Annotated in this window: 114 protein-coding genes (2 of these 114 cut by a window edge); 68 read left to right on the plus strand and 46 right to left on the minus strand. The window is 66.4% G+C overall.

The window, feature by feature from the left end; genetic code table 11:
* Both ACK3BB_RS09915 and ACK3BB_RS09920 read right to left on the minus strand, forming a co-directional pair.
* A protein-coding gene (locus ACK3BB_RS09915) for a response regulator transcription factor (protein ID WP_428928551.1) crosses the window boundary here: on the minus strand, positions 1-656 show its 5' portion. It extends 46 nt beyond the left edge of the window; 656 of the gene's 702 nt are visible here — the first part of the coding sequence; the start codon lies at positions 654-656; the stop codon falls past the left edge of the window.
* Between the two features lie 693 nt (positions 657-1,349).
* Complete coding sequence (locus ACK3BB_RS09920; protein WP_428928552.1) at positions 1,350-1,973, minus strand: DnaJ domain-containing protein; 624 nt, start codon at positions 1,971-1,973, stop codon at positions 1,350-1,352.
* Positions 1,974-2,047: 74 nt separating this feature from the next.
* Here ACK3BB_RS09920 and ACK3BB_RS09925 point away from each other — a divergent pair, with 74 nt between their 5' ends.
* Positions 2,048-2,326, plus strand: a complete 279-nt coding sequence (locus ACK3BB_RS09925) for a BolA family protein (RefSeq protein ID WP_428928553.1) — start codon at positions 2,048-2,050, stop codon at positions 2,324-2,326.
* Here ACK3BB_RS09925 and ACK3BB_RS09930 read toward each other — a convergent pair.
* From ACK3BB_RS09930 to pepN, 6 genes are all read right to left on the minus strand, one after another.
* Positions 2,323-2,760, minus strand: coding sequence for a DUF4177 domain-containing protein (locus ACK3BB_RS09930; RefSeq protein WP_428928554.1), 438 nt, complete (start codon positions 2,758-2,760; stop codon positions 2,323-2,325). The two genes, ACK3BB_RS09925 and ACK3BB_RS09930, sit on opposite strands and share 4 nt — an antisense overlap.
* Before the next feature lie 166 nt (positions 2,761-2,926).
* Complete coding sequence (locus ACK3BB_RS09935) at positions 2,927-3,403, minus strand: thioesterase family protein (RefSeq protein ID WP_428928555.1); 477 nt, start codon at positions 3,401-3,403, stop codon at positions 2,927-2,929.
* A 134-nt stretch (positions 3,404-3,537) separates the two neighbouring features.
* On the minus strand, positions 3,538-5,049 hold the full coding sequence (gene gatB / locus ACK3BB_RS09940; RefSeq protein ID WP_428928556.1) for an Asp-tRNA(Asn)/Glu-tRNA(Gln) amidotransferase subunit GatB: 1,512 nt from the start codon (positions 5,047-5,049) through the stop codon (positions 3,538-3,540).
* Positions 5,050-5,119: 70 nt separating this feature from the next.
* Positions 5,120-6,397: a hypothetical protein gene (locus ACK3BB_RS09945; protein ID WP_428928557.1), complete on the minus strand. Its 1,278-nt coding sequence runs from the start codon at positions 6,395-6,397 to the stop codon at positions 5,120-5,122.
* 109 nt (positions 6,398-6,506) lie between these two features.
* On the minus strand, positions 6,507-6,965 hold the full coding sequence (locus ACK3BB_RS09950) for a hypothetical protein (protein ID WP_428928558.1): 459 nt from the start codon (positions 6,963-6,965) through the stop codon (positions 6,507-6,509).
* A gap of 10 nt (positions 6,966-6,975) precedes the next feature.
* On the minus strand, positions 6,976-9,531 hold the full coding sequence (pepN, locus tag ACK3BB_RS09955) for an aminopeptidase N (protein ID WP_428928559.1): 2,556 nt from the start codon (positions 9,529-9,531) through the stop codon (positions 6,976-6,978).
* Between the two features lie 90 nt (positions 9,532-9,621).
* Between pepN and ACK3BB_RS09960 the strand changes: the two genes are divergently transcribed.
* The 5 genes from ACK3BB_RS09960 to ACK3BB_RS09980 all read left to right on the plus strand — a co-directional run bounded on the left by ACK3BB_RS09960 (position 9,622) and on the right by ACK3BB_RS09980 (position 14,890).
* Positions 9,622-9,825 (plus strand): hypothetical protein, encoded by a 204-nt coding sequence (locus ACK3BB_RS09960; RefSeq protein WP_428928560.1) that lies wholly within the window; start codon positions 9,622-9,624, stop codon positions 9,823-9,825.
* A gap of 110 nt (positions 9,826-9,935) precedes the next feature.
* The gene (locus tag ACK3BB_RS09965; RefSeq protein WP_428928561.1) at positions 9,936-10,313 is read left to right on the plus strand and encodes a VOC family protein; all 378 of its coding nucleotides are present in this window, start codon (positions 9,936-9,938) and stop codon (positions 10,311-10,313) included.
* Positions 10,313-11,014, plus strand: coding sequence for a helix-turn-helix transcriptional regulator (locus tag ACK3BB_RS09970; RefSeq protein ID WP_428928562.1), 702 nt, complete (start codon positions 10,313-10,315; stop codon positions 11,012-11,014). Before ACK3BB_RS09965 ends, ACK3BB_RS09970 begins: the two co-directional genes overlap by 1 nt.
* Positions 11,015-11,265: 251 nt before the next feature.
* The gene (locus tag ACK3BB_RS09975; RefSeq protein ID WP_428928563.1) at positions 11,266-13,410 is read left to right on the plus strand and encodes a malate synthase G; all 2,145 of its coding nucleotides are present in this window, start codon (positions 11,266-11,268) and stop codon (positions 13,408-13,410) included.
* 703 nt (positions 13,411-14,113) lie between these two features.
* Positions 14,114-14,890, plus strand: coding sequence for a gamma-glutamyl-gamma-aminobutyrate hydrolase family protein (locus ACK3BB_RS09980; protein WP_428928564.1), 777 nt, complete (start codon positions 14,114-14,116; stop codon positions 14,888-14,890).
* A gap of 48 nt (positions 14,891-14,938) precedes the next feature.
* On the opposite strand, the gene ACK3BB_RS09985 is transcribed toward ACK3BB_RS09980, so the two are convergent.
* Complete coding sequence (locus ACK3BB_RS09985) at positions 14,939-17,176, minus strand: molybdopterin cofactor-binding domain-containing protein (protein ID WP_428928565.1); 2,238 nt, start codon at positions 17,174-17,176, stop codon at positions 14,939-14,941.
* 4 nt (positions 17,177-17,180) lie between these two features.
* The gene (locus ACK3BB_RS09990; protein ID WP_428928566.1) at positions 17,181-17,645 is read right to left on the minus strand and encodes a (2Fe-2S)-binding protein; all 465 of its coding nucleotides are present in this window, start codon (positions 17,643-17,645) and stop codon (positions 17,181-17,183) included.
* A gap of 152 nt (positions 17,646-17,797) precedes the next feature.
* Between ACK3BB_RS09990 and ACK3BB_RS09995 the strand changes: the two genes are divergently transcribed.
* Entirely contained in the window at positions 17,798-18,379 is a 582-nt protein-coding gene (locus ACK3BB_RS09995; protein WP_428928567.1) for a TetR/AcrR family transcriptional regulator, read from the plus strand.
* 15 nt (positions 18,380-18,394) lie between these two features.
* Here the strand turns inward: ACK3BB_RS09995 and kynU are convergent, their stop codons facing one another.
* Positions 18,395-19,588 (minus strand): kynureninase, encoded by a 1,194-nt coding sequence (gene kynU, locus ACK3BB_RS10000; RefSeq protein WP_428928568.1) that lies wholly within the window; start codon positions 19,586-19,588, stop codon positions 18,395-18,397.
* A 252-nt stretch (positions 19,589-19,840) separates the two neighbouring features.
* Here kynU and ACK3BB_RS10005 point away from each other — a divergent pair, with 252 nt between their 5' ends.
* The 4 genes from ACK3BB_RS10005 to ACK3BB_RS10020 all read left to right on the plus strand — a co-directional run bounded on the left by ACK3BB_RS10005 (position 19,841) and on the right by ACK3BB_RS10020 (position 25,603).
* The gene (locus ACK3BB_RS10005) at positions 19,841-21,412 is read left to right on the plus strand and encodes a Re/Si-specific NAD(P)(+) transhydrogenase subunit alpha (protein WP_428928569.1); all 1,572 of its coding nucleotides are present in this window, start codon (positions 19,841-19,843) and stop codon (positions 21,410-21,412) included.
* Positions 21,413-21,427: 15 nt separating this feature from the next.
* Entirely contained in the window at positions 21,428-22,861 is a 1,434-nt protein-coding gene (locus ACK3BB_RS10010; RefSeq protein ID WP_428928570.1) for an NAD(P)(+) transhydrogenase (Re/Si-specific) subunit beta, read from the plus strand.
* A 209-nt stretch (positions 22,862-23,070) separates the two neighbouring features.
* The gene (locus ACK3BB_RS10015) at positions 23,071-24,351 is read left to right on the plus strand and encodes a DUF3422 family protein (protein WP_428928571.1); all 1,281 of its coding nucleotides are present in this window, start codon (positions 23,071-23,073) and stop codon (positions 24,349-24,351) included.
* A 517-nt stretch (positions 24,352-24,868) separates the two neighbouring features.
* Positions 24,869-25,603 (plus strand): hypothetical protein, encoded by a 735-nt coding sequence (locus ACK3BB_RS10020; RefSeq protein ID WP_428928572.1) that lies wholly within the window; start codon positions 24,869-24,871, stop codon positions 25,601-25,603.
* Between the two features lie 78 nt (positions 25,604-25,681).
* Here the strand turns inward: ACK3BB_RS10020 and ACK3BB_RS10025 are convergent, their stop codons facing one another.
* From ACK3BB_RS10025 to ACK3BB_RS10035, 3 genes are all read right to left on the minus strand, one after another.
* A complete protein-coding gene (locus ACK3BB_RS10025; RefSeq protein WP_428928573.1) occupies positions 25,682-26,695 on the minus strand; it encodes an ABC transporter permease in 1,014 nt (337 codons plus the stop codon).
* Positions 26,688-27,695 (minus strand): ABC transporter permease, encoded by a 1,008-nt coding sequence (locus ACK3BB_RS10030; RefSeq protein ID WP_428928574.1) that lies wholly within the window; start codon positions 27,693-27,695, stop codon positions 26,688-26,690. The genes ACK3BB_RS10025 and ACK3BB_RS10030 overlap by 8 nt, the downstream gene beginning before the upstream one ends.
* Positions 27,696-27,784: 89 nt before the next feature.
* Complete coding sequence (locus ACK3BB_RS10035) at positions 27,785-29,509, minus strand: peptide ABC transporter substrate-binding protein (RefSeq protein ID WP_428928575.1); 1,725 nt, start codon at positions 29,507-29,509, stop codon at positions 27,785-27,787.
* A gap of 273 nt (positions 29,510-29,782) precedes the next feature.
* Between ACK3BB_RS10035 and ACK3BB_RS10040 the strand changes: the two genes are divergently transcribed.
* The 4 genes from ACK3BB_RS10040 to ACK3BB_RS10055 all read left to right on the plus strand — a co-directional run bounded on the left by ACK3BB_RS10040 (position 29,783) and on the right by ACK3BB_RS10055 (position 35,204).
* The gene (locus ACK3BB_RS10040; protein WP_428928576.1) at positions 29,783-31,606 is read left to right on the plus strand and encodes a dipeptide ABC transporter ATP-binding protein; all 1,824 of its coding nucleotides are present in this window, start codon (positions 29,783-29,785) and stop codon (positions 31,604-31,606) included.
* Position 31,607: 1 nt separating this feature from the next.
* Entirely contained in the window at positions 31,608-32,783 is a 1,176-nt protein-coding gene (gene argE, locus ACK3BB_RS10045; protein WP_428928577.1) for an acetylornithine deacetylase, read from the plus strand.
* Between the two features lie 66 nt (positions 32,784-32,849).
* On the plus strand, positions 32,850-34,016 hold the full coding sequence (locus tag ACK3BB_RS10050; RefSeq protein WP_428928578.1) for a M20 aminoacylase family protein: 1,167 nt from the start codon (positions 32,850-32,852) through the stop codon (positions 34,014-34,016).
* A gap of 24 nt (positions 34,017-34,040) precedes the next feature.
* On the plus strand, positions 34,041-35,204 hold the full coding sequence (locus ACK3BB_RS10055; protein WP_428928579.1) for a M20 aminoacylase family protein: 1,164 nt from the start codon (positions 34,041-34,043) through the stop codon (positions 35,202-35,204).
* Positions 35,205-35,336: 132 nt separating this feature from the next.
* Here the strand turns inward: ACK3BB_RS10055 and ACK3BB_RS10060 are convergent, their stop codons facing one another.
* Together ACK3BB_RS10060 and moaA are read right to left on the minus strand one after the other, a co-directional pair.
* The gene (locus tag ACK3BB_RS10060) at positions 35,337-36,632 is read right to left on the minus strand and encodes a 3-deoxy-D-manno-octulosonic acid transferase (RefSeq protein ID WP_428928580.1); all 1,296 of its coding nucleotides are present in this window, start codon (positions 36,630-36,632) and stop codon (positions 35,337-35,339) included.
* Positions 36,632-37,639 carry a GTP 3',8-cyclase MoaA gene (gene moaA / locus ACK3BB_RS10065; RefSeq protein ID WP_428928714.1) on the minus strand — a complete coding sequence of 336 codons (1,008 nt, stop codon included), beginning with the start codon at positions 37,637-37,639 and terminating at the stop codon, positions 36,632-36,634. The genes ACK3BB_RS10060 and moaA overlap by 1 nt, the downstream gene beginning before the upstream one ends.
* A 183-nt stretch (positions 37,640-37,822) precedes the next feature.
* Here moaA and ACK3BB_RS10070 point away from each other — a divergent pair, with 183 nt between their 5' ends.
* On the plus strand, positions 37,823-38,242 hold the full coding sequence (locus ACK3BB_RS10070) for a hypothetical protein (protein WP_428928581.1): 420 nt from the start codon (positions 37,823-37,825) through the stop codon (positions 38,240-38,242).
* Positions 38,243-38,497: 255 nt separating this feature from the next.
* Here the strand turns inward: ACK3BB_RS10070 and ACK3BB_RS10075 are convergent, their stop codons facing one another.
* From ACK3BB_RS10075 to glmU, 4 genes are read right to left on the minus strand one after another with little or no spacing between them, the layout of a single operon-like run.
* Entirely contained in the window at positions 38,498-39,208 is a 711-nt protein-coding gene (locus tag ACK3BB_RS10075) for a DNA alkylation repair protein (protein ID WP_428928582.1), read from the minus strand.
* A gap of 5 nt (positions 39,209-39,213) precedes the next feature.
* A complete protein-coding gene (locus tag ACK3BB_RS10080; RefSeq protein ID WP_428928583.1) occupies positions 39,214-39,798 on the minus strand; it encodes a pyridoxamine 5'-phosphate oxidase family protein in 585 nt (194 codons plus the stop codon).
* A 44-nt stretch (positions 39,799-39,842) separates the two neighbouring features.
* Complete coding sequence (glmS, locus tag ACK3BB_RS10085; RefSeq protein WP_428928584.1) at positions 39,843-41,657, minus strand: glutamine--fructose-6-phosphate transaminase (isomerizing); 1,815 nt, start codon at positions 41,655-41,657, stop codon at positions 39,843-39,845.
* The gene (gene glmU / locus ACK3BB_RS10090) at positions 41,657-43,018 is read right to left on the minus strand and encodes a bifunctional UDP-N-acetylglucosamine diphosphorylase/glucosamine-1-phosphate N-acetyltransferase GlmU (RefSeq protein WP_428928585.1); all 1,362 of its coding nucleotides are present in this window, start codon (positions 43,016-43,018) and stop codon (positions 41,657-41,659) included. Before glmU ends, glmS begins: the two co-directional genes overlap by 1 nt.
* 113 nt (positions 43,019-43,131) lie before the next feature.
* Here glmU and ACK3BB_RS10095 point away from each other — a divergent pair, with 113 nt between their 5' ends.
* The gene (locus ACK3BB_RS10095; protein WP_428928586.1) at positions 43,132-43,845 is read left to right on the plus strand and encodes an HAD-IA family hydrolase; all 714 of its coding nucleotides are present in this window, start codon (positions 43,132-43,134) and stop codon (positions 43,843-43,845) included.
* 48 nt (positions 43,846-43,893) lie between these two features.
* Positions 43,894-45,087 (plus strand): DegT/DnrJ/EryC1/StrS family aminotransferase, encoded by a 1,194-nt coding sequence (locus ACK3BB_RS10100; RefSeq protein WP_428928587.1) that lies wholly within the window; start codon positions 43,894-43,896, stop codon positions 45,085-45,087.
* 112 nt (positions 45,088-45,199) lie between these two features.
* Here ACK3BB_RS10100 and ACK3BB_RS10105 read toward each other — a convergent pair whose 3' ends face one another.
* Positions 45,200-46,048 (minus strand): SDR family NAD(P)-dependent oxidoreductase, encoded by an 849-nt coding sequence (locus ACK3BB_RS10105; protein ID WP_428928588.1) that lies wholly within the window; start codon positions 46,046-46,048, stop codon positions 45,200-45,202.
* A 309-nt stretch (positions 46,049-46,357) separates the two neighbouring features.
* Between ACK3BB_RS10105 and ACK3BB_RS10110 the strand changes: the two genes are divergently transcribed.
* Together ACK3BB_RS10110 and ACK3BB_RS10115 are read left to right on the plus strand one after the other, a co-directional pair.
* The gene (locus ACK3BB_RS10110; RefSeq protein ID WP_428928589.1) at positions 46,358-47,521 is read left to right on the plus strand and encodes an acyl-CoA dehydrogenase family protein; all 1,164 of its coding nucleotides are present in this window, start codon (positions 46,358-46,360) and stop codon (positions 47,519-47,521) included.
* 27 nt (positions 47,522-47,548) lie between these two features.
* Positions 47,549-47,935, plus strand: coding sequence for a DUF1622 domain-containing protein (locus tag ACK3BB_RS10115; protein WP_428928590.1), 387 nt, complete (start codon positions 47,549-47,551; stop codon positions 47,933-47,935).
* Between the two features lie 45 nt (positions 47,936-47,980).
* Here the strand turns inward: ACK3BB_RS10115 and ACK3BB_RS10120 are convergent, their stop codons facing one another.
* Positions 47,981-48,580 (minus strand): OmpW/AlkL family protein, encoded by a 600-nt coding sequence (locus ACK3BB_RS10120; RefSeq protein ID WP_428928591.1) that lies wholly within the window; start codon positions 48,578-48,580, stop codon positions 47,981-47,983.
* A gap of 98 nt (positions 48,581-48,678) precedes the next feature.
* Here ACK3BB_RS10120 and ACK3BB_RS10125 point away from each other — a divergent pair, with 98 nt between their 5' ends.
* The 41 genes from ACK3BB_RS10125 (at position 48,679) to ACK3BB_RS10325 (ending at position 82,596) form a co-directional block, all read left to right on the plus strand.
* Positions 48,679-50,979: an AMP-binding protein gene (locus ACK3BB_RS10125; RefSeq protein ID WP_428928592.1), complete on the plus strand. Its 2,301-nt coding sequence runs from the start codon at positions 48,679-48,681 to the stop codon at positions 50,977-50,979.
* The gene (locus tag ACK3BB_RS10130) at positions 50,976-52,583 is read left to right on the plus strand and encodes a carboxyl transferase domain-containing protein (RefSeq protein WP_428928593.1); all 1,608 of its coding nucleotides are present in this window, start codon (positions 50,976-50,978) and stop codon (positions 52,581-52,583) included. The genes ACK3BB_RS10125 and ACK3BB_RS10130 overlap by 4 nt, the downstream gene beginning before the upstream one ends.
* A 103-nt stretch (positions 52,584-52,686) precedes the next feature.
* Positions 52,687-53,652, plus strand: a complete 966-nt coding sequence (locus ACK3BB_RS10135) for an NAD(P)H-dependent flavin oxidoreductase (protein WP_428928594.1) — start codon at positions 52,687-52,689, stop codon at positions 53,650-53,652.
* A complete protein-coding gene (locus ACK3BB_RS10140; RefSeq protein ID WP_428928595.1) occupies positions 53,649-54,065 on the plus strand; it encodes an ASCH domain-containing protein in 417 nt (138 codons plus the stop codon). Before ACK3BB_RS10135 ends, ACK3BB_RS10140 begins: the two co-directional genes overlap by 4 nt.
* A gap of 5 nt (positions 54,066-54,070) precedes the next feature.
* Entirely contained in the window at positions 54,071-56,011 is a 1,941-nt protein-coding gene (locus ACK3BB_RS10145) for a biotin carboxylase N-terminal domain-containing protein (RefSeq protein ID WP_428928596.1), read from the plus strand.
* Positions 56,012-56,032: 21 nt separating this feature from the next.
* Positions 56,033-56,899: a hydroxymethylglutaryl-CoA lyase gene (locus tag ACK3BB_RS10150; RefSeq protein WP_428928597.1), complete on the plus strand. Its 867-nt coding sequence runs from the start codon at positions 56,033-56,035 to the stop codon at positions 56,897-56,899.
* Between the two features lie 37 nt (positions 56,900-56,936).
* Positions 56,937-57,722 carry a crotonase/enoyl-CoA hydratase family protein gene (locus ACK3BB_RS10155; protein ID WP_428928598.1) on the plus strand — a complete coding sequence of 262 codons (786 nt, stop codon included), beginning with the start codon at positions 56,937-56,939 and terminating at the stop codon, positions 57,720-57,722.
* Positions 57,723-57,896: 174 nt separating this feature from the next.
* On the plus strand, positions 57,897-58,262 hold the full coding sequence (locus tag ACK3BB_RS10160) for an NADH-quinone oxidoreductase subunit A (protein WP_428928599.1): 366 nt from the start codon (positions 57,897-57,899) through the stop codon (positions 58,260-58,262).
* Positions 58,262-58,786 (plus strand): NuoB/complex I 20 kDa subunit family protein, encoded by a 525-nt coding sequence (locus tag ACK3BB_RS10165; RefSeq protein ID WP_428928715.1) that lies wholly within the window; start codon positions 58,262-58,264, stop codon positions 58,784-58,786. The genes ACK3BB_RS10160 and ACK3BB_RS10165 overlap by 1 nt, the downstream gene beginning before the upstream one ends.
* Before the next feature lie 86 nt (positions 58,787-58,872).
* Positions 58,873-59,484 (plus strand): NADH-quinone oxidoreductase subunit C, encoded by a 612-nt coding sequence (locus tag ACK3BB_RS10170; RefSeq protein ID WP_428928600.1) that lies wholly within the window; start codon positions 58,873-58,875, stop codon positions 59,482-59,484.
* Positions 59,481-59,906 (plus strand): GFA family protein, encoded by a 426-nt coding sequence (locus tag ACK3BB_RS10175; RefSeq protein WP_428928601.1) that lies wholly within the window; start codon positions 59,481-59,483, stop codon positions 59,904-59,906. The genes ACK3BB_RS10170 and ACK3BB_RS10175 overlap by 4 nt, the downstream gene beginning before the upstream one ends.
* Positions 59,906-60,076, plus strand: coding sequence for a hypothetical protein (locus tag ACK3BB_RS10180; protein ID WP_428928602.1), 171 nt, complete (start codon positions 59,906-59,908; stop codon positions 60,074-60,076). Before ACK3BB_RS10175 ends, ACK3BB_RS10180 begins: the two co-directional genes overlap by 1 nt.
* Positions 60,076-61,290 (plus strand): NADH-quinone oxidoreductase subunit D, encoded by a 1,215-nt coding sequence (locus tag ACK3BB_RS10185; RefSeq protein WP_428928603.1) that lies wholly within the window; start codon positions 60,076-60,078, stop codon positions 61,288-61,290. The genes ACK3BB_RS10180 and ACK3BB_RS10185 overlap by 1 nt, the downstream gene beginning before the upstream one ends.
* Positions 61,287-61,589 (plus strand): hypothetical protein, encoded by a 303-nt coding sequence (locus ACK3BB_RS10190; protein ID WP_428928604.1) that lies wholly within the window; start codon positions 61,287-61,289, stop codon positions 61,587-61,589. Before ACK3BB_RS10185 ends, ACK3BB_RS10190 begins: the two co-directional genes overlap by 4 nt.
* The gene (locus tag ACK3BB_RS10195) at positions 61,583-61,885 is read left to right on the plus strand and encodes a hypothetical protein (RefSeq protein ID WP_428928605.1); all 303 of its coding nucleotides are present in this window, start codon (positions 61,583-61,585) and stop codon (positions 61,883-61,885) included. Before ACK3BB_RS10190 ends, ACK3BB_RS10195 begins: the two co-directional genes overlap by 7 nt.
* A 2-nt stretch (positions 61,886-61,887) precedes the next feature.
* Entirely contained in the window at positions 61,888-62,010 is a 123-nt protein-coding gene (locus tag ACK3BB_RS10200; protein ID WP_428928606.1) for a hypothetical protein, read from the plus strand.
* A complete protein-coding gene (gene nuoE, locus ACK3BB_RS10205) occupies positions 62,010-63,119 on the plus strand; it encodes an NADH-quinone oxidoreductase subunit NuoE (protein WP_428928607.1) in 1,110 nt (369 codons plus the stop codon). The genes ACK3BB_RS10200 and nuoE overlap by 1 nt, the downstream gene beginning before the upstream one ends.
* Positions 63,120-63,152: 33 nt before the next feature.
* A complete protein-coding gene (locus ACK3BB_RS10210) occupies positions 63,153-63,641 on the plus strand; it encodes a hypothetical protein (RefSeq protein ID WP_428928608.1) in 489 nt (162 codons plus the stop codon).
* Between the two features lie 220 nt (positions 63,642-63,861).
* Positions 63,862-64,086: a DUF5337 domain-containing protein gene (locus ACK3BB_RS10215; RefSeq protein WP_428928609.1), complete on the plus strand. Its 225-nt coding sequence runs from the start codon at positions 63,862-63,864 to the stop codon at positions 64,084-64,086.
* 7 nt (positions 64,087-64,093) lie between these two features.
* Positions 64,094-65,392, plus strand: coding sequence for an NADH-quinone oxidoreductase subunit NuoF (gene nuoF / locus ACK3BB_RS10220; RefSeq protein ID WP_428928610.1), 1,299 nt, complete (start codon positions 64,094-64,096; stop codon positions 65,390-65,392).
* A gap of 2 nt (positions 65,393-65,394) precedes the next feature.
* Positions 65,395-65,898 (plus strand): DUF3291 domain-containing protein, encoded by a 504-nt coding sequence (locus ACK3BB_RS10225; RefSeq protein WP_428928611.1) that lies wholly within the window; start codon positions 65,395-65,397, stop codon positions 65,896-65,898.
* Positions 65,895-66,281: a hypothetical protein gene (locus ACK3BB_RS10230; protein ID WP_428928612.1), complete on the plus strand. Its 387-nt coding sequence runs from the start codon at positions 65,895-65,897 to the stop codon at positions 66,279-66,281. Before ACK3BB_RS10225 ends, ACK3BB_RS10230 begins: the two co-directional genes overlap by 4 nt.
* 40 nt (positions 66,282-66,321) lie before the next feature.
* A complete protein-coding gene (locus ACK3BB_RS10235; RefSeq protein WP_428928613.1) occupies positions 66,322-67,032 on the plus strand; it encodes a class I SAM-dependent methyltransferase in 711 nt (236 codons plus the stop codon).
* A gap of 5 nt (positions 67,033-67,037) precedes the next feature.
* Positions 67,038-67,370, plus strand: coding sequence for a hypothetical protein (locus ACK3BB_RS10240; RefSeq protein ID WP_428928614.1), 333 nt, complete (start codon positions 67,038-67,040; stop codon positions 67,368-67,370).
* Positions 67,371-67,468: 98 nt separating this feature from the next.
* Entirely contained in the window at positions 67,469-67,876 is a 408-nt protein-coding gene (locus ACK3BB_RS10245) for a DUF5333 domain-containing protein (RefSeq protein WP_428928615.1), read from the plus strand.
* Positions 67,877-67,879: 3 nt separating this feature from the next.
* Complete coding sequence (gene nuoG, locus ACK3BB_RS10250; RefSeq protein WP_428928616.1) at positions 67,880-69,898, plus strand: NADH-quinone oxidoreductase subunit NuoG; 2,019 nt, start codon at positions 67,880-67,882, stop codon at positions 69,896-69,898.
* Positions 69,899-69,906: 8 nt separating this feature from the next.
* Positions 69,907-70,293: a hypothetical protein gene (locus tag ACK3BB_RS10255; RefSeq protein WP_428928617.1), complete on the plus strand. Its 387-nt coding sequence runs from the start codon at positions 69,907-69,909 to the stop codon at positions 70,291-70,293.
* A gap of 6 nt (positions 70,294-70,299) precedes the next feature.
* A complete protein-coding gene (gene nuoH, locus ACK3BB_RS10260; RefSeq protein ID WP_428928618.1) occupies positions 70,300-71,340 on the plus strand; it encodes an NADH-quinone oxidoreductase subunit NuoH in 1,041 nt (346 codons plus the stop codon).
* Between the two features lie 4 nt (positions 71,341-71,344).
* Positions 71,345-71,677, plus strand: a complete 333-nt coding sequence (locus ACK3BB_RS10265; RefSeq protein ID WP_428928619.1) for a hypothetical protein — start codon at positions 71,345-71,347, stop codon at positions 71,675-71,677.
* Positions 71,678-71,686: 9 nt separating this feature from the next.
* Positions 71,687-72,181: an NADH-quinone oxidoreductase subunit NuoI gene (nuoI, locus tag ACK3BB_RS10270; RefSeq protein ID WP_428928620.1), complete on the plus strand. Its 495-nt coding sequence runs from the start codon at positions 71,687-71,689 to the stop codon at positions 72,179-72,181.
* Positions 72,178-72,588 (plus strand): carboxymuconolactone decarboxylase family protein, encoded by a 411-nt coding sequence (locus ACK3BB_RS10275; protein WP_428928621.1) that lies wholly within the window; start codon positions 72,178-72,180, stop codon positions 72,586-72,588. Before nuoI ends, ACK3BB_RS10275 begins: the two co-directional genes overlap by 4 nt.
* The gene (locus ACK3BB_RS10280) at positions 72,585-73,187 is read left to right on the plus strand and encodes an NADH-quinone oxidoreductase subunit J (protein WP_428928622.1); all 603 of its coding nucleotides are present in this window, start codon (positions 72,585-72,587) and stop codon (positions 73,185-73,187) included. Before ACK3BB_RS10275 ends, ACK3BB_RS10280 begins: the two co-directional genes overlap by 4 nt.
* On the plus strand, positions 73,184-73,399 hold the full coding sequence (locus ACK3BB_RS10285; protein ID WP_428928623.1) for a hypothetical protein: 216 nt from the start codon (positions 73,184-73,186) through the stop codon (positions 73,397-73,399). Before ACK3BB_RS10280 ends, ACK3BB_RS10285 begins: the two co-directional genes overlap by 4 nt.
* A gap of 17 nt (positions 73,400-73,416) precedes the next feature.
* A complete protein-coding gene (locus tag ACK3BB_RS10290; protein ID WP_428928624.1) occupies positions 73,417-73,890 on the plus strand; it encodes a hypothetical protein in 474 nt (157 codons plus the stop codon).
* 4 nt (positions 73,891-73,894) lie between these two features.
* Positions 73,895-74,200 (plus strand): NADH-quinone oxidoreductase subunit NuoK, encoded by a 306-nt coding sequence (gene nuoK, locus ACK3BB_RS10295; RefSeq protein WP_428928625.1) that lies wholly within the window; start codon positions 73,895-73,897, stop codon positions 74,198-74,200.
* A 7-nt stretch (positions 74,201-74,207) separates the two neighbouring features.
* Entirely contained in the window at positions 74,208-76,382 is a 2,175-nt protein-coding gene (nuoL, locus tag ACK3BB_RS10300; RefSeq protein WP_428928626.1) for an NADH-quinone oxidoreductase subunit L, read from the plus strand.
* Complete coding sequence (locus ACK3BB_RS10305; protein WP_428928627.1) at positions 76,382-77,929, plus strand: NADH-quinone oxidoreductase subunit M; 1,548 nt, start codon at positions 76,382-76,384, stop codon at positions 77,927-77,929. Before nuoL ends, ACK3BB_RS10305 begins: the two co-directional genes overlap by 1 nt.
* A 13-nt stretch (positions 77,930-77,942) precedes the next feature.
* Complete coding sequence (gene nuoN, locus ACK3BB_RS10310; RefSeq protein WP_428928628.1) at positions 77,943-79,394, plus strand: NADH-quinone oxidoreductase subunit NuoN; 1,452 nt, start codon at positions 77,943-77,945, stop codon at positions 79,392-79,394.
* Positions 79,384-80,139: a biotin--[acetyl-CoA-carboxylase] ligase gene (locus ACK3BB_RS10315; RefSeq protein ID WP_428928629.1), complete on the plus strand. Its 756-nt coding sequence runs from the start codon at positions 79,384-79,386 to the stop codon at positions 80,137-80,139. The genes nuoN and ACK3BB_RS10315 overlap by 11 nt, the downstream gene beginning before the upstream one ends.
* Positions 80,140-80,154: 15 nt before the next feature.
* Entirely contained in the window at positions 80,155-80,928 is a 774-nt protein-coding gene (locus tag ACK3BB_RS10320) for a type III pantothenate kinase (protein ID WP_428928630.1), read from the plus strand.
* Between the two features lie 3 nt (positions 80,929-80,931).
* The gene (locus ACK3BB_RS10325; protein WP_428928631.1) at positions 80,932-82,596 is read left to right on the plus strand and encodes a ribonuclease J; all 1,665 of its coding nucleotides are present in this window, start codon (positions 80,932-80,934) and stop codon (positions 82,594-82,596) included.
* An 89-nt stretch (positions 82,597-82,685) separates the two neighbouring features.
* Here ACK3BB_RS10325 and ACK3BB_RS10330 read toward each other — a convergent pair whose 3' ends face one another.
* The 4 genes from ACK3BB_RS10330 to ACK3BB_RS10345 form a co-directional block, all read right to left on the minus strand.
* On the minus strand, positions 82,686-84,137 hold the full coding sequence (locus ACK3BB_RS10330) for a DEAD/DEAH box helicase (RefSeq protein ID WP_428928632.1): 1,452 nt from the start codon (positions 84,135-84,137) through the stop codon (positions 82,686-82,688).
* Between the two features lie 208 nt (positions 84,138-84,345).
* Positions 84,346-85,284 carry a glycosyltransferase family 2 protein gene (locus tag ACK3BB_RS10335; RefSeq protein WP_428928633.1) on the minus strand — a complete coding sequence of 313 codons (939 nt, stop codon included), beginning with the start codon at positions 85,282-85,284 and terminating at the stop codon, positions 84,346-84,348.
* A gap of 3 nt (positions 85,285-85,287) precedes the next feature.
* Entirely contained in the window at positions 85,288-86,895 is a 1,608-nt protein-coding gene (locus ACK3BB_RS10340; RefSeq protein ID WP_428928634.1) for a peptide chain release factor 3, read from the minus strand.
* A 59-nt stretch (positions 86,896-86,954) separates the two neighbouring features.
* Entirely contained in the window at positions 86,955-87,959 is a 1,005-nt protein-coding gene (locus ACK3BB_RS10345; protein WP_428928635.1) for a Hint domain-containing protein, read from the minus strand.
* Positions 87,960-88,130: 171 nt separating this feature from the next.
* Between ACK3BB_RS10345 and ACK3BB_RS10350 the strand changes: the two genes are divergently transcribed.
* The 3 genes from ACK3BB_RS10350 to ACK3BB_RS10360 all read left to right on the plus strand — a co-directional run bounded on the left by ACK3BB_RS10350 (position 88,131) and on the right by ACK3BB_RS10360 (position 91,229).
* Positions 88,131-88,910, plus strand: coding sequence for an SDR family oxidoreductase (locus ACK3BB_RS10350; RefSeq protein ID WP_428928636.1), 780 nt, complete (start codon positions 88,131-88,133; stop codon positions 88,908-88,910).
* A gap of 3 nt (positions 88,911-88,913) precedes the next feature.
* Complete coding sequence (locus ACK3BB_RS10355; RefSeq protein WP_428928637.1) at positions 88,914-90,035, plus strand: hypothetical protein; 1,122 nt, start codon at positions 88,914-88,916, stop codon at positions 90,033-90,035.
* Between the two features lie 81 nt (positions 90,036-90,116).
* Positions 90,117-91,229, plus strand: coding sequence for an ABC transporter ATP-binding protein (locus tag ACK3BB_RS10360; protein WP_428928638.1), 1,113 nt, complete (start codon positions 90,117-90,119; stop codon positions 91,227-91,229).
* 7 nt (positions 91,230-91,236) lie between these two features.
* Here ACK3BB_RS10360 and ACK3BB_RS10365 read toward each other — a convergent pair whose 3' ends face one another.
* Positions 91,237-91,902, minus strand: coding sequence for a helix-turn-helix transcriptional regulator (locus tag ACK3BB_RS10365; RefSeq protein ID WP_428928639.1), 666 nt, complete (start codon positions 91,900-91,902; stop codon positions 91,237-91,239).
* A gap of 208 nt (positions 91,903-92,110) precedes the next feature.
* Here ACK3BB_RS10365 and tatA point away from each other — a divergent pair, with 208 nt between their 5' ends.
* From tatA to ACK3BB_RS10385, 4 genes are read left to right on the plus strand one after another with little or no spacing between them, the layout of a single operon-like run.
* Positions 92,111-92,332: a twin-arginine translocase TatA/TatE family subunit gene (tatA, locus tag ACK3BB_RS10370; protein WP_428928640.1), complete on the plus strand. Its 222-nt coding sequence runs from the start codon at positions 92,111-92,113 to the stop codon at positions 92,330-92,332.
* 6 nt (positions 92,333-92,338) lie between these two features.
* Positions 92,339-92,806 carry a Sec-independent protein translocase protein TatB gene (gene tatB / locus ACK3BB_RS10375; protein WP_428928641.1) on the plus strand — a complete coding sequence of 156 codons (468 nt, stop codon included), beginning with the start codon at positions 92,339-92,341 and terminating at the stop codon, positions 92,804-92,806.
* Positions 92,803-93,732 carry a twin-arginine translocase subunit TatC gene (gene tatC, locus ACK3BB_RS10380; protein ID WP_428928642.1) on the plus strand — a complete coding sequence of 310 codons (930 nt, stop codon included), beginning with the start codon at positions 92,803-92,805 and terminating at the stop codon, positions 93,730-93,732. Before tatB ends, tatC begins: the two co-directional genes overlap by 4 nt.
* On the plus strand, positions 93,732-94,601 hold the full coding sequence (locus ACK3BB_RS10385; RefSeq protein ID WP_428928643.1) for an ATP-binding protein: 870 nt from the start codon (positions 93,732-93,734) through the stop codon (positions 94,599-94,601). The genes tatC and ACK3BB_RS10385 overlap by 1 nt, the downstream gene beginning before the upstream one ends.
* 84 nt (positions 94,602-94,685) lie before the next feature.
* Here ACK3BB_RS10385 and ACK3BB_RS10390 read toward each other — a convergent pair whose 3' ends face one another.
* The 19 genes from ACK3BB_RS10390 to pyrC form a co-directional block, all read right to left on the minus strand.
* Complete coding sequence (locus ACK3BB_RS10390) at positions 94,686-95,861, minus strand: LysM peptidoglycan-binding domain-containing protein (protein WP_428928644.1); 1,176 nt, start codon at positions 95,859-95,861, stop codon at positions 94,686-94,688.
* A 56-nt stretch (positions 95,862-95,917) separates the two neighbouring features.
* Positions 95,918-96,562, minus strand: coding sequence for a protein-L-isoaspartate(D-aspartate) O-methyltransferase (locus ACK3BB_RS10395; RefSeq protein ID WP_428928645.1), 645 nt, complete (start codon positions 96,560-96,562; stop codon positions 95,918-95,920).
* A complete protein-coding gene (surE, locus tag ACK3BB_RS10400; RefSeq protein ID WP_428928646.1) occupies positions 96,559-97,341 on the minus strand; it encodes a 5'/3'-nucleotidase SurE in 783 nt (260 codons plus the stop codon). The genes ACK3BB_RS10395 and surE overlap by 4 nt, the downstream gene beginning before the upstream one ends.
* 242 nt (positions 97,342-97,583) lie before the next feature.
* Complete coding sequence (locus ACK3BB_RS10405) at positions 97,584-98,237, minus strand: SDR family NAD(P)-dependent oxidoreductase (RefSeq protein WP_428928647.1); 654 nt, start codon at positions 98,235-98,237, stop codon at positions 97,584-97,586.
* Between the two features lie 130 nt (positions 98,238-98,367).
* On the minus strand, positions 98,368-98,634 hold the full coding sequence (locus ACK3BB_RS10410) for a hypothetical protein (protein WP_428928648.1): 267 nt from the start codon (positions 98,632-98,634) through the stop codon (positions 98,368-98,370).
* A 165-nt stretch (positions 98,635-98,799) separates the two neighbouring features.
* Positions 98,800-99,360, minus strand: coding sequence for a DUF2199 domain-containing protein (locus ACK3BB_RS10415; protein WP_428928649.1), 561 nt, complete (start codon positions 99,358-99,360; stop codon positions 98,800-98,802).
* Positions 99,361-99,658: 298 nt separating this feature from the next.
* Entirely contained in the window at positions 99,659-101,116 is a 1,458-nt protein-coding gene (gene purF / locus ACK3BB_RS10420) for an amidophosphoribosyltransferase (protein WP_428928716.1), read from the minus strand.
* 176 nt (positions 101,117-101,292) lie between these two features.
* Positions 101,293-101,883 carry a Hint domain-containing protein gene (locus tag ACK3BB_RS10425; protein ID WP_428928650.1) on the minus strand — a complete coding sequence of 197 codons (591 nt, stop codon included), beginning with the start codon at positions 101,881-101,883 and terminating at the stop codon, positions 101,293-101,295.
* A gap of 300 nt (positions 101,884-102,183) precedes the next feature.
* Complete coding sequence (locus ACK3BB_RS10430; protein ID WP_428928651.1) at positions 102,184-102,741, minus strand: CvpA family protein; 558 nt, start codon at positions 102,739-102,741, stop codon at positions 102,184-102,186.
* Between the two features lie 52 nt (positions 102,742-102,793).
* Positions 102,794-104,158 carry a DNA repair protein RadA gene (gene radA / locus ACK3BB_RS10435; protein ID WP_428928652.1) on the minus strand — a complete coding sequence of 455 codons (1,365 nt, stop codon included), beginning with the start codon at positions 104,156-104,158 and terminating at the stop codon, positions 102,794-102,796.
* A gap of 30 nt (positions 104,159-104,188) precedes the next feature.
* On the minus strand, positions 104,189-104,623 hold the full coding sequence (locus ACK3BB_RS10440) for a paraquat-inducible protein A (RefSeq protein ID WP_428928653.1): 435 nt from the start codon (positions 104,621-104,623) through the stop codon (positions 104,189-104,191).
* Between the two features lie 155 nt (positions 104,624-104,778).
* The gene (locus ACK3BB_RS10445) at positions 104,779-105,159 is read right to left on the minus strand and encodes a hypothetical protein (protein WP_428928654.1); all 381 of its coding nucleotides are present in this window, start codon (positions 105,157-105,159) and stop codon (positions 104,779-104,781) included.
* Entirely contained in the window at positions 105,156-105,902 is a 747-nt protein-coding gene (locus tag ACK3BB_RS10450; RefSeq protein WP_428928655.1) for an ABC transporter ATP-binding protein, read from the minus strand. Before ACK3BB_RS10450 ends, ACK3BB_RS10445 begins: the two co-directional genes overlap by 4 nt.
* The gene (locus tag ACK3BB_RS10455) at positions 105,899-106,681 is read right to left on the minus strand and encodes an MlaE family ABC transporter permease (protein ID WP_428928656.1); all 783 of its coding nucleotides are present in this window, start codon (positions 106,679-106,681) and stop codon (positions 105,899-105,901) included. The genes ACK3BB_RS10450 and ACK3BB_RS10455 overlap by 4 nt, the downstream gene beginning before the upstream one ends.
* Entirely contained in the window at positions 106,678-107,718 is a 1,041-nt protein-coding gene (gene alr / locus ACK3BB_RS10460) for an alanine racemase (RefSeq protein WP_428928657.1), read from the minus strand. The genes ACK3BB_RS10455 and alr overlap by 4 nt, the downstream gene beginning before the upstream one ends.
* A gap of 147 nt (positions 107,719-107,865) precedes the next feature.
* On the minus strand, positions 107,866-108,675 hold the full coding sequence (locus tag ACK3BB_RS10465) for a DUF1194 domain-containing protein (RefSeq protein ID WP_428928658.1): 810 nt from the start codon (positions 108,673-108,675) through the stop codon (positions 107,866-107,868).
* Positions 108,676-108,787: 112 nt separating this feature from the next.
* Complete coding sequence (locus tag ACK3BB_RS10470) at positions 108,788-110,284, minus strand: replicative DNA helicase (protein ID WP_428928659.1); 1,497 nt, start codon at positions 110,282-110,284, stop codon at positions 108,788-108,790.
* A gap of 239 nt (positions 110,285-110,523) precedes the next feature.
* Positions 110,524-111,198, minus strand: coding sequence for an orotate phosphoribosyltransferase (locus tag ACK3BB_RS10475; protein WP_428928660.1), 675 nt, complete (start codon positions 111,196-111,198; stop codon positions 110,524-110,526).
* Between the two features lie 130 nt (positions 111,199-111,328).
* On the minus strand, positions 111,329-111,518 hold the 3' portion of the coding sequence (pyrC, locus tag ACK3BB_RS10480; protein WP_428928661.1) for a dihydroorotase. Its footprint extends 857 nt past the window's final position; only the last 190 of its 1,047 coding nucleotides appear in the window; the start codon falls outside the window, past its right edge; it ends in the stop codon at positions 111,329-111,331.

Genomic DNA, 111,518 nt, shown 5'->3' on the forward strand with positions numbered 1-111,518 from the left:
TAGACCGTCTCGATCGCGCAGAAACTCGGATCAACGGCCTTCAGCTTCATCCTCAACCGCTTGATATGGCTGTCGACCGTCCGATCCTCGACACAGATCTGCTCGCCGTAGATCCGTTTCATGATCTGGTCGCGGTTGCGGATGTATCCCGGCGCCTCGGCCAGGTAGGCCAGCAGCCGGAATTCCGTCGCGCTCAGGCACAGCGGCGCGTCGTTCCACACGGCCAGATGGCGGTTGGGGTCCAGCATCAGCGGCCCCACCTGCAACACCCGCTCGCCGCTGCGCGCCAGTTCGCCCTTGTGGCGACGCACCAGCGCGCCGATGCGTTCCACCATGACCCGCGGCGAATAGGGCTTGGCCACGTAATCATCCGCGCCCATCCGCAGACCCATGGCCTCTTCCAGCTCGGATGCCTTGGACGTCATAAGCATCACCGGGATATCCGATTGCGCGCGGATCTGCGCCAGCAGGGCCAGCCCGTCGATCCGCGGCAGCTGCGTGTCCATGATAGCCATGTCGGGTTGCAGCCGGCGCATCGAGCGCAGCGCAAGGGTCGGGTCCACGAAGGCCTCGACCTGGTATCCCTCGTTTTCAAGCAGACCGGACAGCGCGGCAAGACCGTCACGGTCCTGGTCGATCAAAATGACCGTTTTCATGAATTCTCCTTCTCGAGTCACGGCCCCTGAAATTGGGGCCGGCCAGGGCCCGGAAATCCCGGACCGTTGGCTCTCAACCCGACCGATATGGGGAACGACCGGGGCCATGCAATTGGCAGCAGGGCCAATCCCTTGCCAAAACCGGCCAGGTCACGGCAACGTGTCAGTTCCGTGACAGGATCGCCGGGGCAGGATGACCCAAAACCCCCGCGCCCGGGGCAATCCGGGGCGCAACGGTCTCATCTCTCTGATGTTTTTCGGAAGGGGGGTGATGTCAGTAGTCGGGGTCGCTCCTGACATATTGCTAGAACCCGCGGCGCCGGTGGGCCCCAGCGTGGATGAGCAGATTGGCTTGTCGCTCATAGAACAGGCCGATCATGGAGCCAGCCAGTATCGAGACGAACCAACATCGCACCAACCAGTCAATGGGGCGGCCGCTCGAAGAGCCGGCCAACCCGATCATCGGCCCTGTCGTGTGTCAAACCGGCCCTGCGTCACGCCAGCCGAGCATCGGACCGGCGCTGCGCAAACCCGGCCCACCGTCAAATCACACAGGCATAAATGCAGCTGGGCGCCAAACCGACGCAGCATCAAGCCGGCCACAGTCAATTTGCCGAACCACCACGCCGCTCGTCGCCCAACCGACCCGGCATCAAACCGGCCAGGTCCCCGACCGGCCGGTCCCGATGTGTCTCAGTCCTTGAAGTTGCGGCTGACCTTGATCTGGTCCCAGGCCCAGACCACTTCCTGCAGCTGTTCTTCCTGGCTGCGGTCGCCGCCGTTCATGTCGGGGTGCAGCACCTTGATCAGCTTCTTGTAAGCCTTGCGCACCTCGGCCTTGGTCCAATCGTCCTTGGCTTCCAGGATCTCGATCGCCTTGCGCTCGGTCGGCGGCAGCTTGCGCCCCGACACCACCCGGCCCTTGTTCTTGGTGCCGTTGGCCCCCAGCACCTGGTGCGGATCCTCGATGCCCAGCCGTGCCCAGGCCCGCGCCTCGGGATCGCCCAGCGGCTTGGTCTCGCGCTCCCAGACCTTGTCCTTCGACCGCTGCGCGTTCAGCTCGGCCTCGGTCGTGCCGTCGAAGAAGTTCCATTTCAGGTTGTATTCCCGCACGTGCTGCTGGCAAAACCAGAAATATTCGTCCAGCACGTCGGGCGCCTTGGGGGCACGGAACTTGCCCGGCTCGTTGCAGCCTTCATGTTCGCAAAGACGGGTCGATGTCTCGGATGCGCCGGACATGCCCCTGCGACCGCGCGGGTTCTTTTTCTTGGACGCAGAGACGGACATATCGAAACCGAAGGGGTCAGACTTGGTCATGTGCGGGCACCTTTTCGACTCGGAATGGTGAGTTTAAACTTTGTCAGGCCAGATAGAAGGGGGCGGTTGAAAAAATGGTGACTGAAGCGGGCCAAGGTGCCGTCACGTCTGAAATCCGGGACCGGTTGACCAAGGCCTTTGCGCCGACGGAACTGGTCGTGACCGATGAAAGCGAGGCCCATCGTGGCCATGCCGGGTACCAGGAAGGGGGCGAAAGCCATTTCCACGTGACCATCCGCGCTGCCGCCTTTGACGGCAAGTCGCGGATCGCCCGGCACCGGGCGGTGCACGGGGCGCTGGGGCCGGATCTGATCGGGCGCATTCATGCGCTGGCCCTCGACATCGGAACCTAGTCGCGGTCGCGCCAGCCGCGCAGCGCGATCGCGCCCTTGTCGTCGTCCGTGTCATCCTCGGGCGGCGGCGTGGGCTCGGCTGGGACAAAGGCGGCCGGCTCTTCGGCGAATTCCGGCGACGGTTCGGCCCGCAGCGGCGGGGCGGTGTTGGCCGCCATGGCCGGCGCCGCGATCAGCGACGGGTCGATGGCCTCGGGCGCGTTGCGTTCACGCCGAAAGATCAACAGGTTGCGCCATTCCCGCGTGGTCTTGGACAGGCCCGAGCGTTCTTCGTTGGGCAGCATCTCGGCCCGGACGAATTCCCACCCGCCCTCGGCCATGCGGTTCAGCACCGATTCGACCGAATGGGCAAAACGGGCCTCGGGCTGCTTGACCCCCTTGACCTTGTCGCCGCGCGTCGGCGCCGGAACGACCTTGTACTCGAATTGGGGCATGGCGGCGGACCTTTCTGCAAAACCCGGGGGAGACTACCAGACCCGCCGCCCGAAGAAAGCCCGCATCTTGGCGCCCCGGCCAATTCTCGCGCGTTGTTGTCCGCCCGCCACCGACCTGGCCGCACCCATGTGGCGGATCACCGTCGGCCCCGTTTCCCAGGCCGGATCACTTGCGCCGAATGCCCACCGAACGGCCCGCCCGCTCGGGCCAGCCCAGCGGATCATGGGCGGCTTTCATCGCCGCCACCCGCTTTGCAATGTCGGGCGGAAAGGGCGCAACCCTGGGGCCGGAGCGGTCGATATGCAGCCCCAGCGCCTCGCCCGTCGCGGCCAGCCAGCCGTCCACATGGTGGATCTCCTGGTAGGTATGGAATTTCGATGTATCGTGGTCGATCAGCTGCAGGCTGACCCGCACCTTGTCGCCCAGGTGCAGCTCGCGCACATAGCTCAGGTGGAATTCGGCCGTGTAGGTCGTAAAGCCCCGCTGGGCGTAGTCCGGGCCGAAACCCAGCAATTCATAGGCCTCGTCACCGCAGCGGTCGAAGAGCACGTTGTAAAAGGCCATGTTCAGGTGGCCGTTATAGTCGATCCAGTCGGGCTGGATCTCCATGACCGAAGACATGAACGGGGCGGGGATGGTCATTGCGGCTCTCCTGTCGCTGTCGACCGGAGGCTAGGTCCGGCGCGGGACGGGATCAAGCCGAAGGGCAGGGCGTCTTGGGGCGACCGGTGCCGACCGCGGCGTAGGATGGGTGCTTGCACCCATCCTACCGGGGATCACAGGCCGAGCTTTGCCGTGACGATGTCGTTCACGGCCTTGGGATTCGCCTTGCCGCCGGTGGCCTTCATGACCTGGCCGACGAACCAGCCGGCCAGCTTGGGATTGGCCTTGGCCTTTTCGACCTGCGCCGGGTTGGCCGCGATCACCTCGTCCACCGCCGTTTCGATCGCGCCGGTGTCGGTGACCTGCTTCATGCCTTTCTTCTCGACGATGTCGGCCGGGTCACCGCCTTCGGTATAGACGATTTCAAACAGGTCCTTGGCGATCTTGCCCGAAATGTCGCCCTTGGCGATCAGGTCGATGATGCCGCCCAGCTGTGCCGGCGAAACCGGGCTGACGGTGATGTCGTGGTCTTCTTTTTTCAGCCGGCCGAAGAGCTCGTTGATCACCCAGTTGGCTGCCATCTTGCCGTCGCGTCCCGCGGCGACCTCTTCGAAATAGGCCGCCGATTCCACCTCGGCCGTCAACACCGAGGCATCATAATCGGTCAGGCCGAAGTCGTTGATGAAGCGTGCTTTCTTCTCGTCCGGCAGTTCGGGCAGCCCGGCCTGGATGTCATCGACCCAGGCCTGTTCGATTTCCAGCGGCAGCAGGTCGGGATCGGGGAAGTAGCGGTAATCATGCGCCTCTTCCTTCGACCGCATCGAGCGCGTCTCGCCCTTGTCGGGATCGTAAAGCCGGGTTTCCTGGTCGACCTGGCCGCCGGCCTCGACGATGGCAATCTGGCGTTTCGCCTCGACCTCAATGGCTTGCTGGATGAACCGCATCGAGTTCATGTTCTTGATCTCGCAGCGCGTCCCCAGATGCGAGAAATCCTGCGTTTCCTGGTATTTCTCGTAGGCGCCCGGCCGGCAGATCGACACGTTCACGTCGGCCCGCAGGTTGCCGTTCTGCATGTTGCCGTCGCAGGTGCCGAGATAACGCAGGATCTGCCTGAGCTTCGCGATGTAAGCCGCTGCTTCTTCAGGGCTTCTGATGTCCGGGCGCGACACGATTTCCATCAGTGCGACACCGGTGCGGTTGAGGTCGACAAAGGACATGTGGGGGTCCATGTCGTGGATCGACTTGCCCGCGTCCTGTTCGATATGGATGCGTTCGATCCGCACTTTGCGTCCCACGCCTGCACCCAGTTCGACCAGCACTTCGCCTTCGCCCACGATGGGGTGATACAGCTGCGAGATCTGGTAGCCCTGCGGGAGGTCGGGATAGAAGTAATTCTTGCGGTCGAAGGCCGACACGAGGTTGATCTGTGCCTTCAGCCCCAGCCCGGTGCGCACCGCCTGTTCGACGCAGAAGTCATTGATGACCGGCAACATTCCCGGCATCGCGGCATCCACGAAGGCGACGTTGGCATTGGGCTCGGCGCCGAATTGCGTCGAGGCGCCGGAAAACAGCTTGGCCCGGGAGCTCACCTGGGCGTGCACTTCCATCCCGATCACCAGTTCCCAGTCGTGCTTGGCACCGGCAATGACCTTGGGTTTCGGGGCGTCGTAGGTGAGATCGAGCATCGTCGCGGCTCCAGGTTACAGGCTGGCCCGCGTTCTAAGCCAGCCGGCCCGGCGGAGCAAGCGCATGCGCTCAGAAGGGCGTCAGTTCGGGGCCCTTGGGCGTGAACCGCACGCGATTGCCGCGCAGGATGTCTTCGGCGAAATTGTCGCAGATGGCCTGCAGTGCATCGGTCCGGCCGCGCAGCATGAACCGGCTGTTCGAGGTCACGCGCGCAGCGGTGTCGGCGCCTTCGGCGGCATGGGCCCAGATCATCGGATGCACTTCGGTCAGGTGGTCGCGGATCAGCCAGCGGGCGCATTCGGAAATCCGCGTGCGGGTGAAATCTGCCGTGGAATCAAAGCCCAGGCGCTGTTGCAAGGTGATCGAGCAATAGGCCGTCAGCATGTTGATCATGGGCTGGTCGGGGCGGGCGGCAACGATGTCATGTAGCCCGTCGATGAAGAAATCCAGGTCCACGCCGGCGCAGGCCTCTTCGTCGATGGCCAGCGCGTCGAACTGGACCCAAGCATAGGCGGCATTGCCCCAGATGTCGCGGGTGCGCGCGGCGGTCCGGCGGGCTTCCAGTTCCAGCTGGGCATAGCTGCCGAACCAGCGCGGCAGCAGATGGATGCCAAGCGCGCGCATGTGGCGGTGGTTGCGCGGATCGAGGTCGATGAGGTCTTCGTAATCGTCGGCAATGCGTCCGCGCGGGTCGTCATCTCCGGCAAGCAGCGCGCAACGGGCCGCGGCCAGCGCCGGGCTGTCCAGCTCAAGTGCGCAATGTGATTGAAGAATTTCCTCGGCCCGCTCGAAGTGGTGGTGAAAGGCCGACCGGTTGGCGCGCGGCACCGTGGCGTCCCATCCGGTGCCCCGCCAGGCCCAGCCCAGGTCGATATGGGCCAGCGCAACCACCAGCGCGACGGGGTACGTCGGATTGTCCTTAAGCACCTCTTCCAGTTCAAGGATGCCCGCGCGCAACGGCGCATCGCGCGACGGCCGGCCGTCCATCAACGCATGTTCCGCGGCCAGAACCACATCGGACCGCGCACCAAGGGCCAACAGGTCGGCGCGGGGCATGCCGGATGGGGTCGTGGCGCGGGCGGCTTCGGCGTCCGCGATCTCGGATGTCAGGAGCTCCCATTGCTCCTGACGTGCCAGGAAACGCCCCCGGGCCACGTAACGGTCGCGCAATTCCTGGTCGGTGCTTTGCTCACGGATGGCAATTTCCAGGCATTTCTCGGGGTTTATGTCCGGCGACGGGGTCAAGGGCGAGGGCAGGCCCAGCGGCATGGCGGGATGCCCGGCGTCGGACCGGGCGAACAATCGGTCACGGATCCTGCGGAAAGCGGCGAGAAGCGAAGTCTTCATTCTGTACTCGGTCGGTTGGTACCTCGTCACAGATCGCCGGGTTTTGAGGCGCAATCATGGCGGTTTCGCGGAGCTTTCTCAGCCATTCAAAGACGCCATGACACGAGTGTTAAGGCCGGGTCCCGGGGCGCAGGCCGGACGGCGCAAAATGGTGCCGTTCCGTGGCAAGCCCGTGCGCCTGCAATGCGGCCTCGAAGGCCCGGTGCGGAGGGCGCAGGTCCGGGGGCAGGCGGATGCGGCGCCCGTCCGTCAGGCAAAGCGTGATGCGAACCGAGAAATCCCATAGGGTGTCGAACCGGATTTTGTCGATGCGGTTCAAGGGTATGCCGACTTTCCTGCGGCCGGCTTGCCAGCGCAGCCCTGAGGCATCGAGTTGCAGGAACGTGGCCGGCGCCCGGACGAGGTCCGCCAGGGCGGGCAAGGTCATCAGGGCGATCGGTGCCAGGATCCACGGGCTGGCACCAAGGCCGAACCGGGCGGCGATCAGCGCCGCCCAGATCAACAGGCAGACGGCAGCGACCGGCCAGGACCGACCGCTGCCGCGATGGGTGAACGGATCGGGTGCCACGACCCGGCGGTCAGGCCAGGATGCGTTGCACCATTTCGGACACATCGCGCGACAGCCCCTCGGTCGCCGCGATCCGGTCCAGCGCGGCCCGGGCATGCCCCCGGCGCGTCGCGTCATAGCGTTTCCAGGTCTGGAAGGCCGTGCACATCCGCGCGGTGGTCTGGGGATTGACGGGATCAAGTCGGATCAGCCAATCGGCCAGCAGGTCATAGCCGGCGCCGTCCTTGCGATGGAACCCGGCATGATGGCCGGCCAGCGCGCCCAGCGTCGCCCGGAAGCGGTTGGGGTTTTTCATATTGAAGTCAGGATGTTCCGTCAGCGCCCTGGCCACGTCGACGACCCTTTCGGGTGCGGCCTGCATGATTTGCAGTCCGAACCACTTGTCGATCACCAGCCGATCGTGCTGCCAATTGTCGTAGAATTCGGCCAATTGTGCCTCGCCCTTGCCGGCCAGGATCAGGCAGGCCAGCGCGTTCAGCTTGAGCGTCATGTTGTCGGCGGCCGCATATTGCGCCGCTGCGGCGGCCCCGCCATCCAACCGGGTCAGCAGGCCCAGAACGGCGCCACCCAGGGCGCGTTTGCCCGATTGCTCGGCATCGGGGCGATAGGGGCCATCCACGCGGGTCTCGGCCTCCAGCCGTGGCAGGACGTCCTGCAGATGTTCGGCCAGTGACTGGCGCAACGTTTCGACGGCTTGCCAGATGGCATCGGGATCGGGGGTGATGCCCTTGTCGGCCAACGCCCCGGCCAGCGCAGATTGCGTCGGGAAGGACAGCATCAGCGCACGGTAGGCCGGATCGAGGCTGTCGTCGCGCAGCACGGCCTTCATGCCATCGAGATACGCCGCGGCGGGCACGGCGCCATCGGCGGCCATGTCCAGAAGTGTCTGCTGCGCCAGGGCATTACCGGCTTCCCAGCGGGTAAAGCTGTCGGTGTCATGGGCCAGCAGAAAGGCGCGTTCCTCGGTGGTAGCATCCCGATCCAGCGTGACAGGCGCCGAGAACCCGCGCAGCAGCGATGGCACTGGCCGGGCGGCCAGGTCTTCGAAGCGGAAACTCTGTTCCTCTTCGGTGATTTCCAGCACCGTCGTGGGCAGAACCTCGTCGCCGTTGGGATTGAGCAGGCCTATGGCCATCGGAATGACCTGCGGCAAGGGCGCGGGCGTTGCGGCAGAAGGCTTGGTCTCCTGGCGGAAGGTCAGGGTATAGGTGCCGTCGGCCCAATGCTCGGCCACCGATACGCGCGGCGTGCCCGCCTGGGTGTACCAGCGCTTGAATTGTGCCAGATCGCGGCCGGTCGCGTCTTCGAAGACCTGCAGCCAATCCTCGATCGTGCAGGCCTGGCCATCATGACGGTCGAAATAGAGATCCAGCGCGGCCTTGTATCCATCATCCCCCACGAGTCGTTTCAGCATGCCGATCACCTCGGCACCCTTTTCATAGACCGTGGCGGTGTAGAAATTGTTGATTTCCTGGTATTGATCCGGCCGCACCGGATGGGCCAGCGGACCACCGTCTTCGGGGAATTGCCGGGCGCGCAGGTCGATGGCGTCCTGGATACGCTTGACCGGGGCCGACCGCATGTCAGAGGTGAACTGGGCATCGCGGAAGACGGTCAGCCCTTCCTTGAGGCACAGCTGGAACCAGTCGCGGCAGGTGATGCGATTGCCGGTCCAGTTGTGAAAATACTCATGGGCGATGATCGCCTCGATCCGTTCGAAATTCATGTCGGTCGAGGTCTCGGGGCTGGCGAGAACAGCGGAAGAATTGAAGATATTCAACCCCTTGTTCTCCATCGCACCCATGTTGAAATCATCGACCGCGACGATGTTGAAAACCTCCAGGTCGTATTCGCGACCATAGACGTCTTCGTCCCATTTCATCGATTTCTTCAGCGCTTCCATGCCGAAGGCGCATTTGCCCTCGTCACCGGGGCGGACCCAGAGGTTCAGCGCCACGTCCTTGCCCGAGGCGGTGGTGAACCGGTCGGATTGGGCGACCAACTCGCCCGCGACCAGCGCGAAGAGATAGGCGGGCTTGGGCCATGGGTCATGCCATTCGGCAAAGCCGTCGCCGCTGGACACCGGGTTGCCGTTGGACAACATCACCGGCGTGTCGGCCGAGCCTTCGATGCGCACGGTGAAGGTGCTCATGACATCGGGGCGGTCGGGATAGAAGGTGATCTTGCGGAAACCTTCGGCCTCGCATTGCGTGCAATACATGCCGTTTGACATGTAAAGCCCCTCCAGAGCGGTATTATTCGCCGGATCGATCTCGACCTCGGCCTCCCAGACGAAAGCTGTGTCAGGAACCTGGCAGGAGAGGCCCTGCGCTGTCAGTTGTGTGTCAACAGCGGTCCCGTCGATGGATGCAGAGATCAGTTTGAGCTCTTCGCCATGCAGGAAGAACGCCTGCGCCGGGGCATCGGGATTGGGCGAAAAGGCGATCCGGCTTTTGACGCGGGTGGCATGGGGCGCGAGGATGAAGGTCAGGTCGACCTTGTCGACCAGCCATCCGAAGGGTGTGTAATCGGACAGGTAGATCGTCTGGGGAGCAGCGTCGCGCATGTTGTGTTTCCGTTTTCCATGAAACCATGTGCCGGGACCGGCGTTATTGGCATGACTATAATCACTTATCTGCCAACGGAAAGGAGCGCCATGCCCGCGCCCGTCACCACCGCCAGCCCCGACCCCGACGCCTATCGGCCCGCCTTTATCGGCATTGGCATAGGTCTGGCCTGTTCCGCGCTGTTCTGCACCGGTTTTGCCGTGCACAGCCTGTCTGCCTGGGACGACACGCTGGCCGGTTCGGGCGCGTCGGTGGTGGACACGGCGGCGCCGATGGTCCTGGCGGGCAACTGACACGCTCCTGTCAGCTCCGGGGAACTGGCGCCAGGTGACAGATGCTGACAGTATGCTGTCAGCAGCGCTGTGCGACATCAGGGTCATCGCTGAACAAGGAGTTTGTTACGATGACCTACGCCCCCGAACATTTTGTCGTCTGGGCCGAGATCCCGACCACCGACATGGCCAAGGCAAAGGCCTTTTACGAGGTCGTTCTTGACACGAAACTGACAGAAGACGACATGGGCCCGAACCCCATTGCCCTGTTCACGCCGAAGGAGTTCGGCAAGGGCGTGGCCGGCCACCTCTATCCGGGCATGCCCGCCGCGCGGGGCACCGGGCCCACGGTTCACCTCAACGCGCCGGGCAAGCTGGAAGACACGTTGGACCGGGTCCGCACGGCCGGTGGCACCGTGGTCTCGCCGCCGATCTCGATCCCGGCCGGGCGCTTTGCCTATTGCGAAGACCTGGACGGCAATTCCGTCGGGTTCATGGAGCGCGCCTGATGCGCCGTGCCGACCGCCTCTTCGAGATCATCCAACACCTCAGGGGCGGTCGGCGCACCACGGCGCGGGCCCTGGCCGATGCGCTGGAAGTCAGCCCGCGCACGATCTACCGTGATATTGCCGACCTGATGGCCACCGGCGTGCCGATCTCGGGCGAGGCGGGCTATGGCTATGTGATGGAGGCGGGGCACGACATCCCGCCGCTGATGTTCACGCGCGACGAGATCGTCGCCCTGGTGACCGGCGCCCGCATCGCGCGGGCCTGGGGCGGGGCGACCATGGCCCGGGCCGCCGAAGAAGCGCTGATCAAGATCGCCGAGGTGCTGCCGCCGGACGCCCGCGCCCAGGCCGAGGCCGTCGAGGTGCATTCCATGTCCCCCGGCCTGACCCAGGACGTGCGCGAGCGCATCGACGGAATCGAGGCCGGCATTTGCGACCGCGCGGTGCTGCGCCTGTCCTATGCAGATGCCGCCGGCAACCCGACCGAGCGGCAGGTGAGGCCGCTGGGCCTGTGGTTCTGGGGCAAGGTCTGGACGCTGATCGCCTGGTGCGAATTGCGCGAGGATTTCCGCATGTTCCGCCTGGACCGGATCGTGGCGATGGACCGCACGGGCGCCCGGTTCAAACCCGACCAGGGCCGGAGCCTGCGCGCCTTCTACGCGCGGATGGAGGCCGAGGGGAAGGGCCAGATGCCGGGGTAAACTCCTGACACGCTCCTGACAGTGCCCGCAGGCAGGGGAAGGACGTGGCACGGCGAAAAAAACCTGTGCAAACGCCATGGCTTGGCCGCCGAAGTGCAGAAAGATCGCGACGCCGCCCGGCGAAGGGCATAGCCTGATCGCGGCGGCCCGGCGCGGCCCAGTCCGGCCCATGTTGCCAATCCAACAATCTTGTTGCCGATAGGAAACTTTTCCCCTATCCGGTGCACAATTGTATGCGGAGGCCAGTATCCATGAGCGAGCGGATTTCCATCGAAAACCTGCAGGTTGCACCTGAACTTGCGGATTTCATCGAGACCGGCGCCCTGCCGGGCACGGGCATTTCGGCAGAGACCTTCTGGGCCGGTTTCGCCCGCATGGTGGCCGAGCTGACCCCCGAGAACCGCGCCCTGCTGGCCGCGCGGGACGAGATGCAGCAGCGCATCGACAATTGGCACCTGTCCAATCGCGGCAAGCCCCATGACCACGTAGCCTATCGCGGCTTTCTCGAGGACATCGGCTATCTGCTGCCCGAAGGCCCTGATTTCGCCATCGAAACCCGGAATGTCGATCCCGAGATCGCAACCATCCCCGGGCCGCAGCTGGTGGTGCCGATCACCAACGCCCGCTATGCGCTGAACGCCGCCAATGCGCGGTGGGGCAGCCTGTACGATGCCTTTTACGGCACCGATGCCATGGGCTCGGTGGCGCCGAAGGGCGGCTATGACAAGGGCCGCGGTGCCCGGGTCGTGGCGCGCGCGCGGGTCTTTCTCGACGAGGCGTTCCCGGTCGAGGGCACCAGCCATGCCGATGCCCGGCGCTATCACATCCGCGATGGACAGCTGCTGATCGACGACATGCCGCTGGCCCAGCCCGGCAAGTTCGTCGGCTATCGCGGCCATCCCAAGGCGCCGGACACGGTGCTGCTGGTCAACAACGGGCTGCATGTGGAACTGGTCTTTGACCGCACCCACGTGATCGGCAGCCGCGACCAGGCCGGGCTGGCCGACATCCGAATCGAAAGCGCCATCACGGCGATCATGGATTGCGAGGATTCGGTCGCCTGCGTCGATGCCGAGGACAAGGTCCTGGCCTATTCCAACTGGCTGGGCCTGATGCAGGGCAACCTGGAGGCGACTTTCACCAAGGGCAGCGAGACCCTGACCCGGCGCATGGCGCCCGACCGCAGCTATACAGGCCCCGACGGGGCAGAGGTCACGGTCAAGGGCCGCGCGCTGATGTGGGTCCGCAATGTCGGCCACCTGATGACCAACCCCGCCGTTCTGGACAGCGCGGGCAACGAGGTCTTCGAAGGGCTGATGGATGCGCTGATAACGGTGACCATCGCCATGCATGACCTCAAGGCCGAGGGCGGCAACAGCGCCATGGGCTCGGTCTACGTGGTCAAGCCCAAGATGCACGGGCCCGAAGAAGTGGCCTTTGCCGACCGCACCTTCACCCTGGTCGAAGAGATCCTGGGCCTGCCGCAATACACGGTCAAGATCGGCATCATGGACGAGGAACGGCGCACGTCGGTCAACCTGAAGGCGTGTATCCGGGCGGCGAAACACCGCTGTGCCTTCATCAATACCGGCTTCCTCGATCGCACCGGCGACGAGATCCATACCTCGATGGAGGCCGGGCCCTTCAGCCGCAAGGATTTCATCAAGCGCAAGGGCTGGATCACGGCCTATGAAAACCAGAATGTCGACATCGGCCTGGAATGCGGATTGTCGGGAATTGCCCAGATCGGCAAGGGGATGTGGGCCATGCCCGACATGATGGCCGCCATGCTGGAGCAAAAGATCGAACATCCCAAGGCCGGGGCCAACACGGCCTGGGTGCCCAGCCCGACAGCCGCCACGCTACATGCCTTGCATTACCACAAGGTTGATGTCTTTGCCGTCCAGGACAAGCTGAAGGCCGGCGGGCGGCGGGCCTATGTTGATGCGGTGCTCGACATTCCGCTGGCCTCCTACAGGAAATGGACCGAGGCGCAGCGCATCCGCGAGGTCGAGAACAATGCCCAGGGCATCCTGGGCTATGTCGTGCGCTGGGTCGACCAGGGTGTCGGCTGTTCCAAGGTGCCCGACATCAATGACGTCGGCCTGATGGAAGACCGCGCGACCTGCCGGATCTCGGCCCAGCACATTGCCAACTGGCTGCACCACGAGGTTGTCTCGGAAGAGCAGGTCATGGATGCGATGCGCCGGATGGCGGCCAAGGTCGACGAACAGAACGCCGGCGACGCGTCCTATCGGCCGATGGCTCCGGGCTATGACGGCGTGGCTTTCCAGGCCGCCTGCGACCTGGTGTTCCGCGGCCGGGTACAACCTTCGGGATATACCGAGCCCGTACTACACACGCGACGGCTTGAGTTGAAATCGACGCTGACGTAACATCCCTGCGACGTTGCGCCGCTTTGCCCGACTGATCCGGGGATCGCGGCGCCGTCCGGTAGGGGGTTGAAGCGAGGCGTGGACAGCAAGACCGGCGAGGCCGGTCGGTACCGTGGTCGGGTGGGCAGGGCGCCACAGACACGGGAAACATTTACCGGAGGTCGGGATGGCTTTGCGGATCTGCATGTGCGGATCCGGCCTGGTCAGCCCTGACAAGAGGTCCGCCATTGCGGTGGCGTGATCTCGGTGGCGCCGGGGTGGGCTGTCGTCGAGGAGGAGGAACGGCCCGCCTCGGCCGTCATCTTGCGCAACCGGTTTAGTGGCCGATCCATCGGTTGAGCGGCTTGCCCCCTGTTACCCCTACGCGGATGTTCACGGCCACACGGCCACACGGCCACACGGCCACACGGCCACACGGCCACACGGCCACACGGCCACACGGCCACACGGCCACACGGCCACACGGCCACACGGCCACACGGCCACACGGCCACACGGCCACACGGCCACACGGCCACATGGCCACAGCCAGACCCCTCGACTGGCATCCTGTCCCGCCACCGGTCCTGCCCGGCGCATGGGCGTTCATCCTTCGTCAATCCGGCTGGTCTATGGTCGGGTCAACGGGTGCAGTTGCGGCGCCTGCGGTGGCTCTGTATCCTCGGCGGGTATCCGTTCCCAGCAAGCGAGTAGGACAGGCGGCATGACGCGTCCCGTGGTCGGCATCATCAGCAATTCCCACCTGATCAACGATCAGTACGAGGTTCACGCGGGCGGGTCGATGAATTCGTCTGCCGTGGCCATGGTTGCCAATTGCATGCCGCTGCTGATCCCGGCCGATCCGCGGTATGTCTCGGTCGACGAGCTGATGGAAACCTGCGACGGCTTCCTGCTGACCGGCGGGCGGCCCAATGTCCACCCCGAGGAATACGGCGAAGAGGCCACCGAAGCCCATGGCACCTTTGACCGCAACCGCGATGCCATCGCCCTGCCGCTGGTGCGGGCCTGTGTGGCGCGGGGCCAGCCGTTCCTGGGCGTCTGCCGCGGGTTCCAGGAGGTCAACGTCGCAATGGGCGGCACGCTCTATCCCGAGATCCGCGATCTGCCCGGCCGGATGAACCACCGCATGCCTCCCGACGGCACCGTCGAGGAGAAATTCGCGCTGCGCCATGAGGTCACGCTGACCGAAGGCGGGCCGTTTCACCAATTGTTCGGCTCGACCGGCGTGATGACCAACACCCTGCACGGGCAGGGCATCAAGACCCCGGGCAAGCGCATCGTGATCGACGGCTACGCCCCCGACGGCACGCCCGAGGCGATCTATGTCGACGGCGCGCCGGGTTTCACCCTGGCCGTGCAATGGCACCCGGAATACAATGCCGACAACGATCCGGTCTCGCGCCCGCTGTTCTCGGCCTTTGGCGATGCCGTGCGCGATTGGGCGGCCGGCCGGCGGCCCTATCTTCAAAAAACCGCCTGACGACATCTGCCGCCCGGGCACAGCCACGGGCGGCGGTCCAGGCGCCGCTCAGAGCAGGAAATCAAAGCTCTTGTTCAGCGGCAATTCCCGCGCCCGCCGGCCCGTCAGGTCGAACAGCGCATTGCCGAGCGCGGGCATCGACGGCGGCGTGCCGGGTTCGCCGGCGCCGCTCAGATGCGGCTTGTTCTCCAGCACCGCCACGTCGATCACCGGCGTATTGTGCATGCGCAGCGCGTCGTAATCGTAGAAATTCTGCTGCTCGGCCGCGCCCTCGGCAAAGGTGATCTCGCCCATCACCGCGGCCGACAGCCCATAGATCAGCCCCGACATCATCTGCGCCCGCACGATCGCCGGGTCCAGCGCCAGCCCCACGTCGCAGGCCACCCAGGCCCGGGCGATGCGGATGCCCATTTCGGTCTGTTCCACCTCGACGATTTCGGCCACCGGCGTCCCGAAGGAAAAGCTGAAGGCTACGCCCCGGCCGATGCCCTCGGGCGTCTGGCCTGTCCATCCCGCCATTTCGGCCACCCGGTCCAGGCAGGCGGCCGAGGGCGCATGTTCGTTGCGCATCAGCTCCAGCCGCATGTCCAGCGGGTCGCGCCCGGCGGCCACGGCCAGCTCGTCGATGAAGGTCTCGTGCAGGAAGGACGTCACGCTGGCGCCCACCGAACGCCAATAGCCCAGCGGCACGGACAGGTCGGTCAGGTGGCCGGTGATGCGATAGTTTTCAATGGCATAGGGCTGGTCATACGCGCCTTCGACATGGATCTTGTCAGGTCCCGACGGCTCCATCCCGACCCAGCGCGGCATGGCGCTGGCATTGACCGACGGCCCGGCGATGCGGCCATCCAGCAGCACCGGCCGGCCGTCCCGCACCGCGCCCCGGAACCGGCCGATGGCGGCGGGGCGATAGAAATCCTGGGTCATGTCCTCTTCGCGGCTCCAGGTCAGCTGGATCGGCGTGCCGGGCATGGCCTGGGCCACCCGGGCGGCCAGCACGGCGTAATCGACCTCGCCCCGCCGGCCAAACCCGCCGCCCATGATCAGCGTCTCGACGGTGACCTGTTCGGGGTCCAGCCCGGTCGCCTCGGCGCATTTGTCGCGGACCATGACCGGCGCCTGGTTGCCGCAGCGGATCAGCAGCGCATCCCCGGAAAACAGCGCCGTGGCATTCATTGGCTCCATCGTTGCGTGGGCCAGGAAGGGCATCCGGTATTCGGCCTCGACCAGCGTGGCGCCCTCGGGCAGCTCGTCGGCATCGCCGTCGTCGCGCAGGGTCGAATTGGGCGCCTGGTCGAGGCTGGCCTCGATGGCCGACCAGATCGCGTCCTGGTCGGGCGGATAGGCCGGGCCCTCCCATTCGATCTCGATCGCCTCGGCCGCGCGGAAGGCCAGCCAGGTGTTGCTGGCAATCACCGCGATCCCGGTGTCCAGCGGCACGATCTTCTCGACCCCGGGCATGGTTTCGGCGGCGCTGGCATCATAGCGCAGCATGCCGGCGCGGGCGGGGTTCTGGCGCAGGGTGGCGAATTTCATGCCATCCATCCGCGTGTCGATGCCGAATTGCGCCGTGCCGGTGACCTTGGGCACCTGGTCCAGCCGGGGCATCGAATGCCCCAGGTAGCGCCATTGCGACGGGTCGCGCAGCGCGACGCGCGGCGGGTCGATCCGGGCGGCGGCTTCGGCCAGGGCGCCATAGGGCAGGGCGGTGCCATCGGGGGCGATGACCTGGCCGTCTTCCGTGCGCAACGAGGCCGCGGCGATGCCCAGCTGGTCCGAGGCCGCCTGTTTCAGCGTCTCGCGGGCGCTGGCCCCGGCTTCGCGCAGCCGGTCGAACCCGTCGCGCATCGAGGTCGAGCCGCCCGTCACCTGCAGCGACAGGAACTTGCCGGCCTTGTCCAGCTGCCCGGCCAGCATGTGCTGCCAGCCGGTCATCTGGTATTCCTTGAAGGGCAGCATGCCTCCGACCATCGCCGCGTTGTAATAGGCCGCGGCGGGCGGGCCATGCAGGACGCGAACATCCTGCCAGGCGATGTCCAGCTCTTCGGCGGCCAGCGCGGCCAGGGTGGTCTGCACGCCCTGGCCCATCTCGGCCCGGGGAGTGATGATGGTCACGCCGTTGCCGTCGATGAAGATGAACGGGTTCAGCGCGGCCTGGCCCGTCCCGGCGTCCAGCGGGTTGGCCGGGGCCTGGTTCAGCTTGTAAAAGCCGAAGGCCACGCCGCCGGCGATGGCGGCCGAGCCGATCAGGAAGCTGCGGCGGGCGATCGTTGCGATACGGGCCATCGGGTCAGACCTCGCTCATGCGGGCGGCGGCGGCGTGGATCGCGGCGCGGATGCGCGGGTAGGTGCCACAGCGGCAGAGATTGCCGGCCATGGCCTCGTCGATCTGGTCGTCGCTGGGCGTCGGGGTTTCCGCCAAAAGGGCCGCGGCCTGCATGATCTGGCCGGACTGGCAATACCCGCATTGGGCGACCTGATGATCGACCCAGGCCTGTTGAAGGATGGACATGGCCTCGGGCGTGCCCTGGGCCTCGATCGTGGTGACGGGGCCCCAGACATCTTCCAGCGCCACCTGGCAGCTGCGCACGGCCTCGCCGTCGATATGCACGGTGCAGGCGCCGCAGGCCGAGACCCCGCAGCCGAATTTCGTGCCGGTCAGGCCCAGCTGGTCGCGCAGGACCCAAAGCAGGGGGACCTCGCCGGGCAGGTCGATGTCGTGGGGCGTTCCGTTCACGGTCAATGGGGTCGTCATGGCAGGCTCCGGGATTGGGGTCGGTGGCGGTGACGGGGTCGTGACTGTCTGACAGTTTTCATAAAAAGTGTCATTCCGTCAACTGACAAAATCGTCAGAAAGTGTCAGGGTGTCGATTGACAAGCCGGGTCGGGAGCGCGACAGTCTTGTTCATGAACGAGATTTCGCCGGACACGAAACAGCAGACCATCCTCCAGGCGGCGATGACGGCCTTTGCCAGCTATGGGTTTCGCAAGACCTCGATGGATGACATCGCCCGCGGGGCAAACATGTCGCGACCCGCGCTCTACACGCATTTCCGCAACAAGAAGGCGATCCTGCGGTCGCTGGTCGAGATGCATTACGACGAGGCGGCCAGCCAGGTGGGCCAGGCGTTGCGCAGCGAAGGGTCGGTGTCGATGCGCCTGCACCGGGCCTTTGTGGCCCAGGCCGGACGGATGGCCGATATGCTGCTGTCGTCGCCCCACGGGATGGAACTGCTGGAAACGGGCACCGGCGCGGCGCTGGACCTGGTCGAGGCCGGCGAAGCGCGCCTGCGCGATGTCTATGCCGATTGGCTGGCCGAAGAGATGGCCGCCGGGCGGATCGACCTGCGCAAGTCGCCGCATCACGTGGCGGCCACGCTGACCTCGGCGCTCAAGGGGCTTAAGAAGCCGGGCACCGAGTTGCAGGATTACCTGAGCGCATTGGAAACCCTGGCCGTGCTGGTCGGGCAGGGGCTGGCGATCCGCTGAGCGGCTCGCCCTTGGTCAGGTCACACCGGCGCGGGTGCGGAATTTCGGGTTGTCCCACAGGCGCTTGTCCATGACATCGGCCAGCCGCTCGACGGCCTGTTCGATATCGTCCATGTCGGTGTAAAGCGGCGTAATGCCAAAGCGCATGATGTCCGGCGCCCGGAAATCGCCGACCACGCCCGCCGCGATCAGCGCCTGCATCGCCGCATAGCCTTCGTCGAAGCGAAACGACACCTGCGCCCCGCGGCGATGCGGATCGCGCGGGCTGGCCAGTTGCAACTGGGGGCAGCGGGCCTCCACCCCGGCAATAAACGCCTCGGACAGGGCGATGGACCGGGCGCGCAGGGCCTGCATGTCGACCTGGTCCCAGATGTCCAGTGACGCGTCGAGGGCGGCCATCTGCAGGATCGGCGGCGTGCCCACGCGCATCCGGGCAATCGCTGGCGCGGGGCGATAATCGGGATCAAAGGCAAAGGGCTCGGCATGGCCCAGCCAGCCGGACAGGGCCGGGCGGGCCGCATCGGCAAGCGCTGGTGCGACATAGATGAAGGCCGGGCCGCCGGGGCCGGAATTGAGAAACTTGTAGGTGCAGCCCACGGCAAAATCCGCCCCCGCACCCCCCAGGTCGATCGGCAGGGCGCCGGCGGAATGGGCCAGGTCCCAGATCACCAGGGCCCCGACAGAATGTGCTTTTTCTGTCAGAACGTCCATGTCGTGCATCCGCCCGGTGCGGTAATCCACCTGGGTCAGCATCAGCACGGCCACCTCTTCGGTCAGCGCGGCCTCGATCTCTTCGGGCGGGACACAGCGCAGGCTGTGGCCGCGATCCAGCGAACCGAGCAGCCCCTGCGCCATGTAGAGATCGCTGGGAAAATTGCCGGTGTCCGACAAGACCACCTTGCGGTCGGGCCGCAGATCCAGCGCCGCGGCCAGCGCCTGGTAGACCTTGATCGACAGGGTGTCGCCCAGGACAACCTGGCCGGGGCCTGCGCCGATCAGCCGGCCGATCCGGTCGCCCAGCCGCGCGGGCTGGTCCATCCACCCGGCCCGGTTCCAGGCGGTGATCAGCATCTCGCCCCATTCGTCCTGCATGCATTGCGCGACCCGCGCGCCGGCCGCACGGGGCAGGGGGCCGAGCGAATTGCCGTCGAGATAGATCATGCCCTCGGGCAGGGAAAACAGCGCCTTTGTCGCTGCGAAATCGGTCATTGAGGCGCTCCTGGCGGTGGCTGCGAATTGGACGGGACCGGCGGCCGGGGGCCGGGCCGGGCGGTGGCGAATGTCCGGCGGAAAGAGGGTGGGAATGCCTCCATCTGCCCTTAAAACAATCAGGATGGCCACCGTTGTGTGTGACAGTTTCGTATAGGAACCAAAGGCGCGCTTGCGCAACTATCTTGCGCGGGTTACCAGACGGAATTGCGCGCCAATGCAATCAAGACGGACCGCAGAGGGGGACCACGAGTGAAAATCGGCACACCAAAGGAAGTGTTCGAGGGCGAGGCCCGGGTGGCCATGACGCCCGACAGCGCCCGGCAATTGCAAAAGCTGGGGCATGAGTGCCTGATCGAAAGCGGCGCAGGCGTGTTGGCAGGATTCTCGGACGCGGCCTATGAAGAGGCCGGCGTCGAGGTGATCAAGACGGCGGCGCAGCTGTTCAAGGCCGCCGACATCATCGCCAAGGTGCGCCCGCCCAGCGAGACCGAGATCAAGCGGCTGGGGCCGTCGAAGACGCTCATTTCGTTCTTCTACCCGGCATCGAATGAAGAGTTGATGAACCTGGCCGCCGAAAAGGGCGCCTCGGTCATCGCGATGGACATGGTGCCCCGGATCAGCCGGGCCCAGAAGATGGACGCGCTGTCGTCCATGGCCAATATCGCCGGCTACCGCGCGGTGATCGAGGCCGGCAACAATTTCGGCCGGTTCTTCACCGGCCAGGTGACGGCGGCGGGCAAGGTGCCCCCGGCCAAGGTGCTGATCGTCGGCGCCGGTGTGGCCGGGCTGGCGGCCATCGGCACGTCGACCTCGCTGGGCGCGATCACCTATGCCTTCGACGTGCGGCCCGAAGTGGCCGAGCAGATCGAATCCATGGGCGCCGAATTCGTCTACCTGGAATTCGACGAGGAACAGACCGACGGCGCGGCGACGGGCGGCTATGCGGCCCCGTCCAGCCCCGAGTTCCGAGAGGCCCAGCTGGCCAAGTTTCGCGAGCTGGCACCCGATATCGACATTGTCATCACCACCGCGCTGATCCCGAACCGGGCGGCGCCGGTGCTGTGGACCAAGGACATGGTCGAGATGATGAAGCCCGGGTCGGTGATCGTCGACCTGGCCGCCGAGCGCGGCGGCAATTGCGAGCTGACCCAGCCCGACGAGAAGATCGTCACCGACAACGGCGTGACGATCATCGGCTACACCGACTTCCCCAGCCGGATGGCGACGCAGAGCTCGACGCTTTACGCGACCAACATCCGCCACATGATGACCGACCTGACGCCTGAAAAGGACGGGGTGGTCAATCACAACATGGAAGACGACGTGATCCGCGGGGCGACGATCACGCATGAGAAGGAAGTGACCTTCCCGCCGCCGCCGCCCAAGGTGGCGGCCATCGCGGCCAAGCCGAAGGAAAAGGTGAAGGAGCTGACGCCGGAAGAGAAGCGCGCAGCGGAAGCGGCGGCCTTCAAGGCGCAGACCAAGAGCCAGGTGACCCTGATCGCCGTCGGCGCGGCGCTGCTGCTGCTGCTGGGCCTGGTGGCCCCGGCGAGCTTCATGCAGCATTTCATCGTCTTCGTGCTGGCCGTCTTCGTGGGCTTCCAGGTGATCTGGAACGTGGCGCATTCGCTGCACACGCCCCTGATGGCCGTGACCAACGCGATCTCGTCGATCATCATCCTGGGCGCGCTGATGCAGATCGGTTCGACCGGCGGATGGGTCATCCTGCTGGCCGCGCTGTCGGTCTTCATGGCCGGGATCAACATCTTCGGCGGCTTCCTCGTCACGCGGCGCATGCTCGCCATGTTCCAGAAATCCTAAGGGGGGAGCGGAGCAATGGAATTCGGATTCACAACGGCGGCCTACGTGGTCGCGGCCGTTCTCTTCATCCTGAGCTTGGGTGGCCTGTCGGGCCAAGAAAGCGCCAAGCGGGCCGTCTGGTACGGCATCGCCGGCATGGCGCTGGCGATCTTCGCCACGCTGATCGGCCCCGGCTCGGGCCTGTGGTGGCTGTCGATCCTGCTGATCGCGGGCGGCGGCATCATCGGGTTCATCGTGGCCAAGCGGGTGCAGATGACGGAAATGCCCCAGCTGGTCGCGGCGATGCATTCGCTGGTCGGCCTGGCGGCGGTCTTTGTCGGCTACAACGCCCATATCGAGCTGGGCCACGTGCTGACGCTGGATGACGAGGCCAAGAAGGCGCTGGACGGTTTCGCAGCCGTTCTGGCCAAGAAGGACGGCGTCGAGCAGGGCATCCTGCGGGTCGAGGTCTTCCTGGGCGTCTTCATCGGGGCCGTGACCTTTACCGGGTCGGTCATCGCCTTCGGCAAGCTGGCCGGCAAGGTGACCTCGGCGGCCAAGAAGCTGCCCGGCGGGCACATGCTGAACGCAACCGCGGCGGGCCTGTCGCTGCTGCTGCTGTTCATCTACCTCGCGGGCGGCGGTATGTGGGCGCTGGTGCTGATGACGCTGCTGGCCTTCTTCATCGGGTACCACCTGATCATGGGCATCGGCGGCGCCGACATGCCGGTGGTGGTGTCGATGCTGAACAGCTACTCGGGCTGGGCCGCGGCGGCGATCGGCTTCTCGCTGGGCAATGACCTGCTGATCGTAGTCGGCGCGCTGGTCGGTTCGTCCGGTGCGATCCTGTCCTACATCATGTGCAAGGCGATGAACCGGTCCTTCGTGTCGGTCATCCTGGGCGGTTTCGGCGAAACCGGCGGGCCGCAGATGGAAGTCGAAGGCGAGATGATCGAGATCCCGGTCGACGGCGTGGCTTCGGCCCTGAACGAGGCCGACAGCGTGATCATCATCCCCGGCTACGGCATGGCCGTGGCACAGGCACAATCGGCGGTCAGCGACCTGACCAAGAAGCTGCGGGCCCAGGGCAAGGAGGTACGCTTTGCCATCCACCCCGTGGCGGGCCGTCTGCCGGGGCACATGAACGTGCTGCTGGCCGAGGCCAAGGTGCCTTATGACATCGTGCTGGAGATGGAGGAGATCAACGACGATTTCCCCGAGACGGACGTGTCCATCGTGATCGGGTCGAACGACATCGTGAACCCCGCCGCACAGGACGATCCGAACTCGCCCATCGCCGGGATGCCGGTGCTGGAGTGCTGGAAGTCCAAGCAGGTCTTCGTGATGAAGCGCGGCAAGGGCACCGGCTATTCGGGCATCGAGAACCCGCTGTTCTTCAAGGACAACACGCGGATGTTCTACGGCGATGCCAAGGCCTCGCTGGACAAGCTGCTGCCGATGATCGACTGATCCCGTCTGGCAATGATGTCGAAAGGGCGCCCTTCGCGGGGCGCCCTTTTTCGTGGCCGGGGCGGGGGCTTGTCCGCCCTGGCAGGCGGCCGCGCGGCGCCGGTGTATACGATGGTATTCCCGTAACGCGATGAAATGGCGCGATTTTTTCGGTCTCTCCCCGGATGGCTTGCTGCTATCATGGCGCGAAAGACCCCAGGAGAGGCCGGATGCCGCCCATCGAAGACCACCCGCTGCGCTACGCGCTTGCCAACGAGCTGCACGCGCGGCCCTTTCCCAGCCTGACCTCGCCGGCCATGGCCGTCTTCCTGGCCATCAAGCAGCCGTCGGACGCGGTGGCGCGCGACCGGGGTGACGACCTGGCCCACCTGACGCGGCTGCTGGACCGCCACGGGGCGGCGCATCCCCAGCCGGGCGCCACGCATTACTCGGCGCGGATCGGCCGGTACTGGCTGAAATGGGAACAGCATACCGAATTCGTGACCTACACGGCCTTTTGCGACGGGGCCGGCGACCGGCCATTCGATCCGGCGGAATTCGAGGTCTTTCCCGATGACTGGCTGTCGGCCGCGCCGGGCCAGCGGTTGACCTCGGCGCTGGTCCGCATCGGGGCCAGCCCGGGCGCTGACGAGATCATCCGCCTGCTTGATGCCTGGTTCGTGCCGGAAAGCACGGTGGTCAGCCAGGTGCTGGACGGCACGGCGACGGTGGCCAGCGATTTCCGTATCGACCCGGCCGGCCACATGCGGCTGGCGGTCTTTACCGGGGGCGAGGCCGGGCCGCGCCGGGTCGGGCGTACGGTGCAGCGGCTGCTGGAGATCGAGACCTACAAGACCATGGCCTTGCTGGGTTTCACCCGGGCGCGGGCGCTGACGGGCCGGGTGGGCGAGCTGGACACGCGGCTGACCGAGGTGATGATCGAGATGACCGAAGAGGCCAAGCCGGCGGACCAGATCCTGCCGGACCTGCTGGCGATCTCGTCCGAGCTGGAGACCATGGCCGCGCGGGCGGCCTTTCGCTTTGGGGCCACGGGGGCCTATCGGGCGATCGTGGGCGAACGGATCGACGCGCTGCGCGAGCTGCGGTTTCACGGGCGGCCGACCTTCGGGGAATTCATGGTGCGCCGGTTCGACCCGGCCATGCGCACGGTGGCCTCGACCGAGGCGCGGCTGAAGACCCTGTCGGACCGGGCGATCCGGGCCGGCGACCTGCTGCGCACGCGGGTCGACGTGGAACGGTCGGCCCAGAACCAGGCACTGCTGGAAAGCATGGACCGGCGGGCCGACATGCAGCTGCGCCTGCAACACACGGTCGAAGGGCTGTCGGTCGTGGCGATCAGCTATTACGCCGTCTCGCTGGTGGGCTACCTGATCTACCCGCTGACCGGCCTGACCGGGCTGAGCAAGCCCGAGCTGACGGCCATCGTGACGCTGCCGGTGGTGCTGGCGGTGTGGCTGGGCCTGCGGAAGATTCGCAATTCGCTGCACTAGGGGCAGGGCCGGCGTGGCGAAACGGCTGCCTTTATTCGCAAAAAGTGAAAAGAAAGCGTCAAAAACCGCCTTGGGATGTAGAAAAACGGTTTTTGTGTGAAGCAGTTTATATAGCTGTCGTGTTTTCCGGGCTATAGTCGTTGCATGGCCCGGGGATTGCCGGACCTGTTAACGATTTTGAGAACCTAACCTCTGTTGACCATGTTTTTTAGTGCACGTTGTGTGCAGGCCGTTCCGGTTTCGCGGCAAATCCCGGATTTCCCCGGGCCTGACATTGCAAACTTTCGCAAGGCGCAGGTGATCCATTTCGGGTCACCTGTGTTTTGCGTTTTTGATTGTTCGGGCTACGGTGGTCCCGAGCGGGCGAAGTTGGTCCCGAAATCGTCCAATTCCCGGATGCGCCCATTCCGGGATCTTTCCATCTCCGAAACCGGCCAGCGGATCAATTGCCCCATGGCCGGATGACTGCCGAAAGATTGTTTCCCGATTGCCCATCGATTGTTGAAGGAGTTTAACGATGAACTGGATTGCCGCGCTGGATGCGTTTTTCAAGGCCAAGGATGTTTATGGCAAGCTGGCCGAGGTCAAGAAGCTCAACGATTACGCCAAGAAGGTCAGTTCAAAGAAATCCCTGGATTGGGACGATCTGAAATACTTCAAGAACCCGGTGATGGAAAAGGCGTTGAAGAACGCCAAGTCGGCGGTTGCGGCGGCGGATGCGGCTCTGAAGGTCAAGGTGGACTGGCCCGACAGCGGCTCGCTGGCGAAATTCGCGGCGGCGCTCAAGGCGGCCGGGCAATATGGCCATGACAGCCCGCAGGCCAAGAAGGCCGTCGAGGCCTATCGCAAGTGCCTGGTGGATTACGACAAGGTGCTGACCGGGCTGGTCAAGGACATGACCACGCGGCAGAAACAGCTGAAGGACAACCTGAAGCTGGCCAAGATGCTCGAAGAATACGGCCGCACGCTGCACGATGCCTTCATGACCTGCGCCAAGATCCCGATGGGCTTTTCCACCGCGCCGCAGGCCGAGTTCTTTTCGCTGTCGCAGGATGCCCAGAACTTTGCCGGCCACATGAATTCGCTGGCGTCGCGGACGCAGAAGCTGATTGACCGGAATGCCAAGGCGATGACCGAGGGCAACCAGCTGATCAAGGACAACAAGGCCTGGATCGACTGGGCGTCGAAGGATGCGACCGCCGGGCCGGATACGTTGAAGAAGAACGAGAAGGCCACCAAGCCCAGGAAGTAGGGCGGGAATGAAAAGCCCCCGCCCGGGCGGGGCGGGGGCCGTTTGTCGCGATGGACGGGGGCCGGCGGTCGCGGGGGATTACCGCCCGCGGATGCGCGGATCGAGCGCGTCGCGCAGCCCGTCGCCCATGTAGTTGACGCTGAGCACGGTGACCGAGATCAGCACCCCGGGCCAGATCGCCCGTTCGGGGAAAAAGGTCATCCGGTCGACGGCATCGTTCAGCAGGCGCCCCCAGGTCGGGAAATCCGGCGGAAAGCCGAAACCCAGGAAGGACAGGGCGCTTTCGGTGATGATCGCCGTGGCAATGCCCAGCGTGGCCGAGACCATGATCGGCGACAGCACGTTGGGCAGGATGTGGCGCACCACCATCTTGCTGTTGCGGGTGCCGATCGATTGGGCGGCCAGCACGAATTCGCGCTCCTTCAGGGCCAGGACGTCCCCCCGCACGATCCGCGCCGTCTGCATCCACGACGTCACGCCGACGATGAAGACGATCAGCACGAAGATCCCGCCTTCGACCCCAAAGGCGACCTTGAGCGGCTCGCGGAAGAGCAGCACGGTGACCAGCAGCAGGGGCAGCAGGGGCAGGGCCAGGAACAGGTCGGTCACCCGCATCAGGGGCCCGTCGAGCTTGCGGAAATAGCCGGCCGTCACGCCGACGAAGGTGCCCAGCACCAGCGACAGCAGCATGGCCGCCAGCCCCACGGTGATTGACACCTGCCCGCCCTGCATCAGCCGGGCCAGGGTGTCGCGGCCGATGTTGTCGGTGCCCAGCGGATGGGCCCAGTCGGCCTTGGCATCGGCATCCCACAACAGCACGTAGGCCGGGCGCATGTCCTTGAGATTGAGGAACTCGCGGCCTGTCGGCACGTATTTGGCGTCCTGCGGATAGATGAACGGCCCGATGAAGACGACCAGCAGGATCGTCACGAAGACGACCAATCCGGCCAGCGCGCCGCGGTGGCGGCGGAACTGGTGCCAGACATCCACCCACTGGCTGCGCGGCGGCGCCGAGGGGATGGGATCGGTCAGGGGTTCGGTGACCACGGCCGAGGTCACGGCGGTGACGCGGCTTTCATTGGCCTCAGTCATAGCGGATCCTCGGGTCGAGCACGCCGTAGAGCACATCGGCGATCAGGTTGAAGAGCACGATCAGCACGGCGAAGATGAAGGTCAGGGTATGGACCATCGGCAGGTCGTTGGCCTCGATGGCGGTGATCAGCAGCTGGCCGATTCCGTTCACCTTGAACACCTGTTCGGTGATGATCGCCCCGCCGAAGATCGACGGCACGCCAAGCGCGATGACGGTGATCACCGGGATCATCGAATTGCGCAGGACGTGGATCATGACGACGGTGGCCTCGCTCAGGCCCTTGGCCCGGGCGGTGCGCACGTAATCCTGGTTCAGGTTGTCCAGCATCGACGCCCGCATGAACCGCGAGATCTGGGCCGTGGTCTGCAGGGCCAGCACCATCACGGGCATGACCATCTGCCTGACCTGCAGCCAGAAGGTTTCCCAGCTGTCGACCTTGAGCGTGGTGTCGTAGATCGACGGGAACCAGCCCAGCTGGACTGAAAAGATCACGATGACCAGCACGCCCGAAAAGAACGGCGGCACCGAGAATCCGACCATGGAAATGAACGTGCCGGCCTGGTCAAAGACCGAGTACTGCTTGTAGGCCGAATAGATCCCGATGGGCAGGGCGATCAGCACGCCGACCACATAGGCCAGGCCCACGACGGTCAGTGTCTGGGGCAGGCGCTGGACGACGATTTCCATGACCGGCGAGCGGGTCTGCCAGGAAATCACGCGCAGCTGGCCTTCGGCCCAGGACGTGCCGAACAGCGTGTCGACGAAGACCGCCGGTTCGATGACGAAGAACTGGTAGAGCCATTTGACGAAGCGGACGTGCATCGGCTGGCCCAGCCCCAGCGCCTCGCGCATCTTTTCCTTGACCTCGGGCGGGACGGTCAGCGGCACCTGGGCCATCGGATCGCCTGGCGCGAGTTCGAGCAACATGAAGATGGCCAGGCTGATGAACAGCAGGGTCGGGACGGCCACGACCAGTCTTCGGAGGGTGTATGTCAGCATTCTTCGGGGATGCCTTTTCCGATCGGTGCGTTGTCAGAAGATACAATTCGGCCGGCCCCCATGGTGAGAGCCGGCCGCGGGCGCGCCGATCAGCTGCCCTTCTTGCGGTACCAGTCAGCGACGTTCCACAGCTCGCTGTCCCAGGTGTTCAGCTTGACGCCGCCCAGGTCCAGAGCATGGGCCGACACCCGGCCACGGTGCACCAGGGGCACGATGGTCCAGCTGTCGACGGTCAGCATGTTGTTCATCTTCTTGGCAATCTCGCCGCGCGCCGCGATGTCGCCGGTGCGGGCCAGCTCGTCGATCAGGGCGTCGTATTCCTCTTCGCAGAAGCGGTTGATGTTCTCACCCTGCCACTGGCTCGCCGGCTTCGGCTCGTTGCCGCAGCGATAGGCCGCCAGGTATTGCTGGGGGTCGGTGCCGTTGAACGTGTTGGCGTACATCTCGACATCGGCATAGAACTTCTGGAACGTGTCCGGGCTGCCCGGGTCTCCCCCGAAGAAGACCGAGCCCGAGACGTTGCGCAGCTCGGTTTCGACGCCGATTTCCGTCCACCATTGCTTGATCAGGGCCTGGAAGTCCTGGCGCACGGCGTTGGTCGAGGTCTGGTAGAGCACCTTCAGCGGCACGCCGTCCTTTTCGCGGATGCCGTCGCCGTCGCTGTCGACGATGCCGGCCTCGTCCAGCATGGCATTGGCCCCGGCAATGTCCTGGGCAAAGCAGCTGGTGTTCTGGGCGGCGTAATTGTCGGGCACGGGCACCAGGTCACAGGTCGGCTTGCCGGCCTTGCCATAGCCCACCTCGACCAGCAGTTCGCGGTCGATGGCCATCGACATGGCCTCGCGCACGACCTTGTCGCTCAGGAAGGGATGCGGTTCGGCCACCGTGGCCCGGGTCTCGGGCGGCAGGTCGGCCGAGGGGTTGGTCAGGTTCATCTCGATCCGTTCGACCAGCGGGCCGAAGCCGGCGATGGCCACGCCCTTGCCGGCCGATTCCATCGAGGCGATGACATCGGGGGCCAGCTGCAGGTTCCAGGCATAGTCGAACTCGCCGGTTTCCAGCACCGACCGGCCGGCCGCCGCGGCATCGCCGCCGCCCTTGAAGGTCACGGTGGCAAAGGCGGGCTTGCCCTCGATGCGGAAATTCTCGTTGGCTTCGAATGTGATCACGTCGTTCGGCTTGAACTCGACCACCTTGAAGGGGCCGGTGCCGATCGGGTTGAAATTGGCCTCGGTGCATTCGGGGGCACGGGCGCCCAGGCATTCGGCGAATTGCGCGGCCTGGATGATCGGCGACTGGCCACCGACGAAGGGCCCGTAGGGATTGGGCTTGGGCTGGTTGAAGGTCACCTTGACGGTCAGGTCGTCCAGCGCCTCGACGGTTTCGACCCCGTCAAAGAACGCGCCCTGGGCACAGCCGCCTTCGGGATGCATGCAGTATTCGGCGGTGAATTTCACGTCGGCCGAGGTCAGCGGCGTGCCGTCCGACCAGACGATGCCTTCCGAGATCTTCCAGGTGATCGTCGTCAGGTCCTCGCTGACGCCGCCGTTGGCCACGGTCGGCACCTCGTCGACCAGCCAGGGCACCAGCGCGCCGGTCTCGTCGTAGCGGGCCAGCGGTTCGACCACGAGAGAGGAGCTTTCGATGTCCTTCGTGCCGCCGGACAGGAACGGATTCAGAATCGACGGGGCCTGCCAGTAGATGATGCTGACGTTGCCATCACGCCCGCGCTCGCCGTCATGGCCTTCGGCAAAGGCCGTGCCGGTCAGCGCCACGGTCGCGGTCGCGCCGAGCAAAAGGGTCTTGAGGGTCATGTTACACTCCATGTTGGACACGGCTTCCGCCGGCCTTGGTCTTGCCGCTCTGGTGGCGGCTCTTTGATCCCGAAGCCTGGCGAAACCTCGCGGCGACACAGGCACTTGGCCTTGCCGCCGGTCAGGATGCGCTCAACCGCACCGGGCACGCCGAATATCGAAACAGAGATTCGGAAAATTGCAAGGGTGGCGGTAGGGAAAGCGGCACGGGGGTTTGACACTGCCTCGGGCGCCGCCATAGCGTTCAGCATCGCAGGAACGGGAGTATCGGGTTTGCTGGATCAGCCGATTGCACGGATCAAGGGGCTCAGGGTCGAATTCCAGACCAAGGACGGCCCGGTCGAGGGCGTCAAGGGCGTGTCCTTCGACATCAACGCGGGCGAAACGGTCTGCGTGGTGGGCGAAAGCGGGTCGGGCAAGTCGGTGACATCGCTGTCGCTGATGCGGCTGGTGGAATTCGGGGGCGGTGAAATTACGGGCGGCGAACTTTTGTTCGACGCCGATGGCAAGCCGGGCACCGACATCGACGTGGCCAGCGCCGACCAGGATTTGATGCGCGGCATCCGGGGCAACCAGATCGGCATGATCTTCCAGGAGCCGATGACGGCGCTGAACCCGGTCTTCACGGTCGAACGCCAGCTGACCGAAGGCCTGCGCGTCCACAAGGGGCTGAGCCGCGAGGCCGCCCGCGAAAGGGCGGTCGAGCTGTTGCGCCAGGTGCGCATCCCCGAGCCCGAACGGCGGATGAAGCAATATCCCCACGAATTGTCGGGGGGCATGCGCCAGCGCGTGGTCATTGCCATGGCCCTGGCCTGCGAGCCGCGCCTGCTGATCGCCGACGAGCCGACCACCGCGCTTGACGTGACCATCCAGGCCGAGATCCTGGCCCTAATGGACCGGCTCAAGCGCGAGACGGGCACGGCCGTGATGTTCATCACCCATGACATGGCCGTGGTCGCCCAGATGGCCGACCGTGTCGTTGTCATGTTCCGCGGCGAGAAGGTCGAGGAAGGCCCCGTCGCCCAGATTTTCGAGAACCCCCAGCACCCCTATACCCAGGCGCTGCTGGCCGCCGTGCCCAAGCTGGGCGAGATGGACGGCAAGGCCGCGCCCGAGCCGATGAAGCTGATGGGCGTCGAGGGCCAGAAGATCGCGCCCATCCCCGGCACCGACAAGACCCTGCTGACGGTCAGCAACCTGGTCACGCGCTTCCCGGTCAAGGGCGGGTTCTTCCGGCGCACCGTGGCCAATGTGCATGCGGTCGAAGACGTGTCCTTCACGATCAACAAGGGCCGGACCCTGTCGCTGGTCGGCGAATCCGGCTGCGGCAAGTCGACCGTCGGCCGGTCGCTCCTGCGGCTGGTCCAGCCGCAATCGGGCTCGGTCAACCTGGACGGGGTCGAGATCACCGAACTGGACGACCACGCCCTGCGCGATGCCCGCGTCGACATGCAGATGATCTTCCAGGATCCCTTTGCCTCGCTGAACCCGCAGATGCAGCTGGCCGACCAGGTGGCCGAACCGCTCTACAATTACCCCAGCGCGGGTGTCGATATCCGCGAACGGGTCGAAAGCCTGTTCGACCGGGTCCACCTGCCGCGCAGCTTCATGCGCCGTTATCCCCATGAATTGTCGGGCGGCCAGCGCCAGCGCGTGGCCATTGCCCGCGCGCTCGCCTTGCGCCCCAAGCTGATCGTGGCCGACGAGGCGGTCTCGGCGCTCGACGTGTCGGTGCAGGCCCAGGTTCTGAACCTGATGATGGAACTGCAGGCCGAGCTGCAGCTGTCCTATCTTTTCATCAGCCATGACATGGCCGTGGTCGAACGGGTCAGCCACGATGTCGGCGTGATGTACCTGGGCCGCATCGTCGAGATGGGCCCGCGCGAGAAGATCTTCGGCAATCCCCAGCATGCCTATACGCGGGCGCTGATGAAGGCCGTGCCGATCGCCGATCCGAGCCTGCGCAAATCCGAGCGCGACCTGAACTTCAAGCCGATCCCGTCGCCCATCCACCCGGTGGAATACGAACCGGAACCCTCGGCCTATGCCGAGGTCGAGCCGGGCCATTTCGTGCTGACCACCGACAGCGGCTACTGACATGTCCGCATCCAAGGCCGAAACGCTCAGCCCCCGCGCGATCCTGGAGGCGCTGGTCGCCTTTCCCACGGTGTCGGACCGCAGCAACCTGGACCTGGTGCAATGGGTGCAGGATTACCTGGCCTCGCACGGGATCGAGAGCCACCGCGTCGACAAGCCCGGCGACGAGGCCAAGGCCGGGCTCTTTGCCCATGTCGGGCCCTGGGAAGAAGGCGCCGTGGTGCTGTCGGGCCATACCGACGTGGTGCCGGTCGAAGGCCAGGCCTGGGACAGCGATCCCTTCACGGTGGTCGAACGCGATGGCCGGCTCTATGGCCGGGGCTGTTGCGACATGAAGGGCTTTGACGCCCTGGCCATCTGGGCCCTGGTCGAAGGGTCGAAACGCGATCTGGTGCGGCCCCTGCAGATCGCGTTCAGCTACGACGAGGAAATCGGCTGCATGGGCGCGCCGCCCCTGATCGAAGCGATGGATGGCGTGGTGCCGCGCGGGCGCGATGCGATCATCGGGGAGCCGTCGCTGATGAAGGCCGTGACCGGCCAGAAGGGCGGGACGGGCTATCACGTCCATGTGCATGGCTACGAGGTGCATTCCTCGCTGGTCCATACCGGGGTCTCGGCGATCATGTACGGGGCCAAGCTGATCGATTGGGTCAATGCGCGCAACGCGGCCAACATGGCCCGCACGCCGACCGAGGTTGCGGCGCTGTTCACCCCGCCCTGGTCGACCCAGCATGTCGGCATGATCGCCGGGGGCACGGCCCATAACATCACCGCTCGCGATTGCACCTTTGCCGTCGAATGCCGGCTGGTGCCCGGCGAGACCGTGGCCGATTGGTGCGCGGCCTTCGAGGCCCGGGCCGACGAGATCCAGGCCGACATGCAGGCCGTGCGCCCCGAGGCCTGGATCGAGCGGGCGGCGTTCTTCACCGTGCCGCCATTGGTGCCCGAGGACGAGGGCAGCGCCGAGGCCCTGGTGCGCCAGATCACCGGCGACAACGGCAATCATGCCGTGAGCTATGGCACCGAGGCCGGCCATTTCCAGAACGCGGGCTATTCGGCGGTGATCTGCGGGCCGGGCAGCATCGAACAGGCCCACCAAGAGAACGAGTACCTGTCCATCGCCGAGCTCGACGCCGGGCAGGATTTCATGGCGCGCCTGCTGGACCGGCTGTCCTGAGGCGCTTTTGGCGGGATGGGTGAGATCACCCATCCTACGGGTCATCCCCGGGAAAGACGCGAACACATGCCCATCAAGAACCGCCTGGCCGACATGTCGGACGAGATCACCGGCTGGCGCCACCATCTTCACCGCCATCCCGAACTGCTGTTCGACGTGCATGGCACCGCGGCCTTTGTCGTCGAGCGCCTGAAGGAATTCGGCCTGACCGACATCACCACGGGCATCGGCCGGACCGGTGTCGTGGCCGTGATCGAAGGCCGCACCGACACGTCGGGCCGGGTCATCGGCCTGCGCGCCGACATGGACGCCCTGCCGATCACCGAGGCCTCGGGCGTCGATTACCCGTCGGAAAACCCCGGGGTGATGCATGCCTGCGGCCATGACGGCCACACGTCGATCCTGCTGGGCGCGGCGAAATACCTGGCCGAGACGCGCCATTTCGACGGCAAGGTCGTGCTGATCTTTCAGCCGGCCGAAGAGGGCGGGGCCGGCGGGCTGGAAATGTGCCAGGACGGGCTGATGGACCGCTGGGGCATCCAGGAAGTCTATGGCCTGCACAATGCGCCGGGCCTGCCGGTGGGGTCGTTCCACGTGCGCCCGGGGCCGATCCAGGCCTCGTCCGACGAGTTCGAGATCGTCGTGACCGGGCGCGGCGGCCATGCGGCCGAACCGCAGACAACCATCGACACGACGCTGGTGGCCAGCCAGATCGTGGTCACCCTGCATTCCATCGTGTCGCGCAATGTCGATCCGCTGAAACCCACGGTGCTGACCGTCGGCACCTTCGAGACCGACAGCAACCAGTCCAACATCATCCCCCAGACCGCCCGGCTGACCGGCACGATGCGCACGCTGGACCCCGATGTGCGCGGCCTGGTCGAAACCCGGGTGCGCCGGGTGGCCGAAGACACCGCCGCGGCCTTTGGCGCCACTGCAACGGTCACCTGGACCCCGGGCTATCCGGTCACGGTCAACGGCGCCGAACAGGCGGCCTTTGCCGCCGATGCGGCCCGGGCGGTGACGCCCGAGGTCGACGACAATTGCAATCCGATCATGCCGTCCGAAGATTTCTCCTACATGCTCGAAGAGCGGCCCGGGGCTTATGCCTTCCTGGGCAACGGAGACAGCGCGATGTGCCATCACCCGGCCTATGTCTTTGACGACGCGGCCATTCCCGTGGGCTGCAGCTGGTTCGTCGAACTGGTCGAACGCCGCATGCCCGCCGCCTGACATCACCACGAAGGACCTTTACAGATGCCCGTTAAGAACCGTTTCGCCGAGCTGCATGACGAGATCACCGCATGGCGCCGCGACATCCACGAACATCCCGAACTGCTCTATGAAACCCACCGCACCTCGGCCCTGGTGGCCGACAAGCTGGCCGAGTTCGGCTGTGACGAGGTTGTCACGGGTATCGGCCGGACCGGCGTGGTCGGCGTGATCAAGGGCAAGACCGACAGCGCCGGCAAGGTCATCGGCCTGCGGGCCGACATGGATGCCCTACCGATCCTCGAGGATACCGGCGTCGAATACGCGTCCAAGACCCCCGGCGTGATGCATGCCTGCGGCCATGACGGCCATACGGCCATGCTGCTGGGCGCGGCGAAATACCTGGCCGAGACGCGCCATTTCGACGGCACGGTGGTGGTGATCTTCCAGCCGGCCGAGGAAGGCGGGGCCGGGGGCAAGGCCATGTGCGACGACGGCATGATGGACCGCTGGGGCATCCAGGAGGTCTATGGCATGCACAACTGGCCGGGCCAGCCGGCCGGGGCCTTCTCGATCCGCCCGGGCGCGTTCTTTGCGGCCACGGATGTGTTCGAGATCGATTTCGAGGGCAAGGGCGGCCATGCGGCCAAGCCCCAGGACACCGTCGACACCACCGTCATGGCGGCCCAGGCCATCTTGGCGCTGCAGACCATCGCCAGCCGCAATGCCGATCCGGTCGACCAGGTCGTGGTGTCTGTAACCTCGTTCGAAACCTCGTCCAAGGCGTTCAACGTCATCCCCCAGGGCGTCAAGCTGCGCGGCACGGTGCGGACCATGTCCAAGGACATGCGCGACCTGGCCGAAAGCCGGATCACCGGCATCTGCGATGGGATCGCGGCCACCTTCGGAGGCAGTGTCAGCATCGACTACCTGCGCAATTACCCGGTGATGGTGAATTCCGGCGAACAGACCGATTTCGCCGTCGAGGTGGCGCGCGAGGTTGCCGGCGATTGCGCCGATGCGCCGCTGGTCATGGGCGGCGAAGATTTCGCCTTCATGCTGGAAGAGCGGCCGGGCGCCTATATCCTGGTGGGCAACGGCGACACGGCCCTGGTCCATCACCCCAAGTACAATTTCAACGACGACGTCATCCCGGCCGGCTGCAGCTGGTATGCCGGCATCGTCGAGCGCCGCATGCCCGCGGCCTGACCTGAGATCCAGGCGCGGCGCAGGGACAAGGCGCCGCGTCCTGTCTTCTTCTTGGGTGAAATACCCCTGTGCGACGGCACCGCCCGTGGCACGGTCGGGTTGGGATACTTGGAAAGAGAAAGAAGCAGCAGGTCAGAGCGCCAGGCAGTCGATCATCCTGTCGATGACCTGGTCGAGGGCCGATGCCTCGGTCCGTGCAAATGCCCGGGCGGCCGCGCGCTTGTCTGCCAGAAGGGCCGGGGAGGCCAGCCAGTCGCCGACCTTGCCGGCGATCTCGGCCGGGGTGGCGACCTCGGTGGCCGCGCCACGGTCGATCATCGGCCCGAAGGTTTCCGAGAAATTGGCCACGTGCGGCCCGGTCAGCACCGCCGCCCCGGAAACCGCCGGTTCGAACGGGTTGTGGCCGCCGATGTCAGGCAGCAGCGACCCGCCCAGCAGGATGAGAGGGCAGGCGGCGTACCAGGTGCCGGTCTCGCCCAGCGTGTCGGCCAGGTAGACCTGGGTGGCGGCCGTGATCCGCTCGCCCGCGCTGCGCCGGGTGCGGGCCAGGCCGCGCTCGGCGATCATCCGTTGCAGGTCGTCGCCGCGTTCGGGGTGGCGCGGGATCAGCAGCAGCAGGGCATCGGGATGGCGCTCCAGCACCCGGGCATGGGCATCCAGCACGATCTCGTCTTCGCCCGGATGGGTCGAACTGGCCGCCCAGACCGGCCGGTCGCCCAGGGCGCGGCGCAGCTCGTCGCGGGTGATCTCGTCGACGGGCAGGGGGGCGGCCGCGGCCTTGAGATTGGCCCCGACCGACAGCCTTTCGGCATCAGCGCCCATCAGGCGCAGGCGCTCGGCGATCGTGGCGTTCTGGGTCAGCAGGATGTCAAAGCAATCCAGCACCATCCGCGCCGTGTCGGGGTGGCGCGCCCAGCCCCGGGCCGATTTCTCGGACAGTCGCGCATTCAGCAGGGCCAGCCGCAGGCCCCGGTCGCGGGCGCGCACCAGCATGCCCGGCCAGAGCTCGCTTTCGACAAAGATGCCCGCCCGGGGCTGCCAGTGATCGAGGAACCGATCAATATAGTGCGGCGCATCCAGCGGGGCGAACTGGTGCAGCGCCCGGGGCGGCAGCCGGCGGGCCAGAATCTGCGCCGAGGAAGCCGTGCCCGAGGTCACCAGGAAATGCGCGTCGGGCCGACGCCGGGCCAGCCGGTCGATCACGCTGAGCACCGACAGGCTTTCGCCCACGGAGGCGCCATGGAACCAGATCAGCTCACCCGGGGGACGGTCGAGGCTGGGCCGGCCGGCCCGTTCGCGGATGCGCCGGGCCTCGACCCCCTGGTCCGACAGCTTGCGCCCGACGTGGTGCAGAACAAGCGGCGCAGCCAGCCGGGTCAGGCCGGAGTAAAGCGTGTAGAGCGGGGTTGCACCGCCCGGCCGGGACATCACCCGCCCGTGTGGCTCATGTGCCGGGCGACCTGGCCATCGGCGCGGCGGCGGGAATAATCGAAGTCGTGGCCCTTGGGCTTCAGCCCGATCGCCGCGCGGATGGCTTCCTGCAGCGCCCGGTTGTCCCCGGGGAAATCGCGCAGCGGCGCACGCAGGTCGGCCATGTCATCCTGGCCCAGGCACATGTACAATTCGCCGGTGCAGGTCAGCCGCACGCGGTTGCAGCTTTCGCAGAAATTGTGGCTGAGCGGGGTGATGAACCCGATCTTCTGCCCGGTCTCTTCCAGCCGCACATAGCGCGCCGGCCCGCCGGTGCGCTCGGCCAGGTCGCTGACCGTGTAATGCTGTTCATAGGCCGCACGCACGTCGCGCAGCGACCAGTACTGGCCGACGCGGTCCTCGTTGCCCAGGTCGCCCATCGGCATGACCTCGATCCAGGTCAGGTCCATGCCCTTGTCGGCGCACCATTCGGTGATCCGGGGCAGCTCTTCCTCGTTGAAGCCCTTCAGGGCCACGGCATTGATCTTGATCTTCAGCCCGGCGTCCAGCGCAGCGTCGATGCCCTTGAGCACCTGCGGCAGCCGGCCCCAGCGGGTGACCCGGGCGAACTTGTCCTCGTCCAGCGTGTCGAGCGAGACATTGACCCGCTTGACGCCGGCGGCCACCAGGTCCTTGGCAAAGCGCGCCAGTTGCGAGCCGTTGGTCGTGACGGTCAGCTCTTTCAGCGCGCCGCTGTCGAGGTGGCGCGACATGGACTGGAAGAAGGTCATGATATCGCGCCGCACCAGCGGTTCGCCCCCGGTGATCCGCAGTTTTTCCACGCCCATGCCGACAAAGGTCGAACACATGCGGTCCAGCTCTTCGAGGGTCAGCAGTTCCTTCTTGGGCAGGAAGGTCATGTTTTCGGCCATGCAATAGACGCAGCGGAAATCGCAGCGGTCGGTGACCGAAACGCGCAGGTAGGTGATGGCGCGGGCAAAGGGATCGATGAGCGGCGGCTGTATCATGGATCAAGAGGTAAACGTCCCGTTGCCCCGCGACAAGAGGCAGCGCGTCCGGCCGGCCATGAGCATTGCGTGAGCGCAGGGCCCGGCGTGAGCGGCCGGGCGCCGTGGGCGGCGGGGCCGGGGGCGGGGGTGATGGACGGACGGCCCGGCGCGGCCTATGTAGGGCGCATGCGAGTCTGGATGACGATAGTGCTTGCGGCGCCCCTGGCGCTGGCAGGCTGCGAGACGGTCAAGGGGGTCTTTGACGGCTCGGACAGCGATGCGGTGCCGACCGTGGCGACAGAGCCCGACATGCCCGTCCTGAAACCCGCCCCGACCGAAGAGGTGCCCGTGGCGCTGCCGGTGTCGGGCACTGCGACGCTGGGCACGACGGTGGCCTCGCTGGGCGATCCCGGGCGGCCGGGCCTGTGGATGGACACGCCGTTGACCCGGGCCGAACAGACCGGCCAGGTGCAATACCAGGGTTCGACCGTGACGCTGACCCTGCGGCCGACGGGCGGTGAGCCGGGATCGGGCAGCCGGATGTCGGTGCTGGCCATGCAGGCCATCGGAGCGCCGCTGACCGAACTGGTCGAGGTCACGGTGATCGGCGCGCGCTGAGGCCCGCGCCCAAATCCGTGCGGAAATCTGTGTCTTGATCTGTTCTGGAACCCGGGCCTGAACGGGGTTTGATCGTTCCGAAACATCTGTGGCGCGACCCGAAGATCCGGGGTGCGTCCCCGGGGCCGAGATGACATAGCCCTGTGACGGGCGCGCGCCTTGGTAGACACGACTTGGTCCCGAGACGGGCGCGTTCCGGCACTGTATGGCCCCGAGGCGGGGGCATTGACACGACACAACCCGGTCGCGCCCGGATCAGGCGGCGGGCAGCAGCCGGGCGGCTTCCTTGCGGGCAAAGGGCTTCATCCGGTCGCCATGCCGGTCGAGGAAATCGCGGACCCGGGCCGGATCGTGCTTGGACAGGTCGCGCAGCCACCAGGCCACGGCCTTCTGGATGAACCAGTCGCCATCGTCGACATAGCCCGCCGCCCAGCCCAGCACCCGGTCCCGCGCGGCCAGCTCGGCCGGCTTGGGGTGGTTCTGGCGGGTCCAGGGCAGGGTGATGACCAGCGCTGCCCGGCGGGTCCACAGATGCGCCGAGCCGGTCCAGGCCTCGACCTCGTCCAGCCGGGCGGGATCGGTCAGCAGGCGCTTGGCCCCGGCGGTGCAGGCGTGATCGGCGATTGCCCAGGCATCGAAATCGGGCACCCAGGACCGGATCAGCGCCCAGGCCCCGTCATCGGGCCGGATGCGCGCCTGGGTCAGGACCTTGGCCGCCAGGATGCGCGCCTCGTGGATGTCGCTGTCCCACAGGCCACGGGCCACGGCCAGCCGGGTGTCGATGTCCAGCGTCGTCCGGGCCTCGCGGGCCATGTCGTTGAGCACCGGGTTGGGCACGCCCAGATAGCGCCGGGGCGCCTTGTGATAGGCCGCGCTGCCTTCCGCGCGGGTGGCATCTTCGAGCGCGCCGAGCCGGTCCAGCCAGTCGGTTGCCTGCGTCGTGGTCCCTGCCATCGTGCCGGGCATGCGGCTCAGCCCGCCTCTTCGGGCCGGGGCGCCCGGGTCAGGTCTTGGGGGAAGCCCGTGGGCCGGCCGTCGATGGTCTGCATGTTTTTCTCGGCCCAATAGGCCGGCAGCCCGCCGTCGCGGCCCTTGCGGTCCTCGGTCCAGCGGGTCAGCGTGTCGCGGTCGCCGGCGAAATCCATGAAGGGCACGGCATAGCCGCAGGAGGTCTGGGTCATCTCGACGGCCATGTCGTAGACCTGCCGCGCGCCGGGGTGATCGGGGAAGAGGGCATAGAGCCCGTCCCAATCGGTATCGCCCCGGTGGATCGTGCGGGCGGTGCCATACATCCGGTAGATCAGCGGGCGCCGTTCAAAGGAACACCACATCAGCGTCATGCGCGGATGTTCCAGCAGGTGGCCGGCGGTTTCGTTGCCCGACCCGGTCAGGTTCAGCCAGACCACGCGGTTGGGCGACAGGATGCGCAGGGCATCCTGGCCCTTGGGCGAGACATTGACCCGCCCGTCGGGCGCCGCCGTGCCGGTAAAGAACATGTGCTGGGCCTCGACAAAGGCCTTCTGATCATCGGTGATCCGGTCGAACTGCTTGGCCATCTGGTCCCCTTTCCACGAAACCGCCTGCTGAACCTGCCGCGACGTTACTCCACCGTGACGGATTTCGCGAGGTTGCGCGGCTGGTCCACGTCGGTGCCCTTGGCGATGGCCGTGTGATAGGCGATCTGCTGGGCCGGGATGGCATAGAGCACCGGGGCGAACATCGGGTCGGCCTCGGGCATGCGGATGACCCCCCAGCAGCCATGGCCGGCCTTGTCGGCCCCCGCGGCATCGGTCACCAGCAGCACCTTGCCGCCCCGGGCCATGACCTCTTGCATGTTGGACACGGTCTTGTCGAAGAGGTGGTCCGACGGCGCCATGACGATCACCGGCACATGGCTGTCTATCAGCGCGATGGGCCCGTGTTTCAGCTCGCCCGAGGCATAGCCCTCGGCATGGATGTAGGACAGCTCCTTCATCTTCAGCGCGCCTTCCAGCGCCAGCGGGTACATCGCCCCGCGGCCCAGGAACAGCACGTCATGGGCTTCGGACAATTCCTGTGACAGCGCGTTGATTTGCGGGCCGGCGGCCAGGGCCTGGCTGGCCAGGGCGGGCAGGGTCCTGAGCGCGGCGATGCGGTCGGCCAGGGCGGCGGCGGTCAGCGTGCCCCGGTCGGCCGCGGCCTTGATCGCCATCAGCGCCAGCACCATCAGCTGGCAGGTGAAGGCCTTGGTCGAGGCCACGGAAATCTCGCGCCCGGCCAGGATCGGCAGGGCCAGGTCGGCCTCGCGGGCGATCGAGCTTTGGGCCACGTTGACGATCGAGGCGATGCGGCACTTGCCGGCGGCAAAGCGCATGGCGGCCAGGGTGTCGGCGGTTTCGCCCGACTGGCTGACAAAGACGGCCAGGGTGCGGTCGGACAGCGGCGGCTCGCGATAGCGGAACTCGCTGGCGATATCGACCTCGACGGGGATCTGGGCCAGGGTTTCCATCCAGTACTTGGCCACGAAACAGCTGTAATAGCCCGTGCCGCAGGCCACCATGATCACCCGGTCGATGCCCGTGAAATCCAGGTCGCCCTCGGGGAATTTCAGCGTGCCGGAGCCCAGGTAATGGCCCAGCACATCGGCCATGACCGACGGCTGTTCAGCGATTTCCTTCGACATCCAATGCTTGTGGCCGCCCTTTTCGACCTGGCCGTCGATGTCTTCGATCCGCGTGACCGCCCGGTTGGCCCGGTGGCCGGCGGCGTCGAAGATCTCGGCGCCCTGGCGGGTTACCACGGCCCGGTCGCCTTCTTCGAGATAGGTCACCCGGTCGGTCATCGGCGCCAGGGCAAAGGCATCCGAGCCCACGAACATCTCGCCCTCGCCCCAGCCGATGGCCAGCGGCGAGCCCTTGCGCGCGGCGACGATCAGGTCGGCCTCGCCGTCAAAGAGAAAGGCCAGGGCAAAGGCGCCTTCAAGCCGGTCGATGGCCGTGAAGGCCGCCTCGACCGGGGTCATGCCCCGGGCGATGTACATCTGCGCCAGCAGGGCCACGGTTTCGGTGTCGGTCTGGGTCTCGGCGGCAAAGCCTTCGCCGGCCAACTCGCTGCGCAGCTCGGCAAAGTTCTCGATGATGCCGTTGTGCACCACGGCCACCGGCCCGGCCTTGTGGGGATGGGCGTTGCCCTCGGAGGGCGAACCATGGGTGGCCCAGCGGGTGTGGCCGATGCCCGACTTGCCGCGCAGCGGTTCGTGGACCAGCTTGTCGGACAGGTTGATCAGCTTGCCCACGGCCCGGCGCCGGTCGAGGTGACCGTCGTTGATCGTGGCGATCCCGGCGCTGTCATAGCCGCGGTATTCCAGCCGTTTCAGCGCTTCGACCAGGATGGGAGCAACCTCGTGATTGCCCAGGACTCCGACGATGCCGCACATTATCCCTGCTCCTTGCTTTTTTGCTGCTGTTGCTTGCGCGCCCGGAGGTAGTCGAAGAGCTTCAGCGCCCGGCCGGGCTTGGTGTCCTGGCGCGCGCGGGCCAGGGCCAGGGCGCCGTCGGGGATGTCGGTGGTGATGACCGAGCCGCTGGCCGTCATGGCATTGTTGCCGACCTTGACCGGGGCGACCAGCATGGTGTTCGAGCCGATGAAGGCCCCGGCGCCGATCTCGGTGTGGTGCTTGAGGAAGCCGTCGTAATTGCAGGTGATCGTGCCGGCGCCGATATTGGTGCCCGCGCCGACCGAGGCATCGCCGATGTAGCTGAGGTGGTTGACCTTGGCGCCCTCGGCGATGGTGGCGTTCTTGATCTCGACGAAATTGCCGACCCGCGTGTCCTCGGCCAGCTCGGCCCCGGGGCGCAGGCGGGCATAGGGCCCGACCACGGCGCCGCGGCTGACATGGCAGCCTTCGAGATGGGAAAAGGCCCGGATGGTGGCCCCCGTCTCGACCGTCACGCCGGGGCCGAAGACCACGTGGGGCTCGACGGTCACGTCGCGGCCGATGATCGTGTCATGGGCCAGGTAGACGGTGTCGGGCGCGGTCAGGGTCACGCCCAGTTCCAGCAGCTCGGCCCGGGCGCGGTCCTGGAACAGCGCTTCGGCCCGGGCCAGGCCCGCGCGGCTGTCGACGCCCAGGGTTTCGTCCTGGGGGCAGACCACGGCCGTGGCGCTCTTGCCGGCGGCGCGTGACAGTTCGACAATATCTGTCAGATAGTATTCGCCCGAGGCATTGTCGTTCGATACCCGGTCGAGCAGGTCGAAGAGCAGGGTGGCATCGCAAGCCATGACGCCGGAATTGCACAGGGTGATGGCCCGTTCCTCGGCATCGGCATCCTTGAATTCGACGATGGCCGTCAGCTGGTCGCCGTCCATCTTCAGCCGGCCGTAGCGCCCGGGCTGGGGCGTGTCGAAGCCCAGCACGACCACGTCGTGATCGGCCCGGGCGGCGATCATCGCCTGCAGCGTGGCCTCGGTGATGAATGGCGTGTCGCCGTAGAGCACGATGACCGTGCCGGCGAATCCGGCCATGGCCTCGCGGGCCTGCATCACGGCATGGCCGGTGCCCAGCTGCTCCTGCTGCAGCACGACACGGGCCTGCGCGTTTTCCTCTTCCGCCGCTTGCGCAACGGCCTCGGCGCCATGGCCGGCCACCACGACGGTGCGCGCCGGGTCGAGCGCGGCGCCGGCGCGCATGGCATGGGCCAGGAGCGGCGCATGGGCCACCTGGTGCAGCACCTTGGGGAGGTCGGATTGCATCCGCGTGCCCTTGCCGGCGGCGAGGATGACGAGGCTCGTCTCCATGGGGGATATCCCTTAATGAATGGTTGAGGCGGTTTTATCGGGCTGGGATGGCGGCGCAAGGCGCGACGGCATCAAAGAAGGTTTCGGCCCTGCAATACGGAAGGGCAAGCAGGATGCGCAGTGTGATTTTCGATCTCGACGGGACGCTGGCGGATACGTCGGGCGACCTGATCGCAGCGGCCAACGCGGCGTTCGGCGCGCTGGATCTGCCGGTGCGGCTGGATCCCGCCCGCGATGCCGGCACGGCGCTGCGCGGCGGGCGGGCGATGCTGCGGCTGGGCCTGTCGCGGCTGGAGCCGGACGGGGCGGGTACGGCGGATGGGGCAGGTGCTGCGGATGGCACGGCCACCGGGGACGAGGCGCTGATCGACCGGGGCTATCCGATCCTGCTGCAGGCCTACGGTGACCAGATCGCCCGGCACACGGTGCTTTACCCCGGAGCGGTGGCGGCGGTCGAGGCGCTGCGCGGGGCGGGCTATGCCGTGGGCATCTGCACCAACAAGCCCGAGGGCCTGGCCGAGGCGCTGCTGACCGAGCTGGGCGTGCGCGACCTCTTCGCGTCGCTCATCGGGGCCGACACGCTGGCCATGCGCAAGCCCGATCCCGAACCGCTGCGCGAGGCCGTGCGCCGGGCCGGGGGCGACCCCGCGCGCAGCCTGCTGGTGGGCGATTCCGTCACCGACCGGCGCACGGCCGAAGCGGCGGGCGTGCCCTGCGTGCTGGTGACCTTCGGCCCGTCGGGCGATGACATGGCCGCGCTGGCGCCCGAGGCCCTGCTGGAGGATTTCGCCGACCTGCCCGCGGTGGTCGGCCGGCTGATCGGCTAGGGCCGGTTGACGATTGACGCCGGGGCCGGGCGGGCGCAGAAAGCGGCCATGAGCGAGCATTTCACCGGATCCTTCACCCAGCAGGAAGCCATCCCCGACGAGGGGATCGCCGCCGCGCTGGAGGTGCTGCGCCACGGGCGCCTGCACCGCTACAACGTCACCGCCGGCGAGCTGTCGCAGGCCGCCCTGCTGGAGCAGGAGTTTGCCGCGGCCACCGGCGCGCGGTTCTGCCTGGCGGTCTCGTCGGGGGGCTATGCGATCACCACGGCGCTGCGGGCCGTGGGGGTGGCGCATGGCGATGCCGTGCTGACCAATGCCTTCACCCTGGCCCCGGTGCCGGGTGCAATCGCGGCGGTGGGCGGCCGGCCGGTCTTTGTCGGCGTGACAGAGGACCTGACCATCGACCTCGACGACCTGGCGGCCAAGGCCGGCCAGGCCCGGGTGCTGCTGCTGTCGCACATGCGCGGGCATATCTGCGACATGGACCGGCTGATGGCGATCTGCGATGCGGCGGGGATCGTCGTGGTCGAGGATTGCGCCCATACGATGGGCGGTGGCTGGGACGGCGTGGCCTCGGGGCGCCATGGCGCGGTGGGGTGTTATTCGACGCAGACCTACAAGCACATGAATTCCGGCGAAGGCGGCCTGCTGATCACCGATGACGAGGATATCGCCGCCCGGGCGGTGCTGCTGTCGGGGTCCTACATGCTGTACGAACGCCACCTGGCCGCACCTGGGCCCGAGGTGTTCGAACGCCACAAGTACCACATGCCCAACATTTCCGGGCGGATGGACAACCTGCGCGCGGCGATCCTGCGGCCCCAGCTGGCCATCCTGGAGACCCAGGTCGACCGCTGGAACGAACGTTATGCCCGGCTGGACGAGGGCCTGCGCGACACGCCCGGGCTGCATGTCATCGCCCGGCCGGGGGCCGAGCGCTTTGTCGGCTCGTCCTTCCAGTTCCTGCTGCTGGACTGGGGCGATGACGACATCCGCCAGGTGGTTGCCCGCTGTGCGGCACGGGGGGTCGAGCTGAAATGGTTCGGCGCGCCCGAGCCTGCGGCCTTCACCTCGACCTACGGGCATTGGAAATACGCGCCGTCCGATCCGCTGCCCGAGAGCGACCGCATCCTGCGGGCGATCCTGGACATGCGCGTGCCGCTGACCTTCTCGGAAGAGGATTGCGCGCTGATCGCCCGGATCATCCGGGCCGAGGTCGGGGCGGTGCACCAGGCGCGCTGAACCTGTCCGACGGGGAGGCGGGGCAGGCCCGGGGTGTGCCGATGCGGGTTGTCCCGTTTGCCGGGGCCATGCCGCCCGTGTTCCGTGTTCCGCGTTCCTTAGGTCGCCGGGCTCAATCCTCCCGGGCGATGAAGGCCGCAAACGCCGCGGCGTGATCGGGATGCCAGCGGCTGAGCGCGGGGCGGTTCTCGATGATGTCCCCCATGGCCCAAGCCATGCGCTTTTCGTCCAGCGCCCGGGGCACGTCGTTGTCGGGGCACAGGATGTAGAAATCCCCCCGGTTCAGCGAGGCCAGGAAGAAATCGGCCGTCTGTTCGGCGGTCCAGGCCGCGGCGGGCTTTTCGGGCAGGCCGGTGATGCCGGTGTAGACAAAGCCCGGGATCAGAAGGTGGGCGGTGATCCGGCAGCCCTCGGTGTTGCGCAGCTGGTGGGACAGGGCCTCGGTAAAGGCCTTCAGCCCGGCCTTTGAGACATTGTAGGCCGGGTTGCCCGGCGGGGTGGTGATGCCCTGTTTCGAGCCGGTGTTGACGATCGCCCCGGGCCGGCCGCGGGCGATCATGCCGGGGGCAAAGACCTGGGTGCCATGGATCGGCCCCCAGAGATTGACGCCCAGAAGCGCCTGCCAATCCTCCAGCGGGCCCAGGCAATCCGAGCCCCTGCCGATACCCGCATTGTTCATCAGGATGTCGGTGCCCCCGAACCGGTCGGTGACCTGCAGTTCCAACGCTTCCAGCTGCGCCCGGTCGGCCACGTCGCAGGCGGCGGTCATGATATCGGGCGTGCCGGCTGTGCGCAGGTCTTCGGCGATGGGCCGCAGCCGCTTGTCGGACCGGTCGACCAGGACCAGCCGCAGGCCCAGCCCGGCCAGTTTCCGGGCGGTGGCCAGGCCGATGCCCGAGGCGGCGCCGGTGATCACGGCAACGGAGTCGGGGGTCAGGGCGGGATGGGGGGACATGGACATGGGCGCTCTCCTTGGGTTGCCTTCAAGGTAAGGGCTGACGTGGGCGGGGCAAGCGGGCAGGACGCGCCCCTGGTCATCGGCGCGCGGATGGCCGGGACAGGGCAGGGATATTTTCAAAGAGAAAGAAGCAGGACCGTGCCGAGATGCGCGACGGTCGTGCCCAGGCCAGACCTGCTGCTTCTTTCTCTTTCCAAATATCCATGAACGGGCCCCACCACCCGGACAGGCCCCGGGCAAGGGCGATTGACGCAGGGCAAGCTGCCTGCTATCCATTTATTGAACGTGCGTTCATAAACTTGGGAGGGTTCCATGTTCGCCGCATCCATGCAGTTCGACCTGGGCGAGGACGTCAATGCCCTGCGGGACCTGGTGCATCGCTGGGCGCAGGAGCGGGTCCGGCCGATGGCGCAGGAGATCGACCGCAGCAACACCTTTCCCGCCGAGCTCTGGACCGAGATGGGCGAGCTCGGCCTGTTGGGCATCACCGTGGGTGAAGCCGACGGTGGCGCGGGAATGAGCTACCTGGCCCATACCGTGGCGATAGAAGAGATCGCCCGTGCCTCGGCCTCGGTCGCGCTGTCCTACGGGGCCCATTCCAACCTCTGCGTCAACCAGATCAAGCTGAACGGCACGCCCGAACAGAAGGCCAGGTACCTGCCCGGGCTGATCTCGGGCCAGGCCGTGGGCGCCCTGGCCATGTCCGAGCCCGGGGCGGGATCGGACGTGGTGTCGATGAAGCTGAAGGCCGAGAAGCGCAACGATCACTACCGGCTGAACGGCAACAAGTACTGGATCACCAACGGCCCCGATGCCGACACGCTGGTGGTCTATGCCAAGACCGACCCCGAGGCCGGCCCGCGGGGCATCACGGCCTTCCTGATCGAACGGTCGATGGCCGGATTCTCGACCTCGTCCCATTTCGACAAGCTGGGCATGCGCGGGTCGAACACGGCCGAGCTGATCTTCGAGGATGTCGAGGTGCCCTTTGACAATGTCCTGGGTGAGGAAGGCCGGGGCGTGGCCGTCCTGATGTCGGGGCTGGATTACGAACGCGTCGTGCTGGCGGGCATCGGCACGGGGATCATGGCGGCCTGTCTCGACGAGGTCATGCCCTATGTCTCGACCCGCGAGCAATTCGGCCAGAAGATCGGGAATTTCCAGCTGATGCAGGGCAAGATCGCCGACATGTACACGGCGATGAACTCGGCCCGGGCCTATGTCTACGAGGTCGCCCGTTCCTGTGACCGGGGCGCGGTCACCCGCCAGGATGCCGCGGCCTGCTGCCTCTATGCCAGCGAACAGGCCATGGTCCAGGCACACCAGGCCGTGCAGGCGCTGGGCGGGGCGGGGTTCCTGTCGGATGCGCCGGTCAGCCGGATCTTTCGCGATGCCAAGCTGATGGAAATCGGGGCCGGCACGTCGGAGATCCGGCGCATGTTGATCGGCCGTGAGCTGATGGGCAGGATGGGCTAGGGCCGGCACGGCGGGAAAGGGCCTGGCATGGATCTGACGAGCGGCAGCAGGGCGACCGACGAGATGGGCCTGACGGGCCTTGTCCAGGCGCTCGATTGGGTGGCCGCGGGGATCGAGATGATCGCCGTCGTGCTGATGCTGATCGGCACGCTGCGCTTCCTGGCCGGGGTGATCCCCGGCGAGCTGGGCGGCGACCGGACCAGGCGCAGCGCGGGGATGAACGCCGCGCGGATCGAGCTGGGCGGCTACATCCTGTCGGCGCTGGAACTCCTGATCGTGTCGGACCTGATCCACACGGCGCTGAGCCTGGCCCTGCAGGACCTGCTGTTCCTGGCGCTGCTGGTGGCGATCCGCTCGGCGATCAGTTTCTTCCTGGATCGCGAGATCGGGAAGCTGAAGGAAGAGACCCCCTGACGGGGGACACGGCGGCCCCGCAGGGCCGCCGGCAAGGGGGGAGGATCAGAACCGGTGCACGTAGGAGACACCAAAGACCCAGGGGTCGATCTCGACACCCGTCAGCGCCGCGCCGTTCAGCTTGGCATCGGTGTCGATGTCGATCCAGCGCACGTCGAAGCGCAGGGCGCCGGCTTCGGTCACCTGGTAATCGGCGCCGGCATGCAGGGCGAGGCCCCAGCTGTCGTCGAGCTCCAGATCACCCAGCGACGAGCTGGTGTCCCAGAAGGTCGTGTAATTGATGCCGATGCCGACGAAGGGCTTGAAGGCCGTGTTGGTCGGGATGTGATAGTTCAGCGACACAGTGGGCGGCAGCTGCTGGGTCGAGCCGATGGTCGTACCGCCAAGCTTGATGTCGTGTTCGAAGGGCCAGGCGGCCAGGACTTCGATGCCCAGGTTGTCGCGGATGAAATACTCGACGGTCAGGGTCGGGCGCAGGCTGTCCTCGACATCGAGGCTGGTGCCGCCGACCGAGGCGTTGTCGTCCTTGGGCAGCACGTAGCCCAGGCCGAGGCCGACGGTCCAGTCGCCCTGCGACTGGGCGGCAACGGGGGCAGCGGCGGCGATGGCGCCGGTCACGGCGAGGGTGGCGATCAGGGTCTTCATGGGTCTGTCCACTTCATGTCTTGTCCGGCCAGTCTGGCATGGGCCGGAGGACGCCGCGCTGATCTGCATCAAGTCGCGGGCCGGGGAGGTCGGTTTTGATGCCCGCCCGGCGCATACCGGGGCTGCGTTCGGATGGCAGCTGGGACCTGGGCGCGGGGCTGAACATGGCCGCCCAGGCGCTGGCCGGGCCGCCCGGTGACACGGTGATCATCGACATGACCGGGCCCGCCCGGGTGGACATCAGCCGAGGCGAGCTGACCGGCATGGCCCGGGGGCTTGCGCTTTACCTGGCCGGCCGGGGCGTGGGCCGGGGCGACCGTGTGGGCGTGCTGCTGAGCCAGTCGCCCTGGTGCGCGGCGGCCCACCTGGGGATCTGGATGCTGGGCGCGGTGTCGGTGCCGCTGTTCAAGCTGTTCAAGCGCGAGGCCCTGGCCAGCCGGATCGGCGATGCCGGGCTGACCCTGGTGCTGACCGATGCCGAGGGCGCGGGGCTGCTGGGCTGGCCGGGCGCGGCGTTGGCCGAGCCGGTATTGGCCGACCGGGCGTGGGCGGAGATGGGCGCGGGTATTGGTGCCACTGTCGACTTTGGCGCTGGCACCGACGTGGGCGCGAAGACAGGGCCAATCGCGGGGCCGGAGGGAGAACCGGGCACTGGCGTGGAAGTGGCGCCGGGTTCGGGGGCGGGTTTCGGGGCGCACCGAGGGCCGGGCAGTACGTTGGACCGTGGGCTGGACGGTCCATCGGACGGTGGGTCGGGCGGCACGGTGGGCGCTAGGGAGGACGGCACGGTGGCGCGCGCGTTGGACGGCGAGGCGAAACGTGGGGCGGACGGCAAGACAGGCCGATCGCTGGACAATACGGAGGGCCAGGGACTGGACGGCAAAGCAGGCCATTGGCCTGACGGCGAGGCGCAGCGCGCGCCGGGATGGACCCTGCCGGACATGGCCGTGACGGGCCCCGAAGATCCGGCCGTTCTGATCTATACCTCGGGCACGACCGGCCGGCCCAAGGGCGCGCTGCATGGCCATCGCCTGCTGACCGGCCACCTGCCGGGCGTATCGCTCAGCCATGATCACCTGGGCCAGCCCGGCGACGTGCTCTGGACCCCGGCCGACTGGGCCTGGATCGGCGGGCTGTTCGACGTGCTGATGCCCGGCCTTGCGCTTGGCGTGCCGGTGGTGGCCGCGCGGATGGCCAAGTTCGATGCCTTGGCCACGCGCCGGCTGGTCGAGGCGGCGGGCGTGCGCAACGTGTTCTTCCCGCCGACCGCCCTGCGCCTGCTCAAGGCCGCTGATGCCACGCTGCCCGGCCTGCGCTCGGTGGCCTCGGGCGGCGAGCCGCTGGGCGCCGAGATGCTGGCCTGGGGGCGCCGGGCCTTTGGCCTGGAGATCAACGAATTCTACGGCCAGACCGAATGCAACATGATCGTGTCGTCCTGTGGCGCCGATCATCCGGCCCGGCCGGGCTGTGCCGGGCGGGTGGTGCCGGGTCATGCGGTCGAGGTCATCGACGCGGAGGGCCGGCCGACCGGGGACGAAGGCGACATTGCCGTGCGGCGGGGATCGGCGTCGATGTTCCTGGGCTATTGGCGCAATCCCGACGAGACCGCGCGCAAGTTCCGCGGCGACTGGATGCTGACCGGCGACCGGGGGTGCCGCGAGGGCGAGCATATCCGCTTTGTCGGGCGCGACGATGACGTGATCACCTCGGCCGGTTACCGGATCGGCCCGGCCGAGATCGAGGATTGCCTGCTGACCCATCCGGCCGTGGCCACCGTCGGCGTGGTGGGCAAGCCCGACCCTTTGCGCACCGAGATCGTCAAGGCCTATGTGGTGCTGAAACCGGGTTATGCCGCCCGCCCGTCGAGCGCTGCGCGGGATGCGGGGGATGCAACCGACATGCGGGATCTGCGGGCTGCGGCTGATCCGCCGGGCGCTGTGCGGCATGCGGGCGAGGCGGCCGGTCTTCCGGGCGCTGTGCGGGGTGCGGGCGATGTTGCCGATCCGCCCGGATGTGTGCGAGGGCCGCGCGATATGCCTGATCCGCCGGGCACAGCTCGGGATGTGGGGGATGCGACGGAGCCGCCAAGCGCCGTGCAGGCTGTGGCAGATGCGGTTCACCCACCGGGCGCGGGGGCTGTCGGGACGGAGGATGGCTCGGACAACGGGCCAGGGACCAGGTCAGAGAGCGGACTTGAGACCGGGGCCGAGACAGGGCCGATGGATGTGTCCACGATCGGGGTGGACGAGCTGCAGGATTGGGTGAAGGATCGGCTGGCGGCCTATTCCTACCCGCGTGAAATCGCCTTTGTCGATGCGCTGCCCATGACCGTCACGGGCAAGGTCGTACGCCGCGACCTGCGCGCCCGGGCCGCCGCCGAAACGGAGAAGGTGACATGAAACTGACCTCGCAGGCCCTGCCGTCGTCCGAGGCCTTCCAGGCCAACCGGGCGGCTCATCTCGCCGCGCTGGACCAGGTGCGCCAGGCCGCCGAGGCTGCGGGCCGGGGCGGTGGCGACCGGGCCCGGGAGCGCCATCTCGGGCGGGGCAAGATGCTGCCGCGCGACCGGGTGGCCGGGCTGCTCGACCCCGGGGCGCCGTTCCTCGAGATCGGGGCGACGGCGGCCCATGGCATGTATGACGGCGCCGCGCCCTGTGCCGGGGTGATCGCCGGTGTCGGCCGGGTGATGGGCCGCGATGTCATGGTCGTGTGCAACGATGCCACGGTGAAAGGCGGCACCTATTACCCGATGTCGGTCAAGAAACACCTGCGCGCCCAAGAGATCGCCGCCGAATGCGGGCTGCCCTGTGTCTACCTCGTGGACAGCGGCGGGGCCAACCTGCCGAACCAGGACGAGGTCTTTCCCGACCGCGATCACTTTGGCCGGATCTTCTACAACCAGGCCAACATGTCGGCCCGGGGCATTGCCCAGATCGCCGTTGTCATGGGCTCCTGCACGGCCGGTGGGGCCTATGTGCCGGCGATGTCGGATGTCACGATCATCGTGCGCGACCAGGGCACGATCTTTCTGGCCGGCCCGCCGCTGGTGCGGGCGGCGACGGGCGAGGTGGTCAGCGCCGAGGACCTGGGCGGGGGCGATGTGCATACCCGTCTGTCGGGCGTGGCCGATTACCTGGCCGAGGATGACGCCCATGCCCTGGCCCTGGCCCGCCAGGCCGTGGGATCGCTGGGCGGCGATGGGTGCCAGGCACCCATCCTACGGCAGCCGCCCGAACCGCCGGCATTCGATCCCGAGGAAATCCTGGGCGTGGTGCCCGGCGACCTGCGCACGCCCTACGACATCCGCGAGGTCATCGCCCGGCTGGTCGACGGCTCGCGCTTCGACGAGTTCAAGGCCCGCTTCGGCGAGACGCTGGTGACCGGCTTTGCCCATGTCGATGGCTGGCCGGTGGGCATCCTGGCCAACAATGGCGTGCTGTTCTCCGAGGCCGCCCAGAAGGGCGCGCATTTCGTCGAGCTGTGCTCGCAACGGCGTATCCCCCTGGTTTTCCTGCAGAACATCACCGGGTTCATGGTCGGCCGGCGCTATGAAAACGAGGGTATCGCGCGCCATGGGGCCAAGCTGGTCACCGCCGTGGCGACAACGGCGGTGCCCAAGATCACCATGCTGGTCGGCGGGTCCTTCGGGGCGGGCAATTACGGCATGGCCGGGCGGGCCTACCAGCCGCGCTTCCTGTGGACCTGGCCGAATTCGCGGATCTCGGTAATGGGCGGGCCCCAGGCGGCCGGGGTCCTGGCGACGGTGAAACGCGATGCGATCGAACGGGCCGGGGGCCAGTGGTCGGCCGAGGAAGAGGCCGCGTTCAAGCGTCCGACGCTTGAGATGTTCGAAGAGCAATCCCACCCGCTTTATGCCTCGGCCCGGCTGTGGGACGACGGGATCGTCGATCCGCGCCGGTCGCGCGAGGTGCTGTCGCTGAGCCTGCGGGCGGCGCTGAACCGGCCGGTCGAAGAGACGCGCTTTGGCGTGTTCCGCATGTGACGGGGCGGGCATGGGCCCCGGTGGCCGCGCGCCGACAGGCCGGAGGGTCGGGCGGAATCGGCGGGGCCGCTGGAATGAGCGGACCGGCAGAAAGGACGAGACGATGATCGAAACACGGCTGACCCGGGCCTTCGGGCTGGAACATCCGGTGATCCTGGCGCCGATGGCCGGGGTGGCCGGCGGGGCGCTGGCCGCGGCGGTCAGCCGGGCCGGGGGCTTGGGCCTGATCGGTGGGGGCTATGGCGATGCCGACTGGATCGCCGGCCAGTTCGCGGCGGCGGGCAATGCGCCGGTGGGCTGCGGGTTCATCACCTGGAAACTGGCCGGCGCGCCCGAAGTGCTGGACGCGGTGCTGGCCCGGCGGCCGCGGGCGGTGTTCCTGTCCTTCGGCGAGGTTGAACCCTTTGCCGAGCGGGTGCGCGCGGCGGGGGTGCCGCTGATCTGCCAGGTGCAGACCCGGGCGGCGGCGGCCGTGGCCGTCGAGGCCGGGGCCGAGGTGATCGTGGCCCAGGGCGGCGAGGCCGGGGGCCATGGGGCCAGCCGGGCGACGATGACATTGGTGCCCGAGGTGGCCGACCTGCTGGCTGGCCAATCGCCCGACACGCTGCTGGTGGCCGCCGGGGGCATCGCCGACGGGCGCGGGCTGGCCGCGGCGCTGATGCTGGGCGCAGACGGGGTGGTGCTGGGCACCCGGCTCTGGGCCTCGGCCGAGGCGCTGGTGCCCGAGGGCCAGGCCCGGGCGGCGCTGGCGGCGACGGGCGACCAGACCCTGCGGACCCGGTCGGTCGACGTGGTGCGCGGGCTGGACTGGCCGGCGCCCTGGGACATCCGCGTGCTGGGCAACGATTTTACCGACCGGTGGCACAGTGACCTGGACGGGCTGCGCCGGGCCGGTCCGGGCGAGGCCGCGCGCTGGCAACAGGGCTTTGCCGAGGGGGATGCGCGGGTGGGCAACCCGGTGGTGGGCGAGGCCGTCGGGCTGATCGCCGACCGGCGCCCGGCGGGTGAGATCATCGCGGGGCTGACGGCCGAGGCCGCGGCGCTGCTGGACGGAGGATGGCGGACATGACCGACGATCTGGCGGCGCTGACAGCGCGTTACCCGGGGGCGCAGACCTTTCGGTTCGGGGATGGGCCGGGGATGTGCGCCGAGCTGCTGGCCCTGGTCCGAGCGGGCCGCAAGACGGCAACCTGCGGGGCGGCGGCGGAATATGCGCCGGACGATCCGGCGCTGCCGGTGGTCGGGCGGCGCGACATCGCGCTGAACTGGGACGGCACGCCGGCGCTGGTGATCGAGACGCTGCATGTCGAGCGCCGGCGGTTCTGCGACATGGATGCCGATTTCGCCCTGGCCGAGGGCGAGAACGAGGACCTGGCCGGCTGGCAACGCGACCACCGGGCCTATTTCGAGCGCAACGGCGGGTTCGACCCGGAGATGGAACTGGTCTGCGAACGGTTCCGCATGGTCGAGGATCTGGGGTAGGGCGGATGTTTTCGAGGATATTGATAGCCAACCGGGGCGAGATCGCCTGCCGGGTGATCGAAACGGCCCACAGGCTGGGCGTGGATTGCGTGGCGGTGCATTCCGATGTCGATGCGGGGGCGAAACACGTGGCCATGGCCGATGCGGCGGTGGCCATCGGCGGGCCGGCCCCGGCCGACAGCTATCTGCAGGGCGCGCGGATCATCGCGGCGGCCCAAGCCACCGGCGCCCAGGCGATCCATCCGGGCTACGGCTTTCTGTCCGAGAACCCCGATTTCGTCGAGGCGGTCGAGGCCGCGGGGCTGGTCTTTATCGGCCCATCGGCCCGGGCGATCCGGGCGATGGGCCTGAAGGATGCGGCCAAGGCGCTGATGGAAAAGGCCGGGGTGCCGGTGGTACCGGGCTATCACGGCGCCGACCAGGACCCGGCGCGTTTGGCACAAGAGGCCGGGCGGATCGGCTATCCGGTGCTGATCAAGGCGGTGGCCGGCGGTGGCGGCAAGGGCATGCGCCGGGTCGAGGGGCCGGGGGATTTTGACGATGCCCTGGCCTCGGCCCGGGCCGAGGCCAGCACGGCCTTTGGCAATGCCGACGTGCTGATCGAGAAATATGTCGACAAGCCGCGCCATATCGAAGTGCAGGTTTTCGGTGACGGCAACGGGGCGGTGCATCTCTTTGAACGCGATTGCTCGTTGCAGCGCCGGCACCAGAAGGTCATCGAGGAAGCTCCGGCGCCGGGGATGACTCCTGACATGCGCCGGGCGATGGGCCAGGCGGCGGTGCGGGCGGCCGAAGCGATCGGCTACAGCGGTGCGGGCACGGTGGAATTCATCGTCGACGCTTCGGAGGGGCTTCGCGAAGATCGCTTCTATTTCATGGAGATGAACACACGTCTTCAAGTGGAACACCCGGTGACCGAAGCGATCACCGGCATCGATCTGGTCGAATGGCAGTTGCGTGTCGCAAGTGGCGAGCCGCTGCCGGTGAAACAGGAGCACCTGACATTCACCGGACATGCCTTCGAGGCCCGGCTTTACGCCGAGGACGTGGCCAAGGGCTTCCTGCCCGCGACCGGCGTGCTGTCGCATCTGGCCTTTCCGCCCGGCGTGCGGGCGGACAGCGGCGTGCGGCCGGGCGATGCGATCAGCCCCTGGTACGATCCGATGATCGCCAAGGTCATCGTGCAGGGGCCGACCCGGGCGGCGGCGCTGGTGGCGCTGGAGCGGGCCCTGCGGGGCACGCGGGTGGCCGGAACGGTGACCAACATCGCCTTCCTCGCCCGTCTGGCCGCCCAGCCCGATTTCGTGGCCGGCGATGTCGACACCGCGCTGATCGACCGCCACCTGGCCACGCTGGCCGCCGATCCGGCGCCGGGCCCGGCCGAGATCGCCCTGGCCGCACTGGCCGCGCTTGGCCTGGCCGAGGGGGCGGGCGAGATGGGCGGCTTTGCGCTCTGGGTGCCTCAGAGCTGGCAGGTGGCGCTGCGCCATGGCGAGGCCGATCTGACCGCGGCGGTGCGGGTGATCGGCCCCGAGCGGTTCGACGTCACGGTGGGTGACACGGTGGTGGCCCTTGAGCGGCAGGGCGGCGGCTGGGTGGTCGACGGCCAGCGGATGGCGGGTGAGGTCGTGATGCACGGACGGCAGATCACCGTGATGGCGCGCGACGCCTTTGTCTTCGACCATCCCGACCCGCTGGACCGGGGTGGGGCGGCCACGGGCGATGGATCGCTGATCGAGGCGCCGATGCCCGGGCTGGTCAAGGCGGTGCTGGCCCGGCCGGGCCAGGCCGTGGCCGAGGGCGACCGGCTGGCCGTGCTGGAGGCGATGAAGGTGGAACATGCGCTGCTGGCGGCAAGAGACGGGCTTGTCGCCGAGGTGCTTGTGACGGAAGGTGAGCAGGTGGAGGGCGGCGCCGCGCTGATCCGGCTGGAGCCGCAGGACTGACAACAGCGAGGAGACGGCGCCATGGATGACCGGGTCGAGATTTTCGAGGTTGGGCCGCGGGATGGCCTGCAGAACGAAGCGCGAGAGATCCCGGTGGCCGAGAAGGTGGCGCTGGTCGATTGCCTTGGCCAGGCCGGGTTCGGGCGGATCGAATGTGCGGCCTTCGTCAGCCCGAAATGGGTACCGCAGATGGCCGGCAGCGGCGAGGTGCTGGCCGGCATCACCCGGACGCCCGGCACGCGTTATGCCGCGCTTGTGCCCAACATGAAGGGCTACGAGGCGGCGCTGGCGGCGGGGGCCGACGAGGTGGCGGTCTTTGCCTCGGCGAGCGAGGGATTCTCGCGGGCCAACATCAACGCGACGATCGACGAGAGCATCGAGCGGTTCCGGCCGATCCTGGAGGACGCGCGCCACCGCGACGTGCCGGTGCGGGGCTACGTGTCCTGCGTGACCGATTGCCCCTTTGACGGGCCGGTCTCGCCCGAGGCGGTGGCCCGGGTGGCCGACCGACTGTTCGCCCTGGGCTGCTACGAGATCTCGCTGGGCGACACGGTGGGCAAGGGCCGGCCCGACAGCATCGCCCGGATGCTGCTGAAGGTACGCGAGGTGGTGCCCGTCGGCCGGCTGGCCGGCCATTACCACGACACCGGGGGCCATGCGCTGGAGAACATCGACGCCTCGCTCAGCCTGGGCCTGCGGGTGTTCGACGCCTCGGCCGGGGGGCTGGGAGGCTGTCCCTATGCGCCCGGCGCGGCGGGCAACGTGGCGACCGAGGCGGTCGTAGCCCACCTGGAGCGGCTGGGTTATGATACCGGGCTGGATGGCGCCGTGCTGGCGCGGGCGGCCGAAATGGCCCGGGCGATGCGCACGCCGGTCGAGGCCGGCTAGGCCGGAGAATCGGCGGGATGGTGTGAGGAGAGGGCAGATGTACCAGACGATCAGTCTTGAGACCGATGATCGGGGCGTGGCGCGGTTGGCGCTGAACCGGCCGGACAAGCACAACGCGATGGATGCGCTGATGCTCGAAGAGCTGCGCCATGCCGCGCGCTGGCTGGGGCGCGATGCGGCGGTGCGGGTGGTGGTGCTGACCGGCGAGGGCCGGAGCTTTTGCGCCGGGGGCGATCTGAACTGGATGAAGGACCAGATGGCCGCCGATGCCGAGACCCGCGCCCAGCAGGCCCGGAGCCTGGCCGAGGCGCTGGCGATTCTCGACCGGCTGCCGCGGCCGCTGATCGGGCGCATCCAGGGCAATGCCTTTGGCGGCGGGGTCGGGCTGGCCAGCGTCTGCGACGTGGCGATCGGGGTCGACGACCTCAGGATGGGGCTGACCGAGGTGCGGTTGGGCCTGATCCCGGCAACGATCGGGCCGTATGTCGTGGCGCGGATGGGCGCGGCGCGGGCCCGGCGGGTGTTCTTTTCGGGCCGGCTGTTCGGGGCGGCCGAAGCGGTGGAGCTGGGCCTTCTGGCCCGCTGCGTGCCGGCCGAGGCGCTGGATGCGGCTGTCGAGGCCGAGGTGGCCCCCTACCTTGCGGCCGCTCCGGGCGCCGTGGCCGCGGCCAAGCGGCTGGTGGCCGACCTGGGCCCGGTGATCGACGATGCGGTCATCGACCGGACCATCGCAGCGCTGGTGGCCTGCTGGGAAGGCGAGGAAGCGCCCGAGGGGATCGGAGCGTTTTTCGAGAAACGCCGCGCAAACTGGGACAATCAGTAAAGAAAAGTTAATCGCGGGATGCAATGTGATCACAAATCACCCCTGCGGCGATTCTCGCATGCAACTGCGTTCGGCTCTGGTTGACCCTCGCCGGGTGCGGGCGTAAAGACTCGTCACAGCCAGACTTTTCGACCGTCGCGCCCCTGGCGAGGCGCGCAAAGAAGGAGCCAGCGCGTGGAAGAGCTGATGCGGGAGTACCTCCCGATCCTGGTGTTCCTCGTCGTCGCCATCGGACTTGGATTGGTCCTGATGTTGTCGGCCGTCGTGATCGCCGTACGCAACCCCGACCCCGAAAAGGTGTCTGCCTACGAATGCGGGTTCAACGCATTCGACGATGCGCGGATGAAATTCGACGTCCGGTTCTACCTGGTGTCGATCCTGTTCATCATCTTCGACCTGGAAATCGCATTCCTGTTTCCCTGGGCGGTGGCCTTCAAGGACATCTCGATGGTGGGCTTCTGGTCGATGATGGCCTTCCTGGCCGTCCTGACCGTGGGCTTTGCCTATGAATGGAAGAAAGGGGCCCTTGAATGGGAGTGATGACCGGAGCCAACACCGCGGGGCCCGACAAGGAAGTCGCGACCCAGGCGCTGAACCGCGAGCTGACCGACAAGGGGTTCCTGCTGACCTCGATGGAAGACGCGATCAACTGGGCGCGGACCGGGTCGCTGCACTGGATGACCTTCGGCCTGGCCTGTTGCGCCGTCGAGATGATGCAGGTGTCGATGCCGCGCTACGACCTGGAACGGTTCGGCACCGCGCCGCGGGCCTCGCCGCGCCAGTCGGACCTGATGATCGTTGCCGGTACGCTGACCAACAAGATGGCCCCGGCGCTGCGCAAGGTCTATGACCAGATGCCCGAGCCGCGCTACGTCATCTCGATGGGGTCCTGCGCCAATGGCGGGGGCTATTACCATTACAGCTATTCGGTGGTGCGCGGCTGCGATCGCGTGGTGCCCGTGGATGTCTATGTGCCCGGCTGCCCGCCGACGGCCGAGGCGCTGCTCTACGGAATCCTGCAATTGCAGCGCAAGATCCGCCGCACGGGCACGCTGGCCCGCTGATCACGGGCCGGCAGGTGGCCGGCCCGGACGCATTTCGGCCCCAGCCGCCCGGCGGCCCGGGGCCAGGGAGAAGGAAAGGCTCTTCGATGACCGACGCCCTGACAGAGCTAGGCACCCATATCGAGATGAAGCGCCCCGAGTGCGTGCTGGGCTGGGATGTCGCCTTTGGCGAGCTGACGATCAACGTCGCGCCGGCCTCGATCACGGCCTTCACCGATTTCCTCAAGTCGGATGCCTCGTGCAAGTTCTCGACGCTGGTCGACATCACGGCCGTCGATCACCCGGAGCGGGCCAAGCGGTTCGACGTGGTCTATCACCTGCTGTCGATGTACCAGAACCAGCGCATCCGCCTGCGCCTGCAGGTCCGCGAAGAGGACCTGGTGCCGTCGATCCTGTCGGTACACCCCTCGGCCAACTGGTTCGAGCGCGAAGTGTTCGACATGTTCGGCATCCTGTTCTCGGGCCATCCCGACCTGCGCCGCCTGCTGACCGATTACGGCTTTCGCGGCCATCCGCTGCGCAAGGATTTCCCGACCACGGGCTATACCGAAGTGCGCTATGATGAGGCGCTGAAACGCGTGGTCTACGAGCCGGTCAGCCTGGTTCAGGAATATCGCCAGTTCGATTTCATGTCGCCCTGGGAAGGCGCCCATTACATCCTGCCCGGCGACGAGAAGCAGGAGGAGGGGGCCAAGTGAGCGACGTTCAGACCGGAAGCTGCCTGTGCGGGGCCTGTACCCTGACGGCCAAACCCGCGCCCGAAGCGGGGACCTGCCATTGCAGCATGTGCCGCAAGTTCTCGGGCGGGATGTTCATCGGGGTGCAATGCGGTGACACGCTGCGTTTCGACGACGGCGCGCCGGTCAAGGTGTACAAATCCTCCGACTGGGGCGAGCGGTTGTTCTGCGGCGCCTGCGGATCGACCATCGCCTGGCGTTCGGCCGACGGCAAGATGTCGGCCGTGTCGATCATGCTGTTCGACGACCCGGGACAGTTCCCCGTGGTGTCCGAGATCTTTCACGACGAGAAACCGGCCAGCTATGCGCTGGCCGGCGAGACCCACAAGATGACCGGCGCCGAAGTCCTGGCGATGTTCGCGCCGCCGGAAGAGGGCGCCTGATGGAATTCGTCATGTGGCTCGTCATGGCCTCGGCGGCGATCCCGATGTTCAAGCTGCTGCCGCATTTCGGGATCAGCCCCTATTGGGCGGCGCTCTGCATTGTCCCCCTGGGCACCATTGCCATGGTGTGGTGGATGGGTCTGAAACTACAGGATTTGGAGAAGCTCTGATGGACGGATCGAAAGGCTTCGAAGACGCCCTGACCGGCGAACAGAAGATCCGCAACTTCAACATCAACTTCGGGCCCCAGCACCCGGCGGCCCACGGCGTGCTGCGGCTGGTGCTGGAGCTGGACGGCGAGATCGTGGAACGCTGCGACCCGCATATCGGCCTGCTGCACCGTGGCACCGAAAAGCTGATGGAAAGCCGGACCTACCTGCAGAACCTGCCCTATTTCGACCGGCTGGACTACGTGGCCCCGATGAACCAGGAACATGCCTGGTGCCTGGCCATCGAACGGCTGACCGGGGTCGAGGTGCCGCGCCGGGCCTCGCTGATCCGGGTGCTCTATTCGGAAATCGGCCGGGTTCTGAACCACCTGCTGAACGTGACGACCCAGGCCATGGACGTGGGCGCCCTGACGCCGCCGCTCTGGGGCTTTGAAGAGCGCGAAAAGCTGATGGTCTTCTACGAACGGGCCTGCGGGGCGCGTCTGCACTCGGCCTATTTCCGGCCCGGCGGTGTCCACCAGGACCTGCCGCCCGCGCTGCTCGACGACATCGAGACCTGGGCCAAGGAATTCCCGCAGATGCTGGAAGACATCGACGGGCTGCTGACGGAAAACCGGATCTTCAAGCAGCGCAACGTCGATATCGGCGTGGTGACCGAGGACGACATCCAGGAATGGGGCTTTTCCGGCGTGATGGTGCGCGGGTCGGGCCTGGCCTGGGACCTGCGGCGGTCGCAGCCCTACGAATGCTACGACGAGTTCGATTTCAAGGTGCCGGTGGGCAAGAACGGCGATTGCTACGACCGTTACCTGTGCCGCATGGCCGAGATGGAAGAGAGCCGCAAGATCATCCTGCAGGCCATCGACAAGCTGCGCGACTGCCCGGGCGACGTGCTGGCCCGGGGCAAGATCACGCCGCCGAAACGGTCGGACATGAAGACCTCGATGGAAGCGCTGATCCACCATTTCAAGCTTTATACCGAAGGTTTCCACGTGCCCGCGGGCGAGGTCTATGCCGCGGTCGAGGCGCCCAAGGGCGAATTCGGGGTCTACCTTGTGGCGGACGGGTCGAACCGGCCCTACCGGGCCAAGCTGCGCGCGCCGGGCTTCCTGCACCTGCAGGCGATGGACCACGTGGCGGGCGGCCACCAGCTGGCCGATGTGGCGGCCATCATCGGCACCATGGATATCGTGTTCGGAGAAGTCGACCGGTGAAGCTGAGACTGACCAAGACCCTGGCCCTTGGCCTGATCGGGGCGCTGATCCTGGCGGGCACGGCCGATGCGGCCTGGCTGAAACGCCAGCCCAAGAAAGACCCGGTGCACAAGGCCGTGGCGCATGTGGCAGCCCAGGGCTGCACGGTGTCGGCCGGCGACTGGGACAAGATCTATGCGTCCTATGGCGGGACGGAACGGGACGGGGACTATCACATCCTCAAGATGTACCAGGCCGGGGAACTGACATCGCAGGATGCCGGCGGACATGTGACATTCAAGGGGGTTGCGGGATGCTGAAACGGGTCATTCTGATGGTTGCGGGGCTTGGCGCCCTGGCCGGTTGTGACGAAAACACCATGGCCGCGCTTGGCGGGGCGACGAGCACGGCCGAACAGCGGGCCGATTACCTGGCCGCCGTGGCCACGACCGATTGCGTGCTGATCGACCAGCGCCAGTACGGGGCGGTGGAATTCCAGGCCGGGCTGAGCCGCGAGGAAACCATCGAGATCACCCAGTTCTACCTGGCCTTCGGCGGCGCCGAACGGCTGGAAGACGGCGGCGTGCGGATCACCACGGGGCCCTGCGCCGGATGAACATGACCCGCGATACCCGGGCCGTCCTGGCCGGTGGCCGCATGGTGAAGGAATTGCCGGGCGTGGTCGGGGCGGCGCAAGCCCCCGGCCGCCGCAAGGACCCGGCCGTGGAAGGAAGAGCCTGATGTTGCGACGTCTGCACCCCGAACAGCCCGAGAGCTTTGCCTTTACCCCGGCCAACCAGGCCTGGGCCGAGGGCCAGATCACCAAGTATCCCGAGGGCCGCGAGGCCAGCGCGATCATCCCGCTGCTGTGGCGGGCGCAGGAACAGGAAGGCTGGCTGACCCGCCCGGCGATCGAACATGTCGCCGAGATGCTCGACATGGCCTATATCCGCGCGCTGGAAGTGGCGTCGTTCTATTTCATGTTCCAGCTGCAGCCGACCGGTTCGGTGGCCCATGTCCAGGTCTGCGGCACGACGACCTGCATGATTTGCGGGGCCGAGGATCTGATCGCGGTCTGCAAGGACAAGATCTCGCCCAAGGCCCATGGCATTTCGGCCGATGGCAAGCTGTCCTGGGAAGAGGTCGAATGCCTGGGCTCCTGCGCCAATGCGCCGATGGCCCAGATCGGCAAGGATTACTACGAAGACCTGACGGCCGAAGGCTTTGCCCAGCTGCTTGACGACCTGGTGGCCGGCAAGGTGCCGGTCCCGGGGCCGCAGAATGGGCGCTATGCCTCCGAGGCGGCCGACGGGCCGACCAACCTGAAGGACCACGTGGAGGGCCGGGCGCAATACAACGCGTCGGTCGCGCGGGCGGTCGAGATCGGCGATACGGTCAAGCGGATCGACGGCACCGAGGTGCCTCTGCTGACGCCCTGGCTGAAGGACGGCACGCCGCAGGCGCGCGACAAGGCCCAGGTCGAGCCGGCCGGCGAAGAGCCCGCGCCGACCGAACGCACGGTGCCCGAACCCGCGGGCGCGGTGGCCACGCCGGAGACCCGGCCCGAAGGGCTGGACGCCCCGCGCGACGGCCAGGCTGACGATCTCAAGCTGATCAAGGGCGTCGGGCCAAAGCTCGAAGAGCTGCTGAATTCGCTGGGCTTCTACCATTTCGACCAGATCGCCGGCTGGACCGAAGCCGAGATCCACTGGGTCGACCAGAACCTCGAAGGGTTCAAGGGCCGGGTGACACGGGATGAATGGGTCAGCCAGGCCAAGCTGCTGGCGGCCGGGGAAGAGACGGACTTTGCCCGCAAGGCAAAGGACGAGGGGATCTACGACGACGACTGACCACACTGGCCGAACACCTGGGGAGGAGAACGGATGGCAGAGGAACCGAAGGAGAAGATCTGGGTCAAACCCGTGCTGATCGGGATCGCGGCGGCCGTGCTGTGGATCCCGCTGACGGGGTCGGACCTGACCGGGGCGCTCATTGCCGGCGTGGCCGGGGTTGGCATCGGCCACCTGGTGCTCAGCCGGATCGGCGGCAGGGATGCGGGCAAAGGCGGCGAGACGGGCAGTGAAGCCCGGCAGAGCCAGCAGGACCCGGCGACCGACGCCCCGGCAGTGCGGCTGGTCGAGCCGTCGCCGGTGACCGAGGCACCCGCGACGGGCTTTGCCGAAGAAGCCGCGGGCTTTGACGGGCCGCGCGCCGCGACAGGGCCGGCAGATACGGGGCTGGCAGATACGGGGCCGATGGAGGAGGCGCCGAGCGATACGGGGCCGCTGATCAAGCCCAGCACGCCGCTGCCGGGCGAGGCCGAACTGGCCGCCCGCAAGGGCAGCTGGACCTACCAGCCCGGCCAGGCCTGACAGGCCGCCCGGGCCGGATCGCCGGGGCCGGGGAACCGGGCCCGATGGGGCCAAACAGGGGCCCGAGACCGGCCAGCGGGCCGGGGCAGGGCAGATCCCGAAGGGCCAGGCCGGCCCGGGCGGGGCGCAGAACGGACCGGGACGGCCGCCGATGGCCCGACCGACAGAACTTGCCCGGCCGGGTTCAGGCCCGCCGGGACGAACGGAGACGAAGAGAGACGTGGACAGCGACCTGGATCAGCACATCACCCGCAAGGGCCGGCACGTGGCGGTGGTCATCGCCGGCGCGGCCGCGCTGTGGCTGGTCATGCAGGTTGTCGCGCCGCTCTTCGGGATGAGCAACCGCGTGCTGCTGCTGTTCGACTTTGCGGCGCTGGCGGCATTCATCTATGCCGGCGCGAACATCTTCCAGATCTGGCGGCTGCGCCAGAAGAACCAGGGGTAATGGTCTCATGCTCAAGGACGAAGACCGCATCTTCACCAATCTCTACGGGATGCACGACCGCACGCTGGCGGGCGCGAAGAAACGGGGCCATTGGGACGGAACCAAGGACATCATTGCACGCGGACGCGATTCCATCGTTCAGACGATGAAGGACAGCGGGCTGCGCGGCCGGGGCGGGGCGGGGTTCCCGACCGGTCTGAAATGGTCCTTCATGCCCAAGGAAAGCGACGGGCGCCCGGCCTACCTGGTCATCAACGCCGACGAATCCGAGCCGGCGACCTGCAAGGACCGCGAGATCATGCGCCATGATCCGCATACCCTGATCGAAGGCGCGCTGATTGCGTCCTTCGCGATGGGCGCGCATGCTTCCTACATCTATATCCGCGGCGAATACATCCGCGAGCGCGAGGCGCTGCAGGCGGCGATCGACGAATGTTACGACGCGGGTCTGCTGGGCGCCAACGCTGCCGGTTCGGGCTGGGATTTCGATCTCTACCTGCATCACGGTGCTGGGGCCTATATCTGCGGCGAGGAAACCGCGCTGCTGGAAAGCCTGGAAGGCCGCAAGGGCATGCCCCGGATGAAGCCGCCGTTCCCGGCCGGCGCGGGGCTCTACGGCTGCCCGACCACGGTGAACAACGTTGAATCCATTGCCGTCTGCCCGACGATCCTGCGCCGGGGCGCGGAATGGTTCTCGTCCTTCGGCCGGCCCAACAACGCGGGCACCAAGCTCTTTGCGCTGACCGGCCACGTGAACAACCCCTGCGTCTTCGAAGAGGAAATGTCGCTGCCCGTGCGCGAGCTGATCGAAAAGCACGGCGGCGGGATCAAGGGCGGCTGGGGCAACCTCAAGGCGATCATCCCGGGCGGGGCGTCCTGCCCGATCCTGCGGGCCGACCAGCTGGACGGCGCGATCATGGATTTCGACTGGATGCGCGAGAACAAGTCGTCTTTCGGGACCGGCTGCATGATCGTGATGGATCAGTCGGTCGACGTTGTGAAGGCAGTCTGGCGGCTGTCGAAATTCTTCAAGCACGAGAGCTGCGGGCAATGCACGCCCTGCCGCGAAGGCACCGGCTGGATGATGCGGGTGATGGAACGGCTGGTGCGCGGCGAGGCCGAGGTCGAGGAAATCGACATGCTGTTCGACGTGACCAAGCAGGTCGAAGGCCACACGATCTGTGCCCTAGGCGATGCGGCGGCCTGGCCGATCCAGGGCCTGATCCGCAATTTCCGCGACGAGATCGAAGAGCGCATCAAGGCCCAGAAAAAGGGCCGGATCAGCGCAGCGGTGGCCGCGGAATAAGGATGCAGCCGGCCGGTCATCATATCGCCGAATTCAACATCGGCACCCTGGCCCATGATTGGGACGATCCGCGCGTGGCGGATTTTGCCAACAACCTGGACCGGGTGAACGGGCTGGCCGAGCGCAGCCCGGGCTTTGTCTGGCGGATGACCGACGATGACATGGACGACGCCCAGAAGGACAGCGCGGGCGTGCTGGGGGGCAACCCGCGCACGGCCTCGACGCTGTCGGTCTGGGAAACCCCGCAGGCGCTGGAACATTTCGTGTGGAACACGATCCACAAGCGGTTCTACGACCGGCGGGGCGAATGGTATGACGCGGCCGAGAACACCGGCCCGCGACTGGTGATGTGGTGGGTGCCCGCGGGGCACCGGCCCACCATCGAAGACGCCAAGGCACGACTGGATCATCTGGCGGCCCAGGGAGAGAGCGACCATGCCTTTGGCTGGACGCATCTGCGGACCGCGGGCCAAGGCCCCGAAACAAGAGGGGAAAACGTGGCATGACAACAGGTTCGGCCATGATCCTGACATTGGGCCTGGTGGCTGCCGGGCTGGGGCTGGGTGCCTGCACGGGCTTGCCCGAAAGCGCGGCGGGCGTGACCCGGCCGGTCAGCTACGACAGCGTCGACTACACGGTGAACTTTGCCGTGCGCGAGGTCAGCGAGGTGATTGCCGGGGGCAGCACGGTGCGCTTCGATGCCTCGTTCATCGAGATCGCCCAATCCGACGGCCAACCCATGAGCGATGACGACCGGGTCCTGGCCATCGCGATTGCCAGCGCCTTCTGCGACAGCTATGGCCTGCCAGCCGCCCCGGTGGCAGGCGAGGCCACGTTCGTCGGCGGCAGCTGGGTGATCCGCAACCATTGCGGGACGATTTTCGGATGAGCGGCCTGATGACAGCACAGCACAGCCAGGAGGGCCGGGCATGAGACGTTTCCGTTTCGAGGAAGACGCCGACGTCGCGGCCGACATCCGCGAGAAATTCGGCTTTGACGGCGACCTGCTGGACCTCTTTGCCAACAATTCCGGGGCCGTGGTGCACAAGTGGCACCATTACATCCCGCTCTACGACCGCTATTTCGCCCAGTTCCGGGGCAAGCCCATCCGCTTCCTGGAAATCGGCGTGAACAAGGGCGGCAGCCTGCAGATGTGGCGCGGCTATTTCGGACCCGAAGCCAAGATCTTCGGCATCGACATCAACGAGGAATGCGCGGCCTTCGACGGCCAGGCCGGACAGGTGCGCATCGGCAGCCAGGCCGATCCCGATTTCCTCAACAAGGTGGTCGACGAGATGGGCGGCATCGACCTTGTGCTGGATGACGGCAGCCACCGGATGCCGCATGTGCGCGCCTCGTTCGACGTGCTGTTCCCGCGCCTGGAAGACGGCGGGATCTACATGGTCGAGGATCTCCATACGGCCTATATCGAGAAATTCGGCGGGGGGTATCGCAGCCGGGCCAACTTCTTCCGGTTCCTGCGCGACCTGACCGACGACATGCACAATTGGTACCACAAGAAAGGCCTGCGCCACCCCGAGTTCAAGCGCATGATATCGGGCTATCACGTCCACGATTCGATCGCCGTGATCGAAAAGGGCGCGACGCACCGGCCGGTGCACTCCCGGGTGGGGGGATGAAGACGATGAAACTGTTTCAAATCATGCTGGTGGCGCTGATCCTGGCGCCGGGCTGCGCCAAGGTCTTCTGGGACCAGGAAGACGTGCTGTTCGACGGGATCGAGTTCCGCCACAAGTCGCAGGCCCGCGACAAGAGCGACCGCAAGGCGTTCCAGGTGCAGGTGCGCCCGGTCTCGGCCTCGATCACGGCCGCGCGCGAGGCGGGCAAGTACGAGGCGACGAGCTATTGCATCACCCATTTCGGCAGCTCCGACATCAAGTGGGAGATCGGGCCCGAAACCGAGGTGGTGCCGATCGAGAACGACACGCTGACTTTCCTGGGACGTTGCAATCCGTGAGGATTGCGGGCGCATATCGGCCGATGCGGGGCGGGGCGTTATTGCCTAACGGCCTCCGCTGCGGCGCAATGCGGACGTCTTCCAAGGAGTCTGCAGACATGCGTATTGTGACCATTGTGACCGTCGCCCTCTTGCTGGGGATCACCGGCAGCGGGGCCGCGGCCAAGCAGCCGATCCGCGATGTGCCCGAGCTTTACGAGCCGCTGTTCTACATCGCCGTGGCCAACGAGATCCGCAAGACATGCCCGGATATCTCGGAACGCAAGATGAAGGGCATCGCCGAGCTCTGGCGGCTGCGCAACCGGGCCAACCAGCTGGGCTATTCCGACAAGGAAATCGAAGCCTTCTACGAATCCGAAGAGGAACGCGCACGGATGGCCGAACGGGGCGAGGCCTATCTCGCCCGGTTCGGGGCGGACCGTCACGATCCGGCTTCGCTCTGCGCCTTCGGTCGCGCGGAAATCGAACGAAACAGCGCCATCGGCGTGTATCTGAAAGAGAACTGACCCATGTCTGACCTCCGCAAGATCATCATTGACGGCCAGGAAGTCGAAGTGGACGGGGCGATGACCCTGATCCAGGCCTGCGAAGAGGCAGGTATCGAGATTCCCCGGTTCTGCTATCACGAGCGGCTGTCGATCGCCGGCAATTGCCGGATGTGCCTTGTGGAGGTCGTGGGCGGCCCGCCGAAACCGGCGGCCTCCTGCGCGATGCAGGTGCGCGACCTGCGGCCCGGGCCGGAAGGCCAGCCGCCGGTGGTCAAGACGAACTCGCCCATGGTCAAGAAGGCCCGCGAAGGGGTGATGGAATTCCTGCTGATCAACCATCCGCTGGATTGCCCGATCTGCGACCAGGGCGGCGAATGCGACCTGCAGGACCAGGCCATGGCCTACGGGGTTGATTTCTCCCGTTTCCGCGAGGCCAAGCGGGCGGTCGACGATCTCGACCTGGGCCCGCTGGTCGAAACCCACATGACGCGCTGCATTTCCTGCACGCGCTGCGTGCGCTTCACGACCGAGGTGGCGGGCATCACCCAGATGGGCCAGACCGGCCGGGGCGAGGATGCCGAGATCACGTCCTACCTGGGCGAGACGCTGGACAGCAACATGCAGGGCAACATCATCGACCTGTGCCCGGTGGGCGCTCTGGTGTCCAAGCCCTATGCCTTCACCGCCCGCCCGTGGGAGCTGACCAAGACCGAGACGATCGACGTGATGGATGCGCTGGGATCCAACATCCGGGTCGATACCAAGGGCCGCGAAGTGATGCGCATCCTGCCGCGCAACCATGACGGCGTGAACGAGGAATGGATTTCCGACAAGACGCGCTTTGTCTGGGACGGGCTGAAACGCCAGCGGCTCGACCGGCCTTACCTGCGCAAGAACGGCAAGCTGACGCCGGTCGACTGGCCCGAGGCGCTGGCCGCCGCGGCCACGGCGATGACGGGCAAGAAGGCGCTGGGCCTGGTCGGTGACCTGGTGCCGACCGAGGCGGCCTTTGCGCTGAAACAGCTGGTCGAAGGGCTGGACGGGGCGGTGGAATGCCGGACCGACGGGGCCAAGCTGCCGGTGGGCAACCGGTCGGGCTATGTGGGCAACGCGACGATCGAGGATATCGACGCGGCGCAGATGATCCTGCTGGTGGGCACCAACCCGCGCGTCGAGGCACCGGTGCTGAACGCGCGCATCCGCAAGGCCTGGGCGGCCGGGGCCAAGGTGGCCCGGATCGGCGAACAGGCCGACCTGACCTACGACGTGTCCGAGCTGGGCACCGGGCGCGAGGCGCTGGCCCAGCTGGCCAAGGCTGATCACGCCGACAAGGCGGACGTGCCCGGGGTGATGATCATCGGCCAGGGCGCGTTGCAGGGGCCCGATGGCGGCGCCGTGCTGGCGCTGGCCATGAAGACGGCCGAAGCCGCCGGGGCCAAGGTGCTGATCCTGCACACCGCGGCGTCGCGCGTGGGCGCGATGGACGTGGGCGCCGTGACCGAAGGCGGCATGGCCGAGGCCATGGAGGGGGCCGAGGTGATCTATAACCTGGGCGCCGACGAGATCGAGATCGCCGCCGGGCCCTTCGTGATCTACCAGGGCAGCCATGGCGACCGGGGCGCGCACCGCGCCGATCTGATCCTGCCCGGCGCGGCCTATCCCGAGGAATCGGGGCTGTTCGTCAACACCGAGGGCCGGCCGCAGCTGGCCCTGCGCGCGGCCTTCCCGCCGGGCCAGGCCAAGGAAAACTGGGCGATCCTGCGGGCGCTGTCCGCCGAGCTGGGCGCGACCCTGCCGTTCGATTCCCTGGCCCAGCTGCGCCAGGCGCTGGTCAAGGCCGTGCCCCATCTGGGCGATGTCGACCAGGTGGCCGAGAACGCATGGGTGCTGCCCGAGGGTGGCGACCTGGGCGAGGGGGCCTTCCTGTCGCCGGTGCGCGATTTCTACCTGAGCAACCCGATTGCACGGGCCTCGGCGCTGATGGCCGAATTGTCGGCCAACGCCAAGGCGCGGCGCACGGCCCCGATCGCGGCGGAATGAGGGCAGGGATGCTGGCGCTCGCACATATCGGCATCGGCGCGGCCCTGGCCGCCTGCGGACCGCAGGACACGGGCCAGCCCGCGCCCGACCCGGTCTATCGCGGTATCGAGACCCGGCTCCTTGACGGTGACCTGGTGGAATTCCGGGTGACGATGACCCAGGCGGGCGGGAACGTTGCGGTTGAACGCTATATCGAATGTGCCGCGGCGCAATATGCGCTGATCCGGGGGTACGGATTCACGCGGCATTTACGCACGAATGTAAAGGAAAAGGGTGGCGTGTGGGCCGGAGATGCGGTTTACACCATCTCGCCATCCCTGCCGCGCGGTCTGCGGACGCTCGACGCTGAAGTCGTCGTCCAGAACTGCACGGAAAACGGAATACCTACGGTGTGAGGAAGCATGGCTGAATTCTTTACCTCCACGGGCCTCGGGATCGCTTTGACCCTGGTCGGACAGGTTCTCCTGGTGGTCGTCCCGCTGCTGGTGGCCCTGGCGTTCCTGATGTACGCCGACCGCAAGGTCTGGGCGGCGGTCCAGATGCGACGGGGCCCCAACGTGGTGGGTGTCTACGGCCTGCTGCAGAGCTTCGCGGATTTCCTGAAATACGTCGTCAAGGAAGTGGTCATCCCCGCCGGGGCGGACCGGGTGATCTTTCTGCTGGCGCCGATGATCAGCCTGGTCATGGCGCTCATCGCCTGGGCGGTGATCCCGTTCAACGACGGCTGGGTCGTGGCCGACATCAACGTGGCCATCCTGTATGTCTTCGCGATCTCGTCGCTCGAGGTCTACGGCGTGATCATGGGCGGCTGGGCGTCGAACTCGAAATACCCGTTCCTGGGCTCGCTGCGGTCGGCCGCCCAGATGATTTCCTACGAGGTCTCGATCGGCCTGATCATCGTCGGCGTGATCATCTCGTCCGGTTCGATGAACTTCGGCCAGATCGTCCAGGCCCAGGATGGCCGGTTCGGCCTGTTCTCGTGGTACTGGCTGCCGCATCTACCGATGCTCTTCCTCTTCCTGATCTCGGCCCTGGCCGAGACCAACCGCCCGCCCTTCGACCTGCCCGAAGCGGAATCGGAACTGGTGGCGGGCTACCAGGTCGAATATTCCTCGACGCCCTTCCTGCTGTTCATGATCGGTGAACTGGTGGCCGTGGTGCTGATGTGCGCGCTGATCTCGCTGCTGTTCTTCGGCGGCTGGCTGTCGCCCATCCCGGGCCTGCCCGACGGCATCCTGTGGATGCTGATCAAGATGCTGCTGATGTTCTTCGTCTTCTCGATGGTCAAGGCGATCACCCCGCGCTACCGCTACGACCAGCTGATGCGCCTGGGCTGGAAGGTCTTCCTGCCGTTCTCGCTGGCCTGGGTGGTCTTCGTGGCCTTCGCCGCCAAGTTCGGCTGGTTCTGGGGCGCCTTCGCCCGCTGGACCACGGGGAGCTGAGGCGATGGATCTCAAGGACGCCATTCTCGACGCCAAGTACATCGAGATGATCAGCCTGGCCGACTACATCGTGCGCGATTGTGCGCTGCCGGATGTCGATGCCGATGGCAACCTGGTGTCCGGTCAGCAGGAAATCGCGGCGGCCATCTTCCGCTGGGCGGTGTCCCAGCAGGGGCTGAGCCGCACCGAGGTGCCGGCCAGCCAGGCCGCGCCGGCGCCCGGCACGACACAACAGGCCCCCTGGCCGGCGCCCGCCGACCAGGGCCTGGCCCCGATGGACACGACACCGGCGCCCATCCCCATGAACACCGGCTACATGCCGGATACGCAGGGTTAAGGAGCAGACATGACGCAGATCGACTACGGGCGCGCGGCGAAATACTTCCTGCTCGCGGATTTCTTCAAGGGCTTCCAGCTGGGCCTGAAATACTTCTTCGCGCCCAAGGCCACGCTGAACTATCCCCATGAAAAGGGCCCGCTCAGCCCGCGGTTCCGGGGCGAACATGCCCTGCGCCGCTATCCCAACGGCGAGGAACGCTGCATCGCCTGCAAGCTCTGCGAGGCGATCTGCCCGGCCCAGGCCATCACCATCGATGCCGAACCGCGCGAGGACGGCAGCCGCCGGACGACGCGCTATGACATCGACATGACCAAGTGCATCTATTGCGGTTTCTGCCAGGAAGCCTGCCCGGTGGATGCCATCGTCGAGGGGCCGAATTTCGAATTCTCGACCGAGACCCGCGAAGAGCTGTTCTACGACAAGGAAAAGCTGCTGGAAAACGGTGAACGCTGGGAAGCGGCCATCGCCCACAACCTGGAACTGGACGCGCCCTACCGATGAACGACAATTCCTCGAACCCTTTCGACATGATGATGCAGCAGGCGCGGGACATGGCCAAGGCCCTGAACCCGGCGCTTGAGCATTTCTCGCCCAAGGGGTTCGAGGCGCTGTGGCCCACCATGCCCAAGGAAGTCATGGAGCTGTGGTTCGGCAACAAGGTCAACACCGAGGGGCTGGATGCCAAGACGCGCCTGCTGCTCACGCTGGCCGGGCTGACCATGCAGGGCGCGCAGAACGACACTGCCGTCCGCCAGACCGTGCGCCATGCGGTCGAGGCGGGCGCGCGCAAACAGGAAATCGTCGAGACCATCGGCCAGATGTCATTTTTCGCCGGGATCCCGGCGATGTCCCGCGCGCTGGAGCTTGCGCAGGATGCCATGGCCGACAAGGAGGAAGATCCGTCATGAGCGTATTCGCCTTTTACCTCTTCGCGCTTGGCGTGATCGCGGGCGGTCTGTTCACCGTCATCAGCCGCCAGCCGGTGCATTCGGTGCTCTGGCTGATCCTGGCCTTCCTGTCAGCGGCCGGGCTCTTCGTGCTGCTGGGGGCCGAGCTGGTCGCCATGCTGCTGATCATCGTCTATGTCGGCGCGGTGGCCGTGCTGTTCCTCTTCGTGGTCATGATGCTTGATGTCGATTTCGCCGAGCTGAAGGCCGAGATGGCGAAATACATGCCGCTGGCCCTGCTGATCGGCGTGGTCATCCTGATGCAATTCGCCATGGCCTTCGGGGCCTGGGATGCCAACGCGGCGGCCGAGGCCATGCGCGCCCAGCCGATGCCCGAGGGGATGCACAACACCCAGGCGCTGGGGATGATCCTCTATGACCAGTATTTCCTGCTGTTCCAGCTGGCCGGGCTGATCCTGCTGGTGGCGATGATCGGGGCCATCGTGCTGACCCTGCGCCACCGCAAGGACATCAAGCGCCAGGACATCCTGGCCCAGATCTATCGCGATCCGGCCAAGGCGATGGAGCTGCGGGACGTCAAGCCGGGGCAGGGTCTGTGACGCTGGCCGGGGTCTTCGGTGTCGCCGAGCAGGTCTTTCAGACCATCGGCGTGGCGGGCGTTGCCGCGCTCTGGGCGTTGAAGATCGGCGTGACCATGGTGTTCTACAAGGTCTTCCAGAAGAAGACCGGCCACAAGGGCCCCATCATCCTGGGCTGGATTTACCGGCAGATGATGAAGCGGCGGATAGAAAACGGATCGAACGGGCGCTGAGCCCCGGAGGGACAGGAATGATCGGACTTGCACACCACCTGGCAGCGGCGGCGACGCTGCTTGTCGGCGCGTTTGGCGCATCCCGGCCCGGCCGGGACAAGGACCGGGTGGCGGGACGCCGGCGAAAGACGGCAACCGGCATGGCCGCGATGCTGGTGACGGGGGCGGGCGCCCTGCAGGCCCAGGGGCTGAAGGACGTGCAGATCGCTGATATCGACCAGCGCTTCGAGGTCGCGACCAAGGATTTTGGCGATGGCACGGTCATGATGACCTCGGCCAGCCCCGTCGGCGACGCCTGGAGCTACCAGACCCACCAGTTCGACTGCGTCGACAAGACCTATGCCGCGCTGCCGGCCACATCCGAGCTGCCGACCGAGTTCCCCGACCCGATCTCGCCGCAGCAGACCAATGCCTTCGGCGAAGAGGACGAGGTGGCACCGCTCGCCCAGCACGCCTGCACGAAACACGGCCAACCGCTACTGGAATGGTGAACAGATGATCGGACTTGAACATTACCTGACGGTGGCGGCGACGCTCTTCGTCATCGGCATCTTCGGGATCTTTCTGAACCGCAAGAACATCATCATCCTGTTGATGAGCGTCGAATTGATCCTGCTGGCGGTCAATATCAACCTGGTGGCCTTTTCGGCCCACCTGGGCGACCTGGTCGGCCAGGTCTTCACGCTGTTCGTGCTGACCGTGGCCGCGGCCGAGGCCGCCATCGGCCTGGCCATCCTGGTCTGCTTCTTCCGCAACCGCGGCACGATCGCGGTCGAAGACGTCAACATGATGAAAGGCTGAGGGGCTCATGGAAACCATCCTCCTGTTCGCGCCCCTCGTCGGGGCCATCATCTGCGGCTTCGGCTGGCCGCTGATCGGCGAGAAGGCCGCGCAATGGACGGCCACGGGCCTGCTGTTCCTGGCCGCGCTGCTGTCGTGGATCACCTTCTTCACCTTCGACGGGGTGACCGAGCAGATCACCATCATGCGCTGGATCGAAAGCGGCACGCTGTCGGTCGACTGGATGATCCGGCTCGACCGGCTGACGGCCATCATGCTGATCGTCATCACCTCGGTCAGCTCGCTGGTCCATCTCTACAGCTTCGGCTACATGGCCCATGACGACAACTTCCGCGATGACGAAAGCTATCGCCCGAGGTTCTTCGCCTATCTCTCGCTCTTCACCTTCGCCATGCTGATGCTGGTGACGGCCGACAACCTGGCCCAGATGTTCTTTGGCTGGGAAGGCGTGGGCCTGGCGTCCTACCTGCTGATCGGCTTCTACTTCCGCAAGCCGAGCGCCTCGAAGGCCGCGATGAAGGCCTTTGTCGTCAACCGGGTGGGCGATTTCGGCTTTGCCCTGGGCATCTTTGCCCTGTTCTTCCTGGTCGACAGCATTTCCTTCACCGATATCTTCGCCGCCGCACCGACCATTGCCGAGACCCAGATCACCTTCCTGTGGCGCGACTGGAACGCGGCCGAGGTGGTGGGCGTGCTGCTCTTCATCGGCGCGATGGGCAAGTCGGCCCAGCTGATCCTGCACACCTGGCTGCCCGACGCCATGGAAGGCCCGACGCCCGTGTCGGCGCTGATCCACGCGGCCACGATGGTCACGGCCGGGGTTTTCCTGGTCTGCCGGATGTCGCCGATCTATGAATTCGCGCCGGGCGCCACGGGGTTCATCACCGTGCTGGGCGCCACGACGGCCTTCTTCGCCGCGACGATCGGCCTGGTGCAGACCGACATCAAGCGCGTCATCGCCTATTCGACCTGTTCGCAGCTGGGCTACATGTTCGTGGCCGCCGGCGTGGGCATGTATTCGGCGGCGATGTTCCACCTCTTCACCCATGCCTTCTTCAAGGCCCTGCTGTTCCTCGGCGCCGGCTCGGTCATCCATGCGATGCACCACGAGCAGGACATGATGAACTATGGCGGGCTGCGCAAGAAGGTGCCCTATACCTTCTGGGCCATGATGATCGGCACCCTGGCCATCACCGGCGTGGGCATCCCGCTGACAACGATCGGTTTTGCCGGCTTCCTCAGCAAGGATGCGATCATCGAAAGCGCCTGGGCGGGCGGGTCGTCCTACGGGTTCTGGCTGCTTGTCATCGCCGCGGCCATGACCAGCTTCTATTCCTGGCGGCTGATCTTCCTGACCTTCTACGGCGAGGCCCGGGGCGACAAGCACACCCATGAACATGCCCATGAAAGCCCGACCAACATGCTGGTGCCGCTTGGTGTCCTTGCCTTTGGCGCGGTCTTTGCGGGCATGATCTGGTACGGCAATTTCTTTGGTCATGCGGACAAGGTCGGCAAGTTCTACGGCATTCCCGTGGCCGAGGCCGGGGCCCATGCCGATGCCGGTCATGGCGAGGAGAGCCACGGCGAAGAGACCGCACATGCCGATGAGGCCCATGCCGACACGGCCCATGCCGACACGGCCCATGCAGATGGCGACGCCGCCGGTCACGGCGGAGAAGCGGACCACGGCGGGGAGGGCGAACACCATTACGCCTTTGCCGGCCAGCCGGGCGAGGGCGCGCTCTACTTCGGCCCCGACAACCACGTGCTGGACGATGCCCATGCCGCCCCGAAATGGGTCAAGGTCTCGCCCTTCATCGCGATGGTCCTGGGCTTTGCCCTGGCCTATCTCTTCTACATCGTGAACCCGGCGCTGCCCCGGCAGCTGGCCGAGAACCAGCGCCCCCTCTACCTCTTCCTCAAGAACAAGTGGTACTTCGACGAGCTCTATGACGCGATCTTCGTCAAGCCCGCGCTCGCCCTGGGCCGGCTGTTCTGGAAGAGCGGGGATGTCGGCATCATCAACGGCTTCCTCAACGGCATTGCCATGGGCGTCGTGCCCTTCTTCACCCGGCTTGCCGGCCGGGCCCAGTCGGGCTTCATCTTCACCTATGCCTTCGCGATGGTCATAGGCATCGCCCTCCTGATCACCTGGATGACGCTCGGCGGAGGAGCGCACTGATGGACAACCTTCTTTCCATTACCACCTTCATCCCCGCCGTCGCGGCCGTCATCCTGGCCCTGTTCCTGCGCGGCGATGACGAGGCCGCCCAGCAGAATGCCAAATGGGTGGCGCTTTTTGCCACCGGGGCCACCTTTGTCGTCTCGCTCTTCATCCTCTTCGGCTTCGATCCCTCCGACACCGGGTTCCAGTTCGTCGAGGAAGGCGAATGGTTGCTCGGCCTGAAATACAAGATGGGCGTCGACGGGATCTCGGTGCTGTTCGTCCTGCTGACGACCTTCATCATGCCCCTGACCATCCTGGCCAGCTGGGAGGTCAACACCCGCGTCAAGGAATACATGATCGCCTTCCTGGCCCTGGAAAGCCTGATGCTGGGCGTCTTCATGGCCCTCGACCTGGTGCTGTTCTACATCTTCTTCGAGGCCGGGCTGATCCCGATGTTCCTGATCATCGGGATCTGGGGGGGCAAGGACCGCATTTACGCGTCGTTCAAGTTCTTCCTCTATACCTTCCTGGGGTCGGTCCTGATGCTGGTGGCCATGGTCGCCATGTTCTCGGATGCCGGCACCACCGACATTCCGGCCCTGCTGGCCCATGAATTCTCTTACGAGAGCTTCTCGATCCTGGGCATCCATGTGGTTGGCGGCATGCAGACCCTGCTGTTCCTGGCCTTCTTCGCCAGCTTTGCCGTCAAGATGCCCATGTGGCCGGTGCACACCTGGCTGCCCGATGCCCACGTCCAGGCCCCGACCGCAGGGTCGGTCGTGCTGGCCGCCATCCTGCTCAAGATGGGCGGCTATGGCTTCCTGCGCTTCAGCCTGCCGATGTTCCCCGTGGGCTCGGATGTCATGGCCAATTTCGTGCTCTGGCTGTCGGCCATCGCCATTGTCTATACCTCGCTGGTCGCCCTGGTGCAGGACGACATGAAGAAGCTCATCGCCTATTCCTCGGTCGCCCACATGGGCTTTGTGACCATGGGCATCTTTGCGGCCAACCAGCAGGGCGTCGACGGCGCGATCTTCCAGATGCTGTCGCACGGCTTCATCTCGGCCGCGCTCTTCCTCTGCGTCGGCGTGATCTATGACCGGATGCACACGCGCGAGATCGACGCCTATGGCGGGCTGGTCAACCGCATGCCGGCCTATGCGCTGGTCTTCATGTTCTTCACCATGGGCAACGTGGGCCTGCCGGGCACCAGCGGGTTCATCGGGGAATTCCTGACCATGATGGGCACGTTCCAGGTCAACACCTGGGTCGCCACCGTCGCTGCCTCGGGCGTGATCTTCTCGGCGGCCTATGCGCTCTGGCTCTACCGTCGGGTTGTCTTTGGCGACCTGATCAAGGAAAGCCTCAAGACGATCAAGGACATGACCCCGCGCGAAAGGTGGATATTCGCGCCGCTGGTCGCCATGACCCTCATCCTGGGTGTCTATCCCTCGCTGGTGACGGACGTGATCGGGCAGTCGACCGCTGCCCTGGTCCAATCCGTCGACACTGCCCTGGCCGGCGCGGTCGATACCGCCGGCCAAGTGGCCTCATCGCACTAAGGAGCCGACCCAGATGTCCTCCATCTCAGCCGATCTGAACATCATCCTGCCAGAGATCATCCTTGCGCTCTTCGCGATGCTTTCCATGGTGGGCGCGGTCTATACCGGCAAGGACCGCCACGCGCCGGCCCTGGTCTGGGCGACGGCCGGGCTCATGCTGCTGCTTGCCATCTGGATCGGCACCCGCAGCGACGGCGGCGCCCACACGGCCTTTGGCGGCATGTTCAACGACGATGCCTTTGCCCGGTTTGCCAAGGTGGCTATCCTCGGGTCGGCCGCGGCCATTCTGGTCATGAGCCAGGATTACATGGCCCGCCGCGGGTTGCTGCGCTTTGAATACCCCGTGCTGGTCGCCCTGGCGGCCGTGGGCATGATGGTCATGGTCAGCGCCGGCGACCTGATGGCCCTTTACATGGGGCTCGAACTGCAATCGCTGGCGCTCTATGTCGTGGCCTCGCTGCGCCGCGACAGCGTGAAATCGACCGAAGCCGGCCTGAAATACTTCGTCCTGGGCGCGCTCAGCTCGGGTCTGCTGCTGTACGGCGCCTCGCTGGTCTATGGCTATTCCGGCTCGACGCTCTTCTCGAACATCGTCGAAACGGCGCATCACGGCGAGCTGCCCATCGGGTTCCTCTTCGGCCTGGTCTTCGTGATCTCGGGCCTGGCGTTCAAGGTCTCGGCGGTGCCCTTCCACATGTGGACACCCGATGTCTACGAAGGCGCGCCCACGCCGATCACGGCCTTCTTCGCCACCGCGCCCAAGGTTGCGGCCATGGGGCTCTTTGCCCGGGTGCTGTTCGATGCCTTCGGCGGGGCGGTCGGCGATTGGCAACAGGTCATCGCCGCGCTGTCCGTGGCCTCGATGTTCCTCGGCGCGGTGGCTGCCATCGGCCAGACCAACATCAAGCGCCTGATGGCCTATTCCTCGATCGCCCACATGGGCTATGCGCTAATGGGCCTGGCCTCGGGCACGGCCTTTGGCGTGCAGGCCATGCTGGTCTACATGGCGATCTACGTGGCCATGAACGTTGGCACATTTGCCTTCATCCTGATGATGGAAAAGGACGGCCAGCCGGTCGTCGACACGCGGGCGCTCAACCTCTACGCCAGCCATGAGCCGGGCCGGGCCCTGGCCATGCTGATCCTGCTCTTCTCGCTGGCCGGCGTGCCGCCGATGCTGGGCTTCATCGGCAAGCTTTACGTGCTGCGCGCGGCCTACGAGGGCGGGCTGGCCTGGCTGGCCATCGCCGGTGTGGTCGCCTCGGTCATCGGTGCCTTCTACTACCTGCGGATCGTCTATTACATGTACTTCGGGTCCGACACGGGCGAAGAGCTGGACCGGACCGAAGCGCCGATCCTGTCGGTCTTCCTGGCGGCCTCGGCGGCGGCGATGCTCCTGGGCATCGTCAATCTCTTCGGCATCGAAGGCGCGGCAGCGGCAGCGGCGGCAACGCTTGTCCACTGAGATCTGGCCCGAAGGCTATGGCCGGCGCGTCCTGGCGTCGGTCGACAGCACGCTGAGCGAAGCGGCACGGCTGGCGCCCACGCTGGCCGGGCCGGAATGGATCCTGGCGCTTGAACAGACCACGGCCCGTGGCCGACGGGGGCGGGCGTGGCAGAACCCCAAGGGAAATTTCGCGGCGACCCTGGCGCTGCGCCCGGCCGAACCGCCCGGTGTGGCGGCCTTGCGCACCTTCGTGGCCTCGCTTGCGCTTTATGATGCCGTGGCCGATGTCAGCGGGCGGGCCGACGGTCTGGCGCTGAAATGGCCCAATGACGTGCTGCTGAACGGTGGCAAGGTCTCGGGCATGCTGCTGGAAAGCGCCGGGTCGGGGGGGCAGATCACCCATCTGCTGATCGGCATCGGCGTCAACCTGGTCGAGGCGCCCTCGGCCGACGAGGTAGAAGCGCGCGCCGTCCGGCCGGTGTCGATCCTGTCGGAAACCGGGGCCCGCGTCGATCCAGAGACCTTCCTCGATCACCTCGCCGCGGCCTATGCCCGGCACGAGGACCAGTTCCGCCGCTATGGTTTTGCGCCGATCCGCACCGCCTGGCTGTCGCGCGCCGCCCGCCTGGGCGAGGTCATCACCGCGCGCACGACCCGGTCCGAAACCGTCGGCACCTTCGAGACGGTGGACGAAGACGGCAATCTTGTCCTAAAGACCGCCCGTGGTCGGGCCGCCATCCCGGCTGCGGACGTATTTTTCTGAACAGGGAGGGGCGCGATGCTCCTGGCCATCGACTGTGGCAACACCAACACCGTCTTCTCGATCTGGGACGGCAACGCCTTTGTTGCCACCTGGCGGACCGCCACGGAATGGCAGCGCACGGCGGACCAGTATTACGTCTGGCTGTCGACCCTGATGGAATTCCAGGGCATCGAGGCCGACATCACCGATGTGATCGTGTCCTCGACCGTGCCGCGCGTGGTGTTCAACCTGCGTGTCCTGTCCGACCGGTATTTCAACACCCGGCCGGTCGTCGTGGGCAAGCCCGATTGCCTGCTGCCCATCGACGTGCGCGTCGATGCCGGCACCGCCGTCGGCCCCGACCGGCTGGTCAATACCGTGGCGGGCTATGACAAGTTCGGCGGCAACCTCATCGTTGTCGATTTCGGCACCGCCACGACCTTTGACGTCGTCGAGGATGATGGCGCCTATGTCGGCGGTGTCATCGCGCCGGGCGTGAACCTCAGCCTCGAAGCGCTGCACCAGGCCGCTGCTGCCCTGCCGCATGTCGACATTTCCAAACCGCAGCGAGTCGTGGGCACCAATACAGTGGCCTGCATGCAATCGGGCGTGTTCTGGGGCTATGTCGGGCTGGTGAAAGAGGTCTGCGCGCGCATCAAGGCTGAGCGCGACCGCGAGATGAAGGTGATTTCGACGGGCGGTCTGGCGCCTCTGTTCCAGCAGAGCGTTGACCTCTTCGATGCCTTCGAAGACGATCTGACAATGCATGGCCTGACCGTCATCCATAAGTACAACAAGGAAAAATCCTGAGCCATGACCGGTGAACGACTGATCTATCTCCCCCTCGGCGGGGCCGGCGAAATCGGCATGAATGCCTATGTCTACGGCTATGGCCGCGAGGGCGAAGAGCGGCTGATCCTGGTCGACCTCGGCGTTGCCTTTCCCGACATGGACACGACGCCCGGCGTCGACCTGATCTTGCCCGATATCGCCTGGCTGGCCGAACGGGCCGACCGGCTTGAAGCGGTGTTCATCACCCATGCCCACGAAGACCATGTCGGCGCCGTGGCCCATCACTACGAGGCGCTCCAGGCGCCGATCTATGCGCGTGCCTTCACCGGCAATATCGCCCGGCGCAAGATGGCCGAAAAGGCGCTGCCGGAAGATGCCGTGCACCTGGCCTCGGCCTGGCCCGAAACGGTGCAGGCCGGGCCCTTTACCGTGGGCTTCCTGCCGGTGTCGCATTCGATCCCCGAAAGCGCTGCGCTGGTCATCGACACGCCCGAAGGCCGGCTGATCCATTCCGGTGACTTCAAGCTCGACACCAAGCCGGTCGTGGGCGAACCCTTTGATCCCGATCTCTGGGCCGAGGTCGCGGCCCCCGGGGTGCGCGCGCTGATCTGCGACAGCACCAATGTCTTCTCGCCCCATCCCGGCCGTTCGGAATCCGAGGTCGGCCCGGCAATCGAGGAACTGGTCGCCAATGCCTCGGGCATGGTGGTGGCCACGACCTTTGCGTCGAACGTGGCGCGGCTGAAGACCCTGGCAGAGGCCGGCGACAGGGCAGGGCGGTCCATCGTTCTGCTGGGCAGGGCCATGCGGCGGATGGTCGAAGCCGCCGTGCAGACCGGCGTTCTGAGCGATTTCCCGTCGGTGGTCAGCCCCGAGGATGCCACCCAAATCCCGCGCGAGAACCTGATGCTGCTGGTGACGGGCAGCCAGGGTGAACGGCGCGCGGCCTCGGCCCAGCTGGCCCGGGGCAAGTACCTGGGGCTTGAGATGAAAGAGGGCGATCTGTTCCTGTTTTCCTCCAAGACGATTCCCGGCAACGAATCCGGCGTGATTCGCATCATCAACCAGTTCAGTGAAAAAGGGATTGATGTGGTCGATGATTCCAGCGGCAAATACCACGTGTCGGGCCATGCCAACCGGCCCGACCTGGAGCGCCTGCAGGACATCGTGAAGCCGCAGATGGTCATCCCGATGCATGGCGAACATCGCCACCTGCGCGAACACGTCCGCCTGGCCGAATCCAAGGGCCGGACCGGGATCATTGCGACCAACGGCACCATGCTGAACCTCAGTGGCAATGCGCCGACCGTCGAGGAATACATCGACGTCACGCGGACTTACCTGGATGGTGTGGTCAAGATCGGCGCGTTGGATGGCATCGTGCGCGACCGGATCCGCATGGCACTGAACGGCATGGTCGTGGTCACGCTGATCCTCGAAGAGGACGAGCCGCTCGGTGAACCCTGGGTCGAGCTGATGGGCCTGCCGGAAACCGGGCGTTCCAAGGCCGGGCTGGTCGAGGTGCTGGAAGCGGATCTGACCCAGGCGCTGGGACGGGCCGGTTCGAAGACGCTGATGGATGATGACGCGCTGGAAGAACTGCTGCGCAAGCAGGCCCGTAAGACGGCGCTGGACGAGATCGGGCGCAAGCCCGAGGTCATCGTGGTGGTCAGCCGGCTCGGCTGACCCAAACCCTTTTCAGGCAATAAAAAAGGGTGGGTTCACAACCCACCCTACGACGTCTGGTCGGCGGGGCAGCCCCCGCCGAACCTGTCTCAGCTTGCGCGCCGTTCCTCGAAGCTCATGGCGATGAAGCTGGGCAGGTGATCGCCCATGCCCACGACCTTGTTGCCCCGGTTGTCGTCGTTGCGGTCGCGGGTGGAGCGGCTGCTGCTCTTGGAGCGCGACGACGTGGATTTCGACGACGAGCTTTTGGAGGCCGAAGACGACGAAGACGAAGACCGCGAGGAGGACGATTTCGACGAGGATTTCGACGACGAAGAGCGCGACGACGACGACCGGCTGGAGGTCGATTTCTCGGCCGGTGCCTCATCTTCGACGGCTTCTGCAGGTGCCGATTTCATCGGGTTCTCGATCCGCGGAATTTCCTTTTGCACCAGCTTTTCAATGGCTTCGAAGTACTTCTCGTCGCGGGTCGAACAGATCATCACGGCCTTGCCGTCACGCCCTGCGCGCCCGGTGCGGCCAATGCGGTGCACGTAATCCTCGGAATGCGAGGGCACGTCGAAGTTGAAGACATGGCTGACCGAGGGGATGTCGAGCCCGCGGGCAGCAACATCGGAGGCCACGAGGAACCGCAGGGTCTTGTCGCGGAACTGATCCAGCGTACGCATGCGCTGGCTCTGTTCCAGGTCACCGTGGATCGCGGCGGCATCATAGCCGTATTTCTTCAGCGATTTCGCGACGATATCCACGTCCGACTTGCGGTTGCAGAAGATGATCGCGTTGGTGCAGGCGTCGCCTTCGGCATCGATCAGCTTGCGCAGCAGGCTGCGCTTTTCGCTGCCTTCGCGGTCGCGGCGCGAGGCCTTGAACATGACCACGCCCTGTTCGATCGTCTCGGAGGTCGTCGCCTGGCGGGCAACCTCGATCCGTTCCGGGTTCGACAGGAAGGTATTGGTGATCCGCTCGATCTCGGGCGCCATGGTGGCCGAGAAGAACAGGGTCTGGCGCGTGAAGGGCGTCAGCGAGAAAATGCGTTCGATATCAGGGATGAAGCCCATGTCGAGCATGCGGTCGGCTTCGTCGACCACCATGATCTGAACGCCGGTCAGCAGCAGCTTGCCACGCTCGAAATGGTCCAGCAGCCGGCCCGGGGTGGCGATCAGCACGTCGACACCGCGGTCGATCAGCTGTTCCTGTTCCTTGAAGGACACGCCGCCGATCAGCAGCGCCTTGGTCAGCTTGAGGTGTTTGGTATAGGTGTCGAAATTCTCGGCCACCTGCGCGGCCAGTTCCCGCGTGGGGCACAGCACCAGGCTGCGCGGCATCCGCGCCCGGGCCCGACCACGCGCCAAGGCGGTGATCATCGGCAGGGTAAAGCTGGCGGTCTTGCCCGTGCCGGTCTGGGCGATCCCGAGAACATCGCGCCCGTTCAGCGCGGGGGGAATCGCTCCGGCCTGGATCGGCGTCGGCGTTTCATAGCCAGCCTCTTCCACGGCCTTCAGCACCTTGGGGTTCAGGTTCAGATCAGAGAATTTTGTCATATGTGTCCGTTGGTTGCGGACACTTACTTGGCCCGCTCGTCAGAAAAGTACGTCACCCGTACGATGACGTATGAGAAAAACTCGTCGTCCTGACCGCGCGCTTAGCAATTTTTGGCGCCGCGGTCAAACTGCCAACGCGTTTCCGGGCAATCGTAGCCAGATATGCAACAATTTCCGGTTAACAAGGATGCGCCGGCAGGCATGGGCGTCATTCCGCGAAATGGCGTGCGAGCAGATCATCGAGCGGCAGTACGTGGTGGCGCAACAACCCGGCGGCCCGCAGGCGATCGGGCAGGCCGGCTGCATCCGACAGGACCTCGTCGTAAAAGGCGCGCAGGCCCGCTTCGCCTTCTTCTTGTTCCAGCCAGACAAAGAGATCGTGCAAGGACATGCCGCCCTTCTCTGCCGGGCGCAGGGAAGGCAGGTCAGCGCGGTATGACCCGCGATCGAGGCGAAACCGGTAATGGGCCAGCCAGGTCGGCCAATCGCGCGCATGGCAATGCAACAGCTCGACATCGCCCAGTTCGGCCTCTCCCGGGTTCATGTCCTGGCCACGAAAGGCATTGTGGATGCGGATCGTCACGCCGGGCATCCCGGTTCGGGCAAAGACCTTGCCGGCAGTGTGGCTTACAAAACCGCCGCGCAGATAAGGCCCAAAGGTTGGGTACAGCCGGTCGACGATGGGCTGCCGCTCGGGGCCGGAGGGCACGAAGGCCTTGAAAAGGTTCCCCGTACCAGCCAGGGATTCTGACGGTCTGACACGAAGTGTCATTCTGTCAGGAGGCAGGGCGGCCAGGGTGTCGGCCATGTTTCCCGAGGGCATCAGGAATTCGTCGACATCCACATGCGCCATCCAGTCGACCTCGGCCGGGCGGGCATAGGCATGGGTGGCGTTGACCGACTGACGCAGCTGGTGCTTGGCCGGACGCCTGCCGTTATGGCGGCGCCACCATGTGGCATCACAACGTCGGACCCGGATTTTCGGATGGGCCTTTAGACTGTCAAAGGCGTCGCTCTCGGGATCATCCAGGTAGATGTAGAGACGGTGCGCGCCGAGCTCGAGATGCCAGGCCGCGAAGCGCAGGATCTCGGCGCGCGGCGCCTTGATGGTCGAGGCCAGGCCCCAGCGCGGCAGAGGCCCGGCCATGGATCAGACCATCATCTCTTTGGTCGCGGTCAGCTTGACGTCCGGGTAATCCCGTTCGACCCGGTCGATGTCCCATTGCAGGCGCGTCAGGTAGACCACGTCGCCGTCATGATCGTGGCTGATGTGCTGCTTGTTGGCATCGACGAACTTCTCGACCGCCAGCTTGGCGCCCGACACCCACCGCGCCGATGTGAATTGCGAGGCTTCGAAGCGGACGGGCAGGTCGTATTCCAGCTCGATCCGGCTGGCGAGCACCTCGAATTGCAGCTGGCCGACGACACCGACGATGAACCCCGATCCGATGGACGGTTTGAAGACCTTGGCCGCGCCTTCCTCGGCAAATTGCATCAGCGCCTTTTCCAGGTGCTTGGCCTTCATCGGATCGCCGGCGCGAACGCCCTGCAACAGTTCCGGCGCGAAGGACGGAATGCCCGTCACCCGCAGCGCCTCGCCCTCGGTCAGGGTGTCGCCGATCCGCAGCTGGCCGTGGTTGGGAATGCCGATGATGTCGCCGGCCCAAGCCTCGTCGGCCAGTTCGCGGTCCGAAGCCAGGAAAAGCACCGGGTTGGAAATGGCCATCGGCTTCTTCGACCGCACATGGGTCAGCTTCATGCCACGTTTGAAATGCCCCGAGGCCATGCGGACAAAAGCCACGCGGTCGCGGTGCTTGGGGTCCATGTTGGCCTGAACCTTGAAGACAAAGCCGGCCACCTTGGTTTCCTCGGGGGCAATCTGGCGCGGTTCGGCCGATTGGATCTGGGGCTCGGGACCGTAACGGCCGATTCCGTCCATCAGCTCTTTCACGCCGAAGGAATTGATCGCCGAGCCGAACCAGATCGGGGTCAGTGTGCCGTCCAGCATGGCCTGGGGATCAAGCGGGGGCAGAAGCTCGCGCGCCATTTCCAGCTCTTCCTTCAGCTGGTCGAGCAGATGATCGGGCACGTGTTCGGCCAGCTTGGGATCGTCGAGACCCTCGATGGCGATGCTTTCGGCCACCTTGTTCCGGTCGGCCCGGTCCATCAGTTCGAGCCGGTCGCGCAGGATATCGTAGCAGCCGACAAAGTCGCGCCCCTGGCCGATCGGCCAGGAGGCGGGTGTCGCGTCGATCGCCAGGTTTTCCTGGATTTCGTCAATAATCTCGAAAACATCGCGGCTCTCACGGTCCATTTTGTTGCAAAATGTCAAGATCGGCAGATCGCGCAGGCGGCAAACCTCGAACAATTTGCGGGTCTGGCTCTCGACGCCCTTGGCTCCGTCGATGACCATGACCGCTGCATCCACCGCCGTCAGCGTGCGATAGGTGTCTTCGGAGAAATCGCTGTGGCCGGGGGTGTCGACCAGGTTGAAACGGAAGTTGCCATAGTCGAAGGACATGGCCGAAGCCGAGACGGAGATGCCGCGGTCCTTTTCCATCTGCATGAAGTCCGACCGCGTCCGCCGCGCCTCGCCCTTGGCGCGCACCTGTCCGGCCATCTGGATCGCGCCGCCGTAAAGAAGGAACTTCTCGGTCAGAGTCGTCTTGCCCGCATCGGGGTGCGAGATGATGGCAAAGGTCCGGCGCCGCGCGATCTCGGGCGGCAATTCGGGGCGGTTCGAAGCGGTGTCCAACATGAGCGCGCTATAAATCGCGGCGCGGCCCGGCGCAAGAAAACCCGGGCGGCAGGCCCGGCCTAACGCGTCGAGGCCCGGCGCAGCAATTCGATGGCATCGGGCCGGTCCAGCAACGATTTCTGCACATCCAGCCCGTGTTCGGCCCGATCATCGTTGCGCGGCAGCATGGCCTGCAGCTTTTCGACCAGTTCGCCGGGCAGGGCGGGGCGTGTGCGTGGATTGATCAGCGTCGATTCCGCGGCGATGCCCTCGGCATAGATGATGTGATGGCGGTCAAAGAGGATCTGGTAGTAATCCACGAACCCGCCCGTGCGCACATAGATCGAATCATCGTTGACCAGGTGCCGCGCCGGGACCAGCAGATCGGCCCGCCCGGCGCCGATGCGGTCGGTGCGCTGATAGATGAACAACCGGTGATCGGGGCTGACGACCAGGTCGTTTTCATTGTTCAACGTGCCCTTGGTCACCACGATCGGGGCAAAATCGCCCACCGCGCGCACCGTCGTCTGGCCGATCCAGCGGACTTCCTGCGCTCCGAAATCGCGGGTCAGAACGCGATCGCCGGGGCGGATGTCCTCGATCGGCACCTGCCGGCCGGTGGCCATGGTGATATGGGTGCCGCGTGTGAAGGAGACACAGGCGATCTGGGCAAACTTGGCCAGCACGTCCTCGCGCCCGGCGCCGATCAGCGTATAGCCCGTATGGGTCGCCAGCGGTGCCAGCGGCAGCAGGAAGATCTGGTCCACATGGCCGCCGTCATCGACCTCGACCAGAACCAGCGCATCGGTCGTCTCGCCATCCGGGCTCATCAGCAAGAGCGTGCAATCCAGATGCAACCGCGCACCGGGCGTGCCCACGGCCGACGACCGGGCGACGGAAAAGCTGCCGTCGCTGAGCGCGTTCAGCGCCAACCGAACACGCTCGCTGCCCGGCGACAGTTCATAGACGTCATCCAGCGTCAGCTCGGCCAGGAAGGACACCGGGTCGCCCATGTTGGCGCCCAGCGACACGCGGAAGCACAATGCCGGGTAGACGAGGATGGACTGGACTGGTGCGATGTTCATGTGGCGACGCGCTTGGCGTGATCTGTTGTTGGGCGGGGCCCGCGTGATGCTGATGCTCCGTGGTTAAAAGGTAGAATTATGGCGGGCTCGGGTCAACGTGGCGGTGTTTTGCTGGCGCAGGTTCCTGAAGCGGTGATAGTCGTCGGGCCGGAGCAGACATAGGGGGCAAAGATGGATCTTGGGTTAACGGGCAAGCGGGCGATTGTCTGCGCGTCGAGCAAGGGGCTCGGCCTGGGCTGTGCCGAGGCGCTGGCTGAGGCCGGCGTGAACCTGGTGATGAACGCGCGTGGTGCCGACCTGCTGAACGCCGAGGCCGACCGTCTGCGCACGACCTATGGCGTCGATGTGACGGCCGTGGCCTGCGATATCGGCACCGAAGAGGGGCGGGACCGGGTCCTGGACGCGGCGGGCGCCCCGGACATCCTGGTTAACAATAACGGTGGCCCGCCTCCGGGCATCTGGAGCGACTGGGACCGTGAGGATTTCATCAAGGCGCTGGATGCCAACATGCTGACGCCCATCGCGCTGATGAAGGCGGTTCTGCCCGGCATGATGGATCGCGGCTGGGGGCGCGTGGTCAACGTGACCTCGCAATCGGTGCGCGCGCCCATCGCGACGCTGGGCCTGTCCAACGCGGCGCGCACCGGGCTGACGGGCTATGTCGCCGGCACTGCGCGGCAGGTCGCCGCACGCGGCGTGACGATCAACAACCTGCTGCCGGGGGTGCATGACACCGACCGGATCAAGACCACCGATGCGGCCATCGTCCAGCAAACCGGCAAGAGCCTGGACGAGGTGCGGGCCGAGCGCAGCGCCAATATTCCGGCAGGGCGGATCGGCACGAAAGAGGAATTCGGCCAGACCTGTGCCTTCCTCTGTTCGCAATATGCGGGCTTCATCGTCGGGCAGAATATCCTGCTGGACGGCGGACTTAACAATCTGACGATGTAAGTCATGGCGTCAGGGTTCTCATTGAAGGACGAGCTGTTCAACGCGACAAGCGTCGGGCAGCTTGGCGGTTGGTTCGGTCGCACCGGGGCGGTGGATGCCGCGCGGTTCGAACAGGCGGTGATGAGCCGGCTGGGTGAGTTGGAGCTGAAGGCCCGGATTGCCTGGATCGCCGAATGCCTGTTGTCGGAATTGCCCGACAGCCTGCCCGAAGCCGCGCCGATTCTGCGCGAGGCCTTGCCGCCGCCGCTGGATCCGACCCTGACGGATGACGATTTCGGGTCGTTCATCCTGGCGCCGTTCGGCGAGGTCGTCGTGGCGCTGGGGCTTGAGGATCACCCGGATCTCTCGCTGGACTTGCTCGAAGAGATAACCCAGCGCTTTTCCATGGAATTCTCGATCCGACCCTACCTGATCCGCTGGCCGGACCTGGTGTTGGACCGGATGCAGCATTGGGCCGGGCACGACAATTACCACGTGCGTCGGCTGGTCAGCGAGGGGACGCGGCCCAAGCTGCCCTGGGCGCAGGCCGTGCGCCTGGATCCTGCGCGGACCCTGGCGCTGCTGGACCGGCTGCATGACGATCCGACACGATATGTCACACGGTCAGTGTCCAATCATCTCAATGACATAACCAAGCAGACGCCCGAGCTGGTGTTGGATCGGCTGACCGCCTGGCGCGGGCTGGACCGACAGCGCAAGAGCGAGCTGGATTGGATGACCAACCACGCGTTGCGCGGCCTGATCAAGCAGGGCGATGGCCGGGCGCTGGCCATGGTGGGCTATGATCCGGATGCGCCGGTGACAGTGCAGAGCTTCGATGTTCCGGCTCGCGCCGCGATCGGCGACGCGATCGAGATATCCGCCACGCTGACCTCGGAGGCCGAGACCGGCGTGCTGGTCGATTACATCTTCTGGCGCCGGCGGGCGAACGGCGCGCTCGCCCCGAAAGTGCACAAGCTCAAGACCGGGCGGTTGAAACCGGGCAAGCCGCTGGTGCTGGCCAAGCGGCACGTGTTCAAGGGGGATGCCACGACCTATCGGCTCTATTCAGGGCCGCAGCGCATGTCCCTGCAGGTAAATGGCAGGATCGTCGCCGATACTGACATCGAGCTTGTCGAGCCGTGATCCGGCCCGCGCTTGCGCCCCTGTCCGTGCATTGTTATCCGGGCGGAACTCTTTTGGTCGACCATTCCTGAAAGCTGCGGCGTGACGTCTGACACCGGCTCCCACCCTCCCGTTGACACCCAGCCCGCGCGGCTGGACATCCGGAACCTCGTCTGCCGGTTCAACGGTCGGGCGGTGGTCGACGACGTGTCGCTGTCGATCCAACCGGGGCAGGTGACCTGCCTGCTGGGGCCGTCGGGCTGTGGCAAGTCGACGACCTTGCGGATCATTGCCGGGGTCGAGAGTCAGGAGAGTGGCAGTATCCTGGTCGATGGCGAGACGATCAGCGGGCCGCGACGCAACCTGCCGCCGGAACAGCGCGGAATTGGCCTGATGTTTCAGGACTTTGCGTTGTTCCCGCATCTAAGCGTGGCCGACAACGTGGCCTTTGGACTGCGCAGTGGCACCCGCGAAGAGAAACGCGGGCGGGTCAGCGAATTGCTCGACCGCGTGGACCTGCTGCGCTTCATCGACGGCTATCCGCATGAATTGTCGGGCGGCGAACAGCAGCGGGTGGCCCTTGCCCGGGCCCTGGCGCCGCGCCCCAAGGTCATGCTGATGGACGAGCCGTTCTCCGGCCTCGACAACCGCCTGCGCGACGGTATCCGGGATGAAACGCTGACCCTGCTGAAATCGGAGGATACGGCGGTTCTGCTGGTCACGCACGAGCCCGAAGAGGCGATGCGGATGGCCGATGAGATCGCGCTGATGCGTCAGGGCCGCATTGTTCAGCGCGGCGCGCCCTATAATGTCTATACCCGTCCGGTCGATCGCGCAGCGGTCGGTTTTTTCTCGGATACCAATACCTTGCGGGCTGTTGTGAACGGGGCTCTGGCCGATACCGTCTTTGGTCAGTTCCTGGCACCGGGCGTGGCGGACGGCACGGCGGTGGATATCGTTTTTCGCCCACAACATGTGCGCATCGACTTTGACCGCAACGGCCAGGGACCCTTGCCAACCGCCCGCGATGGCGTGGCTGCACGCGGCCTGGTCGAACGGGCACGGTTCATGGGGCATGAAAGCCTGGTGGAATTCCGGATGGATCACGACGGATCGCTGCTCAAGGCCACGGTGCCGGGGGTCTTTCTGCCCGGCGCGGGCAAGCCGATGTGGCTGACGATCCCGCGGTCCAAGTGTTTCATTTTTCCGGTCTGATCCCCGATCAACCGGGCCGGAAATCCTGCAGGCTCTTGCCTGGCTCATCCACGAAGAACTCGGGCAGGATGTCGGCGCTTTCGATGAGATCGACGCGGAACACCCTGAAAGCGTTGCGCAATTCGCACCAGGCGGTCAGCGACCAGATGCGCCCGTAATGTTCGATCTGCAAGGGCCGGATGGTGCGAAAACTCCAGACATCGTCGGGCCTGCGATAGCTGAGCCGCAACTTCTGCTTGCCCCGGATCGCCGCCCGGATGGTCGACATGTGGGAAAAGCCGCGCGCCGCATCGGAAAACGGATAGACGGCCAGCGGTCCTGTCCGGTCCGATGGCGCCTCGGTCGGCAGGGCGGCATCGACCTTTTCGCTCAATGATAGGGCCGCGGTTTTCAGCCCGGCATCCGATGCCTCGGCCACGATGGCCAGGCCCAGCTGAAGCGCCTCGACCTCTTCGGCGGTCAGGGTAAGGGGCGCCAGCGTCAGCGCGTTGACTGCCCGGTAGCCCGAGCCACGCGTGCCTTCGACGGGTATGCCCGAGGCGATCAGGGTGTCCATGTCGCGATAGATTGTCCTAACCGATACGTCGAAAGCCGCGGCCAGGTCATCGGCGCGATGGATCTGCCCGTCGCGCAACAGGGTGATCATTTCCAACAATCGGTCGCTGCGTCGCATCGGCGGTCCTCCTGACATCCTTGTATCGCGCCAAGATCCTGACAAAAAGTTGTCAGGAGCGTTTTGGGTGCGATTTTCTGGCGGGCAAAACGGCCAGCGGAAGGGGCGACAGGACCCGGCATGGCTTTTACAGCGATACACGGCGGCGTATCACAAGTGCCGACATGAACGGGGCGCAGGCGGCCTGCGTCGGAAAAGGAGTTTCGACATGCTCAACAATATCGGTCTTCCGGGTCTTCTGCTGATCGCGGTCGTGGTGCTGGTGCTTTTCGGTCGCGGCAAGATCAGCTCGATGATGGGCGAAGTGGGCAAGGGCATCACGTCGTTCAAGAAAGGCATGAACGAAGGGGCCAAGGAGCTGGAAGACCAGCCGGGCGACGATGCCAAGGACGTGACGCCCGAGGCCGAGACCGACAAGACCAAGGCGTAACGCGCCATGTTCGATCTGGGCTGGAGCGAGCTCCTGGTCATCGGCATCGTCGCCCTGATCGTGGTCGGGCCGAAGGATCTGCCGGTGTTGTTCCGCAATGTTGGGCGGTTCGTCGGCAAGGCGCGTGCCATGGCACGCGAATTCAGCCGGGCTATGAATGATGCGGCCGACGAATCCGGTATCCGGGACGTGGCCAAGGGGCTGAACACGGCGACAAATCCGTTGGGATCAGCGATGGACGGGATCAAGGACGCGGCGCGCGACCTGACCTCTTCGCTGGATCCGACGAAATATGACAGCGGGTCCGAGACGGGCAAGCTGGCCGCGGACCGGGCGGAACAGGCCAAGAAGATCCAGGCCCAGACCGCCCGCGCCGCAGCCGACCGCAAGGCACGCGAAGCGGCCGAGGCGCTGGCCAAGGCGGAAGAGGCCGAAGCGGCCCTGCAATCGGCGGAGAAGAAGGCCGAGACATGACGACGACCCATGACGAGATCGAAGACAGCGCGGCGCCGCTGATCGAACACCTGACAGAATTGCGACAACGGCTGATCTGGTCCGTTGTCGCCTTTCTCGCGGCCATGGTGGTGTGTTTCACGGTTGGGGGCACGATCCTCGACTTCCTGCTTGTGCCGATCGAGAAAACGATGCGCGGGCTGGGCGATCCCAACCCGGTGATGCAATACACCGCGCCCCAGGAGTACTTCTTTACACTGGTGCGGATCTCGATGGTGGGCGGGCTTGCCCTGGCCTTTCCGGTGATCGCCTACCAGATGTGGCGCTTTGTGGCGCCGGGTCTGTACCGCTCTGAAAAGAATGCGTTTCTGCCCTTCCTTGTGGCCTCGCCGGGGCTGTTCCTGCTGGGGGCGGCCTTTGCCCATTACGTGGTCACGCCGCTGGCCATGCAGTTCTTCCTGGGCTTTGCCGACGCCGCCTCGATGATCTCGACCTTCGTGTCGACGGTGGCCGACGGGGTATCCGAAGGTGTTGTCGAAGTGACCGAGGAACCGGTCGAGCAGGGCATTGCCATCGTCTTCAACGGCAAGGTCAACGAGACGCTGGACATCACGCTGAAGCTGATCGTGGCCTTCGGGCTCTGCTTCCAACTGCCAGTGCTCCTGACATTGATGGGCAAGGCCGGCCTGGTCAGCGCCGAGGGTCTGGGCAACGTGCGCAAATACGCGGTCGTGGCCATCCTGCTGCTGGCCGCCCTGGTGACGCCGCCGGATGTGATCACGCAGATCATCCTGTTCTGCGTCGTCTACGGGCTCTATGAAATCTCGATCTTCCTGGTCAAACGGGTCGAGGCCAAGCGCGAGGCCGAGCTGCGCAAGGACGGCTATTACGACGACGAAGACGAAGACCCGATGACGACCGAGTTCGAAGCCGAGGAGGACAAGTGATGGCGGATGGAGACCCCAAGCTGCCGTTGTCCGATACCGAGGCCCTGACCCGCATCGCCGCGGCGCTGGAGCGCATGTCTCCGGCGCCGCTGGCGGCCCCCGATTTCGACGCGGCCCCGGCCTTTGTCTGGCATGTCGGCCCCGAACGGCTGGTGCCGGTGCAAAGCATCAACCGCGTCGACATCTCGCTGCTGATCGGTGTCGACCGGTCCCGCGATACCCTGCTCGACAACACCCGGCGTTTCGCCCGTGGCCTGCCGGCCAACAACGCGTTGCTCTGGGGCGCCCGGGGCATGGGAAAATCGAGCCTCGTCAAGTCGGTGCATGCCGCCCTGAATGTCGATCACCCGGGGCTGAAGCTGGTCGAACTGCTGCGAGAGGACCTGCCCACGGTCGGCCGGCTTCTGGCGCATCTGAGGACATCGGAGCACCGGTTCATCCTGTTCTGCGACGACCTGTCGTTCTCCCATGACGACCAGCATTACAAGTCGCTGAAAGCCGTGCTGGACGGGGGCATCGAAGGCCGGCCAGACAACGTGGTCTTTTATGCCACGTCGAACCGGCGCCACCTGATGCCGCGGGATATGATCGAAAACGAACGGTCCTCGGCGATCAACCCGAGCGAAGCGGTCGAAGAGAAAGTCTCGCTGTCGGACCGGTTCGGCCTGTGGCTGGGGTTCCACCCCTGCAGCCAGGACGATTATCTGGCCATGATCGAAGGCTATTGTACCGCCTATGGCGTCCAGGTGGATCCCGAGGAGCTGCGCGCCGAGGCCATCGAATGGCAGGCCACGCGGGGCGCGCGGTCGGGCCGGGTGGCCTGGCAGTTCTTCACCGACCTGGCCGGTCGCCACGGCGTCGCCATCTGACCCCCGAAAAAACAAGGACCGCAGCCCATTGGGCCGCGGTCCTCATGTCCTTCCCCGGTACATCCGGGGCATGTCAGGTGTCTGTCAGTTGAGGTAGCTCATCGGATCGACACTGTCGAACCCGTCCCGCACTTCGAAATGCACATAGGACGCATCGCCACCGCGCAGCTTGGCGATGGTCTGACCCCGCTTGACGCTTTGGCCCTTGGCCACGGTGATATCCGTGACATTGGCATAGACTGTCAGGAGATTGTCAGGATGGCGCAGCACGACGATCGGCACCTTGTCCTGGTCCTCGGTGATCGCCGCCACGGTACCTTCGCTGGCCGCCGCCACCGATCCGCCGGCGGTGCCGGAAATGTCGATGCCCTCGTTCTTGCCCTTGGCATAGGCCCGGATGATCTTGCCCTGAACGGGATAGGACATCTGGCCCTGAGGCGCGGCAATGGTCTGCGGCTCGGCCGTGACATCGGGTGTCTCGACCGGGTTGTTGGCCGCCACGGTGTCGTTCGCCGGCAACGGCTGGCTGGCGCTCGGCGGGGCGGGCGTGCTCGTGCCGGTGCCCGGGGCGTTGGTATCGGCTGCGGCCGCGGCAACGGCCACGCCCGATGGCGGCGCGCTGCGGGCCACCGGGATCAGCAGGTACTGGCCTTCGCGGATCTCGAAATCGGTGCCCAGCCCGTTCCATTCCGCCAGCGACTGGACCGACACGTTGTAGAGCCGCGCGATGGTATAGGCCGTCTCGCCGCGTTCGACCTTGTGGCGCACGGGCTCCGGCCCGGCGGGCGGCAGCGTCTGGGTCTCGACCCGGGGCGTTTCGGCCGAGGCATCGATGGCCGCGCTGGCCAGCGCTTCGATATCGACCGAGCCGGGGCTGGCCGTGGCCGACGCATCGGGCACCGAGGGCAGGGGCCGGGGCAGGGCGATGACCTCGCCTTCGCGCAGCGCCACCGTCGGATCGATGCCGTTGAACTTGGCCAGCTCGTCGGCGGTAAAGCCCAGCCGGCTGGCAATGGTGGCGACGGTTTCGCCCTTGTCGGCAACCACGACCTGGTAATTCGGATAGGTGATCACGCCGCGGGCATCCGGCGTCGGCCGCTTGGCCGTGGCCGATTGCGCGGCCTGGGCGGTGGAAAACCCGCCGAGGTTGCCGCGCAGGTCCATGTCCAGCGGCTCGGTACAGGCGGCCAGAAGGGCCAGCCCGCTGCAGGCGGCGACAAGGCGCGGGCGAAAGTGGGGCGGTCGCATAAGGAGCGGCATCTCGATTTCCTCTTGCTCGCCCCCTGTCGTCGAGGGCTTGACGCAAATATGTCCTGTCAGGTCTCTTTTCCGAGCCCTTCCAGCAGGGGGACGAAGCGGACGGGCCGCAATTCCTCGTAGTCGAACCCACTGTCCAGCCGACGCACCCGGATCAGCGTCTGAACGGCGTCCGACTGGCCCACGGGCAGCACCATGATACCGCCAATTCGCAGCTGCGCCAAGAGAGGCCCGGGCGGGTCTTCGGCGGCGGCGGTCACCAGGATGCGGTCGAACGGGGCCTGGTCGGCCAGCCCGTGGCTGCCATCGGCGGTAAACGCGGTGATGTTGGACAGGCTCAACGCATCAAAGGCCGCGCGGGCCTCGGCGACCAGCCGGCGATGGCGGTCGACGGTATAGACCCGCCGGGCCAGCCGCGACAGGATCGCGGCCTGGTAGCCCGACCCGCAGCCGACCTCCAGGACCTTGTCGCGCGGCGATATCTCCAGCGCCTGGGTCATCAGCCCGACAACCGACGGCTGGGAAATGGTCTGGCCGCAGGTGATCGGCAGGGGCATGTCCTCATAGGCCCGTTCGGCGAACAGCCCTTTGACAAAGGCGCCTCGGTCGATCTCTTCCATGGCGTTCAGAACGCGGGCATCGGTCACACCCTTGGACCGCAAGGCATAGAGAAAGCGCATCTTGGTTTCGGCGTCCGCGCTCATTCGATGGCCTTCAGGGCGTCCAGCTGGTCATGGGCCGTCAGGTCGGCGCGCATCGGTGTCACCGAGATATAGCCGTCGAGATTGACGGTGGCATCGGTGTCCGGCCCGGTCGGCACGCTCTGGTCGGCGCCGCGCAGCCACAGGAACCGGCGGCCCGACGGCGAGATCAGCGGCTCGGTGTGAAAGCCGGTGCCGGCCCGGGCGCCCTGGCGGGCGACGCGGGTGCCCTTGACCTGGTCGGCGGCATGGGGCGGGAAATTGATGTTGTAGAACAGGCGGTAATCGCCCGAATGGGCCGGGGTGGCCGCCAGGATCCGGCGCAGCAGCGGCGCGCCATGGGTCAGCGCGGCCTCGAAGGGATTGTCCAGCGCGCGGTTGCCCGGCCCGTAATATTGCGACAGGGCCATGGCCGGGATGCCCTGCAGGGCGGCTTCCATCGCGCCGCCCAGGGTGCCCGAATACAGCGCGTTCTCGGCTGAATTGTTGCCCCGGTTCACCCCCGACAGCACCAGGTCGGGCGGGCAATCGGGCATCACGTCGTGGATCGCCGTCAGCACGCAATCGGCCGGGCTGCCCTCGGCCGCGTACAGCCGCTCGCCCAGTTCAGAGACCATCATCGGATGGGTATAGCTGATCTTGTGCGCCACGCCCGATTGTTCAAAGGCCGGCGCCACGGTCCAGACCTCGCCATCGGGCCCGGCCAGGTCTTCGGCGATGGCATGCAGCACCTTCAGGCCCGGTGCGTTGATTCCGTCGTCATTGGTGATGAGAATACGCATGTCGAAAGCCCCGTGGTCACTGATACGTCTCTAGGCGAGCCCGCCCGGCGCAGCAAGCACTTGGCCGGGACCATGGCGCTTCACCTTCTTCTTCTTGGCAAAAATACCCTGCCGCAGGCAGAGCGGCCCCCGGGGCCGCTATCTCTGGCCGGCCAAATGCAGGCCGGTCCGGCGGGGGCGCACCGGTCCAAAGCCCGTTATGCCACGGCCCGCAGCAGACAGCCGGCCATGGCAAAGCCCAATCAGACCCCGGCCAGCCCCAACAGGCGCGCGGCCTCGTCCGGCGCGGTGGCCAGGGCGGCGCGGTCCTCGCCGGGGTGGAACCGTGCGCGCAGGGCGGTGGCCATCGGGGCCGGGGCCAGCACGTCCACCCGGGGCCCGGTGCGCGCGGTTTCGGCCGCCCAGCTGCGGGCCAGCGCGATCTGCGCGGCCTTGCTCGCTCCGTAGGCGCCCATGAATTTCTCGCCCGCCCGGGCATCGTCAAAGAACATCGCCCGTCCCTGGGTGCCCAGCAGCGGCGCGACATAGGCAATCAGCCGGCGGGTGGCCTCGACATTGACGGCCATCGACTTGTCCCAGTCGCGGGCGTCGATCATCGGCGCGGGGGTCAGCGGGGCGGCATGAATGGCCGTGTGAACCCAGAGGTCCAGCTTGCCCCAACGGTCGTGGATCGACCGGCAGAGCACGGCCATGGCCTCGTCGGTGGTCACATCCATCGGCGCCAGGGTGGCCTGGCCCCCGGCGGCCTTGATCCGGTCGTCCAGCTCTTCGAGCCCGCCGATGGTTTTGGCCACGGCGATGATGTGATGGCTGGGCGCCAGCGCCAGGGCCAGCGCGGCACCAAGCCCGCGCGAGGCGCCGGTGATGAGGGCGGTGGGGGTGTTGGGCTCTGTCATGGCTCTGGCGTTTGGCCAATGGCGCGGCCCGGGTCAAGGGCCGATGGCGCCGCGGCGGGGATGCCGTGCTGGCCAGCCCGGCTTCGGCCGGATGCCCACGGCCGGCGGGCCAAGGCGGGATCAGCCCGGATCAGGGCAGGGCCAGCCGTTCCTGCCGACCGTTATGGGCCAGGATCAGCCCCTTGCTGTCGATCGCCAGCACCTGCCGCCCACGCAGCCGTTCGCCGGGCCGGACGGTGGTGATCTTGCCATTTGGCAGGCGCACCAGGGCGCTCAGCGCGTTCTCGGGGCCATAGATGCCGATGACCATCGGGTGGTTCCGCGACAGCGGCACCGATTGCGTGGCCGTGGCGGCCACGTTGGGCGGGGTCGTCCCGCCGGCATTGGTCTGTGTCATGTCTCTGCCTGCCGCGTTTTCGCGGTCTGTGGATACGTTGGCGACGGGCCGTATCAGGGCTGGAAGACCAATGAAAGAAGGGCTGTCACGCGACCCTGCGGCATGGGCCGAAAGGCGCTGTCACCCGCGCGGAAGCTTGCCGGAATCGGGCCGGAAGCAGCCCGTTCAGGCGGCCAGGTGCGGTCGGATGTCGCTGCCCGAAGCGGCATAGATGTCGAGCAGCTGGTCAAAGCTGATGCCCTGCTCCTGCGCGGCCTTCAGCGGGCCGCCCCGGGCCATCAGCCGGGGCCGTTCGCCATCGGGGCCGGGGGCCAGGTCACAGGCCGTCTCATCCCCCGATTCGATCCCCGGCAGCGCGTTGGCCAGCCGGGCGGCGCAGCCGTCAAAGGGGCCCTCGCCGAAACAGGCATCGATATAGCCATAGAACGCCTCGGGCGTGACCTCTGCCCAGGTGCCGAAATGAAAGACCTCGTCGCTGCCCTGGATCGGCAGCGGCAGGATGCAGCGGATGAACCGCGCCTCGTCCAGGCGGCACAGATCGCTGCCCAGCTTGTCCTCGCCGACCTGGTGTTCGACCTGGCCGTCGGGCAAGGGGCCATGGGGCCAGATGTCGGGATGGTCGAAGCCGATGTCGAAGACCCCGTTGAACTGGCGCCCGCAGCAGGGGCAGGTCCGGTCTTCGTCGTTGAACCGCCGCCAGCGGATGTCGAGATCGAGAAGGTTCATGGGCAGGCACCCGTGTCGTGTGTCTGTCGGTCGTTATCCACGGGGCCGGCCAGGCGCGGCCATGTCGCCCGGTCGACATCCGGCCCGTGCAATCCGCCGCCGCAGCGGAGACCGCCATCGCGCAATCGGATGAAAAGAACGCCGCGCAAGGGCGGTTTGGCAAATTTAGGACCGGCCGTGTTCTCGGCCGGCACCCGGGCGCCGAGGGGGGCGGGGCTGTTGCCGCCCCCGACGGGCCTGCCGGTCCGCGGGCGGTGACCGGCCAAGGCCGTCATCCGCACCGCCGTTTCCGGGGGGCTCACTCGGCGGCCTTCATCCGGAAGCCCTGTTCGATCATGTCGGCCGGCTCGACGGGGTATTCCCCCGAGAAACAGGCATCGCAATATTGCGGCGAGGCATTGTTGCGCCCGTCGGCCACGCCCACGGCGCGGTAGAGCCCGTCGAGCGAGATGAACTTGAGGCTGTCGACCTTGAGATGGTCGCGCATTTCCTCTTCGCTCATCGTCGCGGCCAGCAGCTTTTCACGCTGGGGCGTGTCGACGCCGTAGAAACAGGGCCAGGCCGTCGGCGGTGAGGCGATACGGAAATGCACCTCGGCCGCGCCGGCATCCAGGATCATTTCCTTGATCTTGCGGCTGGTCGTGCCGCGCACGACCGAATCGTCGACCAGGATCACCCGCTTGTCGCGGATCAGGGCCCGGTTGACGTTCAGCTTCAGCCGCACGCCCATGTTGCGGATCTGTTCGGACGGTTCGATGAAGGTGCGCCCCATGTACTGGTTGCGCACGATGCCCAGGCCGAAGGGAATGCCGCTTTCGGCGGCAAAGCCCACGGCCGCCGGCGTGCCGCTGTCGGGCACCGGGCAGACCAGGTCAGCCTCGACGGGCGCTTCCTTGGCCAGTTCGCGGCCGATGGCCTCACGGGTTTCATAGACGGACCGGCCGCCCAGGATCGAATCGGGGCGCGAGAAATAGACATGTTCGAAGATGCAGAACCGCGATTTCTGGCGCCGGAACGGGTAGGAGCTTTCGACGCCCTTGTTCTCGGTGATGACCACCATCTCGCCCGGTTCGATCTCGCGGATGAACTCGGCTCCGATGATGTCGAGCGCGCAGGTCTCCGACGACAGCACCCAGCCGTCGCCGAGCTTGCCCAGCACCAGCGGGCGGACGCCGCGTGGGTCGCGCACGCCGATCAGCTTGGTTCGGGTCATGGCCACGACCGAAAACGCGCCTTCGACACGGCGCAGCGCGTCTTCCATGCGTTCGGGAATGCCCTTTTGCAGCGACCGCGCCATCAGGTGGATGATGCATTCGCTGTCCGACGAGGACTGGAAGATCGAGCCACGCTCGATCAGCTCGCGGCGCAGGGCGTTGGCATTGGTGATGTTGCCGTTATGGGCAATCGCCGCACCGCCCATCGAGAATTCCCCGAAGAAGGGCTGGACGTCGCGGATCTGGGTGTTGCCCTTGGACCCGGCGGTCGAATACCGCACGTGGCCTATGCCGAGCGGGCCGGGCAGCGTTTCCATCACCGATTGGGAGGTGAAGGTATCGCGCACGTATCCGAAGCGGCGGGCGGAATTGAAGCCCTGCTCCGGATCATGGGTGACGATTCCCCCCGCTTCCTGCCCGCGATGTTGCAGGGCATGAAGGCCGAGGGCGACAAAGTTGGCGGCGTCCTTGACGCCGAGCACACCGAATATACCGCATTCTTCCTTGAGTTTATCGTCGTCGAAAGGATGGGCAGGGGGCATCTGCGGCTGGGGCACGAGGCTGGCAGCTCCGGATTTGTATGCGCTGGGGTTGCGCCCCGTACTTAAACCTTCGCGCGGCCGGTGTCACGAAAGGATCACATAGGTTTGTGCAGATGCAGCGCGATTTTCCGGCCCGGGGGCGGGGCTCTTCCCGCCCTTGGCCCGGTGCCGCAACGTCAGGCCGCGTCCAGATCGGGCGCACAGCCCAGCGGATCGATCAGCGACAGCAGCGGGCGGGTCTCGCCATAGCCGAGTCGGTGGTAATGACCGTCGCCGGCCCGGCCGGGCACCAGCAGCAGCGTGCCGGTCTGGGCCATGGCGATGTCCTCGCTGTCGAAGCCCAGGGTGACCAGCCCGGGCGTGGGCCGGTCGGCGGCCAGGGGCGCGATGCCGCGAAAGCCCGACAGGGCATGGGCCGGGGCCAGGACCAGCGGCACGCCAAAGAGCCTGTGCGCGACGCGCCCGCGAAAGCCCACGAGTTGCCCGGCGGGCAGCACCATGTCGGAACAATTGCCGATCGCCCCGGCGGGCACCTGCCAGAACCGTGTCGCGCCGGCCGGGCGGTGATCGACGGCGGCCAGCGGCACCAGTCCGCCGTCGAAGGTCTGCACCCGGTCGCCCGGGGCCAGCTCGGCGGCCGGGCGCCAGCCCTTGTCGGTGTCGATCAGCGTGCAGGCCGCAAAGGCCTGCGGGCCGGTCGGATCGGTGCGGGGCGTGGCGGTGACGGGCTGGAACCGGGCGAAGGCGGAAGCATGGGCGTGGAACATCGGGTCTGTCTCCTTGGGCGGGGCGGCCGGTGAAAGGGGATGCGGCCGATTGTGGCGTCTGGGGCCACAAGACAGACAGATTTCGCCCATTTTTGGTCATGATCGGGGCATGATTTCTTCACTGGTGCCGGGCCCGCGACATAGCGCCCCGCTGCCCCGGGATTGGTCGCCGGGCGGGGGCAAAGTTCACCATTGCTTAACCATCCGGCCCCAAAACGAGAAAGGCCGCCGGCCCGGATTGTCGGGGGCGGCGGCCTTGGAATGGGGTTGCGGCGCGCGGTTGCGGCGCCGGCAGGCGGATCAGGTCGGGGTGCAGACGCCGACGAGTTCCTCGTATTGGGTGGTGATCCAGCCCAGGGCCTGTTCGGGGTTCTGCTGGGCGATCTGGTCGGTGAAACGTTCAAAGACCACGGCCGAGCGGCTGTCGTCGACCATCGTGTAATTGGTACCCGTGATCACCTGATCGTAGATGAAGAACGCAATGGCCACCAGCAGCACACCGCGCGCCACGCCGAAGAGAAAGCCCAGGCCCTGGTCGATTCCGCCCAGGGCCGAGCGCTGGACCAGCGACGAGAACAGCGGGGTGAAGAAGCTGACGACGATCAGGGCCACGGCGAAGACCGCCGCAAAGGCCGCGATGACCGACAATTCGCAGCTGTCGGAGATGAAATCGCCGATGACCGGCACTTCCTTGATCAGCGGCTCGACATTGTCGGCCAACAGAAAGGCCACGATGGCCGCGCCGACCCAGCCGAGGATGGCCATCGCTTCGCGCACGATACCGCGCGAATAGGCCAGCAGAGCCGACACGACGATGACCAGCGCCACGACGCCGTCAATAATGGTGAAACCTTCCATGTCGCGCCCGCCTTCTTGCCGTTTTGTCCGAGCCTGCCCAAGGCGCCGTGCCTCAGCCGGCGCCGAAATTCTCACCCACGAAGGCGGTCAGGTCGGCCGCGCGGTTGAGGGTGAACCCCTTGCGCGCCGTGGCCTTGCCGCCCGCCGGGGCGATGGCTGCGGTGAAACCAAGTTTTTGCGCTTCTTTCAACCTGTTTTCGGTCTGGCTGGCGGGACGCAGGCCGCCGCTCAGGCTGATCTCGCCGAAAACCACCGTGTCGGTGGGCAGGGCAACGTCTTCGCGGGCGCTCAGCAAGGCGGCGGCCACGGCCAGGTCGGCGGCCGGTTCCGAGATCTTCAGCCCGCCGGCCACGTTGAGATAGACGTCGAGCCCGGCAAAGGGGATGGCGCAGCGCGCTTCGAGCACGGCCAGGATCATGGCCAGCCGGCTGCCGTCCCAGCCGACCACCGTGCGGCGCGGCTGGGAATGGGGGGACGGGGCGACAAGGGCCTGAAGTTCCACGAGAACCGGGCGCGTGCCCTCGATTCCGGCAAAGACCACGGCGCCCGGGCTCTGGACCTCGCGGGCGCCCAGGAACAGGGCCGAGGGGTTGGTGACCTCGCTCAGCCCGGCGCCGGTCATCTCGAAGACGCCGATTTCGTCGGACGGGCCAAAGCGGTTCTTGACCGCGCGCAGGATGCGGAACTGGTGGCCGCGCTCGCCTTCGAAATAGAGCACGGTGTCGACCATGTGCTCGACGACCCGCGGCCCGGCGATCTGGCCGTCCTTGGTGACATGGCCGACCATGATGACCGAAATGCCACGGCGCTTGGCGAAAGCGGTCAGCTCGTGGGCGGCGGCGCGGACCTGGCTGACCGAGCCGGGGGCGGCCTCGACGGAATCCAGCCACATGGTCTGGATCGAATCGATGATCGCCAGCTTGGGGCGCTCGGTATCGAGCGTCGTCAGGATGTCGCGCAGGTTGGTATCGGCGGCCAAGCGCACGGGCGCATCCGACAGGCCCAGCCGGCGGGCGCGCATGCGCACCTGGGCCGAGGCTTCCTCGCCCGAGACATAGATCGTGTCGAGCCCCGAGCGGGCAAAGCTGGCCGCGGCCTGCAGCAGCAGGGTGGATTTGCCGATGCCCGGATCGCCGCCGACCAGGATGGCGCTGGCCTCGACCAGCCCGCCGCCCAGCACGCGGTCAAGCTCGGCGATGCCCGAGGCCGTGCGCGGGGGCGGGGCCTCGTCATGGCCCAGGTCCGACAGGGCGATGGTGCGGCCGCGCTTGGCGCCCAGCCCGGCCTTGCCCGGGGTGGTCGACATGGCCTCGGCCTCAATGATCGTGTTCCAGGCGCCGCAGGCGTCGCAGCGGCCGGACCACTTGGTATGGGTTGCCGCGCAGGCGGTGCAGGTGAAACTGGGTGTCTTGGCCATGGCCCTTCCTGCCTCAGTCGCGGGGCGCGCTCAAGCCGCCTTGCGCGCGGTGGCCGCGCTGCAGGCCATGCCGGCCAGGATCAGGGCGGTAAAGAGGTAGAGTCCCCAGGCGGTTTCCACCCGGCCGATGCCGATGCCCTTGGCCAGGGTGATGTAGAGCGCGATCAGGAAGACATCGGCCATGGCCAGCCGGCCCAGCCCGTGCAGGGCGGGCAGCAGGCGGCGCGGGGCCAGGCCCCATTGCACGGCGACCAGGGCCAGGGTCTTGGCATAGGGCGCAACCAGGGCAAAGAGCGCGACGACAAGGGCCAGCAGGCGGTCGCTGTCCCAGAGCGAGGCGATGCCGGTCAGCACCGAGATTTCCGCCAGGCCGAACAGCGGCAGAACCCCGGCGCGCATCAGCGGCGCGGCCCAGGCGATGGGGTAGAGCACGAGAAGGGACAGGGTGGCGAGGCGCAGAAGCATGGTCCAGCGGATCTAGGGGCTGAGCGGCCCGGGTGCAACGGCCCGGCTGGGCGCCGGAATTTTTGAAAATTCCGGGCCGTTTTCTTTCAAGAAAACGGCACTGGCCGGCCCAGGCCGTTGCCCGAACGTCTCGGGCAGGCGCCGGGCCATGCCAATCAGAACGGAAGGAACGGGCCCAGCAGGACGATGCCCGCGGGCAGGCAGGCCAGGGCGGTCAGCAGGCCGAGCACAGGGAACGGCCCGGTCCAGGCCGCGCGCAGGGCCAGGAGGAGGGCGCCGGTGACACATATCGCGGCGATGACCCCCGTGACGCCCGCAATCGCGGTGCTCAACCCGGCGGGCAGGATGGACCCGGCCCCGGCCAGCACGGCCAGTGCCAGCAGGTAACAGCCACAGCAGATCATCGGCAGGCGATACAGCCAGGCCCAGGGCGCCCCGGGGCCATGCCGTGCGGTCATGCGGCTGGACAGGGTCAGGCAGAGCGCGGCCGCCACGAAGGGCGACAGGAGCACGACCAGGGCCAGCGCCCCGGTCACCGCACCGCTTCGATCGGGCCTTCGGCGCGGCCGTGGATGAACTGGTCGAGGTAGGGATCACCGCTGGCATCCATCGCCGCCACCGGCCCGGTCCATTTGATCACGCCGTCATGCAGCATGGCCACGTTGTCGGCAATCGCCCGGACCGAGGTCATGTCATGGGTGATGGTCATCGCCGTGGCGCCCATCTCGACGACGATCTCGCGGATCAGGTCGTTGATCACCCCGGCCATGATCGGGTCCAGCCCGGTGGTCGGCTCGTCGAAGAAGATGATCTCGGGCTCGGCGGCGATCGCCCGGGCCAGGCCCACGCGTTTCTGCATGCCGCCCGACAGCTCGGCCGGGAACTTGTCGGCCACGTCGGGCTTCAGCCCCACCCGGCGCAGCTTTTCCACGGCGATCTCGCGGGCCTCGGACTGGGGTCGTTTCAGCGAACCGCGCAGCAGGCGGAAGGCCACGTTCTGCCAGACGGGCAGCGAATCGAACAGGGCTGCGCCCTGGAAGAGCATGCCGAACCGGGCCAGGAAGGCATCGCGGTCGCCGGCCGTGGCATCCTTGCCATCGACCAGGATGCGACCGCTGTCGGGCTGGATCAGCCCCAGCACGCATTTCAGGGTGACCGACTTGCCCGTGCCCGAGCCGCCGATGATGACCATCGACGTGCCCTTGTCGACCTGCAGGTCGACCCCGCGCAGGACCGGGTTGCTGCCGAAGGTCTTGGTGACCTGTTCCATCCGGATCATATCGAGAAGAACACCCCCGTCAGCACGAAGTTGGCGGCCAGGATCAGCACCGCGGCGGCCTCGACCGAGCCCTTGGTGGCCTGGCCCACGCCCTGGGCGCCACGGCCCGATTGCATGCCGTAATAGCAGCCCATCAGCGCGGCGATCAGGCCAAAGGCCCCGCCCTTGACCAGGCTGGACACGACATCGCGGATTTCAAGGAAATTGACCGTGTTGATCATGTAGGTCGCCGGGTTGAAATCCAGCGAATAGACGGCCACGCCGAACCCGCCGCCGATGCCGATGATGTCACCCACGCCCACCAGCAGGGGCACGGTGATCAGCGCGGCCAGCACGCGGGGGGCAACGAGGTATTTCATCGGGTTGGTCGAAAGGGTGACCAGCGCGTCGATCTGTTCGGTCACCTTCATCGTCGCGATCTCGGCAGCGATGGACGAGGTCACCCGGGCGGCGATCATCAGCCCGACCAGCACCGGGCCCAGCTCGCGCACCATGCCGATGGCCACGATCTGGGGCACCACGGCCTCGGCGCTGAACCGCGCGCCGCCGGCATAGATCTGCAGCGCCAGGGCGCCGCCGGTGAAGATGGCCGTCAGCCCGACGACGGGCAGCGACAGCCAGCCGATGGTCAGCAGGGCGTTGAAGAATTCACGCGGGTAGAAGGGCGGCCGCAGGATATGGCTGATCGCCCGGCCGGCAAAGATCGCGACACGACCCACAGATGCCAGGAAGGTCAGCACCGCGCGCCCGAGGGCGCCAAGCGGGGCAAGCAGGCTCATTCGCGATAGCTCCGGTGATAGCGGGCGCCCAGCGAGGTCAGGATCTCGTGGCCGATGCTGCCGGCCGCGTCGGCCAGCCCGTCGACCGACTGGTTCAGGCCCAGGATCGTCAGGTGATCGGGGATCTCGGCCAGGTGGCTGACATCGACGGTGATCAGGTCCATCGACACCCGCCCGACGGTCGGGCAGGGCACCTGGCCCGCATGCAGCTGGCCACGGCCGTTCTCGCCGATGGCGCGGATCAGCCCGTCGGCATAACCGCCCGACACGGTGGCCACGCGGATCGGATGCGGGGCGACATAGGAATTGGCGTAGCCCACGGCCTCGCCGGCGGCCAGTTCGCGGACTTGGATGACCGGCAGGTCGATGGTGACCACGGTCCGGGCCTGGGCATAGGGCAGGCCGCCATACAGGCCGATGCCCGGGCGGGTCAGGTCGAAATGGTAATCGCGCCCCAGCAGGTGGCCAGCCGTGGCCGACAGCGAGCGCGGCGCCTGGATGCCGTCGGTCATCTGGGTGAAGGCATGCAGCTGCTGCAGGTTCATTGGGTGGTCCGGCTCGTCAGCGCAGGCCAGGTGCGACATGATCAGCTGGGGCGTCTGGGCCAGGGCGATATCGCGCAGGGCGGCCCATTCGGCCGGTTCCATGCCCAGCCGGTTCATGCCGGTGTCAAGCTGGATGCCGATCGGATGGCCGGGCAGGGCTTCGACATGTCGCAGCATCTGGTCGACCGAATTGATCATCGGTGTCAGCTGGTTGTCACGGATCAGCGCGGCATCGCCGGCCATGTGCCCGCCAAAGACCCCGATCATCGGGCCGGGGCCCAGGGCCTCGCGCACGGCGGCGCCTTCTTCGGCCATGGCCACGAAGAACCGCCTGCAGCCGGCCCGGGCCAGCGTCACCGCAACGCGGCCCGCCCCCATGCCATAGCCGTCGGCCTTGACCACGGCGCCGGTCTCGGCCTGGGTCATGGCATCAAGCGCGCGCCAGTTTTCGGCGATCGCGCCGAGATCGATGTTCAGCCGTCCGGTACTCATGCGCTGTTCATGACAGGATCGGGGCCGAGGTCAAGATGCCGCCGCGTCGCGCGGAGCGCATGGCCGCCTCCCGGTCACGGGCACCGGCAAGTCCTTGCTGCGCCCGGGCTCTTGCGACCTCCGATGCCTCGCCCTGACCGGCGTCGGTCAGGGGTCCATCCAGATCTGGCGATTGCGCTGCCAGATCTTTTCGCCGACCATGCAATCATAGCCATTGGCCCGGCGCAGCCGCGCGCCGACCGCGCCGGGCGCCACGGGCAGGCCGGCGATTTCCAGCACCAGCTTGCGCCGCACGGCCTCGGCGAATTCGGACCAGTCGTAGACCGGGATCATGAACGCCCCCGGTCCGCCGATCACGCAATTGAGATAATAGGCGTCGAGATCCTCGATCCCCCAGCGAAAGCTGAACCCGTCCATCGTCATCAGGGGCAGGCCGTTGATCACGATCCCCCGGGCCAGCACGGCATCCCGGGCAGGCACCACCGGCCCGCCGGAATTGTTCGGCCCGTCGCCCGATACGTCGATGATCCGCCGCAGGCCGTGAAACCCGTTGTCTTCGAACAGCCGGGCCGCCTCGGTCAGCGCCCCCGAAATCGACGTGCGCCGCATGTTGCCGTGGAACTCGCTGGTCAGGGTATCGGCGATGGCCCGGGCGTCCTCGGCGCTGTCGATCAGCGTCCAGGGCACAACCACCGTTTGCAGGTCATTGCCCGCCCATTCCATGAAGGTCACGGCGATGCGCCCGATCATGCCGTTGCCGATCGTCGCTAGGACCTCGTTGCTGGTGATCGCCTCGGCATAGCCCCGGCGCTGGATTTCCAGCTCGGACGGCGACATCGAACGTGAGACATCCGCCGCCAGCACCAGTTCCACGTCGACTTCGATGTCGCCGGCATCCTGGGCGAGCGCCGGCCGCAGGCCGATCAGCAGGGCCGCGATGAAAGCCAGGTTTCGCATGACCCCATGGGGCCTTGCCCGGCGATTCCTGTCCAGTCACGCTTTGGTGCATGGGGATGGCGCGCCCGCCCGGCGGCCCGTCAGGCCGGCCGGACGGCGCGATATTGGGCGCTCAGTAGCCCTGGTCGTCGTTCTGCTGCCAGGGGCGGACCAGGTTGCCGAAGCGCGTGAACTGGCCTTCGAAGGACAGCTCGACCGTGCCGATCGGCCCGTGCCGCTGCTTGCCGATGATCACCTCGGCCTTGCCGTGCAGCCGTTCCATCCGCTCCTGCCAGGCCGCGATTTCCTCGAGCCGGTCATCGGAGGGTTTCTCGCGTTCGACGTAATATTCCTCGCGGAACACGAACATCACCACGTCGGCATCCTGTTCGATCGAGCCCGATTCCCGAAGGTCGGACAGCTGCGGGCGCTTGTCGTCGCGGCTTTCCACCGTCCGGCTCAGCTGGGACAGGGCGATGACCGGGATGTTGAGCTCCTTGGCGATGGCCTTGAGGCCCATCGAGATCTCGGCGATTTCCTGTACCCGGTTGTCGGCCGTGCCGCGCACCAGCTGCAAGTAGTCGACGATCAGCACGTCCAGCCCGTGGGTCCGTTTCAGCCGCCGGGCCCGGGCCGACAGCTGGGCGATGGGCAGGGCCGGGGTGTCGTCGATGTAGAGCGGGCAGGATTCGAGATCCTTGGCGGCCTCGACGAAGCGCCGGAACTCGGTTTCCGTCATGTCGCCCCGGCGGATGTTTTCCGAAGGCACCTCGGCGGCTTCGGACAGGATCCGCGCGGCCAGCTGCTCGGCGCTCATCTCGAGCGAATAGAACCCGACCACGCCGCCTTCGATATTGCCCTCGGACCCGTCGGGCAGGACACCCTTGCGATAGGCCTTGGCCACGTTGAAGGCGATGTTGGTGGCCAGCGAGGTCTTGCCCATCGACGGCCGCCCGGCGAGGATCAGAAGGTCGGACTTGTGCAGCCCGCCCAGCTTCTTGTCCATGTCGATCAGCCCGGTCGACACGCCCGACAGCTGGCCTTCGCGCTGGTAGGCCGCGTTGGCCGAGTTGACCGCTTCGGTCACGGCCTTGAGGAAGGATTGGAATCCGCTGTCGGACTTGCCCTGTTCGGACAGCTTGTAGAGCGATTGCTCGGCCTGGACGATCTGGTCCTTGGGTTCGGATTTCACGTCGATCCGCGCGGCCTTGGCCGAGATTTCCTTGCCCAGCAGGATCAGCTCACGCCGGATGGCCATGTCGTAGATCATCTGGGCGTAATCGCGCGCGGCAAAGGTCGAGATGGCCGAGCCGGCCAGCCGGGCGAGATAGGGCGCCCCGCCCAGGGCGGTCAGGCCCTCGTCGTCTTCCATGAAGGCCTTCAGCGTGACGGGCGAGGCCAGCTGGTTGCGCGCGATCCGCGCGGCGGCGATCTCGAAGATGCGGCTGTGCACGGGGTCGTGGAAATGTTCGGCCCGCACGATCGACGCGATGCGGTCGTAGATGTCGTTGTTCGTCAGGATCGCGCCGAGCAGCTGCTGCTCGGCCTCGATGGAATGGGGCAGGGCCTCCTGGCCTTCGCCCTCGCCGGAATCGGGTCCGTTCGCGTCAAACCGCGCGACTTCGTTCATGTCTGCTCTCCCGCCCAAAGGTGAGGCTCAGCAATAGTCAATTGGCCGGCCGAATGCACTCTGGATATCTCTGTGGATGAATTGCGCCCGGCCTGTGGATGGTCCTGTGGATGACCGGGTGGGCAATTCTGTGGGTAAGCCTGCCTCGTGCAGATAGGGTAGCACGTGACGCCCGCAACACAAGATTTGTGTGCGGGCGCGCGATTCGTCGTTTGGGGAAAACCGCGGGGCGGTGCGGCTTACTTGTGCGCCTCCTGCCAGGCGCGGGGATCGTTGAGATAGGCCTCGACCCCGTCCAGCGTGGCGGCATCGAACCGGCCCTCGTCGCGGGCCACGGCCAGGATGTCCCACCAGGTGCACAGGTGATGCAGCTGGATGCCGTGGTCGCCCAGGACCTGCCGGGTCTCGGGGAAGATGTCGTAATAGAAGATCACGGCGGTATGGCCGCAGGTCGCCCCGGTCTCGCGGATGGCATCGACGAAGGACAGTTTCGAGCCGCCGTCGGTGGTCAGGTCCTCGACCAGCAGGACCCGGTCACCTTCCTTGACCACGCCTTCGATGCGCGCGTTGCGGCCATAACCCTTGGGCTTCTTGCGGACATAGGCCATGGGCAGGGCCATGCGCTCGGCGACAAAGGCCGAGAAGGGGATGCCGGCGGTCTCGCCCCCGGCGATGACGTCGAAAGCTTCGAACCCGGCGTTGCGCATGATGGTGACGGTCAGGAAATCCATCAGGGTCGAGCGGATGCGCGGGAAGGAAATCAGCTTGCGGCAGTCGATATAGGTCGGCGAGGGCAGGCCCGAGGCATGGATGAAGGGCTGGGCGGTGTTGAGATGCACGGCTTCGATTTCCAGGAACATCGAGGCGGAAAGGCGGGCGATCTCTTCGGCGGACGGGTAGCTGGACGGGATCATCAGGGGCGGTCCTTGGTCTGGTGTCTGGGCGCGGCGGGCGTGTGGAACGGATCGGGCGGGGCGGTTGGTCGGTGGTGCAGCGTGGCCCCAGAAAATTCGGCGAATTTTCTGGGGCGTGGTGTCGGGGCGGTCAGCTGTCGGGCGTGACGGCCCAGTGGACCGGGCGGGCCGGGTCGAAGACCGTGACCGTGCCGTCGCCGGTCTCGACATGCGACGGCCAGGATTGCGGGCCCGAGCGGGTCAGGGTGATGGTGCCGTCGTTGACCGGCAGGCCGTAGAACGCGGCGCCGTTGCGGCACAGGAAGGCCTCCAGCTTGTCC

It is taken from the genome of Marinibacterium sp. SX1 (assembly GCF_050389775.1).
Classification (GTDB): Bacteria; Pseudomonadota; Alphaproteobacteria; order Rhodobacterales; family Rhodobacteraceae; genus Marinibacterium.

Bases quoted from the DNA above. Each gene is read 5' to 3' on its own strand.
- ACK3BB_RS09920 (WP_428928552.1), bottom strand. From the start codon at position 1,973: ATGACCAAGTCTGACCCCTTCGGTTTCGATATGTCCGTCTCTGCGTCC.
- ACK3BB_RS09925 (WP_428928553.1), top strand. From the start codon at position 2,048: ATGGTGACTGAAGCGGGCCAAGGTGCCGTCACGTCTGAAATCCGGGAC.
- ACK3BB_RS09930 (WP_428928554.1), bottom strand. From the start codon at position 2,760: ATGCCCCAATTCGAGTACAAGGTCGTTCCGGCGCCGACGCGCGGCGAC.
- ACK3BB_RS09935 (WP_428928555.1), bottom strand. From the start codon at position 3,403: ATGACCATCCCCGCCCCGTTCATGTCTTCGGTCATGGAGATCCAGCCC.
- gatB (WP_428928556.1), bottom strand. From the start codon at position 5,049: ATGCTCGATCTCACCTACGACGCCCCGAAACCCAAGGTCATTGCCGGT.
- ACK3BB_RS09945 (WP_428928557.1), bottom strand. From the start codon at position 6,397: ATGAAGACTTCGCTTCTCGCCGCTTTCCGCAGGATCCGTGACCGATTG.
- pepN (WP_428928559.1), bottom strand. From the start codon at position 9,531: ATGCGCGACGCTGCTCCCCAGACGATCTACCTGTCCGATTACACACCC.
- ACK3BB_RS09960 (WP_428928560.1), top strand. From the start codon at position 9,622: ATGCCCGCGCCCGTCACCACCGCCAGCCCCGACCCCGACGCCTATCGG.
- ACK3BB_RS09965 (WP_428928561.1), top strand. From the start codon at position 9,936: ATGACCTACGCCCCCGAACATTTTGTCGTCTGGGCCGAGATCCCGACC.
- ACK3BB_RS09970 (WP_428928562.1), top strand. From the start codon at position 10,313: ATGCGCCGTGCCGACCGCCTCTTCGAGATCATCCAACACCTCAGGGGC.
- ACK3BB_RS09975 (WP_428928563.1), top strand. From the start codon at position 11,266: ATGAGCGAGCGGATTTCCATCGAAAACCTGCAGGTTGCACCTGAACTT.
- ACK3BB_RS09980 (WP_428928564.1), top strand. From the start codon at position 14,114: ATGACGCGTCCCGTGGTCGGCATCATCAGCAATTCCCACCTGATCAAC.
- ACK3BB_RS09985 (WP_428928565.1), bottom strand. From the start codon at position 17,176: ATGGCCCGTATCGCAACGATCGCCCGCCGCAGCTTCCTGATCGGCTCG.
- ACK3BB_RS09990 (WP_428928566.1), bottom strand. From the start codon at position 17,645: ATGACGACCCCATTGACCGTGAACGGAACGCCCCACGACATCGACCTG.
- ACK3BB_RS09995 (WP_428928567.1), top strand. From the start codon at position 17,798: ATGAACGAGATTTCGCCGGACACGAAACAGCAGACCATCCTCCAGGCG.
- kynU (WP_428928568.1), bottom strand. From the start codon at position 19,588: ATGACCGATTTCGCAGCGACAAAGGCGCTGTTTTCCCTGCCCGAGGGC.
- ACK3BB_RS10010 (WP_428928570.1), top strand. From the start codon at position 21,428: ATGGAATTCGGATTCACAACGGCGGCCTACGTGGTCGCGGCCGTTCTC.
- ACK3BB_RS10015 (WP_428928571.1), top strand. From the start codon at position 23,071: ATGCCGCCCATCGAAGACCACCCGCTGCGCTACGCGCTTGCCAACGAG.
- ACK3BB_RS10020 (WP_428928572.1), top strand. From the start codon at position 24,869: ATGAACTGGATTGCCGCGCTGGATGCGTTTTTCAAGGCCAAGGATGTT.
- ACK3BB_RS10025 (WP_428928573.1), bottom strand. From the start codon at position 26,695: ATGACTGAGGCCAATGAAAGCCGCGTCACCGCCGTGACCTCGGCCGTG.
- ACK3BB_RS10030 (WP_428928574.1), bottom strand. From the start codon at position 27,695: ATGCTGACATACACCCTCCGAAGACTGGTCGTGGCCGTCCCGACCCTG.
- ACK3BB_RS10035 (WP_428928575.1), bottom strand. From the start codon at position 29,509: ATGACCCTCAAGACCCTTTTGCTCGGCGCGACCGCGACCGTGGCGCTG.
- argE (WP_428928577.1), top strand. From the start codon at position 31,608: ATGTCCGCATCCAAGGCCGAAACGCTCAGCCCCCGCGCGATCCTGGAG.
- ACK3BB_RS10050 (WP_428928578.1), top strand. From the start codon at position 32,850: ATGCCCATCAAGAACCGCCTGGCCGACATGTCGGACGAGATCACCGGC.
- ACK3BB_RS10055 (WP_428928579.1), top strand. From the start codon at position 34,041: ATGCCCGTTAAGAACCGTTTCGCCGAGCTGCATGACGAGATCACCGCA.
- ACK3BB_RS10060 (WP_428928580.1), bottom strand. From the start codon at position 36,632: ATGTCCCGGCCGGGCGGTGCAACCCCGCTCTACACGCTTTACTCCGGC.
- ACK3BB_RS10070 (WP_428928581.1), top strand. From the start codon at position 37,823: ATGACGATAGTGCTTGCGGCGCCCCTGGCGCTGGCAGGCTGCGAGACG.
- ACK3BB_RS10075 (WP_428928582.1), bottom strand. From the start codon at position 39,208: ATGCCCGGCACGATGGCAGGGACCACGACGCAGGCAACCGACTGGCTG.
- ACK3BB_RS10080 (WP_428928583.1), bottom strand. From the start codon at position 39,798: ATGGCCAAGCAGTTCGACCGGATCACCGATGATCAGAAGGCCTTTGTC.
- glmS (WP_428928584.1), bottom strand. From the start codon at position 41,657: ATGTGCGGCATCGTCGGAGTCCTGGGCAATCACGAGGTTGCTCCCATC.
- glmU (WP_428928585.1), bottom strand. From the start codon at position 43,018: ATGGAGACGAGCCTCGTCATCCTCGCCGCCGGCAAGGGCACGCGGATG.
- ACK3BB_RS10095 (WP_428928586.1), top strand. From the start codon at position 43,132: ATGCGCAGTGTGATTTTCGATCTCGACGGGACGCTGGCGGATACGTCG.
- ACK3BB_RS10100 (WP_428928587.1), top strand. From the start codon at position 43,894: ATGAGCGAGCATTTCACCGGATCCTTCACCCAGCAGGAAGCCATCCCC.
- ACK3BB_RS10105 (WP_428928588.1), bottom strand. From the start codon at position 46,048: ATGTCCATGTCCCCCCATCCCGCCCTGACCCCCGACTCCGTTGCCGTG.
- ACK3BB_RS10110 (WP_428928589.1), top strand. From the start codon at position 46,358: ATGTTCGCCGCATCCATGCAGTTCGACCTGGGCGAGGACGTCAATGCC.
- ACK3BB_RS10115 (WP_428928590.1), top strand. From the start codon at position 47,549: ATGGATCTGACGAGCGGCAGCAGGGCGACCGACGAGATGGGCCTGACG.
- ACK3BB_RS10120 (WP_428928591.1), bottom strand. From the start codon at position 48,580: ATGAAGACCCTGATCGCCACCCTCGCCGTGACCGGCGCCATCGCCGCC.
- ACK3BB_RS10125 (WP_428928592.1), top strand. From the start codon at position 48,679: ATGCCCGCCCGGCGCATACCGGGGCTGCGTTCGGATGGCAGCTGGGAC.
- ACK3BB_RS10130 (WP_428928593.1), top strand. From the start codon at position 50,976: ATGAAACTGACCTCGCAGGCCCTGCCGTCGTCCGAGGCCTTCCAGGCC.
- ACK3BB_RS10135 (WP_428928594.1), top strand. From the start codon at position 52,687: ATGATCGAAACACGGCTGACCCGGGCCTTCGGGCTGGAACATCCGGTG.
- ACK3BB_RS10140 (WP_428928595.1), top strand. From the start codon at position 53,649: ATGACCGACGATCTGGCGGCGCTGACAGCGCGTTACCCGGGGGCGCAG.
- ACK3BB_RS10145 (WP_428928596.1), top strand. From the start codon at position 54,071: ATGTTTTCGAGGATATTGATAGCCAACCGGGGCGAGATCGCCTGCCGG.
- ACK3BB_RS10150 (WP_428928597.1), top strand. From the start codon at position 56,033: ATGGATGACCGGGTCGAGATTTTCGAGGTTGGGCCGCGGGATGGCCTG.
- ACK3BB_RS10155 (WP_428928598.1), top strand. From the start codon at position 56,937: ATGTACCAGACGATCAGTCTTGAGACCGATGATCGGGGCGTGGCGCGG.
- ACK3BB_RS10165 (WP_428928715.1), top strand. From the start codon at position 58,262: ATGACCGGAGCCAACACCGCGGGGCCCGACAAGGAAGTCGCGACCCAG.
- ACK3BB_RS10170 (WP_428928600.1), top strand. From the start codon at position 58,873: ATGACCGACGCCCTGACAGAGCTAGGCACCCATATCGAGATGAAGCGC.
- ACK3BB_RS10180 (WP_428928602.1), top strand. From the start codon at position 59,906: ATGGAATTCGTCATGTGGCTCGTCATGGCCTCGGCGGCGATCCCGATG.
- ACK3BB_RS10185 (WP_428928603.1), top strand. From the start codon at position 60,076: ATGGACGGATCGAAAGGCTTCGAAGACGCCCTGACCGGCGAACAGAAG.
- ACK3BB_RS10195 (WP_428928605.1), top strand. From the start codon at position 61,583: ATGCTGAAACGGGTCATTCTGATGGTTGCGGGGCTTGGCGCCCTGGCC.
- ACK3BB_RS10200 (WP_428928606.1), top strand. From the start codon at position 61,888: ATGACCCGCGATACCCGGGCCGTCCTGGCCGGTGGCCGCATGGTGAAG.
- nuoE (WP_428928607.1), top strand. From the start codon at position 62,010: ATGTTGCGACGTCTGCACCCCGAACAGCCCGAGAGCTTTGCCTTTACC.
- ACK3BB_RS10210 (WP_428928608.1), top strand. From the start codon at position 63,153: ATGGCAGAGGAACCGAAGGAGAAGATCTGGGTCAAACCCGTGCTGATC.
- nuoF (WP_428928610.1), top strand. From the start codon at position 64,094: ATGCTCAAGGACGAAGACCGCATCTTCACCAATCTCTACGGGATGCAC.
- ACK3BB_RS10225 (WP_428928611.1), top strand. From the start codon at position 65,395: ATGCAGCCGGCCGGTCATCATATCGCCGAATTCAACATCGGCACCCTG.
- ACK3BB_RS10230 (WP_428928612.1), top strand. From the start codon at position 65,895: ATGACAACAGGTTCGGCCATGATCCTGACATTGGGCCTGGTGGCTGCC.
- ACK3BB_RS10235 (WP_428928613.1), top strand. From the start codon at position 66,322: ATGAGACGTTTCCGTTTCGAGGAAGACGCCGACGTCGCGGCCGACATC.
- ACK3BB_RS10240 (WP_428928614.1), top strand. From the start codon at position 67,038: ATGAAACTGTTTCAAATCATGCTGGTGGCGCTGATCCTGGCGCCGGGC.
- ACK3BB_RS10245 (WP_428928615.1), top strand. From the start codon at position 67,469: ATGCGTATTGTGACCATTGTGACCGTCGCCCTCTTGCTGGGGATCACC.
- nuoG (WP_428928616.1), top strand. From the start codon at position 67,880: ATGTCTGACCTCCGCAAGATCATCATTGACGGCCAGGAAGTCGAAGTG.
- ACK3BB_RS10255 (WP_428928617.1), top strand. From the start codon at position 69,907: ATGCTGGCGCTCGCACATATCGGCATCGGCGCGGCCCTGGCCGCCTGC.
- nuoH (WP_428928618.1), top strand. From the start codon at position 70,300: ATGGCTGAATTCTTTACCTCCACGGGCCTCGGGATCGCTTTGACCCTG.
- ACK3BB_RS10265 (WP_428928619.1), top strand. From the start codon at position 71,345: ATGGATCTCAAGGACGCCATTCTCGACGCCAAGTACATCGAGATGATC.
- nuoI (WP_428928620.1), top strand. From the start codon at position 71,687: ATGACGCAGATCGACTACGGGCGCGCGGCGAAATACTTCCTGCTCGCG.
- ACK3BB_RS10275 (WP_428928621.1), top strand. From the start codon at position 72,178: ATGAACGACAATTCCTCGAACCCTTTCGACATGATGATGCAGCAGGCG.
- ACK3BB_RS10280 (WP_428928622.1), top strand. From the start codon at position 72,585: ATGAGCGTATTCGCCTTTTACCTCTTCGCGCTTGGCGTGATCGCGGGC.
- ACK3BB_RS10290 (WP_428928624.1), top strand. From the start codon at position 73,417: ATGATCGGACTTGCACACCACCTGGCAGCGGCGGCGACGCTGCTTGTC.
- nuoK (WP_428928625.1), top strand. From the start codon at position 73,895: ATGATCGGACTTGAACATTACCTGACGGTGGCGGCGACGCTCTTCGTC.
- nuoL (WP_428928626.1), top strand. From the start codon at position 74,208: ATGGAAACCATCCTCCTGTTCGCGCCCCTCGTCGGGGCCATCATCTGC.
- ACK3BB_RS10305 (WP_428928627.1), top strand. From the start codon at position 76,382: ATGGACAACCTTCTTTCCATTACCACCTTCATCCCCGCCGTCGCGGCC.
- nuoN (WP_428928628.1), top strand. From the start codon at position 77,943: ATGTCCTCCATCTCAGCCGATCTGAACATCATCCTGCCAGAGATCATC.
- ACK3BB_RS10320 (WP_428928630.1), top strand. From the start codon at position 80,155: ATGCTCCTGGCCATCGACTGTGGCAACACCAACACCGTCTTCTCGATC.
- ACK3BB_RS10325 (WP_428928631.1), top strand. From the start codon at position 80,932: ATGACCGGTGAACGACTGATCTATCTCCCCCTCGGCGGGGCCGGCGAA.
- ACK3BB_RS10330 (WP_428928632.1), bottom strand. From the start codon at position 84,137: ATGACAAAATTCTCTGATCTGAACCTGAACCCCAAGGTGCTGAAGGCC.
- ACK3BB_RS10335 (WP_428928633.1), bottom strand. From the start codon at position 85,284: ATGGCCGGGCCTCTGCCGCGCTGGGGCCTGGCCTCGACCATCAAGGCG.
- ACK3BB_RS10340 (WP_428928634.1), bottom strand. From the start codon at position 86,895: ATGTTGGACACCGCTTCGAACCGCCCCGAATTGCCGCCCGAGATCGCG.
- ACK3BB_RS10345 (WP_428928635.1), bottom strand. From the start codon at position 87,959: ATGAACATCGCACCAGTCCAGTCCATCCTCGTCTACCCGGCATTGTGC.
- ACK3BB_RS10350 (WP_428928636.1), top strand. From the start codon at position 88,131: ATGGATCTTGGGTTAACGGGCAAGCGGGCGATTGTCTGCGCGTCGAGC.
- ACK3BB_RS10355 (WP_428928637.1), top strand. From the start codon at position 88,914: ATGGCGTCAGGGTTCTCATTGAAGGACGAGCTGTTCAACGCGACAAGC.
- ACK3BB_RS10365 (WP_428928639.1), bottom strand. From the start codon at position 91,902: ATGCGACGCAGCGACCGATTGTTGGAAATGATCACCCTGTTGCGCGAC.
- tatA (WP_428928640.1), top strand. From the start codon at position 92,111: ATGCTCAACAATATCGGTCTTCCGGGTCTTCTGCTGATCGCGGTCGTG.
- tatB (WP_428928641.1), top strand. From the start codon at position 92,339: ATGTTCGATCTGGGCTGGAGCGAGCTCCTGGTCATCGGCATCGTCGCC.
- tatC (WP_428928642.1), top strand. From the start codon at position 92,803: ATGACGACGACCCATGACGAGATCGAAGACAGCGCGGCGCCGCTGATC.
- ACK3BB_RS10385 (WP_428928643.1), top strand. From the start codon at position 93,732: ATGGCGGATGGAGACCCCAAGCTGCCGTTGTCCGATACCGAGGCCCTG.
- ACK3BB_RS10390 (WP_428928644.1), bottom strand. From the start codon at position 95,861: ATGCCGCTCCTTATGCGACCGCCCCACTTTCGCCCGCGCCTTGTCGCC.
- ACK3BB_RS10395 (WP_428928645.1), bottom strand. From the start codon at position 96,562: ATGAGCGCGGACGCCGAAACCAAGATGCGCTTTCTCTATGCCTTGCGG.
- surE (WP_428928646.1), bottom strand. From the start codon at position 97,341: ATGCGTATTCTCATCACCAATGACGACGGAATCAACGCACCGGGCCTG.
- ACK3BB_RS10405 (WP_428928647.1), bottom strand. From the start codon at position 98,237: ATGACAGAGCCCAACACCCCCACCGCCCTCATCACCGGCGCCTCGCGC.
- ACK3BB_RS10410 (WP_428928648.1), bottom strand. From the start codon at position 98,634: ATGACACAGACCAATGCCGGCGGGACGACCCCGCCCAACGTGGCCGCC.
- ACK3BB_RS10415 (WP_428928649.1), bottom strand. From the start codon at position 99,360: ATGAACCTTCTCGATCTCGACATCCGCTGGCGGCGGTTCAACGACGAA.
- purF (WP_428928716.1), bottom strand. From the start codon at position 101,116: ATGCCCCCTGCCCATCCTTTCGACGACGATAAACTCAAGGAAGAATGC.
- ACK3BB_RS10425 (WP_428928650.1), bottom strand. From the start codon at position 101,883: ATGTTCCACGCCCATGCTTCCGCCTTCGCCCGGTTCCAGCCCGTCACC.
- ACK3BB_RS10430 (WP_428928651.1), bottom strand. From the start codon at position 102,741: ATGGAAGGTTTCACCATTATTGACGGCGTCGTGGCGCTGGTCATCGTC.
- radA (WP_428928652.1), bottom strand. From the start codon at position 104,158: ATGGCCAAGACACCCAGTTTCACCTGCACCGCCTGCGCGGCAACCCAT.
- ACK3BB_RS10440 (WP_428928653.1), bottom strand. From the start codon at position 104,623: ATGCTTCTGCGCCTCGCCACCCTGTCCCTTCTCGTGCTCTACCCCATC.
- ACK3BB_RS10450 (WP_428928655.1), bottom strand. From the start codon at position 105,902: ATGATCCGGATGGAACAGGTCACCAAGACCTTCGGCAGCAACCCGGTC.
- ACK3BB_RS10455 (WP_428928656.1), bottom strand. From the start codon at position 106,681: ATGAGCCTGCTTGCCCCGCTTGGCGCCCTCGGGCGCGCGGTGCTGACC.
- alr (WP_428928657.1), bottom strand. From the start codon at position 107,718: ATGAGTACCGGACGGCTGAACATCGATCTCGGCGCGATCGCCGAAAAC.
- ACK3BB_RS10465 (WP_428928658.1), bottom strand. From the start codon at position 108,675: ATGCGAAACCTGGCTTTCATCGCGGCCCTGCTGATCGGCCTGCGGCCG.
- ACK3BB_RS10470 (WP_428928659.1), bottom strand. From the start codon at position 110,284: ATGAACGAAGTCGCGCGGTTTGACGCGAACGGACCCGATTCCGGCGAG.
- ACK3BB_RS10475 (WP_428928660.1), bottom strand. From the start codon at position 111,198: ATGATCCCGTCCAGCTACCCGTCCGCCGAAGAGATCGCCCGCCTTTCC.